The sequence below is a fragment of the Pseudomonas sp. PB101 genome (genome assembly GCF_009764265.1).
Lineage (GTDB): Bacteria > Pseudomonadota > Gammaproteobacteria > Pseudomonadales > Pseudomonadaceae > Aquipseudomonas.
On the sequence record NZ_RWIR01000007.1, the window covers coordinates 114,385 to 229,727 of the forward strand.

99 protein-coding genes and 4 pseudogenes (1 of these 103 running past the window's edge) are annotated in these 115,343 nt (G+C 57.8%); 56 read left to right on the forward strand and 47 right to left on the reverse strand.

Going from position 1 to position 115,343, the window contains the following annotated elements:
- The first annotated feature begins 313 nt into the window (after positions 1 to 313).
- A complete protein-coding gene (locus EI969_RS01960) occupies positions 314 to 1,564 on the forward strand; it encodes an MFS transporter (protein WP_033063569.1) in 1,251 nt (416 codons plus the stop codon).
- Positions 1,565 to 1,570: 6 nt separating this feature from the next.
- Here the strand turns inward: EI969_RS01960 and EI969_RS01965 are convergent, their stop codons facing one another.
- Positions 1,571 to 2,122 carry a DJ-1 family glyoxalase III gene (locus tag EI969_RS01965; RefSeq protein WP_160385685.1) on the reverse strand — a complete coding sequence of 184 codons (552 nt, stop codon included), beginning with the start codon at positions 2,120 to 2,122 and terminating at the stop codon, positions 1,571 to 1,573.
- Positions 2,123 to 2,190: 68 nt separating this feature from the next.
- Positions 2,191 to 2,637 (reverse strand): DUF4879 domain-containing protein, encoded by a 447-nt coding sequence (locus tag EI969_RS01970; RefSeq protein WP_160385686.1) that lies wholly within the window; start codon positions 2,635 to 2,637, stop codon positions 2,191 to 2,193.
- Between the two features lie 223 nt (positions 2,638 to 2,860).
- Here EI969_RS01970 and EI969_RS01975 point away from each other — a divergent pair, with 223 nt between their 5' ends.
- Entirely contained in the window at positions 2,861 to 4,156 is a 1,296-nt protein-coding gene (locus tag EI969_RS01975; RefSeq protein WP_110657148.1) for an NCS2 family permease, read from the forward strand.
- Complete coding sequence (gene trmA / locus EI969_RS01980) at positions 4,153 to 5,232, forward strand: tRNA (uridine(54)-C5)-methyltransferase TrmA (protein WP_160385687.1); 1,080 nt, start codon at positions 4,153 to 4,155, stop codon at positions 5,230 to 5,232. Before EI969_RS01975 ends, trmA begins: the two co-directional genes overlap by 4 nt.
- A gap of 30 nt (positions 5,233 to 5,262) precedes the next feature.
- Here trmA and EI969_RS01985 read toward each other — a convergent pair whose 3' ends face one another.
- Positions 5,263 to 5,733 (reverse strand): DUF2442 domain-containing protein, encoded by a 471-nt coding sequence (locus EI969_RS01985; protein WP_160385688.1) that lies wholly within the window; start codon positions 5,731 to 5,733, stop codon positions 5,263 to 5,265.
- Complete coding sequence (locus tag EI969_RS01990; RefSeq protein ID WP_160385689.1) at positions 5,730 to 6,158, reverse strand: DUF4160 domain-containing protein; 429 nt, start codon at positions 6,156 to 6,158, stop codon at positions 5,730 to 5,732. The genes EI969_RS01985 and EI969_RS01990 overlap by 4 nt, the downstream gene beginning before the upstream one ends.
- 222 nt (positions 6,159 to 6,380) lie before the next feature.
- On the opposite strand from EI969_RS01990, the gene EI969_RS01995 reads away from it, so the two are divergent.
- The 3 genes from EI969_RS01995 (at position 6,381) to EI969_RS02005 (ending at position 8,733) form a co-directional block, all read left to right on the forward strand.
- Positions 6,381 to 7,292: a LysR family transcriptional regulator gene (locus EI969_RS01995; RefSeq protein WP_160385690.1), complete on the forward strand. Its 912-nt coding sequence runs from the start codon at positions 6,381 to 6,383 to the stop codon at positions 7,290 to 7,292.
- 140 nt (positions 7,293 to 7,432) lie between these two features.
- Positions 7,433 to 7,873, forward strand: a complete 441-nt coding sequence (gene aroQ, locus EI969_RS02000; protein WP_160385691.1) for a type II 3-dehydroquinate dehydratase — start codon at positions 7,433 to 7,435, stop codon at positions 7,871 to 7,873.
- 5 nt (positions 7,874 to 7,878) lie between these two features.
- Positions 7,879 to 8,733: a shikimate dehydrogenase gene (locus tag EI969_RS02005; RefSeq protein ID WP_160385692.1), complete on the forward strand. Its 855-nt coding sequence runs from the start codon at positions 7,879 to 7,881 to the stop codon at positions 8,731 to 8,733.
- Positions 8,734 to 8,839: 106 nt separating this feature from the next.
- Here the strand turns inward: EI969_RS02005 and EI969_RS02010 are convergent, their stop codons facing one another.
- Positions 8,840 to 9,517 carry a TetR family transcriptional regulator gene (locus EI969_RS02010; RefSeq protein WP_160385693.1) on the reverse strand — a complete coding sequence of 226 codons (678 nt, stop codon included), beginning with the start codon at positions 9,515 to 9,517 and terminating at the stop codon, positions 8,840 to 8,842.
- 102 nt (positions 9,518 to 9,619) lie between these two features.
- Positions 9,620 to 11,521, reverse strand: coding sequence for a 3-dehydroshikimate dehydratase QuiC (gene quiC / locus EI969_RS02015; RefSeq protein WP_160385694.1), 1,902 nt, complete (start codon positions 11,519 to 11,521; stop codon positions 9,620 to 9,622).
- Between the two features lie 268 nt (positions 11,522 to 11,789).
- Here quiC and EI969_RS02020 point away from each other — a divergent pair, with 268 nt between their 5' ends.
- Positions 11,790 to 13,127: an MFS transporter gene (locus EI969_RS02020; protein ID WP_160385695.1), complete on the forward strand. Its 1,338-nt coding sequence runs from the start codon at positions 11,790 to 11,792 to the stop codon at positions 13,125 to 13,127.
- Between the two features lie 118 nt (positions 13,128 to 13,245).
- On the opposite strand, the gene EI969_RS02025 is transcribed toward EI969_RS02020, so the two are convergent.
- The 4 genes from EI969_RS02025 to EI969_RS02040 all read right to left on the reverse strand — a co-directional run bounded on the left by EI969_RS02025 (position 13,246) and on the right by EI969_RS02040 (position 17,045).
- Positions 13,246 to 14,124, reverse strand: a complete 879-nt coding sequence (locus EI969_RS02025) for a DMT family transporter (protein WP_095965683.1) — start codon at positions 14,122 to 14,124, stop codon at positions 13,246 to 13,248.
- 144 nt (positions 14,125 to 14,268) lie between these two features.
- On the reverse strand, positions 14,269 to 15,084 hold the full coding sequence (locus EI969_RS02030; protein WP_160385696.1) for a sugar phosphate isomerase/epimerase: 816 nt from the start codon (positions 15,082 to 15,084) through the stop codon (positions 14,269 to 14,271).
- Positions 15,085 to 15,086: 2 nt separating this feature from the next.
- On the reverse strand, positions 15,087 to 16,142 hold the full coding sequence (locus EI969_RS02035) for a Gfo/Idh/MocA family protein (RefSeq protein WP_160385697.1): 1,056 nt from the start codon (positions 16,140 to 16,142) through the stop codon (positions 15,087 to 15,089).
- Between the two features lie 126 nt (positions 16,143 to 16,268).
- A complete protein-coding gene (locus EI969_RS02040) occupies positions 16,269 to 17,045 on the reverse strand; it encodes an IclR family transcriptional regulator (RefSeq protein ID WP_150716759.1) in 777 nt (258 codons plus the stop codon).
- Positions 17,046 to 17,220: 175 nt separating this feature from the next.
- Here EI969_RS02040 and EI969_RS02045 point away from each other — a divergent pair, with 175 nt between their 5' ends.
- From EI969_RS02045 to EI969_RS02065, 5 genes are all read left to right on the forward strand, one after another.
- Complete coding sequence (locus tag EI969_RS02045) at positions 17,221 to 18,969, forward strand: FAD-dependent oxidoreductase (protein WP_160385698.1); 1,749 nt, start codon at positions 17,221 to 17,223, stop codon at positions 18,967 to 18,969.
- On the forward strand, positions 18,953 to 19,786 hold the full coding sequence (locus tag EI969_RS02050; RefSeq protein ID WP_160385699.1) for an aldo/keto reductase: 834 nt from the start codon (positions 18,953 to 18,955) through the stop codon (positions 19,784 to 19,786). Before EI969_RS02045 ends, EI969_RS02050 begins: the two co-directional genes overlap by 17 nt.
- A gap of 149 nt (positions 19,787 to 19,935) precedes the next feature.
- Positions 19,936 to 20,790 carry a neutral zinc metallopeptidase gene (locus tag EI969_RS02055; protein WP_160385700.1) on the forward strand — a complete coding sequence of 285 codons (855 nt, stop codon included), beginning with the start codon at positions 19,936 to 19,938 and terminating at the stop codon, positions 20,788 to 20,790.
- Positions 20,791 to 20,925: 135 nt separating this feature from the next.
- Positions 20,926 to 21,822 (forward strand): neutral zinc metallopeptidase, encoded by an 897-nt coding sequence (locus EI969_RS02060; RefSeq protein ID WP_160385701.1) that lies wholly within the window; start codon positions 20,926 to 20,928, stop codon positions 21,820 to 21,822.
- Entirely contained in the window at positions 21,823 to 22,779 is a 957-nt protein-coding gene (locus EI969_RS02065; RefSeq protein WP_160385702.1) for an alpha/beta hydrolase, read from the forward strand.
- A gap of 26 nt (positions 22,780 to 22,805) precedes the next feature.
- Here the strand turns inward: EI969_RS02065 and EI969_RS02070 are convergent, their stop codons facing one another.
- From EI969_RS02070 to EI969_RS02080, 3 genes are all read right to left on the reverse strand, one after another.
- Positions 22,806 to 23,399: an HAD family hydrolase gene (locus EI969_RS02070; RefSeq protein WP_160385703.1), complete on the reverse strand. Its 594-nt coding sequence runs from the start codon at positions 23,397 to 23,399 to the stop codon at positions 22,806 to 22,808.
- Complete coding sequence (gene tesB, locus EI969_RS02075; protein WP_160385704.1) at positions 23,396 to 24,265, reverse strand: acyl-CoA thioesterase II; 870 nt, start codon at positions 24,263 to 24,265, stop codon at positions 23,396 to 23,398. The genes EI969_RS02070 and tesB overlap by 4 nt, the downstream gene beginning before the upstream one ends.
- 106 nt (positions 24,266 to 24,371) lie before the next feature.
- Positions 24,372 to 24,941 (reverse strand): GNAT family N-acetyltransferase, encoded by a 570-nt coding sequence (locus tag EI969_RS02080; protein ID WP_160385705.1) that lies wholly within the window; start codon positions 24,939 to 24,941, stop codon positions 24,372 to 24,374.
- A gap of 78 nt (positions 24,942 to 25,019) precedes the next feature.
- Between EI969_RS02080 and EI969_RS02085 the strand changes: the two genes are divergently transcribed.
- Complete coding sequence (locus EI969_RS02085) at positions 25,020 to 25,940, forward strand: histone deacetylase (protein ID WP_160385706.1); 921 nt, start codon at positions 25,020 to 25,022, stop codon at positions 25,938 to 25,940.
- A 243-nt stretch (positions 25,941 to 26,183) separates the two neighbouring features.
- Positions 26,184 to 27,425 (forward strand): TIGR03862 family flavoprotein, encoded by a 1,242-nt coding sequence (locus EI969_RS02090; protein ID WP_160385707.1) that lies wholly within the window; start codon positions 26,184 to 26,186, stop codon positions 27,423 to 27,425.
- 116 nt (positions 27,426 to 27,541) lie between these two features.
- Here EI969_RS02090 and EI969_RS02095 read toward each other — a convergent pair whose 3' ends face one another.
- Entirely contained in the window at positions 27,542 to 28,882 is a 1,341-nt protein-coding gene (locus EI969_RS02095; RefSeq protein WP_150716769.1) for a DEAD/DEAH box helicase, read from the reverse strand.
- A gap of 52 nt (positions 28,883 to 28,934) precedes the next feature.
- On the reverse strand, positions 28,935 to 29,864 hold the full coding sequence (gene yedA, locus EI969_RS02100; RefSeq protein WP_160385708.1) for a drug/metabolite exporter YedA: 930 nt from the start codon (positions 29,862 to 29,864) through the stop codon (positions 28,935 to 28,937).
- 165 nt (positions 29,865 to 30,029) lie between these two features.
- Between yedA and EI969_RS02105 the strand changes: the two genes are divergently transcribed.
- The gene (locus tag EI969_RS02105; RefSeq protein ID WP_057713188.1) at positions 30,030 to 30,485 is read left to right on the forward strand and encodes an Lrp/AsnC family transcriptional regulator; all 456 of its coding nucleotides are present in this window, start codon (positions 30,030 to 30,032) and stop codon (positions 30,483 to 30,485) included.
- 65 nt (positions 30,486 to 30,550) lie between these two features.
- Here EI969_RS02105 and EI969_RS02110 read toward each other — a convergent pair whose 3' ends face one another.
- The 3 genes from EI969_RS02110 to EI969_RS02120 all read right to left on the reverse strand — a co-directional run bounded on the left by EI969_RS02110 (position 30,551) and on the right by EI969_RS02120 (position 32,561).
- A complete protein-coding gene (locus tag EI969_RS02110; protein WP_160385709.1) occupies positions 30,551 to 31,156 on the reverse strand; it encodes a PolC-type DNA polymerase III in 606 nt (201 codons plus the stop codon).
- 22 nt (positions 31,157 to 31,178) lie between these two features.
- Positions 31,179 to 31,658 carry an NYN domain-containing protein gene (locus EI969_RS02115; protein WP_007990686.1) on the reverse strand — a complete coding sequence of 160 codons (480 nt, stop codon included), beginning with the start codon at positions 31,656 to 31,658 and terminating at the stop codon, positions 31,179 to 31,181.
- Between the two features lie 120 nt (positions 31,659 to 31,778).
- Complete coding sequence (locus EI969_RS02120) at positions 31,779 to 32,561, reverse strand: DUF2076 domain-containing protein (protein WP_160385710.1); 783 nt, start codon at positions 32,559 to 32,561, stop codon at positions 31,779 to 31,781.
- A gap of 179 nt (positions 32,562 to 32,740) precedes the next feature.
- Between EI969_RS02120 and EI969_RS02125 the strand changes: the two genes are divergently transcribed.
- Together EI969_RS02125 and EI969_RS02130 are read left to right on the forward strand one after the other, a co-directional pair.
- Complete coding sequence (locus tag EI969_RS02125) at positions 32,741 to 33,415, forward strand: YciC family protein (RefSeq protein WP_160385711.1); 675 nt, start codon at positions 32,741 to 32,743, stop codon at positions 33,413 to 33,415.
- A gap of 66 nt (positions 33,416 to 33,481) precedes the next feature.
- Positions 33,482 to 34,561, forward strand: a complete 1,080-nt coding sequence (locus EI969_RS02130; protein WP_160385712.1) for an endonuclease/exonuclease/phosphatase family protein — start codon at positions 33,482 to 33,484, stop codon at positions 34,559 to 34,561.
- Between the two features lie 144 nt (positions 34,562 to 34,705).
- Here EI969_RS02130 and EI969_RS02135 read toward each other — a convergent pair whose 3' ends face one another.
- The 5 genes from EI969_RS02135 to EI969_RS02155 all read right to left on the reverse strand — a co-directional run bounded on the left by EI969_RS02135 (position 34,706) and on the right by EI969_RS02155 (position 40,600).
- A complete protein-coding gene (locus EI969_RS02135) occupies positions 34,706 to 35,539 on the reverse strand; it encodes an ABC transporter ATP-binding protein (RefSeq protein ID WP_160385713.1) in 834 nt (277 codons plus the stop codon).
- A complete protein-coding gene (locus tag EI969_RS02140) occupies positions 35,527 to 36,330 on the reverse strand; it encodes an ABC transporter permease (RefSeq protein WP_007990681.1) in 804 nt (267 codons plus the stop codon). Before EI969_RS02140 ends, EI969_RS02135 begins: the two co-directional genes overlap by 13 nt.
- A gap of 8 nt (positions 36,331 to 36,338) precedes the next feature.
- Positions 36,339 to 37,325, reverse strand: a complete 987-nt coding sequence (locus EI969_RS02145) for an ABC transporter substrate-binding protein (protein ID WP_160385714.1) — start codon at positions 37,323 to 37,325, stop codon at positions 36,339 to 36,341.
- A 392-nt stretch (positions 37,326 to 37,717) separates the two neighbouring features.
- Positions 37,718 to 39,088: an aspartate aminotransferase family protein gene (locus EI969_RS02150; protein ID WP_160385715.1), complete on the reverse strand. Its 1,371-nt coding sequence runs from the start codon at positions 39,086 to 39,088 to the stop codon at positions 37,718 to 37,720.
- A 21-nt stretch (positions 39,089 to 39,109) separates the two neighbouring features.
- Complete coding sequence (locus EI969_RS02155; RefSeq protein WP_160385716.1) at positions 39,110 to 40,600, reverse strand: aldehyde dehydrogenase; 1,491 nt, start codon at positions 40,598 to 40,600, stop codon at positions 39,110 to 39,112.
- 226 nt (positions 40,601 to 40,826) lie between these two features.
- On the opposite strand from EI969_RS02155, the gene EI969_RS02160 reads away from it, so the two are divergent.
- Positions 40,827 to 41,744, forward strand: a complete 918-nt coding sequence (locus tag EI969_RS02160; protein ID WP_160385717.1) for a LysR family transcriptional regulator — start codon at positions 40,827 to 40,829, stop codon at positions 41,742 to 41,744.
- Positions 41,745 to 41,850: 106 nt separating this feature from the next.
- Here EI969_RS02160 and hrpB (EI969_RS02165) read toward each other — a convergent pair.
- Positions 41,851 to 43,986 (reverse strand): annotated as a pseudogene (hrpB, locus tag EI969_RS02165) (ATP-dependent helicase HrpB); the annotation flags it as partial.
- A gap of 41 nt (positions 43,987 to 44,027) precedes the next feature.
- Here hrpB (EI969_RS02165) and EI969_RS02170 point away from each other — a divergent pair.
- Genes EI969_RS02170 through EI969_RS02185 form a run of 4 tightly spaced genes read left to right on the forward strand, consistent with a single transcriptional unit; the run spans position 44,028 to position 50,548 of the window.
- Positions 44,028 to 46,385, forward strand: a complete 2,358-nt coding sequence (locus EI969_RS02170) for a hypothetical protein (RefSeq protein WP_160385718.1) — start codon at positions 44,028 to 44,030, stop codon at positions 46,383 to 46,385.
- Positions 46,369 to 48,465 (forward strand): integrase, encoded by a 2,097-nt coding sequence (locus EI969_RS02175; protein ID WP_160385719.1) that lies wholly within the window; start codon positions 46,369 to 46,371, stop codon positions 48,463 to 48,465. The genes EI969_RS02170 and EI969_RS02175 overlap by 17 nt, the downstream gene beginning before the upstream one ends.
- Positions 48,466 to 48,485: 20 nt before the next feature.
- Positions 48,486 to 49,097 (forward strand): hypothetical protein, encoded by a 612-nt coding sequence (locus EI969_RS02180; RefSeq protein ID WP_371925830.1) that lies wholly within the window; start codon positions 48,486 to 48,488, stop codon positions 49,095 to 49,097.
- Between the two features lie 11 nt (positions 49,098 to 49,108).
- Positions 49,109 to 50,548 (forward strand): tyrosine-type recombinase/integrase, encoded by a 1,440-nt coding sequence (locus EI969_RS02185; protein WP_160385721.1) that lies wholly within the window; start codon positions 49,109 to 49,111, stop codon positions 50,546 to 50,548.
- A 291-nt stretch (positions 50,549 to 50,839) separates the two neighbouring features.
- Here the strand turns inward: EI969_RS02185 and EI969_RS02190 are convergent, their stop codons facing one another.
- Positions 50,840 to 51,163 carry a helix-turn-helix transcriptional regulator gene (locus EI969_RS02190; protein WP_160385722.1) on the reverse strand — a complete coding sequence of 108 codons (324 nt, stop codon included), beginning with the start codon at positions 51,161 to 51,163 and terminating at the stop codon, positions 50,840 to 50,842.
- An 85-nt stretch (positions 51,164 to 51,248) separates the two neighbouring features.
- On the opposite strand from EI969_RS02190, the gene EI969_RS02195 reads away from it, so the two are divergent.
- On the forward strand, positions 51,249 to 51,689 hold the full coding sequence (locus tag EI969_RS02195) for a hypothetical protein (RefSeq protein WP_160385723.1): 441 nt from the start codon (positions 51,249 to 51,251) through the stop codon (positions 51,687 to 51,689).
- 340 nt (positions 51,690 to 52,029) lie between these two features.
- Here EI969_RS02195 and hrpB (EI969_RS02200) read toward each other — a convergent pair whose 3' ends face one another.
- Together hrpB (EI969_RS02200) and EI969_RS02205 are read right to left on the reverse strand one after the other, a co-directional pair.
- Positions 52,030 to 54,549: an ATP-dependent helicase HrpB gene (gene hrpB / locus EI969_RS02200; protein ID WP_160385724.1), complete on the reverse strand. Its 2,520-nt coding sequence runs from the start codon at positions 54,547 to 54,549 to the stop codon at positions 52,030 to 52,032.
- A gap of 381 nt (positions 54,550 to 54,930) precedes the next feature.
- On the reverse strand, positions 54,931 to 55,395 hold the full coding sequence (locus tag EI969_RS02205; RefSeq protein ID WP_160385725.1) for a MarR family winged helix-turn-helix transcriptional regulator: 465 nt from the start codon (positions 55,393 to 55,395) through the stop codon (positions 54,931 to 54,933).
- 369 nt (positions 55,396 to 55,764) lie between these two features.
- Here EI969_RS02205 and EI969_RS02210 point away from each other — a divergent pair, with 369 nt between their 5' ends.
- The gene (locus tag EI969_RS02210; RefSeq protein ID WP_160385726.1) at positions 55,765 to 56,841 is read left to right on the forward strand and encodes an aromatic ring-hydroxylating dioxygenase subunit alpha; all 1,077 of its coding nucleotides are present in this window, start codon (positions 55,765 to 55,767) and stop codon (positions 56,839 to 56,841) included.
- A gap of 179 nt (positions 56,842 to 57,020) precedes the next feature.
- Here the strand turns inward: EI969_RS02210 and EI969_RS30860 are convergent, their stop codons facing one another.
- The 3 genes and pseudogenes from EI969_RS30860 to EI969_RS02220 form a co-directional block, all read right to left on the reverse strand.
- Entirely contained in the window at positions 57,021 to 57,884 is an 864-nt protein-coding gene (locus EI969_RS30860; RefSeq protein ID WP_371925835.1) for a methyl-accepting chemotaxis protein, read from the reverse strand.
- Positions 57,879 to 58,646, reverse strand: a pseudogene (locus EI969_RS30865) (HAMP domain-containing protein); the annotation flags it as partial. The pseudogene EI969_RS30865 and the gene EI969_RS30860, both read right to left, overlap by 6 nt.
- A 537-nt stretch (positions 58,647 to 59,183) precedes the next feature.
- Positions 59,184 to 60,125, reverse strand: a complete 942-nt coding sequence (locus EI969_RS02220) for a LysR family transcriptional regulator (RefSeq protein WP_160385727.1) — start codon at positions 60,123 to 60,125, stop codon at positions 59,184 to 59,186.
- Between the two features lie 562 nt (positions 60,126 to 60,687).
- Between EI969_RS02220 and EI969_RS02225 the strand changes: the two genes are divergently transcribed.
- The 9 genes from EI969_RS02225 to EI969_RS02265 are packed head-to-tail and all read left to right on the forward strand — an operon-like array spanning position 60,688 to position 71,362.
- A complete protein-coding gene (locus EI969_RS02225) occupies positions 60,688 to 62,376 on the forward strand; it encodes a DUF1302 domain-containing protein (RefSeq protein ID WP_160385728.1) in 1,689 nt (562 codons plus the stop codon).
- Between the two features lie 14 nt (positions 62,377 to 62,390).
- On the forward strand, positions 62,391 to 63,737 hold the full coding sequence (locus tag EI969_RS02230) for a DUF1329 domain-containing protein (protein ID WP_160385729.1): 1,347 nt from the start codon (positions 62,391 to 62,393) through the stop codon (positions 63,735 to 63,737).
- Between the two features lies 1 nt (position 63,738).
- On the forward strand, positions 63,739 to 64,788 hold the full coding sequence (locus EI969_RS02235; RefSeq protein WP_256678211.1) for a YCF48-related protein: 1,050 nt from the start codon (positions 63,739 to 63,741) through the stop codon (positions 64,786 to 64,788).
- 4 nt (positions 64,789 to 64,792) lie between these two features.
- On the forward strand, positions 64,793 to 67,273 hold the full coding sequence (locus EI969_RS02240) for an RND family transporter (RefSeq protein ID WP_160385731.1): 2,481 nt from the start codon (positions 64,793 to 64,795) through the stop codon (positions 67,271 to 67,273).
- A complete protein-coding gene (locus EI969_RS02245; RefSeq protein ID WP_160385732.1) occupies positions 67,273 to 68,046 on the forward strand; it encodes an SDR family NAD(P)-dependent oxidoreductase in 774 nt (257 codons plus the stop codon). The genes EI969_RS02240 and EI969_RS02245 overlap by 1 nt, the downstream gene beginning before the upstream one ends.
- Before the next feature lie 13 nt (positions 68,047 to 68,059).
- Positions 68,060 to 68,635: a cupin domain-containing protein gene (locus EI969_RS02250; RefSeq protein ID WP_160385733.1), complete on the forward strand. Its 576-nt coding sequence runs from the start codon at positions 68,060 to 68,062 to the stop codon at positions 68,633 to 68,635.
- Positions 68,632 to 69,624 (forward strand): fumarylacetoacetate hydrolase family protein, encoded by a 993-nt coding sequence (locus tag EI969_RS02255; RefSeq protein WP_160385734.1) that lies wholly within the window; start codon positions 68,632 to 68,634, stop codon positions 69,622 to 69,624. The genes EI969_RS02250 and EI969_RS02255 overlap by 4 nt, the downstream gene beginning before the upstream one ends.
- Positions 69,624 to 70,643: an NAD-dependent epimerase/dehydratase family protein gene (locus EI969_RS02260; RefSeq protein WP_160385735.1), complete on the forward strand. Its 1,020-nt coding sequence runs from the start codon at positions 69,624 to 69,626 to the stop codon at positions 70,641 to 70,643. Before EI969_RS02255 ends, EI969_RS02260 begins: the two co-directional genes overlap by 1 nt.
- The gene (locus EI969_RS02265; protein WP_160385736.1) at positions 70,640 to 71,362 is read left to right on the forward strand and encodes a glutathione S-transferase family protein; all 723 of its coding nucleotides are present in this window, start codon (positions 70,640 to 70,642) and stop codon (positions 71,360 to 71,362) included. Before EI969_RS02260 ends, EI969_RS02265 begins: the two co-directional genes overlap by 4 nt.
- Positions 71,363 to 71,422: 60 nt before the next feature.
- Here EI969_RS02265 and EI969_RS02270 read toward each other — a convergent pair whose 3' ends face one another.
- From EI969_RS02270 to EI969_RS02280, 3 genes are read right to left on the reverse strand one after another with little or no spacing between them, the layout of a single operon-like run.
- On the reverse strand, positions 71,423 to 72,022 hold the full coding sequence (locus EI969_RS02270; RefSeq protein WP_160385737.1) for a glutathione S-transferase family protein: 600 nt from the start codon (positions 72,020 to 72,022) through the stop codon (positions 71,423 to 71,425).
- A 59-nt stretch (positions 72,023 to 72,081) separates the two neighbouring features.
- On the reverse strand, positions 72,082 to 73,215 hold the full coding sequence (locus EI969_RS02275; protein ID WP_160385738.1) for an FAD-dependent monooxygenase: 1,134 nt from the start codon (positions 73,213 to 73,215) through the stop codon (positions 72,082 to 72,084).
- Positions 73,216 to 74,298, reverse strand: coding sequence for an aromatic ring-hydroxylating dioxygenase subunit alpha (locus EI969_RS02280; protein ID WP_160385739.1), 1,083 nt, complete (start codon positions 74,296 to 74,298; stop codon positions 73,216 to 73,218).
- 247 nt (positions 74,299 to 74,545) lie between these two features.
- Between EI969_RS02280 and EI969_RS02285 the strand changes: the two genes are divergently transcribed.
- From EI969_RS02285 to EI969_RS02315, 7 genes are all read left to right on the forward strand, one after another.
- Positions 74,546 to 75,499, forward strand: coding sequence for a PDR/VanB family oxidoreductase (locus tag EI969_RS02285; RefSeq protein WP_160385740.1), 954 nt, complete (start codon positions 74,546 to 74,548; stop codon positions 75,497 to 75,499).
- Positions 75,500 to 75,538: 39 nt separating this feature from the next.
- Entirely contained in the window at positions 75,539 to 76,063 is a 525-nt protein-coding gene (locus tag EI969_RS02290) for a cupin domain-containing protein (RefSeq protein ID WP_160385741.1), read from the forward strand.
- Positions 76,064 to 76,248: 185 nt separating this feature from the next.
- Positions 76,249 to 77,310: a fumarylacetoacetate hydrolase family protein gene (locus EI969_RS02295; RefSeq protein ID WP_160385742.1), complete on the forward strand. Its 1,062-nt coding sequence runs from the start codon at positions 76,249 to 76,251 to the stop codon at positions 77,308 to 77,310.
- Positions 77,307 to 78,359 carry a VOC family protein gene (locus EI969_RS02300; RefSeq protein ID WP_160385743.1) on the forward strand — a complete coding sequence of 351 codons (1,053 nt, stop codon included), beginning with the start codon at positions 77,307 to 77,309 and terminating at the stop codon, positions 78,357 to 78,359. The genes EI969_RS02295 and EI969_RS02300 overlap by 4 nt, the downstream gene beginning before the upstream one ends.
- Positions 78,360 to 78,415: 56 nt before the next feature.
- Positions 78,416 to 78,850 (forward strand): nuclear transport factor 2 family protein, encoded by a 435-nt coding sequence (locus EI969_RS02305; protein ID WP_160385744.1) that lies wholly within the window; start codon positions 78,416 to 78,418, stop codon positions 78,848 to 78,850.
- Between the two features lie 117 nt (positions 78,851 to 78,967).
- Positions 78,968 to 81,670 (forward strand): alpha-ketoglutarate dehydrogenase, encoded by a 2,703-nt coding sequence (gene mdeB / locus EI969_RS02310; protein ID WP_160385745.1) that lies wholly within the window; start codon positions 78,968 to 78,970, stop codon positions 81,668 to 81,670.
- Between the two features lie 40 nt (positions 81,671 to 81,710).
- Entirely contained in the window at positions 81,711 to 83,012 is a 1,302-nt protein-coding gene (locus EI969_RS02315; protein WP_160385746.1) for a dihydrolipoyllysine-residue acetyltransferase, read from the forward strand.
- Positions 83,013 to 83,573: 561 nt separating this feature from the next.
- Here the strand turns inward: EI969_RS02315 and EI969_RS02320 are convergent.
- From EI969_RS02320 to EI969_RS02345, 6 genes and pseudogenes are all read right to left on the reverse strand, one after another.
- Positions 83,574 to 83,831: pseudogene (locus EI969_RS02320) on the reverse strand (ATP-binding protein); the annotation flags it as partial.
- Between the two features lie 457 nt (positions 83,832 to 84,288).
- On the reverse strand, positions 84,289 to 84,771 hold the full coding sequence (locus EI969_RS02325; RefSeq protein ID WP_160385747.1) for a Mov34/MPN/PAD-1 family protein: 483 nt from the start codon (positions 84,769 to 84,771) through the stop codon (positions 84,289 to 84,291).
- Entirely contained in the window at positions 84,756 to 86,423 is a 1,668-nt protein-coding gene (locus tag EI969_RS02330) for a ThiF family adenylyltransferase (protein WP_160385748.1), read from the reverse strand. Before EI969_RS02330 ends, EI969_RS02325 begins: the two co-directional genes overlap by 16 nt.
- A gap of 7 nt (positions 86,424 to 86,430) precedes the next feature.
- A complete protein-coding gene (locus tag EI969_RS02335) occupies positions 86,431 to 87,600 on the reverse strand; it encodes a cyclic GMP-AMP synthase DncV-like nucleotidyltransferase (protein WP_160385749.1) in 1,170 nt (389 codons plus the stop codon).
- On the reverse strand, positions 87,584 to 88,615 hold the full coding sequence (locus tag EI969_RS02340; protein WP_371925833.1) for a CBASS cGAMP-activated phospholipase: 1,032 nt from the start codon (positions 88,613 to 88,615) through the stop codon (positions 87,584 to 87,586). The genes EI969_RS02335 and EI969_RS02340 overlap by 17 nt, the downstream gene beginning before the upstream one ends.
- Before the next feature lie 673 nt (positions 88,616 to 89,288).
- Positions 89,289 to 89,669: pseudogene (locus tag EI969_RS02345) on the reverse strand (DEAD/DEAH box helicase); the annotation flags it as partial.
- 100 nt (positions 89,670 to 89,769) lie between these two features.
- On the opposite strand from EI969_RS02345, the gene EI969_RS02350 reads away from it, so the two are divergent.
- Positions 89,770 to 90,189: a polyribonucleotide nucleotidyltransferase gene (locus EI969_RS02350; RefSeq protein WP_160385752.1), complete on the forward strand. Its 420-nt coding sequence runs from the start codon at positions 89,770 to 89,772 to the stop codon at positions 90,187 to 90,189.
- A gap of 40 nt (positions 90,190 to 90,229) precedes the next feature.
- Positions 90,230 to 91,126: a cation diffusion facilitator family transporter gene (locus EI969_RS02355; RefSeq protein ID WP_160385753.1), complete on the forward strand. Its 897-nt coding sequence runs from the start codon at positions 90,230 to 90,232 to the stop codon at positions 91,124 to 91,126.
- Here the strand turns inward: EI969_RS02355 and EI969_RS02360 are convergent.
- The gene (locus EI969_RS02360) at positions 91,120 to 92,181 is read right to left on the reverse strand and encodes a DUF6515 family protein (protein ID WP_160385754.1); all 1,062 of its coding nucleotides are present in this window, start codon (positions 92,179 to 92,181) and stop codon (positions 91,120 to 91,122) included. The genes EI969_RS02355 and EI969_RS02360 overlap by 7 nt on opposite strands.
- Before the next feature lie 437 nt (positions 92,182 to 92,618).
- Between EI969_RS02360 and EI969_RS02365 the strand changes: the two genes are divergently transcribed.
- Together EI969_RS02365 and EI969_RS02370 are read left to right on the forward strand one after the other, a co-directional pair.
- Positions 92,619 to 93,098: an Lrp/AsnC family transcriptional regulator gene (locus EI969_RS02365; protein ID WP_056855781.1), complete on the forward strand. Its 480-nt coding sequence runs from the start codon at positions 92,619 to 92,621 to the stop codon at positions 93,096 to 93,098.
- Between the two features lie 213 nt (positions 93,099 to 93,311).
- Positions 93,312 to 93,521, forward strand: a complete 210-nt coding sequence (locus tag EI969_RS02370; RefSeq protein WP_007975837.1) for a DUF2788 domain-containing protein — start codon at positions 93,312 to 93,314, stop codon at positions 93,519 to 93,521.
- On the opposite strand, the gene EI969_RS02375 is transcribed toward EI969_RS02370, so the two are convergent.
- The 4 genes from EI969_RS02375 to EI969_RS02390 all read right to left on the reverse strand — a co-directional run bounded on the left by EI969_RS02375 (position 93,516) and on the right by EI969_RS02390 (position 100,016).
- Positions 93,516 to 94,151: a pseudouridine synthase gene (locus EI969_RS02375; protein WP_160385755.1), complete on the reverse strand. Its 636-nt coding sequence runs from the start codon at positions 94,149 to 94,151 to the stop codon at positions 93,516 to 93,518. The genes EI969_RS02370 and EI969_RS02375 overlap by 6 nt on opposite strands.
- 71 nt (positions 94,152 to 94,222) lie before the next feature.
- Positions 94,223 to 95,722, reverse strand: a complete 1,500-nt coding sequence (gene amn, locus EI969_RS02380; protein ID WP_178120512.1) for an AMP nucleosidase — start codon at positions 95,720 to 95,722, stop codon at positions 94,223 to 94,225.
- Between the two features lie 185 nt (positions 95,723 to 95,907).
- Positions 95,908 to 97,557 (reverse strand): acyl-CoA dehydrogenase family protein, encoded by a 1,650-nt coding sequence (locus EI969_RS02385; protein WP_160385757.1) that lies wholly within the window; start codon positions 97,555 to 97,557, stop codon positions 95,908 to 95,910.
- Between the two features lie 74 nt (positions 97,558 to 97,631).
- Positions 97,632 to 100,016 (reverse strand): hybrid sensor histidine kinase/response regulator, encoded by a 2,385-nt coding sequence (locus EI969_RS02390; protein WP_160385758.1) that lies wholly within the window; start codon positions 100,014 to 100,016, stop codon positions 97,632 to 97,634.
- Between the two features lie 396 nt (positions 100,017 to 100,412).
- On the opposite strand from EI969_RS02390, the gene EI969_RS02395 reads away from it, so the two are divergent.
- From EI969_RS02395 to EI969_RS02410, 4 genes are all read left to right on the forward strand, one after another.
- Positions 100,413 to 101,210: a hydroxymethylpyrimidine/phosphomethylpyrimidine kinase gene (locus EI969_RS02395; protein WP_057713171.1), complete on the forward strand. Its 798-nt coding sequence runs from the start codon at positions 100,413 to 100,415 to the stop codon at positions 101,208 to 101,210.
- Between the two features lie 31 nt (positions 101,211 to 101,241).
- On the forward strand, positions 101,242 to 101,865 hold the full coding sequence (thiE, locus tag EI969_RS02400) for a thiamine phosphate synthase (RefSeq protein ID WP_160385759.1): 624 nt from the start codon (positions 101,242 to 101,244) through the stop codon (positions 101,863 to 101,865).
- Between the two features lie 28 nt (positions 101,866 to 101,893).
- Positions 101,894 to 103,177 carry a glutamate-1-semialdehyde 2,1-aminomutase gene (gene hemL / locus EI969_RS02405; protein WP_056728829.1) on the forward strand — a complete coding sequence of 428 codons (1,284 nt, stop codon included), beginning with the start codon at positions 101,894 to 101,896 and terminating at the stop codon, positions 103,175 to 103,177.
- 224 nt (positions 103,178 to 103,401) lie between these two features.
- Complete coding sequence (locus EI969_RS02410; RefSeq protein ID WP_160385760.1) at positions 103,402 to 103,956, forward strand: tetratricopeptide repeat protein; 555 nt, start codon at positions 103,402 to 103,404, stop codon at positions 103,954 to 103,956.
- Between the two features lie 9 nt (positions 103,957 to 103,965).
- On the opposite strand, the gene EI969_RS02415 is transcribed toward EI969_RS02410, so the two are convergent.
- Positions 103,966 to 104,295, reverse strand: coding sequence for a DUF1820 family protein (locus EI969_RS02415; RefSeq protein ID WP_003185742.1), 330 nt, complete (start codon positions 104,293 to 104,295; stop codon positions 103,966 to 103,968).
- 135 nt (positions 104,296 to 104,430) lie between these two features.
- On the opposite strand from EI969_RS02415, the gene miaB reads away from it, so the two are divergent.
- The 5 genes from miaB to lnt all read left to right on the forward strand — a co-directional run bounded on the left by miaB (position 104,431) and on the right by lnt (position 109,843).
- Positions 104,431 to 105,759 (forward strand): tRNA (N6-isopentenyl adenosine(37)-C2)-methylthiotransferase MiaB, encoded by a 1,329-nt coding sequence (gene miaB, locus EI969_RS02420; protein ID WP_160385761.1) that lies wholly within the window; start codon positions 104,431 to 104,433, stop codon positions 105,757 to 105,759.
- Between the two features lie 212 nt (positions 105,760 to 105,971).
- Positions 105,972 to 106,979: a PhoH family protein gene (locus tag EI969_RS02425; RefSeq protein WP_008022966.1), complete on the forward strand. Its 1,008-nt coding sequence runs from the start codon at positions 105,972 to 105,974 to the stop codon at positions 106,977 to 106,979.
- The gene (gene ybeY / locus EI969_RS02430) at positions 106,972 to 107,466 is read left to right on the forward strand and encodes an rRNA maturation RNase YbeY (RefSeq protein WP_160385762.1); all 495 of its coding nucleotides are present in this window, start codon (positions 106,972 to 106,974) and stop codon (positions 107,464 to 107,466) included. Before EI969_RS02425 ends, ybeY begins: the two co-directional genes overlap by 8 nt.
- A gap of 5 nt (positions 107,467 to 107,471) precedes the next feature.
- Positions 107,472 to 108,311 carry an HlyC/CorC family transporter gene (locus EI969_RS02435; protein ID WP_027924283.1) on the forward strand — a complete coding sequence of 280 codons (840 nt, stop codon included), beginning with the start codon at positions 107,472 to 107,474 and terminating at the stop codon, positions 108,309 to 108,311.
- A gap of 8 nt (positions 108,312 to 108,319) precedes the next feature.
- Entirely contained in the window at positions 108,320 to 109,843 is a 1,524-nt protein-coding gene (gene lnt / locus EI969_RS02440) for an apolipoprotein N-acyltransferase (RefSeq protein WP_160385763.1), read from the forward strand.
- Between the two features lie 244 nt (positions 109,844 to 110,087).
- Here lnt and EI969_RS02445 read toward each other — a convergent pair whose 3' ends face one another.
- Both EI969_RS02445 and EI969_RS02450 read right to left on the reverse strand, forming a co-directional pair.
- The gene (locus EI969_RS02445) at positions 110,088 to 110,849 is read right to left on the reverse strand and encodes a YdcF family protein (protein ID WP_160385764.1); all 762 of its coding nucleotides are present in this window, start codon (positions 110,847 to 110,849) and stop codon (positions 110,088 to 110,090) included.
- A 104-nt stretch (positions 110,850 to 110,953) separates the two neighbouring features.
- Complete coding sequence (locus EI969_RS02450) at positions 110,954 to 111,274, reverse strand: hypothetical protein (RefSeq protein WP_160385765.1); 321 nt, start codon at positions 111,272 to 111,274, stop codon at positions 110,954 to 110,956.
- A gap of 280 nt (positions 111,275 to 111,554) precedes the next feature.
- Between EI969_RS02450 and leuS the strand changes: the two genes are divergently transcribed.
- The 3 genes from leuS to holA all read left to right on the forward strand — a co-directional run.
- Positions 111,555 to 114,161 (forward strand): leucine--tRNA ligase, encoded by a 2,607-nt coding sequence (leuS, locus tag EI969_RS02455; protein WP_160385766.1) that lies wholly within the window; start codon positions 111,555 to 111,557, stop codon positions 114,159 to 114,161.
- Positions 114,162 to 114,248: 87 nt separating this feature from the next.
- Positions 114,249 to 114,854 (forward strand): LPS assembly lipoprotein LptE, encoded by a 606-nt coding sequence (lptE, locus tag EI969_RS02460; RefSeq protein ID WP_160385767.1) that lies wholly within the window; start codon positions 114,249 to 114,251, stop codon positions 114,852 to 114,854.
- A 39-nt stretch (positions 114,855 to 114,893) separates the two neighbouring features.
- Positions 114,894 to 115,343: the beginning of a DNA polymerase III subunit delta gene (gene holA / locus EI969_RS02465; RefSeq protein ID WP_160385768.1), read on the forward strand. It continues 588 nt past the right edge of the window; only the first 450 of its 1,038 coding nucleotides appear in the window; the start codon lies at positions 114,894 to 114,896; its stop codon lies beyond the right edge, outside the window.

The window sequence follows — 115,343 nt, forward strand, 5'->3', positions numbered from 1 at the left end:
GCTCTGTTTGTTCTTTTTTTTGCACGCATCACAACGCAGGGAGTCTGGCCTTGCGGCCGCCGGATCAATTCCTTTTGTGGGTTTTGATCTGGATCAATCAACGATGAAAGAGTAGTCCCAATTTCGGGGATGAACCGCGTGGTCTTTTGCCGCGTGACAAGTTGCCTCACGACCTTTGTCATAGGCAGCAACACATTCCCGGTGGGAGCGCCAAGTAAATCGATGTCTGGCTAACTAAATTTTTTGTCATGGCAACTTCCTGTTACAGGTTGGTGATAATCTCGACGCTCCCCTTTCCCCAGATTCCCCGCAGATGCCCAGCCAAGAGCCCTTGCTGTTACGTCACCACCGCCCTTTTCTCGCGTTCTGGCTGGCCCGGGTCTTTACCGCCAGCGGCTTCCAGATGCTCACCGTGGCCATCGGCTGGAACCTGTATCAGTTGACCGGCAACGTGCTCGACCTGGGTCTGGTCGGCCTGGTCGAGTTCGCTCCGCGCGTGCTGTTCATGCTGCACACCGGGCACGTCGCCGACCGCTATGACCGGCGCAAGGTGGCGGCGATCTGCCAGTCCCTGCAGGCATTGATCGCCCTGTCGCTGGCCATCGGCAGCGCGACCGACCATGTCACCCGGGAAATGATTTTCATCCTGGCCTTCCTGCTCGGTGCCGCCCGTTCCTTTGAAATGCCGACCACCCAGGCCCTGCTGCCAAGCATCGTGCCCAGCGCGCTGTTTCCCCGTGCGGTGGCTGCCGCGCAATCGGCCCAGCAATCGGCAACCATCGTCGCCCCGGCCCTCGGCGGTTTGCTCTATGCCTTCGGCAGCGTCTGGGTGTATGGCCCGACGGTGCTGCTGTATGTCATCGCCTGTTCGCTGATGCTGAACCTGCCCGCCCGGCAAACCCCGCTGAACAAGGGCAAGGCCACATTGGATTCACTGCTGGCGGGCATTCGCTTCATCCGCAGTCGTCCGGACATTCTCGGGGCGATCTCCCTCGATCTGTTCGCGGTGCTGTTAGGCGGGGCGACGGCGTTGCTGCCGGTGTTCGCCAAGGACATTCTGCTGACCGGCCCGTGGGGACTGGGCCTGTTGCGCTCGGCACCGGCGGTGGGTGCGCTATTGATGTCGCTGTTCCTGGCGCGGTTTGCCGTGGAGCGCAATGTCGGGCGGGTGATGTTTACCGCCGTGGGCATCTTCGGCGTGGCGACCATTGCCTTCGGCCTGTCGACCTCGTTCTGGTTTTCCCTGGCGGTGTTGGTGGTGTTGGGCGCGGCAGACATGATCAGCATGGTGATCCGTGCCTCGTTCGTTCAACTGGAAACCCCGGACGAAATGCGCGGCCGGGTCAGCGCCGTGAATGGCCTGTTCATCGGAGCCTCGAACCAGTTGGGCGAGTTCGAATCGGGCCTGACCGCCCACTGGTTCGGCACCGTGCCAGCCGTGGTCATGGGCGGGATCGGCACGCTGGTGGTGACCGGGGTGTGGGTCAAACTGTTCCCGACACTGGCCAGCCGCGATCGCATGCACGTGGCTAAGGATGAAGAGAAGGAAGAAGCGAAAGCCTGACGTTATCTAGACCAGCAACTCCCCCGCCACCGCCGTTCGTGCGGCCTTGCCGCAGAGTTGCTCCACCAGCGCCAGGGCAAACGCCAATGCGCCAGCCGAGCCCTGGGCGGTGATGCAATTACCGTCGACCACCACCGGTTGATCGACAAAGGTGCAGCCCGACAGTTGATGGCTGGCAGACGGCAGGCAGGTCATGCGCCGCTGACGCAAAACGCCAAAGGCCTGCAGCGCCACCGCGGGTGCTTCGGCGATGCCGGCGAACAGACGACCGGCGGCTGCCTGATCCTTGATCAACTGCTGCAGGGGCTGGTGTGCCGCCAGGTGCTGCGAACCCACCGCACCACCCGGCAAGGCGATCAGGTCGAAGGGCTGCGCCAGCAAGTCCACCAGCATGGCATCGGACGTCAGCCGAGTGCCGCGGGCGCAGGTGAGCATGCGCCGCCCTTCGATGCTGGCCACCACCACTTCCACTTTGGCGCGTCGCAGTACGTCGATCAGGGTCACGGTTTGCAGGTCGTCGGTGCCCTCGGCGAGGGCAATCAAGGCTCTAAAAGTCATCAGGCACTGTCCACGGAATGATCTTTTAAGCGTAGTCAGCTTTCCTGCCCCTTGTTCAGGACCTGTGGCTACTTGATATAAAGCTGCGTCGAGAGGGAGTTGCCGGGTGCGTTGATCGAGGTATTGCTGAAGGTCAACGTGCCTTGCTGCTTGCCCGCCAGGTCAAGGGCATACAAATAGCCGACGGTTTTCTCCCCCGGGGTGCAACTGGTCAGGTTGCCGTTCTTGAACGCGCAGACCGGTGTGCGGGTGCCATTCACTTCGACACCGTCGAGGACGACATGGGCCTCACGCCCGTAACCCACTTCCAGCACGTACACCGTGATGTTCGGGCCGTTGTGATCGCAGCGTGTCTGGGTTTGCCCTTCTTCGATGTTCTCGACACCACAGGACGGCGACGCGACTTTCAGCACCTTCAATTGCGTCAGTGGCGGCGCCGAGGCCGCCACGGCCGTGTGAGCCCCGAGAAACAACGCCATCGATACTCCGAAGGCGGCAACCAGACGCTTTATCATGCAGGACCCATCCACCCAGAAAAACCAGCGCGCAGTATGGCGCACTTGGCTTTGTCGCAAAACATCGACGACGATCACCGCCATAAGCCCCCATATTCCCAAGCTACTGGTATGATGCGCGGCTTTTTCCGGCCCACAGTAATTTCCAGGCGTGTTCTGCGGTCTGTGCTTTGCTGTTGAGGTCGATACATTCACGGCGCCCGGCGCGCCACGGGGAGCAGACATGCTGGAAAGGCTGTTTCAACTCAAGGCACATAACACCAACGTGCGGACCGAGATTCTGGCGGGCGTCACGACCTTTTTGGCCATGGCCTACATTCTGTTCGTCAACCCGAGCATCCTCGGCGAGACCGGCATGGACAAGGGCGCAGTGTTTGTCGCCACCTGCCTGGCCGCCGCCATCGGCTCGACAGTCATGGGCCTGATCGCCAACTACCCGATCGCCCTCGCACCGGGCATGGGTCTGAACGCCTTCTTTACCTATACCGTCGTCCTGCACATGGGCCATACCTGGCAAGTGGCGCTGGGGGCGGTGTTCATCTCGGCCGTTTGCTTCTTCCTGCTGTCGATCTTCCGCATCCGTGAATGGATCATCAACAGCATCCCGCTGCCGCTGCGATCGGCGATTGCCGCCGGTATCGGCCTGTTCCTGGCGCTGATCGCCCTGCACAACGCCGGTATCGTGGTCAGCAACCCGGCGACCATGGTCGGCCTCGGTGACCTGAAACAACCGGCCCCAATCCTCGCCACACTCGGTTTTGCCCTGATCGTCGCCCTCGAAGCCCTTGCCGTGCGCGGCGCGGTGCTGATCGGCATCCTGGTGGTGACCATCATTTCCATCGTGATGGGCTTCACCCCGTTCGGCGGCGTGATGTCGATGCCGCCATCGCTGGCCCCGACTTTCCTGCAACTGGACATCAAGGGCGCGCTGGACATCGGTCTGGTCAGCGTGATCTTTGCCTTCCTGTTCGTCGATCTGTTCGACAACTCCGGCACTCTGATCGGCGTCGCCAAGCGCGCCGGCCTGATGGGCAAGGACGGCCATATGCCGAAAATGGGCCGCGCGCTGATCGCCGACAGCACCGCGGCCATGGCCGGTTCCCTGCTGGGCACCTCGACCACCACCAGCTACATCGAATCCGCAGCCGGCGTGAGTGCCGGCGGCCGCACCGGCCTGACCGCCGTCGTGGTGGCGATCCTGTTCCTGCTGGCGCTGTTCTTCTCGCCACTGGCCGCCAGCGTTCCGGCCTTCGCCACCGCGCCGGCCCTGCTGTTCGTCGCCGTGCTGATGACATCCGGCCTGGCCGAAATAGACTGGGACGACATCACCGTTGCCGCGCCGGTGGTCATCACCGCGCTGGCAATGCCGTTCACTTATTCCATCGCCAATGGCATCGCCTTCGGTTTCATTTCCTGGACCGCCATCAAGCTGATGTCCGGTCGTGGCCGTGAGCTGAACCCGGCGCTGGTGATCCTGTCGATTCTGTTCGTGATCAAGCTGGGTTGGTTCAACGCATGACTTTTGATTCCCAGGCCTACGCCGTTCAGCTCGAAGAAAAGGTCACGCGCTTGCGTGACCTGCTGGCCCCGTTCGATGCACCCGAGCCAGCCGTTTTCGATTCGCCGCTGAAAAACTTCCGCCTGCGCGCCGAGTTCCGCCTGTGGCGCGAGGCCGGCGAGCGTCATTACGCGATGTTTTCCCAGGAAGACAAGCGCACGCCGATCCTGATCGAAGAGTTCCCGATCGCCAGCCTGCGCATCAACCAGTTGATGCCGCAGCTCAAGGCCGCGTGGCAAGCCAGCGCCCCCCTGAGCCACAAGCTGTTCCAGGTGGAGTTCCTGACCACCCTGGCCGGCGACGCGATGATCACCCTGTGCTATCACCGCCCGCTGGACGAACACTGGCATGCGGCGGCGTCGAAACTGGCGGCCGACCTGAACGTCAGCATCATCGGCCGTTCCAAGGGCAAGCGCGAAGTCATCGGTCACGATTACGTGGTCGAGAAGCTGGAAGTCGGCGGTCGCACCTTCAGCTATCGCCAGCCCGAAGGCGCGTTCACCCAGCCCAACGGCACGGTGAACCAGAAGATGCTCAACTGGGCGTACGATGCGCTCGGCGATCGCTCTGACGATCTGCTGGAGCTGTATTGCGGCAACGGCAACTTCACCCTGCCGCTCGCCACCCGCGTGCGCAAAGTGCTGGCCACCGAAATCAGCAAGACCTCGGTGAACGCTGCCCTGAGCAATCTCAGCGAAAACGCTGTGGATAACGTCACCCTGGTGCGTTTGTCCGCCGAAGAGCTGACCGAAGCCCTGAACGAGGTGCGTCCGTTCCGCCGCCTGCACGGCATCGACCTCAAGAGCTACGAGTTCGGCAGCGTGTTCGTCGACCCGCCTCGTGCCGGCATGGACCCGGACACCTGCGAGCTGACCCGGCGCTTCGACAACATCCTGTACATCTCCTGCAACCCGGAGACCCTGGCGGCCAACATCGCCCAACTGCACGACACCCACCGCATCACCCGGTGCGCGATGTTCGACCAGTTCCCGTGGACCCATCACATGGAATCCGGGGTGATGCTGACCCGGCGTTGACAGCTCCTGCCAGGCACAAAAAAGCCGTCTTCACGACGGCTTTTTTGTGGGTACCTGCAAGTCGACATCGACCTTGCGCGGACGCCCGCCTTTCCTGCCGTTGGCCCGCGCGGCTTCAGACTTTGCGGCGCTGCTCTGGCGACCATTGCGCGAAGCGGCGACCGAGGCCGCCATGGCCATCAGCGGCTTGCTCGCAGAAATCATCCCGGCGATAGAGACATGCAGGTCCTTGCCTTCATGGCACAGGGCAGTACCCGCATAGCCGACAGTCAGACTGGCGTAGTCCTCGACCTCAAAATCATCGAACTCCGCATAGTTGGCGATGGGCAACAATATGCCGCTGCCGTCCTCGAAGCCGACGACCAGACAAGGGGCCATGTAGGTCACAGCGGTCGCTTGCAGGCTGTTTTTTCTACGTGATTCGCCACGTTCGATGGCTTTGTCCAGGCTGCTTTCCGTTACGGGATTATCGGCCCGGACCTTGGCTTTTATGGTTTTCATAACTCGATCTCCACACCTTCCTGTGTGCCTATCAGCGACAGCAGCGTCCTGTTCGTTTCAGGCTCATAACACGCCGACCCAATCATGTTGGTGGTACTGACAACCCTTTTCACCACAACGACTTCGTTGCTTTGCCAGTCCCACAACTGATTATCGAGACAAGCCGTTTGCAGTTTTCGCCACCAGATGCCCCGGGCACGCCGCAAATGAGCAGGTTGCAGGAGCGATTGGCGCAATCCCTCGAGCACCGCCAGCGGTGGCCGACGTGAAAGCGGAACAACATCCCAGAGCTCGACACCGTTGTGCCAGAAGCTGAACCTGAATCTCGCACTCCACGTGCCCGCCTCCACATGTGCATGAGGCGGACAATGCTCGTCTCGCAACATGATCACTACCGACAGTCCTTTATAATTGCATACCTTCATGCTAACCCATCCGTTAGGTTAATGAATCAGGGGATTCGAAATCCCCTGGAGAATCCGACCGCTGGTGACAACCGAGTCATTTCGTCCCCCTCAGGCTAGTGGCCTGACGCTTCCCGGGTCTGGCAAACACCCCGCGAAATGGTAAGAAGTCCTTTCATTGCGGCGCTGGCACCTGATAAATACTGATCCAGCCCCTTCATCTGATCCCCGGTGTAATCAATCATGCAACGACAATTCGACGATCTTCAGTTAGGCAGCATCGAACTGTTTTGCCTGGCCGCCGAGGCTGGCAGCTTCACCGCCGCAGCGCTGGTGGCGGGTGTCACCCCCGCTGCCGTGAGCCGTTCGGTGTCGCGCATGGAGGAACGCCTTGGTGTACGTCTGTTCGCGCGCACCACCCGCAGTGTGAAAATGACCGACAGTGGTCGCCGTTATTACGAAGAATGTCGCCAGGCGCTGGCGCAACTGGTCGAGGCCCAGCGCGAGGTCATGGGCCAACAGCAAGTGCCGTCCGGCACATTGCGCATCAGCATTCCGACCACCTACGCGCATCATCGAATCCTGCCGCTGCTACCGGAGTTTCGGGCGCGTTACCCGGCAGTGAAGGTCGAGTCGCACATCAGCAATCGCAACATCGATTTCGTCGGCGAAGGCTACGACATGGCGATTCGGGTGCGAGCCATCCCGGATTCCGGCCTGATCGCCCGCCAGCTGGAAGATGCCGCCCTGGTGATGATCGCCAGCCCTGACTACCTGAAACGGGCCGGCACCCCACAAACCCTCGACGACCTCGAACACCACGAGTGCATTCAGTACGAATTGCCCAGCAGCGGCCGGCGCATTGCCTGGCTGTTCAACGATGAAGGCCTGCCCCGGGAGATTCTGGCCGAGGGCAGCCTCAGTTGTTCCGATGACGTACTGGGCGGCGTGACCCTGGCCAAACACGGAGCCGGGTTGTTTCAGACCTATCGTTTTATTGTTGAAAATGAATTGGCCGACGGCTCGCTGGTGGAAGTGCTCAAGCCCTATGGCGGACGCTCGCGGCCATTCACGCTGCTGTACCCGCAAAGTCGCCACGTGCCGTTGCGCCTGAGGGCGTTCATCGATTTTCTGGTGGAACATTTACCGCGCTAAACACAGAAAGTGTCCGATCACCGCCCACAATGCGCCAGTGTGCCGTCTCTCCAATTGACCGAATTAACTAGTTAGTACAATTTATCTCTACAGGCCGTGAACCTCGGCCGATTCCAAAAATAATAAGTGGAGAGATTCCGATGTCCCCTATCGTTCTGGTGCTCAACGGCCCGAATCTGAACCTGCTCGGCACCCGTGAACCGGCGACCTACGGCCACGAAACCCTGGCAGACATTTCGTCCCTGTGCGCACGCGCCGCCGAAGAGTTCGGCCTGGCGGTGGAGTTTCGCCAGACCAACCATGAAGGCGAATTGCTCGACTGGATTCACGCCGCCCGTGGTCGCTGCGCCGGGATCGTGATCAACCCGGCTGCCTGGACCCACACCTCGGTCGCCATCCGCGACGCCCTGGTCGCCAGCGAGCTGCCGGTCATCGAAGTCCACCTGTCCAACGTGCATGCCCGCGAAGCCTTTCGCCACCACTCGTTCGTATCCGCCATTGCCACCGCGGTGATGGCCGGTTTTGGCAGTCACGGCTACCGCCTGGCGCTGGAACACTTCAGCCATCGTTTGAAGGGGTGATCGCCGTGACTCAGAACAACGTGGTACTGGCCGGGCTGATCGGCGCCGGCATCCAGGCTTCCCGCACACCGGCCTTGCACGAGCACGAAGGCGATGCCCAGGGGGTGCGCTACCTGTATCGCCTGATTGATCTTGATCAGCTGAAACTCGACAGCAACGCCCTGCCCGACCTGTTGATGGCTGCCGAGCGCATGAACTTCACCGGGCTGAACATCACCTTTCCCTGCAAGCAGGCGATCATCCCGTTGCTCGACGAACTCTCGCCAGAGGCACGCGGTATCGGTGCGGTCAACACGGTGGTGCTCAAGGATGGCAGACGCATCGGCCACAACACCGATTGCCTGGGCTTTGCCGAGGGTTTTCGCCGGGGCTTGAAAGGCGTTGCCGTTGAGCGTGTCGTACAGATGGGCGCTGGCGGCGCAGGTGCGGCGGTAGCCCACGCGTTGTTGAGCGAAGGCGTACAACAGCTGAGCATTTTCGATGTGGACATCCGCCGCGCCCAGGATCTGGCCGACAACCTCAATCAGCATTTCGGCGTCGGCCGGGCGGTGGCCGGCTATGACCTGCCGAGCGCCATGACCCAAGCTGACGGCCTGGTGAACACCACACCGATGGGCATGAAAAAACTGCCGGGCATGCCGGTGCCGGTGGAGTTGCTGCGGGCCGAATTGTGGGTGGCGGAGATCGTTTACTTCCCGCTGGAAACCGAACTGCTGCGCAACGCCCGCGCCCTCGGTTGCCGAACACTGGACGGCGGCAACATGGCGGTGTTCCAAGCGGTGAAGGCGTTCGAACTGTTCAGCGGCGTGGTCCCGGATGCCCAGCGAATGCTTGAGCATTTCCAGAGCATGGATGACTGAAGCGGCACATTTGCCGATTCGTAGGAGCCGGCTTGTTGGCGATGGCGATCATGCAGACGCGATCGCCAGCAAGCCGGCTCCTACAAAGGCGATTCACACAGCTGTATCAGGCTTGCAGGTAACGCAACACCGACTCGCAAATCATCTCCCGATGACGCTGCTTGATGCGTTCGTCCGGCAGGTCTATCTGAAAAATCTCACCAAAGGTGTGGCGGTTCGAGACGCGATAGAAGCAGAACGAACTGATCAACAGGTGCACATCCAGCGGATCGAGCCCGGCACGGAACAGCCCTTGCTCGGCGCCGCGACGCAGAATCTCGCCCAGTGAATCGAGGATGGTGTTGTTCATCGCCTTGATCGCATCGGAGCGCTTCACATACTCGGCGTTGTGAATGTTCTCGATGCTGACGATGCGCACGAAATCGACGTTGCGATCATGGTGATCGAAGGTGAACTCCACCAGCCGCCGAATCGCCTCGACCGGCGCCAGCTCCGCCAGGTGCAGGCGATTTTCGGTGTTGCGGATATCGCCGTAGAGTTTCTCCAGTACCTCGACGTAGAGCTGTTCCTTACTGCCGAAGTAGTAATAGATCATGCGCTTGGAGGTGTGGATGCGCTCGGCGATGGCATCGACGCGCGCCCCGGAAAGCCCCTGCTGGACGAATTCGACGATCGCCTCCTGCAGGATGTTTTCGCGGGTCTTTTCCGGGTTGTTCTTACGACTCTTGCGCGGCTCGACGCTGGGTTCTACGGAGGCTGCGGGGAGTTCTGAGGTCATTGTCATTGCGGGCTCACGGCCATCACTGCACAGGCTGGCGATTATGGGCCGCGCGGCACGGTGAGGGAACCCGCGCGGCCCACGTTTAATCCCGCGTTTACGAATTTCCTACAACTTCGCCTGACGCAACGCGCCGCTGCGGGATTTGGCCATGGCCGCCAATCGCACTGCGACGTTGGCCGCGCCGTAGCCGGCATAACCGTTTTTACGCTGGATGATCTCGAAGAAGAATCGCCCCTCGAACGGCTCGGTGTACACATGGAACAGTTCACCGCCCTGGGCGTCGCGGTCGTACAACACATTGTAGTAGGCCAGTTCGCTAAGGAACTCGTCGTCGAAGTCGAACCGCGCCGCCAGGTCATCGTAATAGTTGAGCGGGATATCCAGCAGCGGCACCCCCGCCTCTTTGGCACGGCTGACCTGGGCAAAGATGTCATCACAGTCAAACGCGATGTGATGCACACCGGAGCCGCGATAACTCGACAGCGCGTGAGAGATCGCGGTGTTGCGGTTTTCGGAAATGTTCAGCGGCAGGCGGATCGAACTGTCCCGGCTACGCAAGGCACGGCTCTTCACCAGACCATACGGATCGGGCAACACCACTTCGTCGTCGGCCTCGAAGTCCAGCAGGCTCTTGTAGAACAGCACCCAACTGTCGAGGCTGTCGGCCGGCAGTGCCATGGCCATGTGGTCGATGCGCTTGAGACCACCGCCGACCGGCGCATCCGCCAGCAGATTGAAGTCGGTACCGTAGACATCGGCATCCTGGTCCACCAGATAGATCAGGCTGCCATCCGGCGCACGCACTGCCGCCAGCTCCAATTCATTGGGCCCGACCAGCCCGCGATAGGGCTGGCCCTTGTAGGCCACGGCACGGGCCAATGCGCTCGCGCTGTCCTTGACGCGCACAGCGGTAGCACACAGCGACGGGCCGTGGGCTTCGAAAAAGCTGTGGCCGAAGGAGTAAGGCTCTGAGTTGAGGATCAGGTTGATATCGCCCTGGCGCAGCAGGCTCACGCTCTTGGAACGATGCTGCCCGGCCTTGACGAAGCCCAGTCGCTCCAGCCAGTGGGAGAGCTTGGCGCCGAGGCTTTCGTCCACGGCGAACTCAAGAAACTCGATGCCGTTGTATTCACTGGCCTTGGGCGTTTCGAACAGAATCTCGGGGTTGGCCGCAGGCTTGGCTTCGCGCGCCAGACGCTCGCGGGTCTTCTCTTCCAGATACAGCAGCGAACGCAATCCGTCGGCGGCGTTGGCTCGCGGCGGCGCGGCGCGGAAACCGTCGTTGAAAATCTCCAGCGACAAGGGCCCGGTGTAGCCGCTCTTGATGATCGGCGCGAGGAACCCCGGCAAATCGAATTCACCCTGGCCCGGGAAGCAGCGGAAATGCCGGCTCCACTCCAGCACGTCCATGGCCAGGATCGGCGCGTCGGCCATTTGCACGAAGAAGATCTTGTCGCCGGGAATCTCGGCGATGGCACTGGGATCACCCTTGAGCGACAGGGTGTGAAAGCTGTCCAGCAACACGCCAAGGCTTGGGTGATCGGCCTGGCGCACGATGTTCCACACCTGTTGATACGTGTTCACATGCCGGCCCCAGGCCAGCGCCTCGTAACCGATGCGCAGACCACGGGCCCCGGCGTGCTCAGCCAGCAGGCGCAAATCGTCGACTAAAATCTGTTCATCACCGATGGAGTCGGCCGAGGCGTTGCTGCACACCAGCACAAGGTCGGTGCCCAGTTCCTGCATCAGGTCGAATTTGCGCTCAGCGCGTTCCAGGTTGCGCGACAACCGGTCACGCCGACAGCCTTCAAAATCACGGAAGGGTTGAAACAGGGTGATGGCGATCCCGAGATCGGCGCACATCTGTTTAATTTCCCGCGGGCTGCCGTCGTAGTAGAGAAGGTCGTTTTCGAAAATCTCCACACCGTCGAACCCGGCGGCGGCAATGGCTTCGAGTTTTTCCGGCAGGGTACCGCTCAAGGATACGGTGGCAATGGAACGCTGCATGTTTCGACTCCCGGTGGAGGCTTCGGCTGCAGGGAATTTGCGCCGATTTTAAAAGAGTGAGCGGATTATTGAGCTGACGAAGGTATTGGGCAATTCAAAGTGTACTACCCAGTTAGTTTTGTGTTCGATTATCGAACAAAATGGTCGTTGGCGAATTGACGATTTTTTGTCCACTGCCCAACATCGACCCCACATTGAGTCCGAACTCGCAGCACCGGCCGCGATGTCCAAAACACCAAATAACAAATTCAAAAAACGGGTGGTACATATGCTTCCTTCCCAAAGCTCACGCATGGCTCCGGCCATGAGCGTCACTGCCGGTGGTATCGGCGACAAAATCCGCGGCGCCATGGCAGTCGGCAAAACCCGTTGGGGCATGCTGGCGCTGGTGTTTTTCGCCACCACCCTGAACTACATCGACCGCGCCGCCCTGGGCGTGATGCAACCCATCCTGGCCAAGGAAATGAGCTGGACGGCGATGGATTACGCCAACATCAACTTCTGGTTCCAGGTGGGTTACGCCATCGGTTTCGTGCTGCAAGGCCGGTTGATCGACCGGGTCGGCGTGAAACGGGTGTTCTTCTGCGCCGTGCTGCTCTGGAGCCTGGCGACCGGCGCCCATGGCCTGGCCACTTCGGCGGTCGGCTTCATGGTCTGCCGCTTCATCCTCGGCCTGACCGAAGCCGCCAACTACCCGGCCTGCGTGAAAACCACGCGCCTGTGGTTCCCGGCCGGTGAACGCGCAGTAGCCACCGGCATTTTCAACGCCGGTACCAACGTCGGTGCGATGTTCACCCCGATGCTGCTGCCGCTGATCCTGCACGTCTGGGGCTGGCAGGCCGCGTTCCTGTGCATGTCGGCACTGGGCGGGATCTGGCTGCTGTTCTGGGGCCTGAAGTACTTCAACCCGGAAGATCACCCGAGCGTCAAACAGTCGGAACTGGACTACATCCAGAACGAAGTCGAACCGGAACAGACCCGCGTACCCTTCTCGAAGATCCTGCGCATGCGTGGCACCTGGGCTTTCGCCCTCGCCTACTCGATCACCGCGCCGGTGTTCTGGTTCTACCTGTACTGGCTGCCGCCGTTCCTCAACCAGCAATACAACCTGGGCATCAACGTGACCCAGATGGGCATTCCGCTGATCATCATCTACCTCACTGCCGACTTCGGCAGCGTTGGCGGCGGCATCCTCTCCTCGTTCCTGATCGGTCGCGGCGTCAACCCGATCAAGGCGCGACTGATGTCCATGTTCCTGTTCGCCTGCTGCATCATCGGCGTGATCATGGCGGCCGGCTCCAGCAACCTGTGGGTCGCGGTGGCCGCCATCTCCCTGGCCATCGGCGCGCACCAGGCCTGGACCGCGAACATCTGGAGCCTGGTGATGGACTACACGCCCAAGCACATGATGAGTACGGTGTTCGGCTTCGGCGGCATGTGTGCGGCGATTGGCGGGATGTTCATGACCCAGTTGGTCGGCCACATCCTGACCATCACCAACAACAACTACACCGTGCTGTTCACCATGATTCCGGCGATGTACTTCATCGCGCTGACCTGGATGTACTTCATGGCACCGCGCAAGATTCCGACCGTCACCGACTGAAGTTCGGTGCACTGTAGGAGCGAGCATGCTCGCGAAAATCCTGAGAGCGACGCGGGCATCCAGACAACCCGCGTCATCGTTAACGGACATCGCGAGCAGGCTCGCTCCTACAGGTCTTTTACCGGCGGCTTTGCTGCCAGGCCGCCGCCAACCCGCTGCAGCAGATCACGGCAATGCCGAGCACGGTGGTCAGTGTCGGCGTGTGGGAAAACAGCAGCCAGCCGAGCAGGCCGGCGAAGATGATCTGGCAATAGCTGAACGGCGCCAGCAGTGCCGGTGCCGCGAGGCGGAAAGCCTGGGTCAGGAACAGGTGTGCCGTCATCCCGCAGGCCCCCAGCGCCAGCATCATCGCGCCGTGTACCAGGTTCGGCGTCTGCCAGAAGAACGGCACCAGCGCACTCATCACCAGCGTGTTGCACAAGCCCGCAAAAAAGTTGCTGGTGGTCGGGCTGTCGATCTCGCTGAGCTTGCGCGTCAGCAGTTGATAGAAGCAGAAAAACAGTGCCGAGCAGAACGGCAGCAACACCGCCGGGGTAAACAGATCTCCGCCCGGGTGAACAATGATCAGCACCCCGCTGAAACCGAAAATCACCGCCAGCCATTGCCCCCGCGTCACGCGTTCGCCAAGCAACGGCACCGACAACGCGGTGACCAATACCGGTGCGAGGAAGTTGACCGACGTGGCTTCGGCCAACGGGATGTACATCAGCCCCGTGGTAAAAAACAGACTGGTGCCCAGCAGGCACAGCGCCCGGATCAGTTGCAGCAACGGCCGTTTGGTACGCAGCACACGCAGCCCGGATTGCGGCAGGAAAATCCCGGCCATCAGCAGGGTGTGAACCACGTAACGCGCCCAGACCACCATGACGATGGGATAGAAACCGGAAAGGTATTTGGAAAAGGCGTCGTGGCTGGAAAACAGGAAGGTTGCGACAACGATCAGCAGGATCCCTTTGAAGGGCTGATTGACGCCGGAAAGCGGAGTGCTGACGGTCATTGGGTTTCCTTACTTGAAATCATGTAGGAGCGAGCTTGCTCGCGATGATCGTCAACGATGATGATGGCCGCCTGGACAAACACGGCGCCCTCACGTCCATCGCGAGCAAGCTCGCTCCTACAAGCGATAGGTGCGCAGCACCGATTACAGACGCGCCAACAACGCTATGGTTTTATCCAAAGCCATTCGCGCCCGATCCAATCCACTCACACCCTGCTCCAGCAACTGCACGGTGGGAATCTCCAGGCTCAACGGTATGTCAGCCGGCAAACCGCGCAACAACCCCTGCAAATCACAATCGCCATCACCGGGAAAGCGCCGTTCGTTACGCGCCTGACGCAAGATCTCCGCCATATCGGACGGTCGTGGTCCTGCGACGTCACACAACTGTGCATACCGTAACCGTGAGGGGGCAACCTTGGCCAGTTCTTCCAACCGCGATCCAGAGCGGTCGAAGTGGAAGGCGTCGACCAGTACACCACCGTTTTCACGCCCGGCGTTTTCCACGATACGCGCCGCCTGTTGCAGATTGCGCGCATCGGTCCAGGGCATGAACTCCAGATGCGGGTGCAAGCCATAGCGTGCAGCCAGATCACAGAGCTCGGCAAAATGCTCGGTCAGTCGTTGTTCGTCAGGATCGTTGCCGGCCACCAGCAACTCACTGGCGCCGAACTCGGCACCCACTGCGAGGATTTTCTCGAAGTCGGCGACGACGGTCTGTGGCTTGAGACGCAGGATTTCGACGTCCAGCACCCTGATACCGGTATCGCGCAGACGCGCCAGGGTCTGGCGGCGCAATTCGCTGTCGCCCACCAGGGCAAAATGGTGTTCCTCAGGGGTCGCTGGCACCAGGCGCAAGCCGACATGGCTGTAGCCGGCCCGCGCGGCGACCTCGACCATCTCGGGCGGCGACAACTCCAGCACGGTCAGGCTGGCGAGGGAGAAAATGCGTTCGCTCATGTTCACTCCTCGATCAGGGATGGCGTGCAGGCACGACCGGTTTCGGCAGCTTCGCGGATGGCTTCGATCAGCGCCAACGTACGCGCGGCATCGGCGGCACTCACCAGCGGCTCGACCTCTCGACGGGCAACGCGCACGAAGTGCTGTAACTGCAGGCGCAGGGCTTCATCGGCACTGAAGCTTTCCTGGGTCGTCAGCAACGGTTGATGCCAGCCGCCATCGACTTCGTTGTAGTGCCAGCGTTTAAGCTGCGGAATGCTCAGCGCCCCAGCCGTTCCGGCCAGCAGGTAGCACGGTTGATCAGGATGACGTGGATACACCGGGTTCTCCCCGGAATCCAGCTCCCAACTCCAGGGCGCAGCCACCGCATCCGAGCCGGTCAGGCTGCCCAGTGCACCGTTATCGAATTGCAGCAGCACGGCTGCGCAATCTTCGTTGGCAAAGCCGCGTATGGCGTTGCTGGTGATGGCCTGAACCTGACGCACCTCGCCGCACAAGTGCCGCAGCAGATCGAGGTCGTGGATCAGGTTGGTCAGCAGCATCCCCGCACCGGCCTCGCGCCGCCAGGGTGTTTCGAAATAGCTGTCGGGCTTGCGCAACTGCCAGAGCGCCGTGACCGTGGTCAACCGCCCCAGTGCGCCGCTGTGGACAAGTTCGTGGGCGCGGACGATCAGTGGATTGTGCCGGCGGTGATGTCCGACCAATACCGGAACGCCACTGGCCTTCGAGGCAGCCACCAGTTCCCTGGCTTCAGCCAGGTGCACGCCCACCGGTTTTTCCAGCAACACCGGCACGCCGGTCGCCAGGCAATCGAGGGCCGTGCCGACGTGCTGCGTGTTCGGGTTGGCGACGATGACAGCGTCTGGCTTTGCCTGCTCCAGCATCTGACGATGATCGGCGAAACAGGCTACGCCCCATTGTGCCGCAAGACTGGCCGCCTGCGGTCCGGGATCGGCCACGGCGCACAGCGTCGCTTCAGTCAGGGATTGCAGGTGCTGGTAGTGCTGCTGGCCCATGTTGCCAGCACCGATCAGGGCGATGCGAAGTGGCGAATTCAAGATGCGGTCCTCTTGTGAGTGTTATTGGAGCGATGAATTCCAATAATCTAGAACCGAGTTCCAGATTCTTACACAGACCAATCCTGAAAGTGTTCGAACAGCGCACAGCTTTAAAACTGCCCAGACTCAGACAAACAACTCCGACGCCAAACTCGCCGCCGACAACTCCTCGGTAAATGCCAACAACAATGGCGCCAGCTCATGCAGCCGCGCCCCCGGCATCCGTGCGCTCGGGCCGGCAATGCTGAGCACGCCGATCACCCGTCCATCCGCGGGATGACGCACCACCGCCGCAATGGCTGAGGTCCCCACTGCCGAGCTTTCCTCGACCCAGGCGTAGCCCTGCTCCCGCGCCAGACGCAGGCGTTCGAGCAATTCGATGTTGGAGCGTGGCGCGTTCGGCCCTACGTGTTCCGGCACCTGTGCACCCTGGCGCTCCACCAGAGACAAGGCTTCGGCATCGCTCATGCACGCCAGCCACGCATGTCCGGAGGCTGTGTAGAACAACGGCGCATCTCGTCCCATGTCCGGGTCGTAACGCAGACCGGAGCGCGCACCCTGGGACTTGGCGATCCAGGTCTGGCGTTCGCCATCGATCACTCCGAGACGCACCAGTTCGCCGGTTTCCTGCGCCAGGCGATCAAGCACCGGCTGCACAATGTCGGCACCGCTGCTCGACAAATAACGAAAACCCATCGCCACCAGCTTGGTCGAGAGGTGATAACGCAGATTATCCGGATTCTGCCGCACATAACCGAGGCGGATCAGTTCGGCCAACAGGCGATGGGTGGCGCTCTTGGGGATGTCCAGTTGCTCCGCCAGGGTCTGCATGGGCAGGCCACGAGGGTCGCTGGTGAGGCTTTCGAGCACACTGAAAACACGTTCGATCTGACTGCCGGCCATGGTCGCTTCCACACAAAATTTGTTCGATTCTAGAAGACATCCAGTCGAATGCGAAATCTGGAACTGACCGTTCGATAACCGCCCGCTTTACGCCACCCAGACTTGTCCGACTTCACCGGACTCCTATATTTTTTGGAACCAGATTCCAAAATAATAAAACGCCGGAGTTCAACCAATGCCTGCCCAAGCGCACTTTCTTCCCGACGTCGACTGCGATGTGCTGATCGTTGGCTCCGGTGCGGCGGGACTGTCAGCAGCCGTGACCGCCGCGTGGCACGGGCTGAAAGTCATAGTGGTGGAAAAGGACCCTGTGTTCGGCGGTGCCACGGCCTGGTCCGGTGGCTGGGCCTGGGTGCCGTGCAACCCGTTGGCCCGGCGTGCCGGCATCGTCGAAGACGTTGAACTGCCGCGCACTTACCTCAAACACGAACTGGGCGAGCGCTTTGATCCGGCGATGATCGACGCTTTCCTGGAGGCCGGCCCGCGAATGGTCTCGTTCTTCGAACAGCACACCACGCTGCAATTCGCCGACGGCAACGCCATTGCCGACATTCACGGTGACACACCCGGGGCAGGCACCGGTGGACGTTCGGTGATCGCAGCCCCCTACGACGCAAGAAAAGTCGGCACACTGCTCAGGCGTCTGCGCAAAACCATGCGGGAAACCTCGTTCATGGGCATGCCGATCATGGCGGGGGCGGACCTCACGGCCTTCCTCAACCTGACCCGCTCCCTGTCGGCGGCCTGGCACGTTACGCGGCGTTTCAGTCGTCACCTGATCGACCTCGCCACGCATGGCCGGGCGATGCAACTGGTCAACGGCGTTGCCCTGGTGGCGCGCCTGGCAAAATCCGCCGACGACCTCGGCGTGTTGCTCTGGGAGTCGGCGCCCGTGACCGGCTTGCTGCGCGAGAACGATCAGGTGCGAGGTGCCGTGGTCAGCACCGCCAAAGGTTCGGTGCGCATCCATGCACGCAAGGCCGTGGTGCTCGCCGCCGGTGGTTTCGCCAATGACATCGAACGGCGCAAGGCCCTGTTCCCCCGCACGCCAACCGGGCATGAGCACCTGGCCTTGCCGCCCCTCGGCGTTTGCGGCGATGGCCTGCGCCTGGGCGAAAGCGCCGGCGCCCGGGTGAACAGCGACATGGCGTCAGCCGTCGCCTGGGCGCCGGTCTCACAAGTGCCGCACAGCGACGGCAGCACGGGACACTTCCCGCACATCATCGAGCGGGGCAAACCGGGCATCATCGGTGTGCTGAGCAACGGCCGGCGCTTCGTCAATGAAGCCAACGGCTACTACGACTACGTCACGGCCATGGTCGCCGCCGCCCCGCCGGGTGAAGAGGTGGCGTCGTGGCTGATCTGCACCCATGGCTTTCAGCGTCGATATGGCCTGGGCATCTCCCGGCCATTTCCGGTGCCGCTGTCATCCTTCATCCGCAGCGGCTATCTGAAAACCGGCAATACGCTTGAGGAATTGGCGGCCGCCTGTGGCATAGACCCGATTGGCTTGCGTAGCACGGTGTCGGACTACAACCGCCACGCCCGCAACGGCGAAGACCCGCAGTTCGGTCGTGGTTCCACGCCTTACAACCGCAAGCAGGGTGACGCGTTACAGCAACCCAACCCCTGCGTCGCGCCGATCAAACAAGGCCCGTTCTATGCCGTGAAGGTCCAGCCCGGCTGTTTCGGCACCTTCGCCGGACTCAAGGTCAACCAACACGCCCAGGTCCTGGACGACTGCGCGCAGCCCATCGCCGGGCTGTATGCGGCGGGCGGCGACATGGCCAGCATCATGGGCGGTCACTACCCCGCCGGCGGCATCAATCTCGGCCCGGCGCTGACCTTTGGCTACATAGCCGCGCGCCATATCGCAGGCGTCACGGCTTATGAAAAGGAGATCGACCATGCAGCACATCGTTAACGCACAGGGTTTGAACATGCCGAAACTCGGCCTCGGCACCTGGCCGATGCTCGGCGAGGAATGCACCCGTGCCGTGGAGCAGGCCCTGGCCCTGGGTTACCGGCACATCGACACGGCAGCGGCCTACAACAACGAAGACGCTGTCGGTCAGGCGCTGGCGAACAGTCCGATACCCCGCGGGCAGATCCACGTCACGAGCAAAGTCTGGTGGGACCAACTGCAACCCGACGCCATGCGTCATTCCATGGACCGCAGCCTCAAGGCCCTGCGCAGCGAATACGTCGACCTGTTCATGCTCCATTGGCCGACCACCGATTGGGATTTACCGCTCACAATCGAGACCCTGGTGTCGTTCAAGGAACAAGGCCTGGCGCGCAACATTGGCGTGGCGAACTTTCCACTGCCCTTGCTACGCAAAGTCGTCGAAGAACTCGGCGCGCCGCTGTCGGCGATCCAGGTCGAGTACCACGTGCTGCTCGGACAAAACGCCCTGCTCGACTACGCCCGTCAACACGATATGGCGCTGACGGCCTACACGCCGCTGGCCCGCAACAAGGTATCCGACATCCCGGCCATCCAGCAGATCGCCGCGAAACACAGCGTGCTGCCGACCCAGGTCGCGCTCAAATGGCTGCTCGATCAGCCCAACGTGGCCGCGATCCCCAAGGCCAGCAGCGAGGCCAATCAACTGGCCAATCTCGCGGCGCTGCAAGTGCAACTGGATGACCAGGACCGTTCCTTGATCGCCAGCCTGTCCAAACGCGAGCGTCAGGTCAGTCCTGACTTTGCGCCGGTGTGGGATGCGTTCGACCAGTAACCGCGAAATGGTCACCGGCGATCCGCGACATCCGTCAGAACGCAGGTGGCCTTACCAGTCCTTACACATTTCTCCTGCGCACCATTCCCGGTGAGGTTATTCATGGACCCGGCGATAAACGCCCCATCAATCCATGAGAGGCCGCAACCATGTTATGGAACAAAGCAAGACGCAGCGACAACGTAAACGACACGCGCGAGGGCAAGGATGCCCGCACCACTACAGGGAAAACACTAGGCGTCGGACTGGCTGTCATTGCACTGGCAGGCGCAGGAGCTTATTTGACCCTGGATACGGCACCGGACGCTCCCGCGAACACCCCGCCTCCACCCCCCAGCGCGCTATCGATTGAACCCTCAGAAGATCAGCAACTGAAGTTTGTCCAGGCCGTGCTCGGTGATACCGAAGACACCTGGAAACAACTTTTTGCCGAAACGGGACGGCGTTATCCGCCACCCGTACTGACGCTGTTCAACGATGGCGTGGCCTCGGGATGTGGTTACGCCGGCTCCAGCATTGGTCCGTTCTATTGCCCGAGCAATCGTCAGGTCTACCTCGATCCGGAGTTCTTCGAAAAGATCGAACGGCAGTCAGTGATCGGTGATTTCGCGCGGGCCTACATCATCGCTCACGAGGTCGGCCATCACGTACAGCTTGAACTGGGATTGTCCGCCCCCTTCGAGAAAGCCTTGCTCGATCAACAACCGGTCAGTGGTGATGGCGGCCTGGAAGTGCGCGCGGAACTGCAGGCCGACTGCCTGGCCGGTGTTTGGGCACACCATGCGCAAAAACGTCTGGATTGGCTGGAGCCCGGTGATATAGAAGCTGCCCTGAATGCCGCTACGGTGTTCGGTGACGACTACATGCAACGCTCGCGAAATGTCCCGGTTCGGCCCGAAACATTCAGCCACGGCACCTCAAGGCAGCGCGTGGACTGGTTCAAGACTGGATTCGATACAGGTCTGACGAAAGCATGCGATACCTTCGCCGCCGAAAATCTGTGACTTCATCCGTCAATGCGGTTGCTAATGTGACAGCACGGATAGAACCGGCGCCGTTAAAGGCTGTCTGACGACCGGGCTGGCGCCGTTCCCACTTGGCAGCAACACTCATCGCACGGACAACCAGAGGATTCCCACATGCTATGGAAAAAAGGCCGACGCAGCGACAACGTAGTCGACGCCCGTGGCGATGATGTTGGCGGCGGCGGCGGCGGCGGCATGCGGTTCGGCGGTGGCAAGGGCCTGAGCCTGACGGCGATCCTGTTGATCGTCGGCATCGGCTGGATCACCGGCCAGGACCCGCTGCAAATCCTCGGACAACTGACCGAGCAAATGGGCCAGCAAACGGCGCCCGCTACCAACCAGAGTCGCCAGGCACCGCCGGCCAATGATGAAAGCGCGGAGTTCGTGCGTTCGATCCTCGGCGACACCGAGGACACCTGGGGTGCGATTTTCCAGCAGGCCGGTCGCCAATACAAAGAACCGACCCTGGTGCTGTTCAGCAACCGCGTGAATTCGGCCTGCGGCCTGGCCACCTCGGCAACCGGCCCGTTCTATTGCCCGGCGGATCAGAAGGTCTACCTGGACATGGCGTTTTTCCAGGAAATGTCCCAACGTTTTTCCGCCGCGGGCGACTTCGCCCAGGCCTACGTGATCGCTCACGAAGTCGGACACCATGTGCAAACCCTGCTGGGGGTGTCCGCAAAAATTCAGGCCGCGCGCCAACAAGGCCGGCAGATGGAAGGCGACGGCGGTTTGCTGGTTCGCCAGGAACTGCAAGCCGATTGCCTGGCCGGCGTCTGGGCCAACAATGCGCAGAAGCGCCTGAACTGGCTGGAACCAGGCGACATCGAAGAAGCACTGAACGCGGCAAACGCCATCGGCGACGATCGTTTGCAGCAACAGGGTCAGGGCCGCGTGGTCCCGGACTCGTTCACCCACGGTACGTCAGCGCAACGGGTGCGCTGGTTCAAAACCGGTTTCGCCCAAGGCCAGGTTGGCCAGTGCGATACCTTTGCGACGAAAAATCTGTAAATGAAGAAGTGGTTGTTAGTTGTTCTGTTTACTTGCGCAACGTCCCAGGCCGCCGAGCAAGGGGTCAAGGAACTCAGTCCCGGGCGCTTGCTGTTGAAATCAGGTGAAATCGCGGTGGGCATAAGCCCCGCCCCGGCAAATATCGAGCGGGTGCTGATCATCATCCACGGGCGTTTGCGCAACGCGCAAACCTATCTGCAAAGCGGCGAACACGCTGCCGAACTGGCCGGGCAGAGCGCTACGACCCTGGTGATCGCCCCGCAGTTTCTCAATGAAACCGACGTCGCGGCCCATCCGGTGGCCGACACGGTCTTGCGCTGGCAAGGCGATGAATGGATGGCCGGCGGCGAATCCACGGCACCGTTTCGGCTGAGTTCCTACGCGGCGCTCGACGAAATCGTCGCCCGCCTGGGTGACCGCCAGCAGTTTCCGGATGTGAAGCAAATCGTCATCGCCGGGCACTCCGGCGGCGCGCAGGTGGTTCAGCGCTATGCATTGCTCGGCCACGCGCAGTCCGGCCTCGATGCGGCTGGCGTGCAGGTGCGCTACGTGATCGCCAACCCGTCCTCCTACGCCTATTTCGATGAGCGCCGGCCCGTGGCGTTCAGCCACGCGGGTTGTCCGCAATTCAATCGCTGGAAGTATGGGCTGTCGGATTTACCGGCCTACGCCGAAGGACAAACCGCGGCGCAACTGCAGGAAAGCTACCTCAAGCGTGAAGTCGTTTACCTGCTGGGGCAGCAGGACATCGACCCGAACCATCCGGCGCTGGACAAGAGCTGCGAAGCCCGGGCACAGGGACCCTATCGATTGGCGCGTGGGCGTTTTTACTTTGATTACCTGAAGCGCCTGCAACCGCAAGGGCTGAATCAGCAACTGGTTGAAGTGCCCGGAGTCGGGCATAACGGTGACGGGATGTTTACCTCGCCGGAGGGGCAAAAGGCTTTGTTCCCGTAGGAGCTGGCTTGCCAGCGATGAGGCCATCAAGCCAACAGCATCCGCCGCAACTCAACACAATCGGCCGCATGCCAATCGGTCAATTCCGGCCACGGGTTATCCGGCAGATTCACCAACACAGTCCGCGCCCCCGCCGCGCGCCCGCAATCGAGATCGAAGCGGTAATCACCGACCATCACCATCTCGCTCGCCGGCACATTCCACGCTTCGGCCAGTTTCAGCAGCCCGCCCGGATGCGGCTTGGGCGGGGCATCATCGCGGCCCAACACATCCTCCAGCGCAAAGCAGTCGGCCAGGCCGATGGCCTGCAGCGTGACATGCGCCAGCTCCCGGGCGTTGCGCGTCAGGATGCCCAGGCGATAACCGCGCCCGGCCAGCTCGCGCACCAGCTCCACCGCACCCGGTGCCGGTTGCGAACCGAGCGCCAGGTCGCGCTCATGCTCCAGCAGCCACGCATGCTTGGCCGCGGCTTCATCGGCCGGCAGCGCGGCGAGGTGGGTCAGGATGTCGTCTTCGGCAGGAATCGCCAACGCCACGCGAATCGCCGCGAAGTCGTGCACGGCCACCGTCAGGGTGCCGTCCATGTCGAACACCCAGTGACGCACGTCGGCCAGGCTCATGCCCAATCCTTGCGGTGGCGGATCAAGCCTTCCTGGGTGACCGAGGCCACCAGTTGACCGGCGCGGTTGAACACGCTGCCACGGGAGAATCCACGGGAGTTGCCGGCCCACGGACTGTCCATCGCGTAGAGCAGCCAATCATCGGCGCGCAGATTCTGATGGAACCAGAGCGCGTGATCGAGGCTGGCGACTTGCATGTCCTTGTGCCAGACCGACTTGCCGTGGGGCTGCATCGAGGTGACCAACAGGCCGAAGTCCGATGCGTAGGCCAGCAGGTACTTGTGCAACGCCGGCGAATCGGCCAAGGCCCCGTCGGCGCGGAACCAGACGTACTTGATCGGGTCGGACGGCAGCGGGTTGTAGGGATCTTTTTCGGTCACCGGGCGGAATTCGATCGGCTTGGGGCACAGGAGCTTTTCGCGCATTTTCTCCGGGATCAAGTGCGCGCGCTGCTGGGTGATCTCCAGCTCCGATGGCAGGTTTTCCGGACCGACCACTTGCGGCATTTCGGTCTGGTGCTGGAAGCCTTCTTCGTCGTACTGGAACGAGGCGCTGCACGTGAAAATCGGATGGCCTTTCTGGATGGCCGTCACCCGACGCGTGCTGAAACTGCCCCCGTCACGCACCCGGTCAACCTGATACACCACCGGCAACCCGGCATCGCCCGGCCGCAGGAAATAGCCGTGCATCGAATGCACATGACGTGCCTCTTCAACGGTCTGACTGGCCGCCGACAGCGACTGGCCGAGCACCTGACCGCCGAACAGCTGACGAAAGCCCAGGTCCTGGCTACGGCCACGGAACAGGTTTTCCTCGATCGGTTCCAGGGTCAGCAGCTCGACCAGATCTTCCAACACTTGGCTCATTCAGACTCTCCTCACGCAAAACATTGCCGCACAGTCTTGGCTGCAACGGTCGATTCAGTTTCCGGCCCGGGCCATCATGAGGGCCATTGTAAACGTCCGCGCCAGCTTATCCATGCAAGGTTTGCAGCCATTGTTCGCGACTGATGCGATACAGCACATGCCGACGCAACGGGTGATCGGCCTCGAGCCGCGGGTGATCGAAGTCATCCGCCGGATCATGGTGCATGCCGATGGCCTGCATGACTTTTTCTGAAGGCAGATTGGTTTGCGTCGTGAAGGCCACCACTTCTTTCAGCGGCAAGCGGTCAAAGCCGCAGCGCAGAGCGGTCCACGCCGCTTCACTGGCGTAACCGAGGCCCCAGTGCTCGCGGGCCAGGCGCCAGCCGATTTCCGTGGCGGGGGTGAAAGGCGCGTCGAACCCGACCATGAGTAGCCCGGTAAAGCCGATGAACTGGCCGGAGTCCTTGCGCTGCAAAGCCCAGAGGCCATAACCATGTTCGGCGAAATGCCCACGGATTCGCCCGATCAATGATGCACTTTCCAGCCGGCTCAAGGTGGCTGGGAAATAGCGCATCACCTGCGGATCGGCACACATCGCCGCAAAGTCCGGCAAGTCTTCATCGCGCCACTGGCGCAACAGCAGCCGCGCACTTTCCAGCTCCAGTATTGGCTCCATCGTGCCCGCCCCTCCATTTCAATGTCGCAAGTCTACAACGCTGGTAGGATCCTTCTCTCATTCCTACATGAAATGACCATGCCACTGCCGCTGATTTATCACGAAGACTACAGTCCCGAGTTTCCGGCGGATCACCGCTTCCCCATGGACAAGTTTCGCCTGCTGCGCGATCACCTCGTGGACAGCGGCCTGACCCGCGACGCCGACCTGCTGCGCCCGCAATTGTGTCCCGCAGACATTCTCGCCCTCGCCCATGACCCTTCGTATATCGCGCGCTACATGAGTGGCGAGTTGTCCCGCGAAGACCAGCGCCGCCTCGGCCTGCCCTGGAGCGAAGCCCTGGCCCGGCGTACGGTGCGGGCGGTCGGTGGCTCGTTGCTCGCCGCCGAGCAGGCGCTGGAGCATGGCCTGGCCTGTCACCTGGCGGGCGGCACCCACCATGCGCACTACGACTACCCGGCCGGGTTCTGCATCTTCAATGACCTGGCGGTGATCAGCCATTACCTGCTGGAAAGCGGTCGGGTCAATCGGGTACTGATCTTCGATTGCGACGTGCATCAGGGCGACGGGACTGCACGAATACTGCACAACACTCCAGAAGCGGTGACCGTTTCCCTGCACTGCGAGAAGAACTTTCCTGCACGCAAGGCCGAAAGCGACTGGGACATACCATTGCCCAACGGCATGGGCGATGCCGACTACCTGAAAGTGGTGGACGATGCGCTCAACTACCTGCTGCCGCTCTATCAACCGGATCTGGTCCTGTATGACGCCGGGGTCGATGTGCACAAGGACGATGCCCTGGGTTATCTGCAGCTGACAGACGAAGGCGTCGCCGCCCGCGATGAAAGCGTGATGCGCCATTGCCTGGGTCGCGACATCCCCGTGGTCGGCGTGATCGGCGGCGGCTACAGCAAGGACCGTCAGGCCCTCGCCCGCCGTCACGGCATCCTCCATCACAGCGCGCAGCGCGTCTGGCAGTCATCAGGCTGTCACTGAGCTGTGGATGCTTTACCCACAATGCCTGTGGAGCTGCCTGTGGATAACCTGAGTGAAAGGGACTACAGGCCACGCGGTGTATAGGCTACAGAGCACTGCCTATTTTTTAACCACTTTCAAAATCACCGCTGTTCCTGTGGGAGATTCTATGGCTGACAGTCCGCTATCGCGGGCAAGCCCGCTCCCACAGTTATCGTGTACTGCTAGAATGCGCGGCTACTCCGCCACACCGCAGCTTTTACCATGACTCAGCCCAGCACTTCTCTCCCCCCTCACGTCGCCATCATCGGCGGCGGCCCTGCCGGCCTGATGGCGGCCGAAGTGTTGAGCCGGGCCGGGATCAAGGTCGACCTGTACGACGGCATGCCTTCGGTCGGACGCAAATTCCTCCTGGCCGGTGTTGGCGGCATGAACATCACGCACTCCGAAGCCTACCCGGCGTTTCTCTCGCGCTACGCCGAACGCGCCCCGCAGATCGCCCCGCTGCTGCGCGGTTTTGGTGCCGAAGCGCTGTGCCAGTGGATTCATGACCTGGGCATCGAAACCTTCGTCGGCAGTTCCGGCCGGGTATTCCCCACCGACATGAAAGCCGCGCCATTGCTGCGCGCCTGGCTCAAGCGCCTGCGCGACAGCGGCGTAGTTATCCACACCCGCCACCGCTGGCTCGGCTGGGACGAGCGCGGCGCTTTGCGCATCGACAGCCCGGAAGGCGAAAAGACCGTTCAGGCCGACGCCACCCTGCTCGCCCTCGGCGGCGGCAGTTGGTCGCGCCTGGGTTCGGACGGTGCCTGGATGCTGCCACTTGAGCAGCACGGCGTAGGACTGGCGCCGCTGCAACCCAGCAATTGCGGCTTCGAGGTGCAGGCCTGGAGCGAATTGATGGTCAGCAAATTCGCCGGCGCACCGCTGAAAAACATCGCCATTGGCCTCAACGACGACGTGCCACGGCTCGGCGAATGTGTGATCACGGCCACCGGAATCGAAGGCAGTTTGATCTATGCCCTGTCCGCGCCTGTGCGCGAAGCGATCAACCGACACGGATCGGCAACGATTCATCTGGACCTGCTGCCTGGCCGGCCTGTGGATAAAATTCAGGCGGCGCTGAGCAAACCCCGGGGATCACGTTCCATGGCCAAGCACCTGCACAGCCAGTTGGGCATCGATGGTGTGAAAGCAGCGTTATTGCGTGAACTGACCGGCGCCGACTGCTTTGCCGACATGGCCTTGCTGGCCAAGGCGATCAAGGCATTGCCACTGACGCTGGTGAAAACCCGTCCACTGGACGAGGCCATCAGCAGTGCTGGCGGTGTGTTGTTCGAGGCGATGGATGAGCGCTTGATGCTCAAGCAGATGCCTGGCGTGTTCTGCGCCGGGGAAATGCTCGATTGGGAAGCGCCGACGGGCGGCTATCTGCTGACTGCGTGTTTCGCCAGCGGCCGGACGGCGGGGTTGGGGATGGTGGAGTGGTTGCGGCGCAAGGGTTGAAGACCGAGGCGCCCCCATCGCGAGCAAGCTCGCTCCCACAGAGGATGTGTGAACAATGCAGATCCAGTGTGGGAGCGAGCTTGCTCGCGAAGGCGGACTAACTAACGCAGCACCTATTAAGGCTTGCGCTTGCGCGGCCCGGTATTGAACACCGGCACCTTGCGCACGGGCTTGATCGAAGGCTCTGCCGGCGCAACTTCTCCGCTGTCCACCCACTTACCCAGATTGCGTTTACCACCGCCACCACCGGAAGCCTTGGGCTTCTTCGGTTTCTTCGGCTTCTTGACGACCTGGCCACTGGCATCGGTGTCCGGTACGCGGTGCTCGGGTTCGAAGTCCGGCTCGTTCTGCCGCTTCAGGGTCTGGCGGGTCAGCGTCTCGATGGCCGACAGCAGATTCACTTCATCGGCACACACCAGGGAAATTGCCTCGCCGGTCGAGCCCGCGCGGCCGGTACGACCGATGCGGTGGATGTAGTCCTCGGCAACGATCGGCAAGTCGAAGTTGACCACCAACGGCAGGTCTTCGATGTCCAGGCCACGGGCCGCGACGTCGGTGGCGACCAGGATCTGCACTTCACTCGCCTTGAAGCGGTCGAGCGCACGCTGGCGGGTCGCCTGGGGCTTGTCGCCGTGGATGCCGTCGGCATTGATGCCCAGGCCCTGGAGCTTTTCCACCAGCGCGTCCACGCCGTTGCGGGTCTTGGCGAACACCAGCACCTGCTTCCACTTGCCCTTGCGCATCAGGTGCACGAACAGTTCCGGCTTGCGCTTCTTGTCCACCGTCACGATCCATTGCTTGACCGTGTTGGCCGCGACGTTGCGCGGGCTCACTTCAACCGTCAGCGGGTCGTTGAGCATCTGCCCGGCCAGCAGGCGGATGTCGTCGGAGAAGGTCGCGGAGAACAGCAGCGTCTGACGTTTCTTCGGCAGCGCGCGGTAAATGTTCGCCAGCTCCTCGGAAAAGCCCAGGTCGAGCATGCGGTCGGCTTCGTCCAGCACCAGGGTCTGCAGCTGGTTGAACTTCAGCGCGTTCTGGCGGAACAGGTCGAGCAAGCGGCCCGGAGTCGCCACCAGCAGATCGACGCCACTGCGCAGCTTCATCATTTGCGGGTTGATGCTGACGCCGCCGTACACCGCGTAAGTGCGCAACGGCAGGTTTTCGGCGTACTGGCGCACGGCTTCGTGAACTTGCTCGGCCAGTTCGCGGGTCGGCACCAGGATCAGTGCGCGAACCGAGTTGGCGGTGACTTTCGGCCCTTCCATGGCCAGCAGTTGCAACAGCGGCAGGGCGAAACCGGCGGTCTTGCCAGTGCCGGTCTGGGCGGCGGCCATCAGGTCGCGCCCGGCCAGCACCGCCGGAATGGCTTGCGCCTGAACCGGCGTCGGAGTCTGGTAGCCGAGCGTCTCGAGGGAGCGCAGCAAGGGTTCGATCAGGCCAAGGGTGGCGAAAGTCATGGGAGTACCGTAGGAAAATTCAGCGCGGGTGTGCAATGCCGCGCAGTTTACCCTAATTCACACGGGATTCTGTCGGCACCACCTTCACCGCAGGTAGCTCCGGTTTACGACGCCATTGCGGCAGGCCAATCAACACAACGGCACTGATGATCACAGCCATCGCCAACGCTTCCTCGATACCGATGGTTTCGCCGACAAACACGATCCCCAGCAACACCGCCACCGCCGGGTTGACGTAGGCATAGCTGGTGGCCGCGGCCGGACGCACGTGCTTCAACAGGTACATGTAGGCGTTGAAGGCGATGATCGACCCGAACACGGTCAGGTACGCCAGCGCGGCCCAGCCTTCGATCGGCGGCACCTTTTCCAGGTGTTCACCGCTGACCGCACTGGCGATCAGCAGCACCACACCACCCACCAGCATTTCCACGGCGCTGGCCATCGCGCCTTGGGGCAGCGGCAAATGTTTGCTCCAAACAGAACCAAACGCCCAGGTCGCCGCAGCAAAAATCAATAACGCCGCACCCAATGGACTCGATTGCAGGTTGGAACCCAGGTTGAGCATGGCAATGCCGATCAGCCCGAGGACAATCCCGGCCCATTCGAGACGGGTATTACGCGCGCCCCAGAAATATCCACAGAGCAAGGTAAACAGCGGCACCGTCGCCACTGCCAGTGCTGCCACGCCCGACGCGACGCCCGTGTGTTCGGCCACACTCACCGCGCCATTGCCGCACGCCAGCAACAAGATCCCGATGATGCCAGCAGCTTTCCATTGCGCCCAGGTCGGCGCAGGCGCCCCGCGCCAGCGCAGGAAGGCGTACATCAAGGTCCCGGCAATGACAAAGCGGATCCCCGCGAGCAACAGCGGCGGCCAATATTCCACACCGATGCGGATCACCAGGTAAGTCGAGCCCCAAATCACGTACAAGGCGAAGAAGGCAGCGATCAGGGGTAAGGGAAAGCGACGAAGACCGGACATGGGGGCAGCTCACAGGCAAAGACAAGTGAACGGCTATTCTAGAAAGGCTAGTGTCGGAAAATAAGTTACAAAACCTGTTTAAAGCGCCAGTACACTTTTCAAAACACGGAGTTCAGCGCTATAAACCGTGTTTTCGAAAGTCGGCTATTTTCAGGAGTCACCCCGATGGATAAGTACGACCGCATGCTGCTCAGCGCCCTGCTGGAAAACGGTCGCGCGTCCTACGCCGACCTGGCGCGCAAGGTCAACCTGTCCGCCCCGGCGGTGGCCGAGCGCGTGGCCAAGCTCGAAGCCAGCGGGGTGATCACCGGCTATCAGGCGAAAGTCGACATGGCCAAGCTCGGCCTGCCGATCCAGTGCGTGATCGAACTGCGCCTGAACCAGCACGGCAACCAGAAAGCCTACGACGACCTGATCAAAATCCCGCAGTTGACCGAATGCCATCGGGTGACCGGCGACCCGTGCGTGATCATGCAAGCGGCGGTGGGCTCGATGCCGGAGCTGGAAGAACTGATCAACCGGATTGCTACGTTCGGGTTCAGCAAGACGTCGATCGTGTTGTCGAGTGCGATAGAGAAGCGGGTGCCGTTGGGGCATATCGAAGGGAATGGCAAATCCTGAGGCAATGATGTCCCTGTGGGAGCGAGCTTGCTCGCTCCCACAGGGGATTTATGGTGACTTCGGGATCAGCGATAGCGCTTGAGGTGCTCGCCCACTCTCGCCGCCGGCACTTTCTGCAACTTGCACAGCAAGTCATGGGACAGTTCGCGCAAGCCATGCTTCTGCCGCAGTTCTTCGGCCAGGTGCGCCGTCAGGTTGGCCGCCATCTCGGCATCGGCCATGGCCCGGTGGGCCTTGCCGGTGTTGGGCAGGTTGGCGAAGGTGGTCAGGGTGCCGAGCTTGTGGTTCGGCGCGGCGGGCATCAGGCGGCGGGCCAACAGCAGCGAGCAGGCAAAGTTCTGCAAGCGGGTGCGTTTGATTCGCCCGAGCTCGAAGTCCCAGAACTTCTGGTCGAACGCGGCATTGTGCGCGAGCAACGGCGTGCAGCCGACGAACTCATTGACCTCGTTCATCACCTGCTCGGCAGGCGGCGCGGTGCGCAGCATGGCGTTGCTGATGCCGGTGAGTTGCTCGATGAAGCCCGGGACCCGCACACCGGCGTTCATCAGGCTCTGGTAACGCTCGACGATGCGCCCCTGTTCAAGGATCACCACGGCAATTTCCGTGGCCCGGCAGCTGCTGCTCGGGGAGATCCCGGTGGTTTCAAAGTCGATGACTGCTATGCGTTCCAAACCTGGTTGAACTCCGTAAAAATCAATTCTTGAGCAGCAACGCGCCTTCGATCGGCACGTAGCGGCTGGCGGCGCGGATCAGCGAGTTGGCCGTCAGCCCCGGCACGCCGTAGGCCACCGCCTGTACCCCGTGTTTGCTGATGATGCGCTCGAGCAACATGTCGAAATCACCATCACCGGAGGCCAGGACGATTTCATCGACATGGTCGGCGGCGTCCATGATGTCGAGGGTGATGCCCACGTCCCAGTCACCCTTGGCCGAGCCGTCGCTGCGCTGGATGTAGGGCTTGAGCTTCACGGTGAAACCGAGGTTGCGCAGGATTTGCTGGAACTGCTGCTGTTTACTGTCGCCGCGGTCGATGGCGTAGGCGTAGGCCTCGACGATCTCGCCCTGTTTGCTGATGTCAGCCCACAGCGCGGCGTAGTTGAAGTGGCAACCATAAGCCTGACGCACGGTGTAGTAGAGGTTCTGGACATCGGCGAACACTGCGATTTTTTTCACCGGTATTCCTCAAGGCGGAATCAGGCCCCGGGCCCGAAAAGTCGCCCAGTATGCCAGCCCAAAGGATTGTTCCGCGAATAATCGGCCCGGAGCGCGGTTGCGCTCCGGACGAATGGCGTGTCAGACGAAGGAATCGTCGTCGCCACCGAAGAACGATGAGTTGTCATCGCTGTAATCAGCGTCGCTGAACCCGCCCTGATCGTTGCTCCAGGAATCGTTACCGGCCATGCGCTGGTCATCACCCCAGCCATTGTTGCCCTGGTCGTTGACCTGGGCCGGCTCTTCCTTGATGACTTCGACGACTTCCGGTTGCTGATTGTGATGGAACAGGCTGCTGATGCCTTGGGCCAGCATCACGCCACCCGCCACGCCGGCAGCGGTTTTCAGCGCACCGCCGAGGAAACTGCTTCCGGCCGCTGCCGGAGCCTGCTGCTGCGGTGCATAGCCCTGCTGTGGAAGGTTTTGCTGTGGTGCGCCGAAGTTCTGCTGTGGCGGTTGCGCACCGAACGACGAGCGCCCCGGTTCACGCCAGCCGCCGCTGGACGGCGGTGCGTTCTGGGGGGGTGCCGGTTGTGGATCACGGGAAGCGCCGCCAAAGATGCTCGACAAAAAGCCACCACTGCTGGGTGCCGGAGCCGGGGTCGCCTGCGCCCTGGCCTGCTGCAGCTCGGCCTGCATCTGCTGGACTTGCCCGTTCAGTTGCTTGTTCTGCTCATCGAGGCTCTTGATTGCCGCCTCTTGCACCAGAATCGCCTGGGTCATGAAATAACCTGCCGCTGGCTGGTGCGTCAGGTGTTCCTTGATCCGCGCCTCGGCCTGGGCGTCGCGCGGGGCTGAGTCCGTTTCGGCCTGCTGCAGCCGGGAAAACAGTCCATCGATCAGGGTTTGTTCTTCGCTGTTCATGGCGACCTCGTAGATTGCCGGGGGAAATCAATGCGCTTTTCCAGTGAGGATAAGGCGCCCGACCTTAATGGAGGCTGAAACAAGTTGTTTCAATGACCTTTACCGATCGTTTACGTTTGCGTCCCCGAGCACTTGATCGGTTAAAGTGGACCACTGCTTCCAACCTGCGATACCGACTGATGAATCCGTTAGATGTGCTGCGTGACTCCCTGTATTTCTTCAAGCGCAATCTGGGCCAGATCGTGCAGCTGTGCCTGCCGCTGGTGATTTTCGAGGCGCTGCTGCAACAAGTGGTCGACCACTCCACGGAGCCGGACAGTTTCCCCGGCATCAGCGTGATCGTCGGCTTGCTGGTGTACCCGCTGTACACCGCCGCGCTGATCCTGTTTCTCGACGCCCGCAGCCGGGGCGAATCGCCGAGCAACCGCGAGCTGCTGTCCAGGTCCGCCTACCTGTGGCCGCGCTTCGCCCTGCTGACGGCGCTCAATACGGTGCTGATTCTGCTGGGCCTGTCGCTGTACTTCCTGCCAGGCATCTACCTGATGGTGACCCTGGCGTTTGGCGAATACCTGCTGGTGTTGCGCGGCCTGGCGCCGCTGGCGGCCATGAAGGAAAGCCTGCGCGTGACCAAAGGTCACTTCCTGCGCATCCTGCTGTGCATTCTGTGTGTGATGGGGCCGTTGTGGGTGCTCAAGGGCATGACGCTGGCGGCGTACCCGGAACCTCAGAACCCGGTGGTTTCAGTGCTGATCGACAGCGCCCACAGCTTCCTGCAGTTGTTTACCAGCGTGGTGCTGTTCCGCCTGTTCATGCTGATCAACCCGCTGCCCGAGAGCAATGACAACCCGCTCTGACCTTGGGCGCGACCCTCGCTCTCGGGTATGCTCGAGAGCAATTTTGTAACGCTATTAAGCCGAGCCATGACCCGTCTACTGCGCTACACCCTGCTGGGCCTGCTGATTGCGATCGGCCTGGCCGTCGTGATGATCTACAGCCTGACCTGGCGCCCCGACGCCAAAGAAGTGTTACCCGTCAGTTGCAGTGACCAGGCACCCACCCTGGTCCCGGGGCAGGCGTTGAAGGTGATGACCTGGAACGTCCAGTACCTGGCCGGCAAGCGTTACGTGTTCTGGAATGACCTGGCCGCCGGTACCGACGAACGCCCCACACCGGAAGACATGGCCTTCAGCCTCGACGAAGTGGCGCGGGTGATTCGCGACGAGCAACCGGACATCGTGTTGCTGCAGGAACTGGACGACGGCGCCAAGGCCAGCGATTACCAGCACCAGTTCAAGCTGCTGCAGGAACGGCTCGCCGACTTGTATCCGTGTAGCGCCAGCGCCTTCGACTGGAAGGCCGACTTCGTACCGAACCCGCACATCTTCGGCAGCGTTGGCCGGCAACTGGCGACCCTGAGCCGTTACCAGATCGAACATGCCGAACGCCTGCAACTGCCCGTCGCCTCGGGCAATCCTCTCAGCCGCCAGTTCCAGCCGAGGAACGCCTTGCTGGTGAGCTACCTGCCCTTGAGTGACGGTGGGCAGATTGCCGTGCTCAATACCCATCTGGAGCGTGCGACCCGGGCCGGCAATATCCTGCAAAAACAGGTGGACGCCGTGGCCAGGACGCTCGACAGATTCGAAAGCCGTGGCACGCCGTGGCTGATCGGTGGGGATTTCAACCTGTTGCCGCTTGGCCAGTATCGACGCCTGCCCGAGGCGCAACGCACGCCCTTCTCCGCCGACAGCCCGCTGCACTTGCTGTGGGACAAGTACCCGATGATCCCGACCAACAACGAGGCCAGTGGCATAGATCGCGAGCGCTGGCTGACGCATTACCCGAACGACACCGGGCTGAACGGCCCGGACCGGACCGTCGACTACCTGTTCTACAGTCCGAGGATCAAACGGGTGGAGGCCATGGTGCGGCAGGACGATACGTTGCGTATCTCCGATCACCTGCCGGTGATTGCGCGGTTTCTGTTGCCGGCTGCGCCCTGACACCTAACTCCAGCCAGACACAAAACCTGTGGCAGCGAGCTTGCTCGCGATGGCGTCGTGTCAGTCGACATCAATGCTGAATGACAAATTGCAATCGCGAGCAAGCTCGCTCCCACAGGGATGGTGCACGGGCTGGAATCGGCTTTAATGCACCTCTTCCAGATCATCATGCAGCAGCCCGAAGATCTCGCGTTTCATCTCGATGAACGAGCGCTCCATGACCATGTCCAGGTTGCGCGGACGTTCGATCGGCACATCGAGAATCTGCTTGATCCGCCCGGGCCTGGCGCCCATTACATACACGCGGTCACCGAGCAGAATCGCTTCGTCGATGTCGTGGGTCACGAACAACACGGTCTTCTTGCTGTTGCCCCACACCCGCAGCAACAACTGCTGCATTTGCAGGCGCGTCTGGCTGTCGAGGGCGCCGAAGGGTTCGTCCATCAGCAGGATCTGCGGATCATTGGCCAGCGCACGGGCAATGGCGACGCGTTGCATCATGCCGCCGGACAACTGCTTGGCGTAGTTGTCGGCAAAGCCGCTCAAGCCCACTTCGTTGACGTAGTAGTCGACGATGTCTTTGCGTTGCGCCGCCGGCATGCCGCGCCGCTTGAGGCCGAACTCGACGTTCTGGCGCACCGTCAGCCACGGGAACAGCGTGTAGCTCTGGAACACCATGCCGCGATCCGCACCCGGCCCTTCCACCTGTTGGCCGCCGACGTAAATCTCGCCCGAGGTCGGTTCGGCCAGGCCGGCGGTGAGGTACAGCAGGCTCGACTTGCCGCAGCCCGAAGGTCCGACCAGTACCGCGAATTGCTGGTCCGGCACTTCGAATGACACTTCCTCCAATGCGGTAAAGGTTCCGCCATCGGGTTTCTTGTAACGCAGGCTGACCTTGTCCACCTTCAGCCGAGGGGCGTTCACCGGGACAACCTGGGGGGCGACAAAACGATGAGTGGCGGCGGTTACTGAGCCCATGCGGTGATCCTCAAGCGAAGGAAACGGAACAGTTGATCGGTGACCAGGCCCAGCAGGCCGATGATCGCGATGGCGAGGAAAATCACATCCACCTGGAAGCCACGCATGGCCTTGAGGCTCAGGTAACCCAGGCCACTGGAAGCGGCGACCAGTTCAGCCACCACCAGGTAAGTCCAGGCCCAGCCCATGGTCACGCGCAGGGTGTCGAGCACACCTGGCAAGGAAGCCGGAGCGATCACGTGCAGCACCGCATCACGACGGTTGGAACCCAGGGTGTAGGAGGCGTTGATCAGGTCCTTGGAGATGCCTTTTGACACGTCCGCGATCATCACCAGTTGCTGGAAGAATACGCCGAAGATGATCACCGACACCCGCTGCTCCAGACCGATACCGATCCACAGGATGAACAACGGTACGAACGAGGTCACCGGCAAATAGCGGATGAAGTTGACCAACGGTTCCAGGAACGCCTGGACGATGCGGAAGCTGCCCATCAGCAGTCCCAGCGGCACCGCCACCAGGGACGACACGATGAAGCCGACCATCACCACCTCAACGCTGGCCCACACATGCTGGCCGAGGGTGCCGTCGCGACCCAGGCGCACGGCGGCCTCGACCACCGCGCCCGGCGTCGGCAGGAACATGCCCGGCACCACGCCACCGTAGGACAAGCCGGCCCACAGGCCGACCAACAGCACCCAGGCCAAACCGCTCGCGCTCCAGATCACCGAGACCGGCAAACCGGTCTTGGGCGTGATGCAACGGCTCAGCCACGAATTGCGCTTGAACATGCAGCCTCCTAGAGCGGGGTGACGAAGCGGTTGTCGATCAGGTCGTCATTGCTGACGTTGTAGGGTTTGCCTTGCAGCTCGCTGGCGGTCTCGTTGGCCAGTTTGATCAGCGGCGCGCTGTCACCCGGCTTGCCCGGCGAACCCAGCAGTTTTTCGCTCATGGCCTGATCGTAGAAACGCACGCCTTGCGCTGCAGCTTCCAGCTCCTTCGGATCGGCCAGGTAACCGCCAACCCCCTTGGCCATGATTTTGTAGGCTTCCTGCGGATGATCCTTGGTGTACTGCACGGCTTTGTACAAACCGGCCACCAGGGCCTTGACGTCTTCCGGCTGTTTTTCGATGACGCTGCAGTTGAGTGCAACCACGTCGACGATCACCCCCGGTGTGCTGCTGCTGTCGATCAGCACCTTGCCCTGCTGCTTGTCGCGAACCATCGACAGGTGCGGCTCCCAGGTCACGGCGGCGGGAACGCGACCGGCGATGAAGGCAGTGGCGGCATCGTCGGCCGTCATGTTCTGCACGGTGATGTCGCTCATGCTCATGCCGTGTTTCTTCAGCAGATAGGACAGCCAGAACTGCGAGGTCGAACCTTCGTTCACCGCCACTGCCTTGCCCTTGAGTTCTTGCAGGCTCTTGACGTCCTTGCCCACCAGCACGCCGTCGCCACCATGGCTGTCGTCCAGTGCGGCCACGGCCTTGAAGCAGAATTGCGGACGGTACTTGAGCACCTCGTCGATGGTCGACGCCGAGCCGGACAACTCGCCGGACGCTTGTGCGGCCATGTACATCGCCGCTTCTTCGACCACCGGCAACTCGACGGTCAAACCGTTTTCCTTGAAGTAGCCAAGGTCCTGGGCCAGGTACAGGGTGCCGTAGCCGACCCAGGTGGTATGACCGATGGACAGGGTGCCGGCCTGGGCGCTGGTGGCGACCGTCGCGGCGATGGCGGTGACCGCCAGTGGATGGGCAACGCGGGTAAGCAAGGACTTGATCATGGAGCACTCCCAAAGCTGTTGATTTAGTTTTGTCATGGGCAGTACGGCGAGCCCTGAATCGGCTGCGGCCTGTGGTCTCTCGGGGACCCTTCGGCGGGCAGCATTCGGCGGGCTGGCGAGATCGATGGTGGCCCAAGGGCGGGATCAGGAAAACGAGGAAATATGTCGATGCGAACGATGAAAAAACTCGTTAGCGCGCACCGGGAAAGGGCGCTGTGGGCGGGGATGCCCGAGGTGGGTGCAACGCGTTAAAAATGTATTGAATGGGCGATAGCAATCGCGGGCAAGCCCGCTCCCACAGGTCAGGTGTCGTGCCCGATTTCTGCGGCCGACATGAATCCTGTGGGAGCGGGCTTGCCCGCGATCAAGGTCCGCAGGACCTTCCGGCAATATCAGAGCCGGCCGTATTCCTGCGCCGTACGATCCATCGCTGTCAGGGTCTTGCTGATCAACTCGTCAACCTCTTCACGACTGGCAATCAACGCCGGCGCCATGATGATCCGCCCCAAAGTCGAGCGCACGATCACGCCCTCCTCGAAACCAATCGTACGGCAGCGCCACGCAATGTCGTTCTCGTTGGCGAAACGCTTGCGAGTGGATTTGTCTTCGGCCAGTTGCAGCGCCGCGACCATGCCGGTGCCCTGGATGTCGCCCACCAGCGGGTGCTTGCCGAACACTTCGCGCAGGCACTGTTGCAGGTACGGGCCGATGTCGTCCTTGACCCGCGTCACCACGCCTTCATCACGCAGCGCCTTGAGGTTGGCAATCGCCACCGCCGCCGCCACCGGGTGCCCGGAATAGGTCAGGCCGTGGGCAAACACGCCGCCCTGCTCCACCAGCACCGAGGCCATTTTCTTCGACAGGATCAAGCCACCCATCGGGATGTAGCCCGAGGTCAGGCCCTTGGCGATGGACAGGGTGTCCGGCTCGAAACCGAAGTACTCGTGGGCGAACCATTCGCCGGTGCGACCGAAGCCGCCGATCACTTCGTCGGCGCACAGCAGCACATCGTATTTGCGGCAAATGCGCTGGATTTCCGGCCAGTAGCTTTCGGGCGGGAAGATCATGCCGCCGGCGCCCTGGAACGGTTCGGCGATGAAGCCTGCGACCTTGTCCGCCCCCAGTTCGAGAATCTTCGCTTCCAGTTGCTGTGCCGCGCGCAGACCGAATTCGGCTGGCGTCAGGTTGCCTTCGTGGGCGAAGAAGTACGGCTCGTCGATGTGCTCGATGTCCGGAATCATGCCGCCCATTTCGTGCATGAATTTCATGCCGCCCAGCGCCGTCGCGGCCAGGGTCGAACCGTGATAACCGTTCCAGCGGCCGATCATGATTTTCTTCTCGGGCTTGCCGAGCACCTGCCAGTAACGACGCACCGTGCGGATCAACACCTCGTTGGCTTCAGAGCCGGAGTTGGTGTAGATCGCGTGGCTGTAGTGAGCCGGCAGCAGGCTGAACAGCAGCTCGGACAGCTCGATCACCTGCGGGTGGGTGGTGTGGAAAAACATGTTGTAGTACGGCAGCTGCTCCAGCTGTTGCGACGCCGCAGCGGCCAGGTCCTTGCGCCCGTAACCGAGGTTGGTGCACCACAACCCGGACATGCCGTCGAGGTAACGCCGGCCATCGTTGTCCCACAGATGCAGGCGCTCGCCACGGACCATCACCCGTGGCCCCTCGTCGTTGAGGGCTTTCTGATCGACGAACGCATGGATGTGGTGCGCAGCGTCGGCGGCCTGGTAGTCGCGGGTTTCACGTGGTGTGGTCATCGCCAGTTCTCCGTTTTGTTATCAGCGCAATTGAAACCAGGTGGTCTTCAACTGGGTGTATTTATCGAATGAATGCAGGGACAGGTCGCGGCCGAAACCGGACTGCTTGCCACCGCCAAAAGGTACGGTCACGTCCAGCGCATCGACGCTGTTGACCGACACCGTACCGGCTCGCAATTGTCGCGCCACACGGTGGGCGCGGTTGAGGTCGTCGGTCCACAGCGAAGCGGCCAGACCGTAGACGCTGTCGTTGGCCAATTGCAAGGCGTGAGCCTCATCGTCGAACGCCGTGACGGCCAGCACCGGGCCGAACACTTCGTCGCGAAACAGCGGCATATCCGGGGTCACACCGGTGAAAATCGTTGGCTGGATGAAGTTGTCCGAGCCGTTGAAGATCGACTGCCGACCGCCACAAATCCGGGTCGCGCCTTGCTGCTCGGCCTGCTGGATGAACGTCATGATGCGCGCGGTCTGACGGCTGTCGACGATGGCCCCGGCGGCGCTCGACGGGTCCAGCGGATCGCCCGGCAACCAGCGTTCGGCCTGGGCCTTGAGGCGCTCGACGAACTCGTCATGGATCGAGCGTTGTACCAGCAACCGCGAGTTGGCCGAGCAGACTTCACCCTGGTTGAAGAAGATGCCGAACGCGGCTTTCTGCGCGGCCAGGTCCAGATCCTGACAATCGGCGAACACCAGGTTGGCGCTCTTGCCGCCGCACTCCAGCCACACCTGCTTTAGGTTCGATTGCGCCGAGTACTGCATGAAATATTTGCCGACTTCGGTGGAGCCGGTGAACACCAGGCAATCGACGTCCGGGTGCAGGCCGAGGGCCTTGCCGGTTTGCTCGCCGAGGCCGGGCAACACGTTCAACACACCTGCCGGCACGCCGGCTTCAAGCGCCAGCTCAGCCAGACGCAAAGCGGAAAACGGCGACTGCTCGGCCGGCTTGAGAATTACCGAGTTGCCCGACGCCAGGGCCGGAGCGAGTTTCCACGCGGCCATGTCCAGCGGGAAATTCCACGGCACCACGGCCGCCACCACGCCGAGGGCTTCGCGGGTGATGGTCGCGAGCACGTTCTGCGCACTCGGGGCGACCTGATCATAGAGTTTGTCGAGGCTCTCGGCGTACCAGCGGAACACGCCCGCGGCGCCCGGCACATCGATGTTGTAGGCATCCGCGACGGGCTTGCCCATGTTCAGCGAGTCGAGCAGCGCCAGTTCTTCGCGGTTGTCGAGAATCAAGTCGGCCAGGCGCAACAGTACTTGCTTGCGTTCGCTCGGTGAGCGCGCAGCCCAGGTACCCGCCTCGAAGACCTGCCGCGCATTGCGCACCGCCACGTTCACGTCTTCTTCGCCGCAGGCGGCAACGTTGGCCAGGCATTGGCCGGTGGCGGGGTTGATCGCGGCGAAAGTCTGCCCCGACTGCGCCGCATGGCGCTTGCCGTCGATCACGGCCTGGTCGGGAAACCGCAGGGAAGCGGCCTTGCGTTGCCAATACTCAAGCTCGAACACGTTCAGATGCTCCGTTGGACATTCTTGTGTATTGGATAGTCGCTCAGGCCCGAGCGGTGGAAAACCAGTAAAAATGTGTTCGCAGGCCAAGAAAAAACTACGTAGCCAATCTCCCTTCCGGCGCAGCATGTGGTTATTGTTCAACCACGACAAATCGCTACCCGAGCGGATAGGGGTGGCGCGCAAATTGCCTGGATGCCTGATCCGTTCTCCCCCGAGGTTTGCTGTGGCTGCCTACAATCTGCGTCAACTGAAATACTTCATCACCACCGTCGAGTGCGGCAGCGTCGCCGAGGCCTCGCGCAAGCTCTACATCGCCCAGCCTTCGATCTCCACGGCCATCAAAGGTCTGGAAGACAGTTTCGGCGTGCAACTGCTGATCCGCCATCACGCCCAGGGCGTGTCATTGACCCCCAGCGGTGCCCGCTTTTACCGCAAGGCCCAGGAACTGCTGCGCATGGCCAAGGAGTTCGAACAGAACGCCCTGGCCGACAACGACGTGGTATCCGGGCAGATCGATATCGGCTGTTTCGAAACCGTCGCGCCGCTATACCTGCCGCAATTGATCGCCGGGTTTTCCGCGTTGTACCCGGGGGTGGAAATCCGCATCCGCGACGGCGAGCAACAAGAGCTGGTGCAGGGCCTGACCTCTGGCGCCTTCGATCTGGCGATCCTCTACGAGCACGATCTGGACGGCACCATCCAGACCGAACCACTGATGCCGGCGCAGCGACCGTACGCGCTGCTACCGGCGGATCACCGCTTCGCACAGCAAGCGCAAGTGTCGCTGCGGGACCTGTACCTGGAGCCGATGATTCTTTTGGACGTGCAGCCGAGCCGGACCTATTTCGTCAGCCTGTTCGATGAGCTGGGCCTGACCCCGCGCATCGCCTTCAGCTCGCCATCGATCGAGATGGTGCGCGGCATGGTCGGCCAAGGCTTCGGATTCTCGATCCTGGTGACCAAGCCGCACTCGGAGTGCACCTACGACGGGCAGAAAGTGGTGTGCGTGGACATCGCCGAAGAGGTCACCGGTTCCGGATTGGTGGCGGCATGGCTCAAGCGTGGGCAACTGACCAAACCGGCGCAGTTGTTCGCTGACTATTGCCGCGAACAACTGACCGCCAAATCCGAAAGCTCGTAGGAGCTGGCTTGCCAGCGATGGCGGCATCAAGGACGGTACATGTCTCAAGGGCCTCATCGCCGGCAAGCCGGCTCCTACAAGGTATGCGTGCAGGTCGACGTTTGATTTACTTACGCGGTTTGATCCGCGCCGTCGCCTCCGCCACCAAAGGATCATCCGGCCAGTAATGCTTCGGGTACCGCCCCTTCAAATCCTTCTTCACTTCGGCGTAGGTGCTGCGCCAGAAGTTCGCCAGATCCTGAGTCACTTGCACTGGCCGCCGTGCTGGCGACAGCAGATGAAGTTTCACGACTTGTCGCCCGCCAGCGATGCGCGGGGTCTCGGCCAGGCCGAACAACTCCTGCAAACGCACCGCCAGAATCGGCGGCTGTTCACTGTAGTCCAGACGAATCGACGAGCCCGACGGCACGCTCAAATGATGCGGCGCCAGTTCGTCCAGCCGCTGTGGCAACGGCCACGGCAGCAGGTTGTGGACGATGCTCGACAGGTCCAGATTGGCAAAGTGGCTGAGCCGGGAAACCTTGCCCAGATACGGCATCAGCCAGTGCTCCAGACTCTTGAGCAACGCCGCGTCGCTGACATCCGGCCACTCGCTCTCGCCCTTGCCGGCCAGGTCCAATTGACGCAACAAGGCAACCCGCGCCTGCCACTGACGCAGCTCCGGGGTCCACGGCAACAGCTCCAGGCCTTTGCGACGCACCAGATTCACCAGCGCCTGGCTGCGTGCGTTTTCGTCGAGTCCGGTGAGCGGTTCACGACTGAGGATCAATTCGCCGACCTTGCGCTGACGCTCGGCCCGCAGCACGCCTTCACGCTCATCCCAATCCAGTTGATCGACGCAACGCACCTGCTCGGCCAGTACTGAATCGAAGAGCGCCGGGTCGAAGTCCGTCGCCAGATAAATCCGTTCCTCACGCTGCCCCTGACGACTGCCCAGATCGGCAATCACCAGCCACGGTTGCTTCATCAGGCTGTCGGCTTCGGCGAACAGTGCCGCACGACCGTTGGCCAAACGGTATTCCGCGCCACCGGCACGCCGCTGCTGGGCGACCCGGTCGGGATAGGCCAGCGCCAGCAAGGCGCCGAGCCAGCGTGGATGGTCGGGATCGCTGACCGGCGCCGAGGCTTTGCCGCGCAGGTAACCACGATATTGCCGCGCCAGTTGCCGTGCGCGCTGCACCCCGCCCTGTGCGCCACGTGCAGCACGCTCTTCGCCGGACAGCAGCACCAGTCGGCTGTGCAGGTCCGCCCCGGCACCGCGCAAGATATCGCGCTCGCCGAGCAGCGCCGCGACGTCGCAAGCCATGTCCGCCAGCCCCAGCGCCTGACCGCGCAACAGCAAATGCGCGATGCGCGGATGCGCAGGCAGTTCAGCCATGGCCTGGCCGTGGCGGGTCAGCGCTTCGCCCTCCAGTGCGCCCAGGCGTTCGAGCAGGTCCTGGGCCTGTGCATAAGCGGCGGCCGGTGGCACGTCGAGCCACACCAGTTGCCCGGGTGTCACACCCCAGCGTCCCAGTTGCAAAGCCAGCCCGGCGAGGTCCGCGGAAAGAATTTCCGCACTGCCGTAGGCCGCCAGTTGCTCGTGCTGATCCTGGGACCACAGGCGATAACACACGCCCGGTTCCAGCCGCCCTGCCCGGCCCGCTCGTTGTGTGGCGCTGGCCTTGGAGATGCGCTGGGTGTCGAGACGAGTCATGCCGCTGCCGGGGTCGAAACGCGGCACCCGCGCCAGCCCGGCATCGATCACCACGCGCACACCGTTGATGGTCAAGCTGGTCTCGGCGATGTTGGTGGCCAACACCACTTTGCGCTTGCCCGCCGGTGCCGGATCGATCGCGGCCCGTTGCGCGGCCAGGTCCAGTTCGCCGTGCAACGGGCAGAGTAGAACCTGAGTGTTTTCGCCCAAGGCATCCGCCAACTGCTGATGCACGCGGCGGATTTCTGCCTGCCCCGGCAGGAACACCAGCACGCTGCCGGTCTCGTCGTTCAAGGCTTCAAGGACGGTCTGCACCAGCCGCGGCTCGATGAATTCACCGGCCTGGAACGGCCGGCCCCAACGCATCGCCACCGGGTACATGCGCCCTTCGCTGCGCAGGATCGGCGCGTCGTCGAGCAATCCGGCCAAGCGTTCGCCTTCGAGCGTGGCGGACATCAAGAGGATTTTCAGCGGCTGATCGTCACGGAACAGTTCCCTGCCATTGAGGCTCAGGGCCAAGGCCAGATCCGCGTCGAGACTGCGTTCGGCAACTTTACCACTTGCAACATGTTATCAAACGACCAAGGATGCAGACCCAGCTTGACGTATTGCAAGCAATCCAGGAGGAAACCGCTTTGACAATTATCAAAACTTCCGCCTATCTCGCGAATTACCCATTTACAGCGATCACTGCTGATGTTGCAGCACTCATGCAGCGGTGTCTTGATCGCACCAGCAGATACAAAGCCAACGGCCCTCTGCTGAAGATATTTGAGGCCTATTGTGATGTAACCCAAGTCACGATCACGTACCTGAGCCTTTCAACACCGGCGTTTGACAAGATCGTTAGAGGGTTTCTAGGTTCACTGGACGGAAACTCCCTCATTACTGGCAAACGGAGCGCCCGAGTAAGGCACGCTACTAATTTTGTCTGCATGCTCAATGAAATGCGATCTGAAGTCCCTCTCGTACCGAAGTTCGAATCGCAAGCCAAAAACCCTCGATTACATGTTGATGCTTGGGAGGAGGCGCGACAGAATTTGGATCTGAAAGCGGTGCACTATTGGAATGGCTGGGAGGTTGTCTCGACAAAGGGAGTCAGCAGTTACCTCCCAATCGCTTTTTTATGGCGTTCACACGGACAAGAATTTGCAGAGGAAGTATTCCAAAATATGCGTCGCTATTTGGAAAAAACCGCGCGCCTTAATATCGCTGAATTCAACGCTTTTGTTAAATTTCTTGGGCAAAACCCCGACCAATGGCCTCCTAGTGCGTTCCACCACCCAATAAAAATAAAAAATTGTTTTGTACAATTTATGCTTGTTTATTTCAATAACTCAGCGGCTAACGGGTTGGATATTCCTTCTCGAACAAGATCCTATTCCAAATTTATTTTTTCAATCGAGGAAGCATTCCTTCAAGGTGGAGTCTGGGCGAAGCCGTTTGGTGGGTCTTTGCCAAAGCCATATACAACTGATACTCCCGGCGCCGAAACCAATATAACAAACATGAATGACGGGGAAACAATAAAGGAAAAACTCATCACGCAAATTCCACTACAAATCACCGACCGATCTGCTATCGAACTTTTATTTAGAACAATTAATGAAGATATAAACCTGATTTTGGCCTGGGCAAAAAGCCGAGTTCGCGATCTACGAAAAAGACAAATTACAAGAAACAGATTAGCATCTACTGGCACCCCGATAATCGCTTCTTGGCCTAAGTCGATTCGAGTTGCCGCGATGGGAGAGGCTAATTTTTGCGCCACCTTCAATATGTACGGCCTAAAATATATACGGGACAATTTTGCTACCCTTTTTGGAGAAAAAGCCGAAAAATCAAAAATTGCACCTTTCTTTGTTCTCCCGGGAAGGGACGACTTTTATTTTTTTCAGTTCTTACTAGTCCACGGCCATCCATGCATCACCGAGTCTTTTTTCTTAAATTTTGAGCTATACAACAAAAGCGGACAACTATCCGGCATACTTAAAACGGATACCGGACACCAACTTGTCGGATATAAAGATAGAAGAAAGGGGGATCTTAGCGAACAAAAAATCGACTTAACGCCTAGGGAAGCAGTTCTCATTCGACAAATTATTACTCTGACAGCGCCATTAAGATCCGAACTAAAAAGTGCGGGAGACGACAACTGGCGCTATCTGTTTCTGCAATGTTCTCACGAACTAAACTACCCAAATATAAACAAACCAAGAAAGCTAACAAAAAACCAAACCGTAGAGACCATGGAGGAAATAATTTCCCAATTATCAGTTCACACCAAACGAAGTAGAAGCGAGCTAAAGAATTTTATACACAGAGTTTCCTTGACCACACTTCGAGCCTCTTGTGGTGTTGCCATTTATCTGAAAACTAAGAGTGTTGAGGAAATGGCAAAAGCTTTAGGTCACTCGGAATATAACTCAAGTTTATTGAGTCGGTACTTACCGGAGCCGATTCTCGCATTTTTTCAGACAAGATGGATAAGAGCTTTTCAGAGAGGCATCATTTGTGAAGCCATGAAAGACAGCCCCTACCTTCTCCAAGTTGCAAGCTTCCAATCGATGGACGAGCTTCACGAATTCCTGGAAAATCATGCCATCAAAGAAATTCCACCTCATCTACTGTATCCCGAAAAAAACCGTACAAATCGGGTGCCGGCACACTCAGAACCTATCACTGCTCCATATATCGAGAGAGTTTTGATCTCAATCGACGTAGGGATTCTAACTGCCTTGTTGTCAGTTCAGGCCGCGGTTAGTGCATCTCCTCGTCGCTCCGAAATCAGCGCCTTGGCTCTTTACTGGTCAGAGTTTGCCGATCTTGTTGCAAAAGAAATCGATAGGGGCTGGGACAACGAACTTCAGCTTTACCTCGCGACTGCTCGTCAACACGCCAGCGCTGATCGAATGAGGACTCTAATTTATGCACCTACCGCCTGAAATTTCTTTCCTCAAGCCGTTTCTCATCGAAGCGAAAGATACTTATAGGACTGCCGTCTGGCTAAAGAGCGACTTCGATGCGCCAATATGGGCTTATAACTTTGACTCTAAAGAGTCTTCCACGCTCGATTGGAATATTATATTAGACGATGGCAGCCTACTGACATCGAAAGAAAATAGTGATCTGCTAAATAGTTTCAAGTTCTTTCTAACCGCTTCCACCAGAAGCGTTGCAGGCTACATGAGTGAAACTAACGATTTGGGCGGTCAACAGCGAACTCGATTTCGCCAAGCCCTTCTCATCATAGACTGTTTTCTGCAAAACGCCGATCGATATGGGTTGACTACCTATGGCTTAGGAGGACTTACAGCAGGTAACCTTAGGGAGATACTGGAACAAATTGCATCTAATTCCCTGACCTCGGAATCCATCTATAACTGGACAAAGGAACTACAAATTTACTGCTTAAAATCTTATGAATGCGCTGACAAAGCCGCTATTCAAATGGCTTTGCAAATGCTGCCACAACTATCAATAATCACACCGGAGCAAGAAGAAAATGATGAGCTAGGTATCCCTCACCAAATGATCCCTTCAGTTCGTGCCGCACTTCACCTTAAAAACCTTTACATCAATCACAAAAGCCATGGAAAGGTTCCGAACTCGATAGCTATTTCCCAAGACATTTACCGTCGGTGCCTATGGGGAAAAAACAATGCAAAACCAGTTCACGAAATCCTTTGCATCCAAAACAACATCAGTCAATTCACCCGAGAATATCAGGGCATTAAAGTTACAACCGGCACGCCCCAAAAAATTCAATACCAAGAATATTGCGGCTATCGCACTGTGCTCTACAACATAGGGGCTCTCCACGAAGTTGGTTTACCGGCTCCGCCAATTGATGCCCTGATGGAAATAGAGCGGCTTGAATTAGATTTATCGACAACTGGCCGACATCGGACCTTACCATCGACCCTTGTTTTCAAATGCCTCAGGCAGGCAATTGAATTTCATTTGGAGCATGGAGAGAAATTGCGCAAGGGTTTATGTCGACTAGCACTTTACTGCAAAATCAATAAAACCAGACCAACCAAACTTACCAATGAAAAAGCCATCGAAGTTTTAGGCTCAGAGCTAGTAAAAATAGGAGTTCGACAATTAGGGCTCTCATGTAGAAATTTAGACAGCGGAAAAAGCAACAGATCCATTAAAGGCGAGAAGACTGAATACTTTAATAAGCTTCGTTCAAACTCCGGATTTCTAGATCTGATTGGGGTCTATATTGGTTCTGTGCAGCTAGTCGTAGGAGTGCTAATGGCAAGAAGGGTAACTGAAATGTGTGGATTGCAATCTAATAGTTGCTTTGACGATTCTGAGCAATGGTTACTATTCTACAATGGCAAAAGCACACGCAGCCTTTTCGGCCTAAGGAGAAGGGTTGCCCGCCCAATCGAGCCAATCGCCGTAGAGATGATAAAAAATCTTATCCATATGCAAAAGGTTCTAGTACGAATCGGCTACATCGACAACATGATGACACTTTTTGCCACTCCGAGCTTTAAGGGAATTAATAGTCTGACCAACGCAAGCTTAACTTCATACAATCGAAATCTAGACTTGCTTTGCGACTACTTTGAAACACCGTTGAATCATCTCAATCAACGCTACTATATTCGTCAACATCAGCTTCGCCGTTTTTTTGCAATGCTATTTTTCTACTGCGGTAGCTTTGCAAAGCTGGATACCCTTCAGTGGATGCTAGGGCACGGTGACATTAAACATGTCTGGCACTACATTACCGAAACGACGGACGGGGCTGTGCTCGAAAGCGCAAAAGCCCACTACGTAGCTGAATCCATGCAAGGCGAAAATATACAATATTTTACTGATCTGGCGAATCTAATAAAGAAGCGCTATGGCACTGAGGACTTTAGCTTGCTCGACACTAACGACCTTGAGGACCATATCCTAGACTTAATACAACAGGGTCTGGTAGACATACAACCAGAGTTCTTCACTGATGAAACAGGCGAGCAATTTAAGATTGTAGCAAAAGTTAGCCGGGGAACTTTATGACAACGAGAGCCTCAAGAAACGTGAAAACCACCTCGGCCGTCAAGATACTTCAAGACCTGCTGATCCTAGTGGCAAAGCGCCCCCAACATTTCTCAAGTGATACAAATCTTCGGTTGGCACTCAAAAGCCAAGGAGGCTTGGCTTCTATAAACATAGTGTATGTCAGTGAGACGGGTGTGGACATTCAAACTACACCAATGAGTCTAAACACACTTAAAACTTACTCTAATGATGTGCTCAACAATGGTTTCAAGGGGCTCAATTCACTGCGAATAAAGGCGTTGGAAGCTCTCGAAATTGCGGAAAAGCGAAATACGCAGATAAACAAAAGAACAAAATCCGGACTAACGCGAAAGGTGGAACAACTGGAATTTGAACTAGAAATGCATCGCCGAACTAACTATATCCTCCTACAGGCTTTATCCACTGCAATTATCCAACTCTCCAGCGTAGAAGATGCGCCGAACGAACTAGTCAGGACCAAGCGAATACGAGATACCCAGGGCCTCCTGAGGGCAATTGTCGGAATGAACAATCCTCCCTTCAACGAGATTCCAATCGTGCGGACAAACTCTGACAACACTCTAAAACCCTCTCACATCGTCACTGATATCAACAGCTTTAGAAAATAGCGAGCATTGCTATGACGGATATTGCATCTCGGCAACTTTACAGCACTCTCGGTGAATTCTCAATTTTCGACTATTTTTCGGTTGATCGGCTTGGCACTCGAGACGCGAGCAACATGCCATTCATGATCTGGCCAAACGGTTCACCATGTCTGATAGGAAATTTGTATATGCTCTCCCTCCGCGATCGTAGCGGCCGCGGCGGACGGCAAGGACTCTCACGCAGGGGGAGAAAAGGGGGAACGATGGGAGACTACGCTACAAAAATAAGCCAACTTTTACGACTTTGCTACAAAAATAAAATAGATTTAATCGAATTAAGCGATCAGAACTTTAGCGCTTTCATTGAAGAACTTAGAAAAGAGAAGTCCCCCCGCAATGCTGCACAACCCAAGAAAACAGAAACGTCAATATTGAACGTTGGAAGAGTTTGGTTAGATTTTCTTGGTTTTGTTGGTAGATTTCATGGTGACAAAAATTTTGTCTCAGCAGAAGGCACAATAAGAGCAAAAGAGCAAACTTACACTTTCGTTACCCAAACTGGTAAAAAAATCAAACGCTCTTTCCTTCATCACCATTCATTCGGCCAAAAAACCAGGACACATCGACGAAATCCTATTTCGGCAGAGAACATCAAGAAATTAAAAAAAGCTGTCAACGCGATAGATAGCTCAACTTTTGTCAAACAACGAAGACACTGTCTACTTGACCTTCTTCAGAATACTGGGGCGCGCAGAACAGAAGTTGGAAATATCACTACCAACGATATACTCGACGCCTTTCGCATGGAACAACCCTTACTTCGACTGGAAACTTTGAAACGCGGCGACAGAAATGAACGCTATATTCCCGTCACAAAAATGTTGCTCCACGATATAAAAAACCACATCATAAACCTACGACAAAAGGTTATAAAAAACAGATACAAATCTGGACCTGATCACAACTTTCTTTTCATCTCAGAGACTACAGGCAAAAAAATAAGCAGCGACACAATCACTAATGAAATATCGATACTTCGAAAAGCAGCCGACATCAGCGAGCAAGCCTGCGCTCACATGTTTCGCCACGCTTTCATTACCAATCTTTTTATCTTGCTCATTCAGCGCCACCAAATGTCGACGAAGGATGACTTTCAGCGAGCGCTGCTTGATAGCCACACATTTATGGTAGAAGTGACGCAATGGACTGGTCATATAGAGCCTAGCTCGATTGAGGGGTACATCAATTTAGCCTTTCAATCTCTCGCCAGTTACTCCACTACCATCACATCCGTCCACTTAGTCAGAGCAATGCAAATATTTGATGCTAAGCAAGCAGAACTTATTATAAGTCTCGAGCAAGGAATGCCAATTAAACAGTATAAGCTTGAGATCCAGACATTGATCCAGTTAAGAGATGAGGATTTCGATATCGCACGAAAGGTAGAACCGTTAGCAAAACACACCTACTAGCAATTGGTTCCCCAACCTCAGAATTGAAGTTCCCTCCCTTAGCTGAAGGAACCAGATGCCGACAATACTCAAAAAATTGGAAATTCGCTCCGTGTAAACCGCTTAAACTCCTTGTTAACCACGGTGGTTAACAGCGCAAAAATCAGGGTTACAACATTTGGACTGCCCCGCCTTCCTGGATATCCTGTGTCGATCGGCACTTGGCAACCTATCCTGCCTCAACCCCATGTGAAGGCATGAGGACGAGATCTGCTTTGAGGCCAGCATTCGAACGGTTCCAAGCCCCCTTGCCTATTCAGTTTGGACGTAACGCTTCCGTAGCTTCGAAACGCCCTCGGCAACCTCAAGGCGCTCTATCTCCCCCATGACGTCTTCGAGGACTTTCGCAACAGAACGATTGTCCTTTAATGCATAGCTACCGACCATCAACGTTATGGGGTGCGTACCGAGCACAGTAGCGATGTCGTCGAGCTTATCGATGGTCGGAGCGTAGATACCTCGCTCCAATGTACTGATGTAAGTCCGGCTGCTGAGAGTGGAAAAATCCTCCTGCGTTTGACCTTGTTTCAAACGAAGCCACCGAAGAACCGTCCCGAAAGCAATTTTCAATTCCACTTTGCATGTCCTGCAAAAGGAACGATAAGGCGCTTTCTGAACAGTATATGACTACAATGTATACTGTTCATACTGAGGATTCGCCGTGTTCATCACCAATAGACAGGCAGAAGTGAAAGGCGCTGAGGTATTGCTAGAGCCTGGCCACCAAGGCTGGCATCTTGTTCAGCAACACCTGATGTCACCTTGGTTTCATACCACCATAGCCAGATGCGAGGACAGCTTAGAGATCCATGACGTGGTGTTCGTGGATAGCATGCAAGCACTAACGGCCCTTCTGGAGCTAACGGAAGTAGGGGTCCAAGTGAAATCGGTACAGTTGGTGTCGCCAGGGTGGCTTAACGGCTCCGGTGACTGGCGCATGGAAAGACTACTGGAAGTAGCTCGAAGTCAGGACGGGGCATCGTTGCGATATACCCTTATTGATGGCCGGTATTATTACTTCCCGGAGGCGCAGCCAAGCTCTTCAGTCACATTTAGCGAGCTGGTGTTTCGTTGTCAGCAGTACGAAGGGGCGAAGCCTTAGTTTTCTGAGAGGTTGGATAAGACGTGTTTAGAATTTGACAATGCCCGCCCGACTCAAGCCGGTAAACCAAGGCCCTTTATCTAGTAGGGTAACCGCAACACAGTTTCCCCGCCGCACGAACCATTCCGGCAGGAAACGAAGATCCCGCTTCCCTCCTTGCCAATGAAAAACACCGATCTGAAACGATCACAGGGAGCAGAACAAACAGTTTTGGTTTGTTGGTGGGCCTTCAAAAATAAATGCGACCCCAAGTCCCTACGCCCCCCCAAACTAGATATGGAAGAAAGGCTACACCGCAGCCCTCGCAGAAGCTGGCCAAGTCATTGGCATGACACAGTCGCTATACCTTTCGCGGTTTAACACGCGCTGTTGCCTCAGCCACCAGCGGGTCGTCTGGCCAGTAGTGTTTGGGGTAGCGCCCCTTCAGGTCCTTTTTCACCTCTGCGTAGGTACTGCGCCAGAAGTTCGCCAGATCCTGGGTCACCTGCACCGGCCGCCGCGCCGGGGACAGCAGGTGCAGCTTGACCACTTGCCGGCCACCGGCAATGCGCGGGGTCTCGGCCAGGCCGAACAGCTCTTGCAAACGCACCGCCAGAATCGGTGGCTGCTCGCTGTAGTCCAGACGGATCGACGACCCCGATGGCACGCTCAAGTGATGCGGCGCCAGTTCATCCAGACGTTGCGGCAGCGGCCAGGGCAACAGGTTGCGAACGATGCTCGACAGGTCGAGATTGGCGAAATGACTCAGCCGCGAAACCTTGCCCAGATACGGCATCAACCAGTGTTCGAGACTCTTCAGTAACGCGGCGTCGCTGACATCCGGCCACTCGCTCTCCCCCTTTGCGGCCAGGTCCAACTGACGCAACAACGCCACCCGCGCCTGCCACTGACGCAGCTCCGGGGTCCACGGCAACAGCTCCAGGCCCTTGCGTCGCACCAGATTGACCAGCGCCTGGCTGCGGGCGGTTTCATCGAGCCCGGTCAAGGGTTCGCGGCTGAGGATCAGCTCACCGACCTTGCGCTGGCGTTCGGCGCGCAGCACGCCTTCGCGCTCGTCCCAATCCAGTTGATCGACCACCCGCACCTGTTCGGCCAATACCGAGTCGAACAGCGCCGGGTCGAAATCCGCCGCCAGGTAAATCCGTTCCTCGCGCTGGCCCTGACGGCTGCCAAGATCGGCAATCACCAGCCAGGCTTGTTTCATCAAACTATCGGCCTCGGCGAACAGCGCAGCGCGACCGTTGGCCAGGCGATATTCCGCACCACCGGCGCGCCGCTGCTGAGCAACGCGATCGGGATAGGCCAGCGCCAGCAGCGCGCCGAGCCAGCGTGGATGATCCGGATCGCTGACCGGCTCCGACGCCTTGCCGCGCAGATAACCGCGATACTGCCGCGCCAGTTGCCGGGCCCGTTGCACGCCGCCCTGGGCACCGCGAGCGGCGCGTTCTGTGCCGGACAACAACACCAGTCGACTGTGCAGGTCGGCACCGGCACCGCGCAGGATATCGCGCTCGCCGAGCAGCGCCGCGACATCGCAGGCCATGTCCGCCAACCCCAGCGCCTGCCCGCGCAACAGCAAATGGGCGATGCGCGGATGCGCCGGCAGTTCGGCCATGGCCTGACCGTGACGGGTCAACGCCTCGCCCTCCAGTGCGCCGAGTCGCTCAAGCAAATCCTGGGCCTGGGCATACGCAGCGGCCGGGGGCACATCGAGCCAGACCAATTGCCCGGGCGTCACGCCCCAGCGGCCCAGTTGCAAGGCCAGCCCGGCGAGGTCCGCCGAAAGAATTTCAGCGCTGCCGTAGGCCGCCAGTTGCTCGTGCTGATCCTGTGACCACAGGCGATAACACACGCCGGGCTCCAGACGCCCGGCCCGGCCCGCACGCTGGGTGGCGCTGGCCTTGGAAATGCGCTGGGTATCAAGACGAGTCATTCCACTTCGCGGATCGAAACGGGGTACGCGCTCAAGACCCGCGTCAATTACTACTCGTACGCCTTCAATAGTGAGGCTTGTTTCGGCGATGTTGGTGGCCAGCACCAACTTTCGTTTACCTTCAGGCGCGGGATCGATCGCAGCACGCTGTGCACAGAGGTCGAGTTCGCCATGCAATGGACAGAGGAGTATGTCGTTCCGCTCACCGAGAATATTTGCCAGTTCTTGATTGACCCTTCGAATTTCGGCTTGTCCTGGCAGAAAAACGAGAACGCTACCACTCTGCTCTTCGAGTGCATCCAAGCATGCTTGGATCACTCTCGACTCGATGTGCTCACCAGGCTGAAACGGGCGCCCCCAGAGAGTAGACACCGGGTACATCCTGCCTTCGCTAGTGATAACTGGTGCACCTTCTAACAACTGCGAAAGCCGCTCACCTTCCAGCGTTGCTGACATCACGAGAATCTTCAGGGGCTGCTCATCACGCAGTAACTCACGGCCGTTGAGAGTGAGTGCCAAAGCAAGATCCGCATCAAGATTTCGCGAGTGGAACTCATCAAAAATAACCAGCCCAACGCCTTCAAGAGCCGGGTCATCTTGAAGACGGCGCGCCAAAATTCCTTCAGTGACAACTTCAATTCGAGTTTTCGGACCGATGCAGCTTTCGAGGCGAATACGATACCCAACGGTCTCACCAACCTTCTCCCCTAGCTCACTGGCCAGTCTTTCTGCAGCGGCACGGGCAGCCAATCGGCGAGGCTCAAGCATGAGGATGGACTGCTCACCAAGCCACTCTTCACGGAGGATTGCCAATGGAACGCGAGTGGTCTTACCGGCGCCTGGGGGGGCTTGTAGTACAACCTCGTTGCACGCATTCAACACGTGTAGAAGTGCCGGCATAGCGGCGTCGATTGGCAAAGAACTCATGGCGACTCCCAGGCAGATGAGCAGTATAACGGGTTAAGGAGTTCGACCGTTTGGAGAGTGAGAACCGCCAAACAAACGCGTGTTCACAAGTCAGTACTCAGAATTTGACCATTATCGAAAAACACCACGCGCTCTGCTGCCAGAGCCGCGAAGCGTTCACCATAGTCCACGTCGACCATCGTCATACCGTCGATGGAGAATGAATTCAGACTTACAGCACTTCCCCGACCAGCTCAGCATCATGATCAGAAGTAGTCTCGTCGATCAGCAGAGTACGGGGCTCCATGACAATTGCACGAAAAATGGCAACGCGCCGTTGCTACCCCTAGGGAAGTTGCGCCGCGAAAGCCTCGATTTCCCATGGACCCGAAGGATAGATGCTCACTCTGGTTCGTACCCGTTAACATACTCGATCCGCCTGTGCATACGCCCGAGCAGGTCTGTCAGAGTACTCACTTCCTCTGGGGAAAGGTCTGCCAGCAAGCGTCGCTCACGCTCCATTGCAGCCAAAAAAATCTGGTCATGTAACGCTTTGCCTTCGCTGGTGAGGCTGACGGTATAGCGACGTGCGTCACGGGCATCCACCGCAGTCGTGACGTAATTAGCTTCCTCCAACTGTTGCAGCGATCGGCTCACAGCACTCTTATCGAGCCCGATAACCTGACATATCCGGTTTGCAGTGATGCCGTTCTCCACAGCCAACATGGACAACATTCGCCACTCCACAACACCTACCCCGAAATGCTTTCGATAGCATTTGGAAGCCCCCGCCGAAAGCTTGTTCGACAAGAAATTGAGCAGACCTGGCACATAGCGGCCAAGGTCCAGATGCAAATCTTCTGGCATAAAAATCCGTGCTGGTGCGTCAATGATCGAGAATATTGGTTGACATATCAACCAATATTCTTAGGATTGATTCCGACCCATCGAGCAACCTCTCAAAACTCTTCGCGGTCATCACAACAATAACAGGAGGATCGACATGTCCCCACACCAGCACGCGATTGCAGCACTAATTTGCTCAGTTCAGCCTCGCACGCACATCGTGTAGGAATCGACTGAGCAATGACGCTCATTGCCGCCTGTTGCGAATAGACCGCTTGGGCACGCGATCAACCTGCATTATCGACAAATACCATCGATCACCGGCTCTTAGTAAAAAATTACCAGTGCTGGAACTCATACCACTCATAAATCTTAAAAGTGGAGATTGTCATGACTGTTTCACTTGCAACGCCTTTCGGTAGTACCGCTGCACCGCAAGACTCATCACCGTTCCTGCTCGATCAATGGTACGTAGGTGCCTGGTCTTGGGAGCTCAAGGAGAAACCGGTCGGCCGTACCTTGTTGAATCAGCCTATTGTGTTGTTTCGCACGGGTGATGGCCAAGTAGCTGCGCTCGAGAACCGTTGCTGCCATCGAGCACTGCCGCTTTCTGACGGAACACTGGAAGCCGAAGGTTTGCGCTGTGGCTATCACGGCCTACTCTTCGATGCGACAGGCAAATGTATTGAGGTTCCAGGCCAGTCAAAAGTCCCAGGTAAGGCTATCGTTCCGGCTTACCATATTCGCGAACAGGACAGCATCATCTGGGTTTGGTTTGGTAGCGCGGCACATTCAGAGCCTACATCTGAGCCGCCCACCTATCCTATTCATAGCTCAGGCAAATATCTGTTCGAAGGTGATGTGTATCACTACAACGCCCCCTATCAACTCATACACGATAACTTGTTGGATCTCAGTCATCTTGGTTATGTCCACCTTCGTACTATCGGAGGGAATGCCAAAATCCACATGACGGCAGACATGACTGTGGAAAGTGACGAGCGAAGCGTCAAAGTCACGCGTTACATGCGTAACTCCGTGCCACCACCCACCTACACCGCCGCCTATCCGTTCAAGGGCAACATTGATCGCTGGCAAGAAATAGAGTTTCACATCTCTCATCTGCTGATCTGGACCGGCGCCGTCGATGTCGGAAGCGAATCAATTGAAAACCCCGAACGCGGTGGCTTTCATATGCGGGGCTTTCATGGCGTGACACCGGAGACAGAGACAACCAGCCACTATTTCTGGTCGATGGCCACCAATCCCGTCAGCGATCCCGAAGTGACCAAAAAGAAAGTCATCGAACAAACAATCCTGACGTTCGATGAAGACAAGGTAGTCATCGAGTCTCAATACGCCAACATGTGCCAATTCAGCGGCCGTCCTATGGTCGACATCCATGTTGATGTCGGAGCCAATCGCGCCAGACGAATCATTCAACACCTTCGCAGCTCAGTCGGCTGACCCTGATCCGAAATGAATGCCTCGCATAAAGAGGGCGGCTAAGCCTCACGCCATTGAAAAAACGTGAGGTTCAGAGCCCGCCCGCTTGTCAATGTGGTGAAGGCCTAATGAGCTAGATGTTTACACGCGACAATCAGCATTCACGATCGATTCACCTGCATAACTACGGTTATCTCCGATTAGAGTCGAAAAATTCCCACAGCCTTATTCAGTTCCTCTCCCACTTGCCGCAGTTCGACAGTTGAATCGCTCAACTGAAGACTTTCCCGAGCACTGCCCTCGGCCACCTCTCGCACACGCAACATACTTTGGCTCACCTTGTCGGCCACGGCGCTCTGCTGTTGGGCTGCGGCAGCGATATGCTGATTCATCTGTTCGATACTCAACACCGCCTGTGTAATTTTTGTCAGAGCCTGGGAAGCTTGCCCCGCCAAAATCACTGTTTCGCTGGTCAAGACATGACTACCATGCAAACGCTCGGCAGCTTCCTGTACCACCAAGCGCAACCGCATGATTAAACTTTCGATTTCCAGCGTAGATGATTGAGTACGTTTAGCTAGCCCCCGTACCGCGTCGGCAACTACTGCAAAACCGCGACCATGCTTACCAGCCCGAGCAGCTTCAATTGCCGCATTCAGTGCTAACAAGTTCGTTTGCTCGGCTACAGCCTTTATCACATCTAATACACTGCCAATAGATGCGCTTTCTCTCAACAGTGACTCCATAACTCCTGCGCAGCCGGTCATTTCCAAAGCGAGGCAATCGATTTTCCCACCCGCCATACGAACCAGTTCATCGCCTTCACGGGCGTGACTGTGGGCTTGTGCAACTGCAGCACTGGCCTCATCAGCATTGCGTGCAACCTCTTTCGCAGTGAATGTCATTTGGTCCATGGCCGTGGCGGCAAGCTCGGTTTCCAGTCGCTGCTGCTCGACGCCGCGACCGCTGCGCTCGATCACATTGACGAGGCTGCCAACGGTGCCACCCATTAGGTTAACGCCCTGATGTATACGCCCGACTAGAACACGCAGACTACCCAACATATTGCGTGCAGTTTCGAGCAACTGACCCAACTCATCGCGTCGCTCCAGACTAAGCAGTGCAGCACTCAAGTCTCCTGCCGCTACGCGCTGCGTCAGTTGTACGGCTTGGCGCAAGGGTTGGAGGATGAGGTGGCGAATCAGAAGACTCGCACCGACTCCCAATCCGAGTGCCAAAAGGCTGATGAGTGCTAGTCGACGATAAGCATTTTGACTATCTGCGGCTAAAGCGGATTCTTGCCGTTGATTATTTTGATCCAGCAATGCTGCGATGCGCTGTGCTTGAGTGGTCATTGCCTCGTCACCACTTCTAGCCTGTGCACGATCAGCAACGAATTGTTCAAAGGCCTCACGATAATCCTTGAACGCGGCACGAGCGATCTGAAGCGACTCCTGCTGCGGGCCTCCAAGGTTCAGCGCCAGATTATCCATGGAGGCAAGAATATCGCTCATGTTGGTCTCCCAATCATTGCGGTAACGCTCTTCGCCGTCCAGAGAGTAATAAAGCTCGCTGTCACGTAGCTTCGACAGTTTGTTGAACAAGTCACCTGTCTGTTCCAGACGGGCCATTTGTTCGACGTTCGCGACACCACCCCGTTCAAGTTGGGTATTGAGTACATCCATTTGATCGAGGAAAACACCAGTAAAACTGTCCCCCACAGTTTTCGCTCGATCTTGCATATGCAAGCGTGCGGAACGAGCTTGGCGAAGCGAATCTGAATAACGAAGAAATTGCTCCAGATAAGCCGCACTTGCTTTACGCATCTCGGTTCGTTCACCAGGATCCACGTTGGCCCCACCAAGTAGTCGGCTTAAGACGTCGATACTTGCTCGAACCTGCTCAAGGTTTTGCTGGGTGAGACTCAGAGCGAAATCTTTTTCAGATATCCGCGCCTGTAAAATCAACGCACGAATCGCTGATTCGCTCTGCAGTTGCTCGCTGCGCGCTTGTAGAATGGCGAGGGAGTTGAACGCTGTAACCGCTACTGAAACGGTAAATATCAACACTAACCCGAAACCCAGCGATAGCTTGGCACCCACAGACAGATCGCCGAGTTTTCGGCTCAGCACAGACGAATAGTTGCTCACGAGGTAGTAACCTTCTTTTTATTTTACCATCCGCTCCCTTAGGCAGTCGCGGCCTAGTGAGCGAGGGTATTAGAAAGATCCCCCTAGTAATAATCGAGATTTCTACTCACAGGTATTTCGATAAATCATACCTCGACACAATAAATATTATAATCACAACTGAAATTTCTCAAAATTCGAAAATCAACACTAACCAATGAGACTCAGTCAAGTCTATGCAGTCGCTCCGTCAGCCTCATGCCTTTGGTCATTAAGATTACTTGCCATTTTGGATATCAGCGCTCTCAGCCAACCGTGAGCTGTATCTCCCTCCATACTCTTATGCCAAATCATACATTCACGAGTTGCCGGAATTTTTACTGGCGTCGAGAGAACTTTCAGCGGCAAGTGCTGCGCGTACAATTCGGCTAACATTCGATGAGTCGTTGCGACCCTGTTAGTACCAATAACAACTTGCGCTAACGTATTAAAATCATTGCAAATAACCTCAATCCTGCGACTGACTCCATACTGATTCATAAACCACTCTTCGATGCTTAACTTCCGACTTCTTCCAAAACCAGCAGACACATGCCCCATAGTTATATACTGCTCGAGCGTAATCTGCTCCCCCACATCAGGATTTTCATCCCACAGAACGCAAACATGATCTTCTTCAAAAAGAAGCACATAGGGATGATCGGCAGTGATGTAAAAATCCGGCATAATGATAAAATCAACTTCACCACGAGTCAGCATCTCGTTGCTATGATCGCTTACACCGATAATTTCAAATGTGATGTTAGGCGCATTACGGTTTGCCCACACCATTACTTTTGAAAGTAGAACGCTAACCAAATAATCCGACGTGATAATTTTAAAATGCCGATTGCTCGTCATTGGATCAAAGTCCGGCTTGGCAGTGATCGATGACTTAATCAAAAGGAGTACTTCTCTTATTGGACCCGCCAACTCCAAGGCATAGGGAGTCGGCTGCATTTTTCGATTAACGTAGATTAATAGATCGTCTCCAAAGTACTCACGCAATCTACTAAGAATGCCACTGATCGCCGACTGCGTCATATGTAGGCGTTCCGCAGCACGGGTGATATTGCATTCCTCAAGCATCACGTCCAGAGCGACCAAAAGATTTAGGTCAAGATGATTAAATCGCATGGATAACCTCATATCTATTATTTTTTGCAATACCTTCCCCCGAAATGCTGACCTCGTCAAGCGCCGGAATTTCAGCTCACTCCCTGGAATTCCGGCGCAGGCCCACCCCTGACGACGTATTTGAGATTTCGATCATGAGTATCCTGACTCTTGATTGTTCAAATCATAAAAAACCCCTGTACCGTTCGTTCCACAAGAAAAATCCACCATAAGAGCGCCCTTCCAGGCTCTTGCCGGGTGCAGAGAGGGAACACCAGATGATTCAGCTTAATCTTGCTGCCATTACATCATCAGACTGCCAAGTCATAGCGAATGACCTTCCCCTCGCTCGATCATCGCTGCACCCTCGATACCGAGCCTTGCGCTCGGCAGCAGCCAATCCAATTCGTTTGACCACCGAAATACCTACACCCTTGCCTGCCAATAAACACTAACCAATCGGCAGATAACTCGAGGCACGTGTAACTTCGTTCGTCCCATTACACCTCCTCACCCGACGAAAGAATCTGAATAATAAGTTCCGTGAATACACCCAAAACACAAAAATAATAAAGGCCGTTTCATGATAAATAATCGTTCTCTTTTTGGGGCGCGGCGCGGGTACTCCGCGGCAGCACCTTTCGCACTTACAATTATAGCTTCGTGCCTTGCGCTCTCTACCAGTGCTCAAGCATTCGAGTTCCAATTAGACAATCCCGACTTTAAGGCTCGTTGGGACAATACTCTTAAGTACAGCTCAGCCTGGCGCACCAAAAGTCAGTCCTCGAAACTTGTCAATGGCAGCACTGCACTAAACTTCGATGACGGTGATCGTAACTTTGACAAGGGTCTGATCTCTAGTCGCCTAGACCTTCTTTCCGAATTCGACTTTACGTACAAGAATGTCGGTGCACGCCTGAGCGGTGCAGCTTGGTATGACGATGTCTACAACAAAAGTAACGACAACTCTTCGCCTGACACAGTAAATAGCTACTCAGTGGACTACGACCACTTCACCGAAGACACACGCAAATTGCATGGGCGCCAAGGCGAGTTGCTCGACGCTTTTTTGTTTGCCAAAGGTGAATTGGGCGAAATGCCAGCGTCAGGTCGCATTGGTCAATACGCAATGCAGTGGGGCGAGAGCCTGTTCTATGGAATGAACGGCATCGCTGGAGGTATGGCACCAATCGACGTAGTGAAAGCCTTGTCGGTGCCCAATACTCAATTTAAAGAATTGGTGCGCCCTGTACAGCAGGTCTCCGGGCAATTACAACTCTCGCCCGATGTATCGATTGGTGCTTATTATCAGTTCGAATGGGAAGCTAACCGCCTTCCGGGATCGGGTAGTTATTTTTCGACTTCAGATAACTTCGGTGAAGGTAATGAACGCCTGTTCATCGGCGCACCATTGTTTCCAGGTGCTCAACCATTGGCCTTCTATCATGGCCAGGACAAGGATGCTAAAGACTCGGGTCAGGGTGGTATGCAATTGCGCTGGCGTACCGAAACCGTCGACTGGGGTTTTTATGCCATTCGATTTCATGACAAAAGCCCGCAACTCAATGTTCGTCCAGATTTTGCAAACCTAAACCCCCTTAGCGGCAAAGCTGGCGAGTACTACTGGGTCTACCCCGAAGGAATTGAGTCGCTGGGTGCCAGTTTCTCAACGACGATAGACCAGTTCAACATCGCGGGCGAACTCTCGACTCGTTGGCACCAGCCCTTGGCTTCTACTAACCAACATGCGTTGGCCCCTGGAGAAGCAATCAGTAATGAGCCGGATGATGCGCTTTACGCCACTGGCCGGACATTGCATGCCAATCTTTCATGGCTCGCTACGTTTGGCCCATCTTTCATTGCCCAAGAAACCAACTTCATTGGCGAGATCGCTTGGAACCGTACGCTTAGCGTTACCCGCAATGCCGATGCCGTAGACCCGAATGCTGATCGAGATGCCTGGAGCTTTCGAACAGTCTATGAACCGATGTACCGCCAGCTATACCCCGGATTGGATCTCAGTGTGCCGATTGGCGCGAGCTACACCCACGGTGCTTCAGAGGCGCTGGGCACAGGATTCGGCACTGACCGTGGTGGCGATTTGAACATCGGTCTCAAGGGTAACTATCTCAACACTTGGAATCTTGGCCTGACCTACACCCACTATTACGGTCCTGCCAACACCTTCCTCGACGCCAACAACAACTACACCTTCGAGCAGGCTCTCAAAGATCGCGACTTTGTCGCTTTCAGCGTTAGTCGCAGCTTCTGAGAAAGGGGAACTTTATGAAACTTCGACTCTGTATCGCCGCTACCGTAAGTTTTCTTCTAGCCACCGACTCATTCGCCTCTGTGCCCGCTAGCGAAGCGGAGCACCTCAAATCCACCCTCACTCCATTGGGCGGTGAAAGAGCAGGAAATGCGAGTGGCAGCATCCCAGCGTGGACCGGAGGGATGAGCAAAACCGACACCCAAGTTAGTGGTAAGCGCTCTGATCCATTCGCCGCTGAGAAGCCACTGTTTGTTATTACCGCCAAGAACATGAGCCAGTACGCCGACAAGCTGACGCCCGGCATCCAGGAAATGCTGAAAAAGTATCCAGATAGCTATCGCTTGGATGTATATGCGTCTCACCGCACCGCCGCGGCCCCTCAATCGGTTTATGACGCGACCTATCAGAACGCGCTGGAAACCAAGCTAGTCGACAGTGCATCTGGTCCTATGCCTGAGAATGGCAAGGCAGGTATTCCGTTCCCAATTCCCCAGGCCGGTATCGAGGTCATGTGGAATCACCTGCTGCGCTGGCGCGGTGAATCATGGCGTGTGAGCAATACGCAATACTTGACCACCGCCGATGGCAAGCACGTGCTGGCCAGTGATTCCCATGCTGACTTGCAGATGCCTTGGTACTCAGCGGACGGGGTTAGAAAAGACGGGGTCTTCTGGACCATTCGTATGGTTAACGATGGCCCACCTTTACGTGCGGGCGAGGCAATCCTGGGACGTGAAAATCTCAATGCCGAAAATGTCGGCGCCTGGACCTATCTTCCTGGTCAGCGCCGCGTCCGCCGTCTCCCCAATGCCTGTTGCGATACACCGACTCCGGCTACGGCGGGCGTGATGAGCTTTGACGAAATGGGCGTTTTCAGCGGCAGGCTTGATCGCTTCGATTGGAAGCTGATCGGTAAAAAAGAGATGTACATTCCGTATAACGCCAACAAGGTCCTCACCGCTGCGGGGCCTACCGATATTTTAGATGATCACCATCTGAAATCAGATGTCGTTCGCTGGGAGTTGCATCGCGTTTGGGTTGTCGAGGCGACGTTAAAGTCGGGCAAACGTCACGTAATGTCGCGCAGCACTTATTACATCGATGAAGATACTTGGGCTGCGGTCCTGGCTGAACGCTACGACGCTCAAAACGCCCTTGTTCGAGTGTTGTGGACCACGCCTGTCGTGTTCCCGGACCTGCCTGGCGTGGTTTCTCTAACAACAGGTTTCTATGACTTGATTTCCGGGGCTTGGTTTGCTGCGGACATCTTTGCGGGAAAAAACGAACAGTACCAAATAGTCGCTCCTTTCAAGGATGTCGTGTTCACCCCGGATGCTCTCGCTGGCGAAGGTGTGCGCTGAAATGGGACGCTTCAGTTTCGCCGTTCTATGCGCAGCGTTAACCCTGCCAACGCTTTCGGCAGCAGCTCCCAAGGACGTGCTTCACATGCCGTCCTTGGTCTCGAACCAATCCATCCATGCAGTCTTGCTTGACGTAAAACGGGCCGGCAACCGGCTGGTTGCCGTGGGTGAACGTGGCATCGTGCTCTTGTCGGATGATGACGGTAAAAGTTGGCGCCAGGCCGCAGTTCCCGTGAGCGCGACCCTCACTGCAGTGACCTTCGCGAACCCGCGCCAGGGGTGGGCTGTGGGCCACGGTGCAGTAGTCCTCCACAGCGACGATGGCGGAGAGAACTGGCGCCTCCAACTCGACGGCAATCGGGCCGCCGCTCTGGAGTTAGCAGCCGCCGAGACCGAAAAAGATGACGCTCGAATAGCTACCGCAAAACGTCTGAAAACAGACGGCGCAGACAAGCCGCTACTGGCCGTCAACTTCACCGATGATCGCCATGGACTGGTAACAGGTGCTTATGGTCTGGCCATGTACACCGAGGATGGAGGAGCTACTTGGAGCTCCTGGATTGGCCGCCTGCCCAACCCTCGCGCGCTGCACATTTATACCGTGGCTCAAATGGGTACTCAGATATACCTGGCTGGAGAACAAGGCCTCTTCTTGCGCTCACTCGATGGCGGTAAGCATTTCGACGCATTGCATACGCCGTATGAAGGCAGTTACTTCAGCTTAACCGTTCTACCCGACGGCGTCGTCATGGTCGCAGGGCTGCGGGGTAAAGTCCTACGGTCGACCGACCGTGGTGAAAGCTTTCAAACAATCGAAAACCCACTGCCCATATCGATCAACGAAATACACCAGAACGGTACCAACCTGTTGCTGGTGAACCAGGCTGGCGGCTTGCTGCAAGTGACACACGATAGCCAGCAGCTGACACCTATCACCCTACCTCCCGGACCTCCCTTGAATGCCGTGACTCAGGCGGCGGACGGTACTTTCGTGGGTGTTGGTTTTGCGGGGCCGATGCGCCTGACCTCATCAATAAATGCTGCGGAGTAAGGCCATGCAAGCCCCACGCTCTTCTTGTGGCGCGCCGCTAAGCGGCCGTCTCGACGATTTTGATCAACGATCCGGCTCGCTGCTGGAACGCGCACTTTTCAACCATCGCCGAATCGTTTTGCTGTTGTGCCTGCTGACGACCATTCTACTAGGTTGGCAGGCCACCCGACTTCAGCTCAACGCCAGCTTTGAAAAGACGATTCCCACGGATCAGCCTTTTATCGCCAACTACCTGCAATATCGCCAGGAGCTTTCCGGCCTCGGCAACGCCGTACGCATCGCGGTGATAAACACCTCCGAAAGTATCTACGACAAGGACTACCTGAGCACACTTCAGAGGCTCAACGACGACATCTATCTGTTACCAGGTGTCGACCGCGCCTACATGAAATCTCTTTGGACGCCTGCCACACGCTGGGTGGGTGTAACAGAAGAAGGACTGGAGGGCGGCCCGGTAATTCCTGATGGATATGATGGCTCGACAGCCAGTCTCGACGCACTGCGGCGGAACGTAGAACGGTCTAACGAAATTGGCCAATTGGTCGCTTTCGACCAGAAATCGAGCATTATCTATGTGCCGCTGCTGACTGCCACCGCCGATGGCAAGCCGCTGGATTACGCAGTCTTATCCCATCAGTTGGAGGCATTGCGTAACCATTACCAGAACGGCTCAATCGAGATCCGTATCACCGGTTTCGCCAAAGTGGTGGGCGATCTGATTGATGGTCTTAAGCAAATTCTGCTGTTCTTCGCGGCTGCGATTGCCATCACCGCCGCCGTCCTTTTTTGGTACACCCGTTGCGTTCGCAGCACTGCGCTAGTCATGAGTTGCTCACTGATCGCGGTGGTTTGGCAACTGGGTCTGTTGCCCCTTCTAGGCTTCGAGCTGGACCCTTACTCAATATTGGTACCTTTCCTGGTGTTTGCCATTGGCATGAGCCATGGCGCGCAAAAGATGAACGGCATCATGCAGGACATTGGTCGCGGCATGCACCGGTTGGTAGCGGCACGCTTCACTTTTCGCCGGCTATTTCTCGCAGGGCTCACCGCGTTGCTGTGTGACGCAGTCGGTTTTGCGGTATTGATGATTATCAAAATCCAAGTGATCCAGGACCTGGCTGTCATCGCCAGTATCGGCGTGGCGGTTTTGATATTCACCAACTTGATCCTGCTTCCGGTTCTGCTTTCCTACATCGGGGTCAGCCCTCGGGCAGCGAAGCGGAGTCTGCGAAGCGAGGAGGCTGAGACAGCGGGTGCCGTCCGCCATCCCGCCTGGCGCTTTCTCGACCTGTTTACCCAGCGACGGTGGGCAACAGCCTGTGTTCTGGTATCAGCAGCAATTGCTTTGGGAGCTTACTGGGTAAGTCTTGAGCTGAAGGTAGGCGATCTTGATGCTGGCGCACCGGAGCTTCGCGCCGACTCACGATACAACCAGGACAACGCTTATCTGACGCGACACTATGGTGCCAGTAGCGATGTATTCGCCGTGATGGTCAAGACACTTCCGGGCGGATGCTCCAGCTATGACACTCTGCGACGCGTAGATGACCTTGATTGGCAGTTACGCAGTCTGCCTGGTGTAGATTCGACCAACTCGCTGGCCTTACTCAATCGACGAGTACTGGTGGGGCTGTCTGAGGGCAATCCCAAGTGGTACGAGCTAATCAATAACCAGTCGACCCTGAACATGGTCACCGCCGGGGCACCTCGAGGGCTCTATAACGAGGATTGCAGCCTGCTGACCGTGTCCGCGTTCCTTACCGACCATAAAGCCGACACGCTCAGCCGAGTTGTGGAAAGCGTTCGAGCCTTCGCGAAGGACAATGACAGCGATCAGGCGCAATTCCTGATGGCGGCAGGCAGTTCAGGCATCGAGGCCGCAACCAACATCGTTGTCAAACAAGCTAGCCACGAAATGCTCTGGTGGGTGTACGGCGCGGTATGCCTGCTCTGCCTGATCACCTTTCGCTCTTGGCGCGCCGTACTGTGTGCAGTGTTGCCTCTAATGCTGACGTCGATCCTTTGCGAAGCCTTGATGGTGTGGCTCGGCATTGGTGTAAAAGTGGCGATCCTGCCAGTGATCGCCTTGGGAGTCGGCATTGGGGTGGATTATGCGCTGTATGTAATGAGCATCGTGTTGGCGGAGATGCGTCGGGGTTCAAGTCTGTCTCAAGCTTACTACCAAGCCCTGCAATTCACCGGAAAAGTGGTAATGCTGACCGGCGTTACTCTTGCCATCGGCGTGGGTACATGGGTGATGTCACCCATCAAATTCCAGGCGGACATGGGGATTCTCCTGGCATTCATGTTTCTCTGGAACATGGTAGGCGCGTTGATTTTGTTACCTGCTCTCGCCTATTTCCTCCTTCCCAAGAGGCCTCAGGCAAAGCTTAACGAAATGGGCTGTCGGTCGAATGATCAGCCTTGTAAGCAGTCAGCAGGCGAACTCTCCCGCTTGCAGGCGACAACAGTCGAGGCGAACTGATGAGCATCTTGTTAAGCATGCAAGGTCAGGTCGCATTGGTTACCGGGGGCACTCGAGGCATCGGCCGGGCCATCGCGCAGACTTATGCCGAGGCCGGGGCGCGATTGATCATCAGCAGCGAGAACAACCAGGATTGTCAGCAAACGGTTCTTTGGCTCAACGCTCAAGGATTCGAAGCCGTCGGAATACAAGCAGATTTGTCTGACCGCTCCCAAGTCCTAGCCTTGGGTCAAACCGCGACGACTGTATTTGACCGAATTGATGTCTTGGTCTGCAACGCTGGCATAGCCCCACATTCAGGACCGCTAGCCGAGGCCAGCGATTCCCAGTGGCAAGCCACCTTCGAAGTCAATCTGCGCAGCGCGGTTCTGCTGACCAATGCCCTGATCCCGCACATAGCCAAGCAAGGTGGTGGCAGCGTGGTTCTGCTCTCGAGCATCGCTGGCATCCGCGGGAACAAAGCATTGGGTCTGTACGGCCTGAGCAAGGCCGCACTTTCCCAACTTGCTCGCAATCTGGCAGTGGAATGGGGTCCCAATAACGTCCGAGTCAACGCAATCAGTCCAGGCGTTATCCAGACCGACTTCGCACGACCACTGACAGACGACGCTTGTGTTCTGCAAAAACGATTGGCCCTGACCCCTCTCCGCCGAGTCGGCACCCCGGAGGAAGTCGCCGCGGTCGCGCTGTTGTTGGCGAGCCCTGGCGGCGCCTTCATTACCGGACAAAATCTGGTCGTCGACGGTGGCACGACCATCAGCGACGGCAATTAATAAGGAGTTATTCATGCAATCGCTTCCTGCGTTCAAACGCGTTATCACAGGCCATGACAATAAAGGCCAAGCCGTCGTAATTGAGGCCCGCCCTTCGCCTCATGTCATCCCTCTTAAGGCGGTCCCCGGGACCGTTTTTCACGAAATATGGAATACCGATAATGCACCAGCACTGTTGGATAACGGTGATGACCCTTGTGCAAAACCACTTCAACTGAGCCCTGGCGCTCTCGGCAGCGTAATTCGCGTCGTCGATATCCCACCGGATAGCCAACAGAATCAGATCAGTGAACAGGATGCTGCTGCCGCTTTCGCTGAGATAGGCCAGGCCCATGCTGGTACAGGCACTGCTGACTCCCGGCACAAACTCATGCATCGCACGGAAACCCTGGACTATGGCATCGTCACCGAGGGTGAGGTATGGCTCGTACTGGACGATGAAGAAGTCCATCTGACACGCGGCGACATCGTGGTGCAACGTGGTACCAATCATGCCTGGAGCAACCGCACGGAAGAAATGGCACGGATGGTATTCATCCTGCTTGACGGACAATTCGCTGCCGAACTGAGTGCTGGAGCCAGCAAATGAAGCTGGCCACTTTGAAAAACGGCCAGCGCGATGGCCGGTTAGTGGTGGTAAGCCGGGATCTCTCGCGCGCTACAGATGCTTGTGCAATTGCGCGGACACTGCAAGAAGCGATTGAGAACTGGGGACAAGTTGAAAGCCGGTTACAGCAACTCGCAGACGACCTTGAACACAACCGCGTTGCTCAATCCTTCGCATTTGACCCTCACCAGGCAATGGCCCCATTACCCCGAGCGTACCAATGGTGCGATGCTTCTGCCTTCCTCAATCACGGCAAGTTAATGCAACGGGCATTCAAGCTTGCTCCCATCGAAGGGGTGGAGACCATCCCCCTTATGTACCAGGGCGCCGGCGATGATTTTCTCGGCCCCTGTGAAGATATCGTCCTGCCTAGCGAAGCGCATGGAATTGATTTTGAGGGCGAGTTCGCTGTGCTCGTCGACGAGGTCCCATTGGGTTGCCCCACAGAACACGCGAGTCGACACATCCGATTAATACTTCAACTCAATGACATCAGCCTGCGCGCCTTAGGTCCCCGCGAGATGAAAACCGGGTTTGGTTTCCTTCAAGCCAAACCGTCATCGAGCTTCGCCCCGGTGGCTATTACCCCTGACGAATTAGGCAACGATTGGCGGAATGGGCGTGTACATCGTCCCCTACTAGTCAATTGGAATGATCAATGGTTCGGCCACCCCGATGGCGGCGATATGGACTTCAGTTTTGGCGAACTCATCGCACATGCCGCCGCCACTCGCCGCCTTGGCCCAGGCACCTTGATTGGTTCCGGCACAGTCTCGAACCACAACCCCGAAGCCGGATCAGCCTGTATTGCAGAGCGCAGGGCCATCGAAATGATTTCTCATGGAGAGCCTCGCACGGGGTTCATGCGCTTCGGTGACCGCATCAGGATGGAAGCACTCGACGCAGGCGGCCGACCGTTGTTCGGAGCAATCAACCAACGCGTGGTACAAGCCGGCCGGGAGAACAATTGATGCGTGTTTTGATCACTGGCGCCAACGGATTTATTGGACGTGCATTAACCACTCGCTTGCTTGAATTGGGCAATCTGCGAGGAAGAGATATTGCAACGCTCAGTGTTCTGGATACGGCTCTGCAGGGGCTACCTGAAGACAACCGACTTCAAAAGTACAGTGGTGATATTGCGGACCCCGCCTTGGTGCGTCGAGTCTTGGCTGATGGTGTCGATGTTGTCTTTCATCTGGTGAGCATCCCGGGAGGCACGGCAGAGCGTGACTATGACCTGGGATATCGAATCAACCTTCAGGCCACTCTCGAATTGCTCCACCAGTTGCGCAAACAAAAGCGCGCGCCTGTCTTGGTTTATGCCAGTAGTGTTGCGGTATATGGCGAAGACCTGCCGATCAAAATGAACGAGTCTGCAAACGCCGCACCGGCGCTGTCTTACGGTGCCCACAAGCGAATGATTGAAATAGCACTGCAAGACCTCTCCCGCCGAAAAGAGATCGACGGGCGCGCCGTCCGCCTGCCTGGGATCGTCGCCCGCCCAAGGCAGCCGAACGGGCTTCGCTCAGCTTTTATGAGTGATCTTCTGCACGCTGTGGCCGCCGGTGAGCCCTATGAATGCCCAGTGTCCCCGCAGGCTACTTCCTGGTGGATGTCGGCAGCTTGCTGCGTGAACAATTTGCTTCGTGCTGCGGAAATTGACCTTGCCAGCACCGAATCGAACCGCATATGGCAATTGCCGGTGTTGCGTCTGTCGATCGCGCAGGTGGTGCATGCCCTGGGCGAGCAATTTGGTGATCAATGCGAAACGCTTGTGACATACAACGTGGACGCTGATCTGGAAGCGTTATTCGGTCGACAACCCCCATTAAGAACACCGCACTCAAAATCGTTGGGGCTGAAACATGACGGATCACCATCAGCGCTGATCCGTAGCGCACTTGAGTTGAGAGTGAAACGCCCACCAGCTAAACGCGACACCACGGCGATGACACTCCATCGAGCACTAGGAGGACGGGTTATATGACACTGGAACTGTACAACGCGAGCATCTCCACCTGCAGCCAGAGAGTTCGTTTTGTTCTGGCTGAAAAAGGTCTGCCCTATACGGACCATCGATTGAGGCTGGAACAGGGTCAACACCTCACGCCAGCGTACATTGCACTCAACCCAAATGGACTGGTCCCTACGCTCGTTCATCAGGGCGACGCAATCATTGATTCAAGCGTGATCAATGAGTATCTCGAAGAGGTGTTCCCGGACATCCCGCTGCTGCCAACACACCCTTTGGAACGTGCTCGTGTGCGTGCCTGGGTACAATATTTGGACGAAGTGATGACGCCATCCATACGTTATCCCTCTTTCCAAAAACTCTTCGGAGGGGCGATAAAGTCGATGACAAGCGAAGAGCGCATGATTGCCGCCAGCCGATCCCCATTACGCAAACATTTCGTGTTGGAAATGGGTCCTCAAGGTTTTAGCCAAACCCGGCTGAATGACGCTATGGAACGCATTGAACAAGCTTTGACGAGAATGGAGGCATCACTTTCACGTTCCCTATGGATAGCCCATGACCAACTCACATTGGCCGACATAGCCATGATGCCAAGTATCGTGCGATTGGAGGACTTGGGGCTGGCAAGCCTTTGGGAGAACTTGCCAGGTATTGCCAGCTGGTATGAACGCTTACAGAGCCGACCCGCGTTTGCCAAAACCTATGAGGCAGTCGAAAGTCGCGCCCGGTAAAAATTCGATGCCGTCAAAAACGGCATCGACATGGCGGCAGTTATCTGCCGCCTCTGCCCGTCAGCTGATGCCCGGCATGCCTATGAAACGATCCAGCTTCTTAATGCGCTCAATCCATGAAACTAGGTGCGTGTAGCCTGAGATATCGATCCCCCCCTCCCAAGCAAGCGCGGAGTATGGAAAACAAGCGATATCGGCAATAGTGGGGCGTCCCAACTCCAGATACTCACGCGTTGCCAAGTGCGCATCCATAATTTTGAAAACCCGATGGGCCCCTAAGTGCAGTTTGTCCAGATCCAACGGGTAGTTCAAACTCTTAACCAGCCGAGCAGCACAAGCGTTCATCACTTCCCCGCCGCCAGTCGACAACCACTGCTGAATCAACCCTTGCTCGCAAGGATCATTTGAATACCACTGATGTTCGGCATCGTAGCGGGTGGCCAGGTAAACAAGTATCGCTTGAGAGTCTCTCAGCCTCAGCTCGCCATCCTCAAAACAGGGAAGCTCGCCAAAGGGATTTAGCGCTGAGAACGCATCCCGCTTATGTTCTTTAGCGACAAAATCAACAGGCACAAGCTCGGCTTGAAGTCCTAATAAATTCAACATCAGTCGAACCTTGTAACAGCTACCCGACAAAAAATAATCATGCAATCTGATCATATAAACCCCAGCCAATCTGTGCTGACTACTTAATCATTGGCGTCATTAATCGACGCCCCCTAGAACGGTTGTGACAGGATTTCCTGACTCTCATGCATGAGCTGCCCGACCTGCTGTGGCGTCGCTTCATGTCGAACTTCCCACTCACACAATTGCACTGAGTTGTTCACCACCATGCTGGCGCGACTCCAACGCCGCGCCATGAATGCTTCAAAGGCATCATTAACCGAACTTGTTTGGGCAAGCGACTCAGCGAGCACCACCGCATCTTCCACCCCCATCGCCGCACCTTGTGCCAAAACGGGGGGACCAGAATGTGCCGCGTCGCCGATGATAATCACCCGTCCCCGGTACCAACGATCCGGCACCAAAACCGTTTCCAACGGCCTTACCGTTATCACGCTGCAAGCGTCCAGGTGTGACAAAGCATCCTGCACAACGGAGCTCGTGTAAGACGCCAGCTTCTCTCTCATCAATCGTGGCAATTCACTTTCTGCCAAGCGAATGTCGTCGGTCTTCGCCTCGATCAAGTAAAGGTAGGATCGGTCCTCGGTGATCGGACAGATACCGACCACGCCAAACTCTCCGCCAAAATGCAACTCGGAGGTAAACGTACCCAGGCACCGAGGCACTTCAACTCGCCACGTAAGCTGACCGAGTCTTCGAGGCTTGATCTCAGGGAAAATCTTACCTCGCACTTGGGAGTAGATGCCGTCAGCCCCAACTACCAGATCGTAATCTTTCACTGCACCATTGCTTAAGGTCACGGTGATGCGATCCGCTTGGTCTGTGTAGTGATCGAGGGTTACACCCATGTACAAATGGGCACCCAGTTCAACGGCCCGCGAGATTAAAATCTGATGCAGTCCACTGCGAGAAATACCGGCGGTCGAAGGGTATCCCGCCCCGCCCATGGGTTTGATGGCGTGATGGGCCAACAACGTCCCATCGGGTTTACGCATGTTCAAATACCGCCCAGGTACCGCGACCCGGAGCATCGCTTGAGAAAGTCCGATTTTTCCAAATGCAGCCAACGCGTTGCCCTGCAGTGACAAACCGACGCCCAGCTGCTCAGACACATCGGCCTTAATTTCGGCGACATCTGCCGCGATACCTTGCAAGCGTAACGCAATGGCCAGGGTCAACCCCGAGATCCCGGCCCCAACAATGAGAACACCGCGAGAGATATCCACTTAAGCCTCCACGCTACGCGAAGGAATCAACGAGCGTTCCGCTGCCACGCTATCGGCAATAAATCTGCGTGAACGGATATTCGCCTCATCGGATTTCACGCTGACTTCAGGCGCGTTTTCAGCTCCCAGCGTATCGAACAGAATCTGAATTTCCTCAATAACTACGACGTCTTCCATCAGCAGCCGTCGCAAGTCATCGAAACGACCCGGATGTTTATTTTCAAAGGAAGTAGCGAACAACGCGTATTGAACCGTCCGTTTGGGCCCCGCGGGTGTGAGGGCTACGACCAGTTCAAGACGACCAGGGGCGGCTTCCGGATCATCCACATCAATGAATTCTTGAGAAATCTGCGCGAGGTGATTTGCGTAGGCTGTCAAGGTCAGTTTGCGGTCAACACGTTCACCTTTTATGCCCATCGACGCCTTCAGCATGGGAGGCAGTGGCTCATTGGTAAACTCCCGAACCGTAGCGATTCGGCCGCCTGCCACTTCTAGACGGTACGGGTGAGTCGCCACGTTACCGGTATCAATTAGCCCATGATGCAAAAATGTGATGTGTGTGGCATCCACCAGGTTTTCTAGCGGCATAAGGTAGTTAGCTTTTACTTCTAGGGTGATGCCGGGCTCGGAAAACAAGGAGGGGTCAGTCAGCCCCAACTCAAAGTGATCGGGAATCAGACTGGTATCTGCGGACTGGGGATCTCCAGGCCAAATCCAGATCCAATGGGAGAGCTCGACGACCGGGTAACTCTTGACGCATAACTTGTTCGGGATAACCCCGCCGGAAGGAATTTCAACGCAACGGCCATCGGCGCCAAAACGAATGCCGTGGTAACCACACATCAAAGTATCATTGACAATCCGTCCCGTATCACTGTGTAACGGCATGCCCCGATGTGGGCAGCGATTAAAAAGTGCCTTCACCTCGCCTGCTTCCGTTCGATACAGCACCACGGGTTCATCGCACACTTCGCGGGCGATAGTTTTCTCACTGTTGACCTCATGAGACCACGCAATTACATACCATTGATTCTTAGGGTACTCTGCCTGACCTGGTAACATATTCACGCCGTTGACGATCATAACGCCTCCCACTTTATTGACGATTTGTTGTTTTAAGGGCCGTACGGTCGACGTATTATGCATGACAGAAAACTTGCATTTCGGTGTGTCATTACCGTATTTCAAAATACCTGCTATCAAAAACTACAATCATGATGTGCTTGCAGCCACAGCCCGGAATGTAGAACTATATTCACAGGCTGTCTTTAACGTGCTGATGCCCGCCCCAAGACAAAAATAATACTAAGCAGCCGTATGAGGTTTGCCGATGCTCGACGTAATCATCCACGAAAAAACTGACGAAGCCGAAGGCATCGTCAGCTTGGTATTCCAGGCCCAGAATGGAACACAACTACCGGCGTATAGTGCTGGATCCCATCTAGATGTGCATTTGCCCAACGGCACTGTCCGGCAGTATTCTTTGTTCAAGCCACTCTCAAAAGAAACTGCAAACACCTATCAAATAGGTGTACTACTCAGCCCGACCTCCCGCGGGGGATCACGTTGTATCCACGAGCAACTTCAAGTGGGTGATTCGTTGCGCATAAGTGAACCACGCAACCTGTTCCCTCTTACTCACGAAGCACAGCACTCTGTTTTTTTTGCCGGCGGAATTGGTATTACGCCGATCATGTGCATGGCCGAAAGACTTGCAGAAATGGGCTCAACGCTCGAGCTTCATTATTGCAGCAGATCGTTTAACAGTGCCGCGTTTATTCCTCGATTGACAAAAACGCTTCCGAAGGGAAGTTTGAATGTCTACTTTGACGACAAACCTGCCAATCCATTTAAAGTACGTGAAATCCTGCAGTCACTTCCACCTCAAACTCATCTCTATGTATGCGGTCCCAGTGGGTTTATGGAGCATGTCCTGAGCAACGCCAAAGCCTTGAGCTGGCCAGACAACCTGCTGCATCGTGAATACTTCAACGGCACTCAGGACACCCAAAAGGACGGTGCCTTCGAGCTGAAAATCGCTAGTACAGGCCAGCTAATTTCAGTTCCAGCTGGAAAAACGGCGGCACAAAGTCTTATCGAGGCCGGAGTGAATGTCCCCCTATCATGCGAGCAAGGTGTCTGCGGCACATGCCTGGTGCGGGTGCTGGAAGGCGAGCCGGATCATCAGGATATGTTTTTAAGTGAAGCTGAACGTGCGCGTAACGACCAATTCACGCCTTGCTGCTCGCGTGCCAAGACATCAACGCTCGTACTGGATCTCTAGATAACAAGTGGTGGTCAATTTTCAAAAAGGGCCGACATTATGCAACCGCTTCCTGACTTCAAACGCATTGTTACGGGACACGACATCAACGGAAATTCAATCGTTACCCATTACGGTGTCACGCCCAATATCTTCAAATCAAATAACCTGCCAAACATGATAACTCATGACGTTTGGCGAACCCAGTCACCACCTGCAAGACTACAAGCAGACGATAATCACTACTACAAGTCGATCATGACGCGCCCCGAGCCTGGAGGTAGCCTGATGAGGATAGTTGATATTCCACCGGACGAATCACTCCCCCCTATATCGCCCAAAGAGCTCAGTATTGAAATCCCTAATTTAATTGGTCCCCTCAATAATTTCACCCAAACGCCAATACCACACTCTGACAGCCTCGATTATTGCATTGTGATCATTGGCGAGCTATGGCTTATTCTGGACAATGATCAAGTGATGCTCTCGGCTGGGGATACAATCATTCAAAGAAACACGAAACACTCCTGGAGCAACCGCACCAACAAGATGGCCAGGCTAGCAATTATTGCACTAGACAAATAATACACACCCAAAACCATCATCAAACCTATGCAATCACCACTGTGCGAGCAGGTATTTCAGCACCTGATAGTCACTATTTATAAACTTCGTTATACATCGCTATTCGCATTGACTTATCTTTCCCCCATAAGACTGTGCGCCACACCGAAAACTCCAATAATAATTAATAACGAGAGGGCTGGCACATGCCATCCGTCATACCAACTCCGCGCTTTACTTTAGGCAGTTTTTCAGTTGCCGGCTCCCCTGTTTTTTCTGGAGTGGTGCTAGAGGAAAACGTAATAGCTGTTGAAGGGCTTAGACCCGTATGCCAAAGCTTGGGGCTCTCCACGCCTGCCTCCAACACTCTTTTTGGTCTTCTGCAGGAGTGGCCCAACAGTTTCCACACTCTCGATACGGTAGTGGCAGAGCTTCGCAATAATCCTCAGCAATACCACGAAGTACGGAAACTGTTAACCCCTATCAAGCAACTTAAAGTACACGCGCCGCTGGATCGACCGCGTCAGGTTTTATGTTGTGGTGCGAACTACTTTCGCCATGTCGTCGACTTGATCGTAGCAGCGGGGCCTGGTGGAACTCCCGAGACGCAAGGCATGACGCCACAAGCACTGCGCAGCTATGCCGAAAATCTGATGCGCGAACGCTCCGCCAACGGTGAACCTTATATGTTCTGCAAGCCAGCGGCGACCATCAGTGGTCCATACGACCCTATAACCCTCCCGATTGGCGTGACACAACCTGATTGGGAGCTTGAGTTGGCCGTGGTAATCGGTCGGCCTGCGCGACACGTAAGTCGCCACAAAGCGCTCGACTATGTCGCTGGGTACACCATCGCGAACGATATCACCAATCGAGACAAGGTCTGGCGACGCGATGATATGAAAGCCATGGGCACCGACTGGATTGCCTCCAAAGGCAGCGCCACTTATTTGCCGCTCGGGCCCTATTTGATACCTGCCCCATTTGTAGACAGTCCGCAAGATCTGCGCCTGGAGCTCAAGCTCAACGGTGAGATCAAACAGGCCGAAACCACCGCAGACATGATTTTCGATGTCGCCCGACAAATCGAATACCTCTCCTCTCAGCTGCAGCTTTATCCCGGCGACATTATTTGCACGGGCTCGCCCGCCGGCAACGGCGCGCACTATCAACGATACCTAAAACATGGGGATGTTCTGGAGTCGTCCATTTCCGGCTTCGGATATCAACGTAACGAGTGCTTTGAAGAACAGAGGACCAAGTCATGATCAACGGAATCGAATCGCTAATTTATGCAGTCAACGACCTCAAACTCTGTACTCGCTACTTTGTGGATTTCGGTCTGCCGCTCTTGGAGGAAAGCGATCAACACGCACATTTTCGACTGGACGAAGGATCGAACGTCATCCTTCGCCAATTGGGCGACGCAAATCTGCCAACAAGCAGCATCGTGGGTACGGGAGTCCATGAAGTTATCTGGGGTGTCGATACAGAAAGCAACTTACAGCGCTTAATTCAAGAACTCGAAGTCGATCGCCCGATCAGGCGCGACGCTGATGGTACCGTGCACCTGCATACCGACGATGGTGCTGCAATCGGCCTAAAAGTCTTCCAAAAACAACCGGTAGTCTCGGCCCCCAGTCCGTTGAACTCACCGGGAAACATCAACCGTATAAACCAACATCGCAAATGGATTTCAAGAGCACGCCCCAAGACCATTCAGCATGTGGTTTTTCAGACACCCGATGTCGACAAATCGTGGGCTTTCTACCGTGACCGGCTGCACTTTCGAGTATCCGACATCCAGAAAGGCTTCGGAATCTTTGGCCGAGCTCCTGCTGCCCACGACCACCACAACATCTACTTCCTCAATGCGCGACTCCCTTTCAAAGGACCCGATGTTTGGGGCATGGACGGTGAATACCGTTTTGACCATGCGAATTTTGGCGTCGACGACCTCGATGAGGTCATGGTCGGCACCAACCATATGCAGCGTCAAGGTTGGCCCGAATCGCATTGGGGCTTGGGTCGCCATCGCATAGCTTCTTCGCTGTTCGTTTACCTGCCATGCCCCACCGGGGGTCAAGCTGAATACGGAGCGGACTCTGATCACCTGGACGATCAGTGGATACCTCGCGTGTGGAACCCGATGTTTGCGTTCTTCAGTTTCATAACGCACATGGCGCCTTTCATGATCGAGGAAGCTCCATGGGAATACAGCTACGTGCAGGGTGATCAGGCCGACCGCCTGAGCTTTACCGGCCAACCCCTGGCCTTGGACGGAACAGTAAACCAGCGACCGCCCCTGAAGATCTGAACGTCAAAGGAGCTTCATGCGCCCCTTGCACTACCTAAACTAGACGGCAGCCCGTGATGACATCAGAGACCTCCAATATGACATCTGCACTAATGACGCTGCGCGACCACTTGATCGGTCTGGAACGTGAACGATGTGAGGCAATAGCCACAAAAAACCATACCCGACTCGTTGAATTGCTGTCGCCTGATCTGCAGCACACTCATACCCGTGGCAACACTGATACACGCGATTCGTACATGACTTATGTGCAAGAGGTTCTGGACATTCAAAAGGTCGAGAGGCCAGCGCTTGAACTGCACGTCCATGGCGGCACAGCGGTAATGGTAGGCACTCAAATCAATACTGCGAGACTTCGACAAGGTGATCCGCGTACAGCTCGGGTGGAGTCCAAAATCATCCAGGTCTGGGTTCGCGAACGAGACGGGGAATGGCGAATGCGCTACTTCCAGGCGACGGCTCTCGGTGGGCCTGTTTTCCTCGAAGAATAATCACTCATCAAGCATGCCCGTTTGCTTTTCGGTATGCACTGACGCCACTGACATAAGCCGGCTTCTGTACAGAAAAATCTGTCGAAGACTCCTTCATTCTCTCAGTAGGAGAATAAAATGACTCACCTTCCGCCCTCGTCGCGTTTTTCAATACATGCTCAACAGCCAGACGTCGATACCGACCCGCTGGAAACCACCGAGTGGCTCGAAGCACTCGATTCCGTAGCCCGCGAAGCAGGTGCGGATCGCGCTCAGTATCTGTTCGATCGCCTATCCGAATTCGCAGTTTCCCGAGGTGTAAAAACCAGTCGCAGTCGTATTACCCCTTACGAAAACACCATCAAGGTTGAACAACAAACCGCTTACCCGGGCAATCTCGAGCTGGAAGAAAAACTAAGCGCTGCGATCCGTTGGAATGCGCTGGCCATGGTAGTACGCGCTAATCGCGCCTACGGTGAGCTGGGCGGTCATATCGCGAGTTACGCCTCCGCGGCCGATCTGTTCGAAGTTGGCTTCAACCATTTTTTTCAAGCGTACGGTGACGAGGCGCAAGGCGATCTGGTGTTCTTCCAACCCCACTCGGCACCGGGGGTTTATGCCCGTGCCTATTTGGAAGGATTTCTGGAAGACAAACACCTAGAGCACTACCGCCAAGAGATCGAAGGTCCAGGGCTGTGCTCCTATCCGCATCCCTGGCTGATGCCTAACTTCTGGCAGTTTCCCACCGGTTCGATGGGCATCGGTCCGATCAACTCAATCTTCCAGGCCCGCTTCATGCGTTACCTGGAAAACCGTCGACTGCTGGAAACTCATGAGCGGCATGTATGGGGATTCTTCGGCGATGGAGAGATGGATGAACCTGAATCGATCGGAGCGCTTTCTCTTGCCGCCCGGGAAAACCTCGACAATCTGACATTCGTGATCAATTGCAACCTCCAGCGTCTTGATGGGCCTGTGCGCGGTAATGGTCGAGTCATCGATGAGCTTGAAGCATTGTTTGGTGGTGCAGGCTGGAACGTGATTAAGGTTGTCTGGGGCTCGGATTGGGATCCGTTGTTCGCACGCGACAAGAGCAATGCCTTGCTCCGGGCATTTGCCAATACTGTCGACGGGCAATTCCAGACCTTCTCGGCTAACAACGGCGCCTACAACCGCGAACGTTTCTTCAGTCAATCACCCGAGCTTGCAGCGTTGGCCACGCACCTGAGTGACGATGACATCGATGTACTTCGCCGTGGTGGGCACGACGTCCGTAAACTGCATGCTGCCTACGCTCAAGCTAAAGCACACAAAGGCCAACCGACCGTTATCCTGGCTAAAACCATGAAAGGTTTCGGGATGGGCAGCAGTGGCCAGGGAAGAATGACGACCCATCAACAGAAAAAACTCGAGACGGATGACCTCAAGGAGTTCCGGGATCGTTTCCGCCTGCCACTGACAGATGACGATGTCGATCAACTGAAGTTCTATCGTCCCTCAGAAAACAGCCCCGAAATGCAATATCTGCGGGCACGCCGCGCTGCATTGGGCGGCTACCTGCCTCGCCGCAGACAAGCCTCGACGACTTCGTTAGTAATTCCTGAGTTGAGTCAATGGGCTGAGTTTGCACTGCACGCGGATGGCAAGGAAATGTCGACCACCATGGCCCTCGTACGCATGTTCGGAAGCTTGCTCAAAGACAAGCAATTAGGCCCTCGAATCGTCCCCATTGTGGCGGATGAGGCGCGTACTTTCGGGATGGCCAACATGTTCCGTCAAATCGGTATCTATTCTCCGGCCGGACAACTCTACGAGCCCGAAGACATGGGTTCGATCCTTTATTATCGAGAAGAGGTCGATGGACAAATTCTCGAAGAGGGCATCTCGGAGGCTAGCGCGTTGTCTTCGTGGATCGCCGCTGCTACGTCCTATAGCGTCCATGACTTGCCGATGCTGCCCTTTTACATCTACTACTCGATGTTCGGCTTCCAGCGCGTGGGCGATATTATCTGGGCCGCCGCGGATCAGCGTGCACGTGGCTTCCTGATTGGGGCTACTTCCGGCAAGACCACCCTGGGTGGAGAAGGCTTGCAGCATCAGGACGGCACCAGTCATCTAGCGGCGTCGACGATTCCCAATTGCCGCGCCTATGACCCAGGCTTCGCCTACGAAGTGGCTGTGCTGCTCGACGAGGGGATGCGCGAGATGGGTGAGCGTCAGCAAGACGTCTTCTATTACATGACTGTCATGAATGAAAACAGCGCTCAACCATCCATGCCAACGCTACCGGCGGATACGCTCCGCGAAGGCATCATCAAGGGTATTTATCGCTTTTCCGGTCAACCATCGACACAAGTTCAACTCCTGGGTAGTGGTGCAATCCTCGGAGAAACGATACGGGCGCAACAACTTCTGCGTGACGATTGGAACATTGACGCCGCTGTCTGGAGCGTTACCAGCTACACCGAGCTACAACGTGAGGCCATAGCTTTGGAGCGTAGTGAGCGTCTCGGTGATCTAGCAATGCCTTGCTTCGTTACCCGTGCTCTTCAAGAGGCCCAAGGCCCAGTTATCGCCGCCAGCGATTATGTCCGTGCCCTTCCGGAACTGATCCGCGCCTTCGTCCCGAACCGATACGTCACTCTGGGTACCGACGGCTTTGGCAGGAGCGATACCCGCCAAGCACTTCGCAAATTTTTCGAAGTAGACGGGGAAGCGATTGTCATCGCAGCACTTAAGGCCTTGGTTGACGATGGGCAACTGCAAACTGAGATATGGCAAAAAGCAGTAAAACAGTATCGACCGGACGCTTCAAACCAATCAGCACCATGGCTGCTTTGACGTTTCCCCTTTTACAGACACGCTTTGGCAGGAATTGAACATGTCGGTAATAGAAGTAAAAGTCCCCGATATTGGGGACTTCCACGATGTACCCGTGGTCGAAATTCAAGTACGCGTTGGCGACCGTATCGAAAAGGATCAGCCCGTCCTTTCGCTCGAATCTGACAAAGCGCTTATTGATGTTCCCGCACCTGCGTCAGGTATCGTCAGTCAACTGAATGTTGCGGTAGGAGACAAAGTATCCCAGGGAACGCTGTTGCTTCACCTTGAACTGGTCGAGGCAGGCGCTGAAGGCGCCCCACCAGTTTTGCCAGTGCAGCAGGCAGAAATGGCGACGAATTCCAACGCAGACATTTCACATCTGACTCCACCCATCGCGCCTCCCATTGCTTTGCCAGCAGTGGCATCGGAATCCTTCCGCCACAGTTCCGGCTATGCAGGTCCGGCGATGCGTAAGTTCGCACGCGAGTTGGGAGTAGACGTCGCGGTTTTAAGCGGGTCTGGTCAACGGGGTCGAGTCACGAGGCTCGATATTCTGAACCATGTGAAAACAGGGCTAACAAGCGAGAATGTTAGTCGACCGGCAGCCAACAGTGAGTTCAATCTGATCGCCTGGCCAAAGATCGATTTTTCCAGATTTGGCCAGGTTCGGGCTCAACCGCTTTCGCGCATTAAAAAAATATCTGGCGCTAACCTGCACCGCAACTGGGTGCGTATCCCTCACGTCACAAACCACGACGAAGTCGACGTAACTGAGCTGGAGAAACTGCGCCTGCAACTCAATTCAGAATATTCAAAGGCAGGAATCAAAATCACGTTTCTAGCATTTCTGATTAAAGCCTGCGCTGCAGCACTCAAACGTTTCCCTATATTCAACACTTCACTGGAAGGGGAGGATTTAATCTATAAGGAGTACGTCCATATCGGCTTTGCCGCTGATACACCGAATGGTCTGGTAGTGCCGGTAATACGAGATGTCGATCAAAAAGGCGTACTACAGATCTGTCAAGAAATGGGCAACCTGTCGGCACTGGCAAGAGAAGGCAAACTGAAGCCAGAGCAAATGCAGGGAGGGTGTTTCTCCATCTCCTCTCTAGGAGGAATTGGAGGAACTTATTTCACCCCTATCATCAACGCTCCGGAAGTCGCCATCCTTGGTGTAGGCAAGGCTGTAATCAAACCCACTTGGATGGGAAGCATAGAACAAGGCGAAGTGCATCCTCGATTGATGATGCCTTTATCATTATCGTGGGACCACCGAGTGGTAGATGGAGCTGAGGCAGGGCGTTTCTTGGCGTTCATAAACCAAGTTTCAGTTGACTTTCGAAGAATTCTTCTTTGACTGCCTAATACTATAGCTGAATTCATATCGCCGTCGGATGCAAAAACCAAAAAATTGCTCTGTCTCGGCGATATATTGCTATTGATTAACCCGAGCAATGAAAGAAACAGCCTAATCGACCGAACCCGAGCAAATAAGCCACTCACAGCATCTGCTAGAAAGTAGGCTTATTTCGGATTCGGGTTCCTGCGACCAGGTACGACAGCATTCATCCTCGAAAACTAGTGAGTGCTGCCTATCCTGCGTCTAATATCTTTTTTCAACGCAAAAATAGCTCCCATCAGCCTGGCCGCCCCCATAGTAAATATGGCGCATATCATCATCACTTCAACGCCTGCTATTACATTCTTTACACGAGTTCTTTTTGTTGGCGCTGATTGAAAAGTGACCCACCCTGCCGATTGAAAAATGACCCAGGACGGATTGCTGATTTTTGTCCCAGCAATTGTGGATGCTTAGGACGCATCTGGCCCGACCGCATGCAGGCATGCGGCAGGGTGTTTATGGTGCAGATCAAAACGGTTCATCGCCCTTGATACCATTTTCGTCCTTGCGCTTTCGTTAACGCGATTTGATCTTTGTCTGGGCGGCCAAAGTGCTGTGTTGCAAGCGGTAGGACTCGTTGCCCGTTTCGACGATGTGGCGGTGGTGTGTCAGCCGATCTAGTAAAGCAGTGGTCATCTTGGCGTCGCCAAACACATTCGACCATTCCGAGAAGCTGAGGTTGGTGGTGATGACCACGCTGGTGTGTTCGTACAGTTTTGACATCAAGTGAAATAACAGCGTGCCACCACTCTGACTGAAGGGGCAAATACCCAAGGGACGGTGTGTCTGCCGGACGCTTATGCAGATTTCACACAGCGAAGTGTTGGAAGTAAATATCAAAAACCGGAAGGGGTTACACGGTTTTGGACATTTACATGCCAGAAAATTTCGATATTTACCTCCGGGTAGTTGAACGGCCAGAAATGACGAATCCCGCTCTAGGCGGGATTCTCAGCCGTCGACTGCATGCGTTCGACGGGGCAGGACGCTGTTACCTGGCACTGGGCCATCTGACTTTCATCAGAAGTGGGGTGCGATCCGAAGATCCCTGTAACCACCCTGTGGTTCACGCCTAGGCGCAGATGAACCATAGTCAATCCATAATCGCTATGTCAATCCTGCTGTCACCTCCTGGATCACCTAGATTCACCCCGAACATCCCTCAGCCCCCGGTTCAGCCCACCGAATGGGCCGCTTCTGCCAGCGTAAGTGCCGATGTGAAAAGGTCATTCTAGATCCCCTCGCTGGCCATAGTGGTGCATTCGATCAGCTCATGGTTAACCGAGAGTCCCAGCCATATAGTTCCTGTCAGGCCTAGTATCATGAACACCATAGGCTTAGTTTGTCGTTTTGTTATCTTGGTCCACTCGTTGATATCCATGCCTGATGGGGATGGATTGATTTCTGGATGAGTGTGCCATTCGCCAAGATAGTCCATGGTCATCTCACTAACACGCCATTGCTCCAAGGCAATTTGCTGATGATGATGAGCGGCCCTGTCAAACCGGTAGCGCCGTCTCTGATCGGTTAGCTGCGGAACTGTGACCTGGACGACGTGCAGGTATGGACCTTTCCGGTATCCCAGTAAAATCCCCCCTGCTTCGGGCTTGTCGATTCGATTTTGTCGGTACCGATCCATGGTCTGGAGAGGTATGCCTTCTACGAGAATTTTTTGATGATATAGCGCGGCTTCCCACACTATTGCGGTTCGCATGCAGGACAGCCCTTTATCTTCGAGAGATTCTTATTTTTCAAGCTGAAGACGTCAGCGTTTGCCGTGGCTCGCGTTCTGAAGCGTGGAGCAGGTGATCCCTGTAACCAGTCGCACACCATCTCTGTGGCTAGCGCTGCAGCATGTAAAGGTGCGGAGACGGCATAAGGTGTGTAAGCGCGACAGCCGTCCGTTCTGCGAACAGACGGATTTTTAAGTACCCGATACCGTTCTTGCCGATGAGTATTTGCATGGGGAACAAGAAGGCAGCGATAGCACCCACCGCCTTTGTCGTCAGTCCACAGCGCTTGCACTGCCTCCCCATTACCACGGATCCAAGTATGTAAAACAGGAACGTGGCTTTTTCGCTGTAATCGCAGACCGTTAAGGAGTTCGCTGACTGTTTCCTCACCGGTGGCGTCGATTATCAATTCCGACCCCCACAGCCCCCGATGAGCAAAGACGCTGCCTGTCACCGCTTCAATCTTGCTGAAGGGAAACTGACGATTCAGATCTGCTGCAAGTGCAGTGGCCTTGAACTCAAAAAGTGATGGGTAGCCGAGAATGTGGCGGCCTAAATTCTCTGGCCCAATCCTCTCTGGATCAATCAGCTTTAGGCCGCCGAGCTTCCCCGTGCCAGCGCCTAGGCGCAGCATTGCATGGGCGACAAACGAGCCAATGGCTCCGCATCCCACCACGGTTACCCTTTTGTTATACAGGTCTGGGAATTGAAGGTTTCTGCTGTGAACAAAATGACTGCTCACTTGCTCGATCGATAGCCGGATGAGAGGCGTTTCTCCTCCCTTATTGTGAAGCCATTGCCTGTAGCGATTGGGGCTTCGGCTGTACCCTTTTCTTTTTAAATGGTCAAGATTGAACCCAAAACCGATCCGACCTACGGGGGTATCGATGGCAAACGAAACATACTTGAATTTCAGGTAATCAGGCTCAGACAGGATGTTCTGAACACTGGCTGAAAGCGTCTTATCCCAAGTGCGTAACCAGGAAAACAATTCCTTGACAGTGCCTGGCACTGCCTTTGGTACTGCCGGGGAGGTTTGGGTTTTCAACAGCCAGCAACGAAAACTTGAAGGCTTTAGAGTCCCACCTAACGATGCAGCAAATGTTTCTGCTTCTTCACGGTCGCTTGAAATGAGCACTCGCTTCTTGCCGGATTTTTCGATGATGAAATAGTGCGCGTATAGATCTTTTTCGTTCGTGTGTCCCAGAAGCACATCCCACGGGGGGGTCGTCTGGCCGTACTCCCAATGAGCGCGAAATTCATCTCGTATATCAATGTCTCGGTAGTGGGGTTCCGTAGCGATTCGATCGAGTATCGCAGTCGCTTGGTTGAGGCACTGCAACACAGCGGTTGCGGGATCGTATCGATCAAGCGTTACGGAGCCGGGTGCGAAGTAGCAGAGATTACCCAGCACATCGATGTGCGGCATCAGTTCAGGGAGAAAGCCAGGGCGATCCAGTAAGCAGATCACCGGATAGCTCAGAAAATCCCAATCTGTGATCGTGAATTTGACTGCCACGTCGCCTTTTTTACAGGCCAGCACCCCTTTAAAAGCTCGCGCCGGTAGCTTAGCAGCTACCGGTACAAAGCCACGCGCGCTCAGTGCTCGTAAGGTTTCACCTAAAGCGCTCATAGGATCCTCAGCCTGCACTGCTGGACAGAACGACGGGGGGGGCTACTTTTTCTGGAGCGGTGTTGCGGATCGCATCCGCTTCACCGCCCACCTCAATCAGCGTGGTATCCCACGGCATTCGGCTGCCAAATTGGCCTCTCATTTGAGCCACCGCTTGGCCTTTTTGATGTTCTCGCATCATGCGACTTTCGTAGATTGCGGTTCCCAGTTCGGCAAAACGACGCGCAGCAATTGCACGGTCTGGACCCTCTAGGCGGTTGAAATCCTCATTCTTGTCATCTATCCCGGCTTCCCGTATTTCGCCGTGGAAGACAACACCCAATTGTTTGGCTGCAGTTTCAGTTGCCAAGTCATCGCGTCCCGGTTGGGCAACAAAACTTTGGGCAACTGCAATCATGATCGAGACGGAAGTTGGACCGCCGCTATCCCAATGCACATCCCGCCATGCTTTTAGGTAGCGGCATACTCGCCGCAGTTGTTCGCCATGCTCTTCAATGCGATCTCGAAACCAGTTAGCTACTGCTTCTGGATCAGACTCACGCCATTCACCACTACGAGTGGCCATTGCAATATGGTCCAGATCCTTCCAATGCTGCGGTTCAAAACTTTCATCCATGGCGCGGGCCGTTGTGAAGTTCTCAACGCCATCCAGCATCGCTTTCTCAAGCGAGACCCGCTCGGTAATGGTCTCGAACTCGTCTTCAGGCGCGGCGTACAGGGGAAGATCGATATGGGCCCAGTCGGCAATTTGAATACGTATGCAGGTTTTTTTGCCAGTGATCAGGCCCCATTTCTCCTCCTTGCACAGGTCTTTCAGCAGCTCTTCGACCAGAGTGAAGTAGGCTTTGGCCATCTGGTGGGGTGGGCCATTTTCCTCCCATACAGTGACAGGGAGGTAGACGCCATAATCCCAGTCCATTTCTTGAACCGGAGGCTTGGCAGGCACGACACACGTGTTGTATGACCAAGATCCTTGAGTCCTGAATCGCGGCTCCACCACATGCTCCATGCCTAAAACAGCTTTTGTGGCTGCACGGATGCGCGGCTTCAAATGCTCACGAATCTTATTTTTGCACTCCATTAGAAACTTGCGCTGCTCACGCGTAGGTGCGATTCGATCCTCGAACACGTTGGCATCCGCGCCACCCTTATGGAAGAGCTTATTCAGTTTCAACATTTTCACTACTCCCTTCGGTAGCGTTAAGGCCATAGAAGAATCGCGGCGGTGAGGCCAGATGGCCAAGGTAAGGTTGAAGCTCGTCCTTGCCGAGCCAGAATTTGGATTGTTCAGAGGCTGCGCCCAGCAGGACCTCTTTTGCGGGGCCGTCTGCTTTATCAAGCGCAACGGCGCTAGCGCGCTCGTCAGTCAATGTTTCGTCGATATGGATGTAGCGGCCTGGGAGACGGTGACGAAGCATAAAATCGCTTAACGATTCAAGAACAGATATGGACAAGCCAAACAGGCGCTTGGGCGTATTTGCAGGGTTGATCCCTCCCCAGTCATAGGTTCCCCCGTCACGATTGCGCCCGGGGTTGGCGGTGAATTTCGAGGACATGGTGCCGATGGATAGGAGGTGCACGGCCTCGGAAGGCTGTTGGAAAAAAATCTGCGCTTCATGGGCCGCCAACAAGCCAGGGGCGTTGGCATACAACCCCCCATCGACGTACTGGTTGTTATTGAAAGTGTGTCGAGGGAAATAAGCAGGAGCAGCGCTCGTCGCTAAGGCGATGTCCACAAGCCGAAATTGATGGTCGCGTTTAAAGGAAAGATGATGCGGGGTCTTGAAGACTTGTGGCTGTCCGCTCGAGTAGTTGATCGCCGGAATGAGCACTGGATGTTTGCAGTTGCCCAGTGTGCGCTGACCGAAGAGCGACGGGTCACTGAGTAGGTTCTGTAGAGGTTCCGCAGAGTACGGCGCTCTCAGCATTCCCTTCAGAGAGAATCGTCGTTTGAAGATTTCTTCCCCGTGTTCAACAAACAGATTGACCATAGTTTTCGCAGGAATACCGGCAGCGATTGCCAGCGCAAGAATTCCTCCGATTGAGGTACCTGCAATCAGGTCAAATCGGGTAGCAATGGGCGCACCAATTTCTTCCTCTAAATCCGCGAGAATCTTCGCTGTATACAGCCCTCTAAAACCACCACCTGACAGCGCTAATATTTGAAAACGCTTTTGCCTTGGTTCAACCACAGTAGTCCTCCTTGCGCAGTGGATAAGTGGGCAAGAAGCACTGTTTCTGACCTGCCATATCCAATTCTCCGAAAAACCCAAAATATGGGCTTTATGAATCATCTGAACACAACATAGTGTGGTCACTTGACGATTGCAAGGTGTCAGCCTGTGGATAACTTGTTGGTATGTATATAGATACAGTCCGCAAGCCGCAGACCATATAGGCTGGAGCGCTCAAGAAAAAAAAACTTGGATCCTAAGTTTTTTGAGAACGACGCTGTGGATTATTTTTGGCGCCTGAAAGTCGACAGGGATAGCTGTGGATAACTAATGGATTGCCGACCCACACATCCCCACCACGTTGAGCAAAATCATCATCGCCTAAGCTGCAGTGGAGCATGTATTCCAGTACAGCTAACGCTGGATATCTTTGCGGTGGTGATGCTGGGGCAGGTTTTGGCCGATTGCTGCAAACCTAGAGGGAACGCATCCGATTTACGCAGAAGCTGCAGAAGTGGAACGGTTAACTAGGTGCCATTTTGCAATTTCGCAAAACCCTCAGACTTGCTAAAGGCTCGCCACCCACTCGCAGAGGAGCAGTATCAGAACGCCCCTATCGAGATAAGGACGAGGTCAATATGAGGGCGCTTTTTGACAATAAATCGTGAAATTTTGATGCAAATGGCAAAACGTGGAACTCGTCGAAGATCAGCAGGCCCACGCCTTCCAGCGCCGGGTCATCCTGCAGGCGCCGGGTGAGGATGCCTTCGGTGACCACTTCGATGCGGGTATTGGGGCCGACCTTGCTGTCGAGCCGAATGCGATAGCCCACGGTTTCGCCGACCTTCTCCCCCAACTCGCTGGCCAGGCGCTCCGCTGCTGCGCGTGCGGCCAACCGGCGGGGTTCGAGCATCAGGATGGTCTGCCCGGCCAGCCACGCCTCGTTGAGCAAGGCCAAAGGCACGCGGGTGGTTTTACCGGCGCCTGGCGGCGCTTCGAGCACGGCTTCGTGGCGTGTAGCGAGGGCTTCACGCAGGGCGGGTAAAACTTCATCGATCGGCAAAGAAATCATGCTGGCTCCAATACAGAGCGGCGAGTATAACGGCGAACTGTTTGGCGTAGTCTGGGCTCTAACCAGTAACGTTATTGGCGTTCTACTCAGGAGATTTCAAATGCGTGCTCCCTTTCGCCTGATTGGCGGTGTTCTGGTCGCAACCTTGCTGACTCAAGTGACCGCCTGCGGTTCGATCTTCTACCCCGATCGCCGTGGCCAGATCGAAGGCAAGATCGACCCGGCCATTGCCGTGCTCGACGCCGTCGGCCTGCTGTTCTACATCATCCCCGGCCTGATCGCGTTTGCCGTGGACTTCGCCACCGGCGCGATCTACTTCGAGCCAGGCAAGACCGCGCAGGTCGATCCGCAAACACTCAAGAACGCCATCGGCCCCGACGGCAAGGTCGATAACCGCAAGTTGCAGACTATTCTGGAAAGCGAGCTGGGCCGCAGCTTCCCGCTGGACGATCCACGCCTGATCCAGAGCAAGGGCAGCGCCCAGCAACTGGCGATGTTCGGCCTGCAACCGGCCGCGTAATCCCTGCGCGCCAACGGACTCTTCAAGGAACGATTGACCTATGACCTCCAGCTCCGAACACGCCCGCCTGCTGCGGCTGGCGACCCGTGCCTCGGTGGCGGTGGCGTGCACGTTGATCGTCGCCAAGGCCATCGCCTGGTGGCTGAGCGGTTCGGTGAGCATGCTCGCCGGGCTCACCGACTCGGCACTCGACGGCGTCACGTCGTTGCTCAACCTGTTGGCGGTGCATTACGCCCTGCGCCCCGCCGACGATGATCATCGCTACGGGCACGGCAAGGCCGAGTCTCTGGCGGGCATGGCCCAGGCGCTGTTCATCGGCGGCAGTGCGGTGCTGATTGCGTTGCAGGCCTACGATCGGCTGAAACATCCCGAACCGGTCGGCGCGCCGTGGATCAGCATCGGTGTGATTGTGTTCTCGCTCGCCCTGACCCTGGCGTTGTTGATGTTTCAACATCGGGTGGTCAAGGCCACCGGCTCCAACGCGGTGCGCGCCGACTCTCTGCACTACCGCTCGGACATGCTGCTCAACGGCAGCATTCTGGTCGCGCTGGTGTTGGCCGGGTTTGGACTGCATCAGGTCGACCCTTGGTTCGGTCTGGGGATCGCTGCCTACATTCTCTGGAGCGCGGTGCAGATCGCCCGGGAGAGTTTTGCAGTATTGATGGATGAGGAACTGCCACCGGATGTCAGCCAGCACATGCTGGAACTGGCGTGCGGCGTACCCGGCGTGTTGGGTGCGCATGACCTGCGCACGCGGATATCCGGCAACCAGTGGTTTGTGCAGTTGCACCTGGAGTTGCCGGGGGAACTGACGTTGTCAGTCGCCCACGGCATCAGCGATCAGGCGGCCGCAGCCATTCACAACACCTACCCGCGAGCCGAAGTGCTGGTGCACGCCGACCCGCAGGAAGTGGTGAAAGCCGCCCGGGCTCAGTAGTTCACCTGATAACCGCGACTGCTCAGGCAGTTGCCCTGGGCCTGTCGATAGGCTTGCACCACCGACGGGTCTGGCTGGTAGGTGGCGGTGCGTGGATCGAAACCACTCTGCTGCACCGCGTATTGATAACACTCGTAGCCATCCCGGCTGACCTGCTCCTGCGACTGCCCGTTGGCCGGATACGCTTCCACGTCATAGCCATTGCTGGCGGCCGGTGGTTGCGATTGCGGTTGGCCAACCGGCGGCTCGACCACGATGTAATCCCGAGTGTTCTCCTGGTAGGCGTAATACGAACCGGCCGCGAGGAACAGCAGCGCCCCGCCGATCCACACCTGTTCGGCGTAGTCAGGCAGGTAGCTGACGCGAATTCCGCGCGGTGGCGCTACCACCTCATAACGCGGGCCCAGCGGGCGATACCAGTAGCCCCCGGAATAGTAGTAATCCATGCCACGGTAAGGCACGCGGTAGTTACGCTCGGGGAAGCGGTCGATCACCTGGCCGGGGCGATACCTGGGGCCCGGCCCCCAGCCGTTACCGCGTCCGCTCGGGCGTCCGTCCCAGTGATTGTCATTGTTCGGCGCACCGACATAGCCGTTCCAGCGCTGGTTGTTATCGTTGCGATGCGGCTGATCCTGGTAGTAACCGCGCTGCGGTTGCTGGGTCTGGCGCACGGTGTCGGGGCGGGGCTGGATCGGCATGTCAGTGGCCGGCGCCTGCGGCGGTGGCGGTGGTGAGCGAACCCGGCTGTTGAAATCCGGTGCTGGACTCTCCTGCCCCTGGCCCTTGTTCTGACGTTGGTTCTGACCGTTGTGCTCGTACTGGCGGTTGTCGTTGTTCTGCGCGCGCGGCTGATTCTGTGGCGGGTTGTTTTGCGGACGTGGCTGGTTGTTGCCACCATGGCCCTGATCACCACCCTGGTTACCACCCTGACGCCCATCCTGGCCGTGCTGTCCGCCATCATGGCCTCGGTTCTGCGGCTCATCGGCCAGCGTTTGCGCGGTGACACTGACACACAGCAAACCAACACCGGCCAAACGCCAGATGCGCGATTTCATGCTTTTCCTCATTGCGGGATAGGGCCTGTACATAAGACTGGGAAAGCCGTGGCCGGTTCTGCAACAGGTTATCAGTCACGCAACTTATTTATTGAGGACGGGGAGGAAAATTCCACGCAAGAAAAAGGGGAGACCCGTCGGCCTCCCCTTGGAAAACTTCGTCCTGGCTCGACGCTTATGACGTCGGCTCACCTCACGCCGTCTTCTGGACAGTGTGTAGCTCGGGGGCCGGCACATCCCCGGTGGGGGTGGCGGCCGCGGCTGGCCTGATTGGGCGAGTCGCAGTGGACTGTTTGTCCGAGCAGTGATTCTGGTGATAAGAATAGGCTCGGAGCGCCGGCAGAGGATTGCGAAGATTGCTCAATTAAACATCACTTGCGCAATTTTTAACCCCGGATACATAATCCGCCGCAATAGTTACGACAAAGGACTGATTGATGAGCAAGCTCGACCGTTATGACCTGAGTATTTTGGCGGAATTGCAGCGCGACGCGCGCATCTCCAACCAGGAGCTGGCCGAGCGCATCGGCCTGTCGCCTTCGCCGTGCTCGCGGCGGGTCAAGCAACTGGAAGACGACGGCTACATTTCCCGTCAGGTCGCCCTGCTCGACCGCAAGATGCTCGGCCTGAGCCTGACGGCATACGTGCTGATCGGCATGGACCGACATACCCCGGAGCGTTTCGAGAATTTCGAACAGGCCATCCGCACTTTGCCGCAGGTACTGGAATGCAGCCTGGTGACCGGCATGGACGCCGACTATCAGCTCAAGGTCGTGGTGCCGGACATGGATCACTACCAGAAACTGCTGCTCGGGCATCTGACGCGGATTGAGGGTGTGACCAGCGTGCGGTCGAGTTTTGTGTTGAATCAGGTGTTGAATAGCACCGAACTGCCTTTGACTCATCTGCGCAGCTAAGTACGCCATCGCTGGCAAGCCAGCTCCCACAGTGTCAGTGTCGTATACAAATTCCGTGAACACTGCTGAACCTGTGGGAGCTGGCTTGCCAGCGATGGGGCCGGCACAGGCGACGAATGACTGCGACACACCGACGCAGGTCAATACTGCACGCAGCCTGCCGGGCGTATACTCCCCGCGCCCTTTTAGCCTCGCCCGCGCTGGAGATGTTCGATGGATCCTGCAGTTTTTGAAGAATGGATGATGACCGGCCTGGTCACGATCCTGATCATTTTCATGGGTTTCATCGTCTGGGATCTGGCGAAGAAGTCCAAGGCCGGGCGCTTTGGCTCGTTCATTCTGTTCTTCGTGCTGGGCCTGGGCGTGGCCGCGTTCATCATCAAGAGCGTGGTGATCGGCCTGATCGAATCCGGCGCCCTATAAGCGCGCCGGTACTTCTTTCCACTGGCCCTGGTCGAGCCCTTCGATCGTCCAGTCGCCGATCTTCACCCGCACCAGACGCAAGGTCGGCAAGCCGACCGCAGCGGTCATGCGCCGCACCTGGCGGTTGCGCCCTTCACGAATCACCAACTCCAGCCAACGGGTCGGCACGCTTTTACGGAAGCGCACCGGCGGATTGCGTGGCCACAGCTCGGGCTCGTCCAGTTGCCGCGCCTCGGCGGGCAAGGTCATGCCGTCATTCAATTCAACGCCGTCACGCAAACGCTGCAATTGTTCGGCACTCGGCTCGCCCTCGACCTGCACCCAATAGGTCTTGGCCAATTTGTGTTTCGGGTCGGCGATGCGCGCCTGCAACTGACCGTCGTTGGTCAGCAGCAGCAAGCCTTCGCTGTCGCGGTCCAGCCGTCCGGCCGGATAGATTCCCGGTACATCGATGTAATCCTTGAGCGTCGCGCGCCCTTCGCCGTCGCTGAATTGCGTCAGCACATCGAAAGGTTTGTTGAACAGGATCAGCTTCGGCTCGGCCGGTGGTGCCTTGGCGACACGACGCGGGGCTGAAGGTGAAGGTTTCGCGCCAGGGCGACGGGAAACGGGGCGTTGAGGACGGGACATGGCGAAGAGAACATCTAACGGTCAGGGCTGCTAATGCTAGTGCCCTGACCGCCAAATGACCATGATAACCGTTAGCGGAACGGCGGCTCGTCGAAGCTGCGCAGTTTGCGCGAGTGCAGCGAGTTGAGTTCGGTGCGCAACAGATCCACCGCCTCGATACCGATCTTCAAGTGCTGGCTGACCGCGCGTTCATAGAAGGCGTTGGCCGAGCCCGGCAACTTGATTTCGCTGTGCAGCGGTTTGTCCGAGACGCACAGCAACGTGCCGTACGGCACCCGCAAGCGATAACCCTGGGCTGCGATGGTGCCGCTTTCCATGTCCACCGCCACGGCGCGGGACAGGTTGATCAGCGGCCGCTCCTGGGCCCAGCGCAGTTCCCAGTTACGGTCGTCGTAGGTCAGCACGGTACCGGTACGCAGGCGTTTCTTCAGTTCGTCACCCTTCTCGCCGGTGACGTTGGCCGCCGCTTGCTGAAGCGCCATCTGCACTTCGGCCAGGGCCGGAATCGGAATGTTCGGCGGCACCACCCGGTCGAGAATGCCGTCGCGACGCATGTAGGCGTGGGCCAGCACGTAATCGCCGATGGTCTGCGACTGACGCAGGCCGCCGCAGTGACCGATCATCAGCCAGCAATGCGGGCGCAGCACGGCCAGATGGTCGGTGATGTTCTTGGCGTTGGACGGGCCGACACCGATGTTGACCAGGGTCACGCCGTGGCCGTCAGTGGCGATCAGGTGATAGGCCGGCATCTGGTAGCGGTGCCAGACCACGCCGGCGGCAATCGCCGAGGCTTCGCCGTGATCCATGCTCTTTTCGATGATCACGTTGCCCGGCAGGACCATGCGCACAAAACGCGGGTCGCTGCGCAATTGCTCCAGGCCGTGGACGATGAACTGGTCGACATAGCGGTGATAGTTGGTCAGCAGGATCCACGGCTGCACATGCCGCCAGTCGCTGCCGGTGTAATGCACCAGCCGGCGCAGGGAGAAATCCACCCGGGCGGCATCGAACAGGGCCAGCGGCAGCGGATCGGTGTTTTCCCAGTCGTACAAACCGTCGGCAATGCCGTCGGTCGCGGCCGACAGGTCGGTACTCGGGAACACCCGTGCCAGCACGGCAGCGGTGACGCCGGAGCCGGCCAGTTCATCGCCCTGCTCGACCACATACGGATACGGGATGTTCTGCTGGCTGACACCGACTTCCACGGTCACGGTGAAGTCGTGCATCAGCGGAACCAGTTGTTCCAGCAAGTATTTACGGAAAGCCGATGGGTGGGTGACGGTGACGCTGTAAGTGCCCGGCAACTGGACCTTGGCGTAAGCGCGAGTGGTCTGCGGGACTTCGCCTTGACAGTGATAGGTCAGGCGCAATTCGGGATAGCGGAACATCGAGCGCTGTTCGGCATCGGGCTCGACGCGGTCCTTGAGGTAGCGCTTGAGCGCCTGACTCAACGCGGTGGTTGCACGATGGTGCAAGTGTGCAAGCCGATCCACGGCTTGCTCGGCGGTTTGAACGATAATAAAAGCTTCGGTCACGATCAGCATCCTGTGTTCTGACTTGCAGACCTTCATCTTGCCTGCATCGTCGCTTCACGGGAACAGTGGCGTTTGGGCAATACATTGAATTGCAGAAAGACCCTGTGGGAGCGGGCTTGCCCGCGATAGCGGTGTGTCAGACACCATAGATGTCGACTGTAAGTCCGTCATCGCGGGCAAGCCCGCTCCCACAGTAGTTTGCAGTGTTTGATCAACCGTGATCAGAAACCCTGTGGCGTCGAGCGGGCGACAATCGCTTCCACATCCAGCCCGCGTGGCAATGCGCCGTAGACCCGGCCGCCACCGCCCAGACGACTGGCAATAAACGCATCACTGACCACCGAATTCCCCGCTTCCAGCAACAACTTCGCCTGCAACCCCAGAGCAATATCTTCAGTCAATTGCCGGGCACGGTACTGAATGTCGCTGGTGTCCTTGAAGGCCACCTGCAATTGATGGATATGCGCAGCCAGGCGCTTGTCGCCATGGCCATCGCCCAACTCGCTGAACAGTGCGTCAAGCACACCCGGCTCTTTCGACAGGGCTCGCAGCACATCCAGGCACTGCACGTTACCGGAACCTTCCCACGTCGAATTCACCGGTGCCTCGCGGTAAAGCCGCGGCAGGATGCTGTCTTCGACATAACCCGCGCCGCCCATGCATTCAGCCGCTTCGTTGATCATCGCCGGGGCTCGTTTGCAGATCCAGTACTTGCCCACTGCCGTCACCAGCCGGGCGAACCTGGCTTCCTGCGAGTCATCCAGATGATCCAGCGCCTTGCCCATGCGCAGGCTCAATGCCAGGGCGGCTTCGCTTTCCAGCGCCAGATCCGCCAGCACGTTCTGCATCAACGGCAGCTCGCTGAGCCACTTGCCGCCGACCGAACGGTGCGCGCAATGATGGCTGGCCTGGGTCAGCGCCTGGCGCATCAGCGAGCTGGACCCGACCATGCAATCGAAGCGGGTCATGGCGACCATCTCGATGATCGTCGGGACGCCTCGGCCCTCTTCACCGACCATCCACGCCAGCGCGCCACGGAACTCCACTTCGCTGGAAGCGTTGGAACAGTTGCCGAGCTTGTTCTTCAAACGCTGGATGTAGAACTGATTGCGCGTGTCGTCCGGACGATGGCGCGGCAGCAGGAAACAGGTCAGGCCCTTGTCGGTCTGCGCCAGTGTCAGGAAGGCGTCGCACATCGGCGCCGAGCAAAACCACTTGTGCCCCACCAGCTCATAAGCCTGGCCCGGACCGCTGGCACCGACCGGATAAGCCTTGGTGGTATTGGCCCGCACATCGGTGCCGCCCTGTTTCTCGGTCATGGCCATGCCGATGGTGACTCCGGCCTTGTGGGCCATGCCGACGTTGCGCGGGTCGTATTCGGTGGCGAGGATTTTCGGCAGCCACTTTTCCGCCAGGTCCGGTTGCAGGCGCATGGCCGGCACACTGGCGAAGGTCATGGTCAATGGACAACCACTGCCGGCTTCGGCCTGGCTGTGCAGATACGACATCGAAGCGCGGGCGACATGGGCGCCGTCCTGCGGGTGTGCCCAAGGCAGCGAGGTCAGGCCGTGCTCCACCGCAGTGCGCATCAATTGGTGATAAGCCGGATGAAATTCCACCAGATCGATACGATGACCGAAGCGGTCATGGCTGTTGAACACCGGCTTGTTCTGATTGGCGAGGAACCCGGCCTCCATCAACGGGCCACCGGCCAGTGCGCCATAGGCGTCGATCCGCGATTCGGCCCAGCCGGCCCCGAAGCGTCGCGACCATTCCTGCAACGGCAAGTCGATGCGGTACAGGTTGGCGCCATCCAGTGATGGTGGCTGGTTGGTGACTTCGTGGGTTTCGGCGAACTGATGCAGGTTCATGACAGGGCTCCTTTGGTCGGCCAAGGGAATTCAGTTAAGCACCGCCCCTCGGCCGATCAAAGTGTCATATCCGCCTAACTGTCGGCGCTTTCGCCCTGCTGCGGGCAGAGCACGCGACGGTAGAGCGCGGCCTGCAAGTCTTCGAATTTCACCGGTTTGCTCAAGTAATCGATCAGCGCGCCGGTCGGGCAGCGTTCTCGGTCACCGCTCAGGGCGATCATGAACAACGGCAGTTCGGCACAGCCCGGCAACTCGCGGATGCGGCAGCACAGCGACTCACCGTCCTGAAGCGGCAACTGACAATCGACCAGCACCGCGTCAAACACTTCGCGCTGCAAGAGATCGAGCGCGACATCGGTGCTGTCAGCCGTGCGTATGCGAAAACCCAGTTTGAGCAACATGCCGCGCATCACCAACTGGCTGACGCCGTTGTCATCCACCAACAGCACGGCACAATCCCCAGGCAAGCGCAGGCGCGGAAAGTCCCGGGACATCAACGGCGTCACCGGACGTTGGGCCACCGGCAGCCCGACCTCCACATCCAGTTGAAACCGACTGCCACGGCCTGGTTCGGAGCGATGTGTCAGGCGCCCACCGAGCAATTCGACCAACTGTCGGCAAATCGCCAGGCCAACACCCAGGCCACCGTATTCACGGGTCATCGAACCGTCGAGCTGGAAGAACCGCTGATACATCGTGGCCTCCCCCAGATCGGTGAAGCCGATGCCGGTGTCGATCACCGCAAAGGTCAACGCCAGCCGGTCGGGCTCAATGGCCTTGCCGGTCACCCGCAGGGCCAGGCCACCGACCTTGGTGAACTTGATGGCGTTATCCAGCAAACATTCCAGGCATTGCGCAATCTTGAGGTTGTCGCCGTGCAAGCGATCCGGCACCCCGGTTGCCACGTCGATCTTGAAGTCCAGCGACTTGCCCGATGCGTTGCCCTCGAACTGCGTGCGCAGTGCCTCGACCATGCCGCGCAAGCTGAAGGTGTCGGCCGAGGCCTTGAGTTTGCCGGCCTGCAATTCGGTGAGGGTGAGGATGCCGTTGACCATGCGCATCATGTCCCGCGCCGAGCCCGAAGCCGTCTGCTGATACTGCTCGAGTTCCGGCTCCATTTCGACCGTCTGCATCAGCTCCAGCGAACCGATCACACCGTTCATGGGGGTCCGCAGTTCATGGGTCAGGGTGGCGAGGAATTCGTCCTTGAGCTTGTTACTGCGAGCCAGTTGCTGGTTGAGCACTTCAAGCTTCTGGCTGGCGTCGAACAGCGTTTGCGCCTGCTGCTCGCGCATGGCGTTGATGCGGTCGGCCAGCGCCAGGGACAGCAACGCCACTTCGATGGCCGAGCCGATCTGGCTGGAATACATGGTCAGGAATACGTTCGGCAGGTAGCCCAGTACCATCAGCGTATTGACGATGCCGCCGAGCAAAAACGCCGACCAGGCAATGATGAAATATCGCGCAACGCGCAGGCCCCGCAGCCAGGCAAAGATCCCGGCGGCAAAAATCACCACGGTGAACGTCAGTGCCAGCGCCGTGGCCAGGCGCAGGGCCAGGGCATAACTGGTCATCAATGACAGGCCGATCACCAGCGCACCGAAGGCAACCAGCGCCAACAACAAGCGGTCGAGCCAGCGACTGTGGGTAGCCATTTGCAGGAAGCTGCGGGCGAACTGACTGCCGAACAGCCCCGCACAGCCGATGAAAAACGGCGTCGCGGCGTTGGCCCACCATGGATTGTCCGGCCAGAAATACTGCACGGCCGCCCCGTTTACCGACAGCTGATACAGGCCGAACGAGGCGATATAGAAGATGTAGTAGAGGTAACTGGTGTCGCGCACGCTGAGGTAGATGAACAGGTTGTAGACCAGCATCCCCAGCAGCACGCCGTAGATCAGCCCCAGTACATAGAGGCGCACGGGCTGCTCTTCGAGGTAGGCGGTGCTTGACCACAAAGTGACCGGAGCCTGGATCGAGCCTTCGCTTTGCAAGCGCAGGAACAGGGTTTGCGCCTGGTCAGGCTTGAACGTCAGGTCGAACAGATAGTTGTTCTGGCGAATTTCGCGGCTGGCGAACGGCAAGGCATCGCCGGTCCGCCTGACCAACTGATAGTTGCCGGCCGCATCGGGCAAATAGAGATCGAGATGATCGAGGGGCGGATAGGCCAGTTCCAGCAACCAGGTCCGTTGCGCCGCCGGATTGGCCGGACGGTAATGCAGGTCGATTTTCAGCCAGAACACCGAACGCGAGTACCCGGCGTTGAGCGTGTCTTTGTTGTGCGCCTTGAAGTTGCCGGCCGCCGCTTGCGCACGGATATCCGCGATGGTTGCCTGACCACCTGCGTCCTCGTAGACCTGCAGGGTTCGGCCCAAGGGGAGGCTTTGAGTGAACTCATCGAACTCGACGGCGTTTGCCAGGAGGGGCAAACACAATAGCAACATCAGCAAATAGCGCATTGAAGCCCCAGCGTGGCCTGTCCGGTTCTGTCAGGAAGCCCCCCATTCCTTTTGAGCAGACGTAAAACCGGTATCACCTGTTATTGGTTTGGATCCACTCTAGCATAGCCGTTGATGGCCATTAAACACCATTGAAATTTTTCCTACAGAGGCTCTAGAACGGGCGTCTCAGAGCAGCTCCGGGAAGGCATTTTGTGGTTGGCAAGTCACTGTGGCGAGGGGGCTTGCCCCCGTTCGGCTGCGCAGCAGTCGTGAAACCCGCCAACGCGTTGAACCAGGCAGGTTATGGGGGGCCGCTTCGCGACCCAACGGGGGCAAGCCCCCTCGCCACAATGTATCGATTAACCGCACCGCCACAACACCCGAAAAACAGGTTTGGTGGTAAGCTCGCGCACCATGAATATCTACAGCTCACGCCCCGTTGTCCTCTGTCTCTCCGGCCACGACCCAAGTGGTGGCGCCGGCTTGCAGGCAGATATCGAAGCCCTGCTCGCTCAGGGTTGCCATGCGGCTCCGGCCGTCACCGCGCTGACCGTGCAAGACACCGTCAATGTCACTGACTTCCGTGTCCTCGACCGTGAGTGGGTACTGGCCCAGGCCAATGCCGTACTCAACGATTCCGAAGTCGCGGCGGTCAAACTGGGCATGCTCGGTTCGCTGGAAATGGTCGACACCGTTGTCGAACTGCTTTCGGCGCACCCGCACCTGCCGGTGGTCTGCGACCCGGTGCTGCGCGCCGGCGGCGGCGGACGCCTGGGCAAGGACGAAGTCGGCTATGCCATGCGCGAACGCCTGCTGCCCTTGTCGATCATTGCGACCCCCAACCTTCCCGAAGCCCGAATCCTCGCCGAACTGCCCGAAGGCACCGCGGACGAGTGCGCTGAAAAACTCCTGCCGTTCGTCAAACACCTGCTGATCACCGGCGGCCATGGCGACGAAACCGAAATCCACAACCGCCTGTACAGCCGCGATGGCCTGCGCGAAACCTTTACCTGCCAGCGCTTGCCAGGCAGCTATCACGGTTCCGGTTGCACCCTGGCCAGCGCGCTGGCCGGTCGTCTGGCCCAGGGCGAAAACCTCGCCAGTGCCGTGCAGACCGCGCTTAACTACACGTGGCGCACCCTGCGTGACGCCGAGCAACTGGGCAAAGGCCAGTTCGTGCCGCGCCGCTTGCCACTGGATTTCTGTTCGTAACTTCTATTTGCATTGCGGTGAGGCTTGTCCGATGAAACTACGTGGCCTGTACGCCATTACCGACAGTCATTTGCTGGACGGCAAGTTGCTCAAGTACGTGGAGGCGGCGCTGGAAGGCGGCGTCACCTTGCTGCAATACCGCGACAAGAGCAGTGACGAGGCCCGCCGCCTGCGCGAAGCCGAAGCCTTGCGCGGGCTGTGCGAACGCTACAAGACGCAGTTGATCATCAACGACGACGCCGAGTTGGCTGCACGCCTGAACGTGGGCGTGCACCTGGGCCAGACTGATGGCCCGCTGACTCCTGCCCGTGCACTGCTCGGGCGCCAGGCGATCATCGGTTCGACCTGCCACGCGCAGCTCGAACTGGCCGAACAGGCTGCAAAGGAAGGTGCCAGCTACGTCGCCTTCGGCCGCTTCTTCAATTCAAACACCAAACCCGGCGCACCGACTTGCAGCCTCGACCTGCTCGACCAGGCCCGCAAGCAGCTGCACCTGCCAATCTGCGCGATCGGCGGCATCACCCTGGATAACGCCGCCCCACTGGTGGCCCATGGCGTCGATCTGCTGGCGGTGGTGCATGGCCTGTTCGGTGCCGAGAACACGGCTGAGGTGACCCGCCGCGCCCGCGCCTTCAACGAACTGTTTTCCATTTAAGCTTTAAATCTGATTTGAGAGCCCGATCATGTCTCGTTCCGAAACGCTGTTTGCCAATGCCCAGAAACACATTCCCGGTGGCGTGAACTCGCCGGTTCGCGCGTTCAAGAGCGTCGGCGGCACGCCGTTGTTCTTCAAGCACGCCGAAGGCGCCTACGTCACCGACGAAGACGACAAGCGCTATGTGGATTACGTTGGTTCCTGGGGCCCGATGATTCTCGGCCACAGCCACCCGGACGTACTGGACGCCGTGCGCAAACAGCTTGAGCACGGCCTGTCCTACGGCGCCCCGACCGAGATGGAAACGCAGATGGCCGATCTGGTCTGCTCGCTCGTGCCGTCGATGGAAATGGTGCGCATGGTCAGCTCCGGCACCGAGGCGACCATGAGCGCCATTCGCCTGGCCCGTGGTTTCACCGGCCGCGACAGCATCATCAAGTTCGAAGGCTGCTACCACGGTCACTCCGACAGCCTGCTGGTCAAGGCCGGCTCCGGCGCACTGACCCAAGGCGTACCGAGCTCGGCCGGTGTACCGGCAGCGTTCGCCAAACACACCCTGACCCTGCCCTTCAACGACATCGATGCCGTTGAAACCATGCTCGCCGAAGTCGGCCAGGACGTCGCCTGCATCATCGTCGAGCCAGTGGCCGGCAACATGAACTGCGTGCCGCCGGCACCGGGCTTCCTCGAAGGCCTGCGGACCCTGTGCGACAAGCACGGCGTGGTGCTGATTTTCGACGAAGTGATGACCGGTTTCCGCGTCGCCCTCGGCGGTGCCCAGGCGTACTACGGCGTGACGCCGGACCTGACCACCTTCGGCAAGATCATCGGTGGCGGCATGCCGGTCGGCTGCTTCGGCGGCAAGCGGGAAATCATGCAGCGCATCGCTCCGCTGGGCCCGGTCTACCAGGCCGGCACGCTGTCCGGCAACCCGCTGGCGATGGCCGCCGGCCTGACCACCCTGCGCCTTATCAGCCGCCCGGGCTTCCACGCCGAGCTGACCGACTACACCACTCGCCTGCTCGACGGCCTGCAACAGCGCGCCGATGCGGCCGGCATTCCGTTCGTGACCACTCAGGCCGGCGGCATGTTCGGCTTGTACTTCAGCGGCGCCGACGACATTGTCACTTTCGATGACGTGATGGCCAGCGACGCAGCCCTGTTCGGCCGTTTCTTCCACCTGATGCTGGAAGGTGGCGTGTACCTGGCACCGAGTGCCTTCGAAGCCGGTTTCACTTCGATCGCCCACGGCGAAGCCGAACTGAAGCTGACCCTGGACGCCGCCGAGCGTGCCTTCGCTGCCTTGAAGTAACGCTGTAGCGCTGACGTTGGCCACGGCCAGCGTCAGCTTTCACCTACATGCCCGCCTGCATTCCTACAGTTTCAGCAAAAATCCCCCGCAAAACGGGAGATATATTTCCCGCGCAGCAGAAAAACGAGTAAAGACTTTGTAAGGTTGGCCCTGCTTATTTCATAATGCGCGCTTATTGGATCCCTCGATGGGTCCGCGCGCCCTTCAGAGGTAAGTCGATTCCCATGAACCGCACCGGCCGCACCCTTGCACTGGGCTGCCTGTTGCTTCTTCAGCCCCTGCTCGCGCAAGCACAAGCAGGCGGCAACTCGTTGTTAATCCCAGCGATGGGTCGCTGCACCCTCAATACCCAGCCGCAAGACCTGGAACAGGCGCTCGCCGCCTGCCAGAAAGCGTCGGATGAAGGGGATGCGCAAGCGCAATACGAGTTGGGTGAGTTCTACTACGAAGGCAAAAACGCACCGCGCGACCTCAATCAAGCCCTGAGCTTTTTCGAAAAAGCTTCACTGCAAGGCCACGCCCAGGCGCAATTCAAGCTCGGTACCATGTTCTTCCACGGCGAAGGCGTGCCGGCCAACAATGTTCAGGCATACATCCTGCTGAAGATGGCCGCGGTCAACGGTGCTGAAGATGCACTGGACACTGCCGACGAAGTCACCGAAAAGATGCCCCGCGAAGAACTCGAAGTCGCCACCCAGGTGCTCGGGCAAATATTCCGTAAATATTTGATGGAATTGCAGAGCGCTGACGGGCGTACGCCTTTCGCACCTCTTCCCTGACAGCGCTGCTTACTTCTCAGGCATCGGCATCGGAAACGGCATGACATTGCCGACCGCGCCACGGGCTTCGCTGATTTTCGGCGTCCCCAGACGCTCGACTTCGTCGATGCGCACGATCGAATGCATCGGCACAAAACTGCGCACCACGCCTTCGAACTGAGCCTTGAGCTTTTCCTCGCTCGGATCGACGACCACTTGCGTGCGCTCGCCAAAGACGAACTCTTCCACTTCCAGAAAGCCCCACAGATCACTTTGATAGATCTGCTTGGCGTACATTTCGAACACCTGGCCCTGGTTGAGGAAAATCACCTTGTAGATTGGAGCTTCACGTTTGGTCATGGCAGGCGAGCAACACATCGGGGGATAAAAATGAGGGCGCGAACTATAGCATAGCCATCGGACGCGCAGCGGTAGGAACCTGGGTACATGTTCCCTATAATGCGCGGTTCTTTGAATCACGTGATGACTCTTTCCATGGCCAAGAAGCTTTACATCGAAACCCACGGTTGCCAGATGAACGAGTACGACAGCTCGCGCATGGTCGATCTGCTGGGCGAACATCAGGCCCTGGAAGTCACCGCCCGCGCCGAAGACGCCGACGTCATCCTGCTCAACACCTGCTCGATCCGCGAACGGGCACAGGACCGGGTCTATTCCCAGCTCGGTCGCTGGCGTGAACTGAAGCTGGCCAACCCGGACATGGTGATCGCCGTCGGCGGTTGCGTGGCCAGCCAGGAAGGCGCCGCCATCCGCGATCGCGCGCCGTACGTCGACGTGGTCTTCGGCCCGCAGACCCTGCACCGCCTGCCGGAAATGATCGACGCCGCGCGCACCAGCAAACTGCCGCAAGTCGACGTCTCGTTCCCGGAAATCGAAAAATTCGACCATTTGCCCGAGCCGCGCATCGATGGCCCGAGCGCCTATGTGTCGGTGATGGAAGGTTGCAGCAAGTACTGCACCTTCTGCGTTGTGCCCTACACCCGAGGCGAAGAAGTCAGCCGGCCGTTCGACGACGTGCTTGCCGAGATCATTCACCTGGCCGAAAACGGCGTGCGCGAAGTGACGCTGCTGGGGCAGAACGTCAACGGCTATCGCGGCCTTACCCATGACGGGCGCCTGGCGGATCTGGCCGAGCTGATCCGCGTAGTCGCCGCAGTCGATGGCATCGACCGCATCCGTTACACCACCTCGCATCCGCTGGAATTCTCCGACAGCCTGATCCAGGCCCACGCCGACGTGCCGGAACTGGTCAAGCACCTGCACTTGCCGGTGCAGTCGGGTTCGGACCGCATCCTCGCCGCGATGAAGCGCAACCACACCGCGCTGGAATACAAATCCAAACTGCGCAAGCTGCGCGCCGCGGTGCCAGGGATCTGCATCAGTTCGGACTTCATCGTCGGCTTCCCGGGCGAGACCGAGAAAGACTTCGAGCAAACCATGAAGCTGATTGCCGATGTCGGCTTCGACTTTTCCTACTCGTTCGTCTACAGCCAGCGCCCGGGCACTCCGGCCGCCGACCTCGCCGACGACACCCCGGAAGCGCTGAAAAAAGAACGCCTGAATGCCCTGCAGCATCGCCTGAACCAGCAAGGCTTCGAGATCAGCCGACAAATGGTCGGTTCGATCCAGCGCATTCTGGTAACCGATTACTCGAAAAAAGACCCGGGCGAGCTGCAAGGCCGGACCGAGAATAACCGTATCGTCAACTTCCGCTGCGACAATCCGACCCTGATCGGCCAGTTCGCGGATGTGCACATCGATGCCGCGCAACCGCACTCGCTGCGCGGCTCGCTAATTCAGTAACACCGATCCCTGTGGGAGCTGGCTTGCCAGCGATAGGGCCAGCAAGCCCGACAATGGTGTCGCCAGTTACATCGACATCGCTGGCAAGCCAGCTCCCACAGTGAACTGCATTGTTCTTGAGAATGGGCTGATCCATTTAAGAGCTTTCGCACCCGCGCCACTGGCGCTATCCTTGATTCATCACTATTGCCCCAGGGCGGCTAAATACGACCTTGAACGCACCCATAGAACCACATCGTTTCATCCTCGAGCCTTTTGAAGCTCGTCGCTTCGCCAATCTGTGCGGACAATTCGACGAGCACCTGCGCTTGATCGAACAGCGCCTGACCATCGAGATCCGCAATCGCGGAAACCAGTTCGAGCTGATCGGCGAACCCAAACACACCACCTCCGCGGAAAACCTTCTGCGCCGCCTGTACCGGGAAACCAAGGGTACCGAGCTGTCGCCGGACATGGTGCACCTGTTCCTGCAGGAATCGGCCGTCGAACAGCTGGACAACCACTCCCCCGCCGAGCCGTCCGTTGCCCTGCGCACCAAGAAAGGCATGATTCGCCCCCGCGGCTTGAATCAGCTGCGCTACGTGAAGGAAATTCTCGGCAACGACATCAACTTCGGCATCGGTCCGGCCGGTACCGGCAAGACCTATCTGGCCGTTGCCTGCGCGGTGGACGCACTGGAGCGCGAGCAGATCCGTCGCATCCTGCTGGTGCGCCCGGCGGTCGAAGCGGGTGAAAAACTCGGTTTCCTGCCCGGCGACCTGTCGCAAAAAATCGACCCGTACCTGCGCCCGCTCTACGACGCGCTCTACGAAATGCTCGGCTTCGAATACGTCGCCAAGCTGATCGAGCGCCAGGTGATCGAAGTTGCGCCGCTGGCCTACATGCGCGGCCGTACGCTGAACAACAGCTTCATCATTCTCGACGAAAGCCAGAACACCACGGTCGAGCAAATGAAGATGTTCCTGACCCGGATCGGCTTCGGTTCCACGGCCGTCATCACCGGGGACATCACCCAGGTCGACCTGCCGCGCGGCACCAAGTCCGGCCTGCACCATGTGATCGAAGTGCTCAAGGACGTGCCGGGGATCAGCTTCACGCACTTCCAGCCCAAGGACGTCGTGCGCCATCCGCTGGTACAGCGCATTGTCGAAGCCTATGAGCGCTTCGAAACCAAAGCGGCCGACGATGCAGCCGCCAAGGATAGCCGCCGCGATGCTTGAGCTTGACCTGCAAATCGCCACTCAAGCCCCCGCCCCCAGCGAAGCCGAGTTCCGCCAGTGGTGCGAACTGGCTTTGCGCCAGCGCAGCGCCGACTCGGAGATGACCATTCGCCTGGTCGACGAAGCCGAAGGTCGCGAGCTGAACCACACATGGCGGCAAAAGGATTACGCAACCAACGTCTTGTCATTCCCGGCCGATGTGCCGGATGAATTCCTCGACATCCCGCTGCTGGGCGATCTGGTGATCTGCGTGGCCGTGGTCGAGCGTGAAGCTGCCGAGCAAGGCAAGGCGCTGGATGCCCATTGGGCACATTTGGTGATCCACGGCTGCTTGCATCTGCTCGGTTATGACCATATTGATGACGACGAAGCCGAAGAGATGGAAGCACTGGAACGAACGTTGCTTGCAGAACTGGGCTTTCCCGATCCGTACGCGGACGACGAAACCGACGCATTCCCTACCGAAACAACAAAGGATTCAGAGTAATCGCTATGAGCGAAGATCGATCGAGCAACGGGCAGAAGTCATGGCTGGGTAAGCTCACCCAGGCTTTTGCCCACGAGCCGAAAAACCGCCAGGAGCTGCTGGAGCTGCTGCGCGATGCACACCAGAACAAACTGCTGGACAGCGAAGCGCTGGCCATCGTCGAAGGCGCCATCCAGGTGGCTGACCTGCAGGTGCGGGACATCATGGTCCCGCGCTCGCAAATGGTCAGCATCAAGGCGACCCAGACACCCCGCGAGTTCCTGCCTGCCGTGGTCGACTCGGCCCACTCCCGCTACCCGGTCATCGGCGAAAGCCACGATGACGTGATGGGCGTGTTGCTGGCCAAGGACCTGCTGCCGTTGATCCTCAAGGAGAACGGCGACAGCTTCAACATCAAGGACCTGCTGCGTCCGGCCACCTTCGTGCCGGAATCCAAGCGCCTTAACGTGCTGCTGCGCGAGTTTCGCGCCAACCACAACCACATGGCCATCGTCATCGACGAGTACGGCGGCGTGGCAGGCCTGGTCACCATCGAAGACGTGCTGGAACAAATCGTCGGCGACATCGAAGACGAACACGACGTCGAAGAAGACAGCTACATCAAGCCGCTGCCCAGCGGTGATTTCCTGATCAAGGCCCTGACGCCGATCGAGAACTTCAACGAGTTTTTCGACAGCGAGTTCTCCGACGATGAGTTCGACACCGTTGGCGGCCTGGTGATGAGCGCGTTCGGGCATCTGCCAAAACGTAACGAAATCACTGAAATCGGCCCCTACCGTTTCCGCATCCTGAACGCCGACAGCCGTCGGATTCACTTGCTTCGCCTGACGCCCATTGCTCGCTAAGGATTGAAATGCGCTGGACAACCCGCCCCGGCTGGCCCGGTAACCTGCTGGCCGTGGCGGCCGGTGCAATCACCACACTGGCCCTGGCGCCGTTCGATATCTGGCCACTGGCACTGCTCGCCGTCGGCCTGTTCTATGCCGGTCTGCGCGAGCTGAGCCCACGCCAGGCCCTGGGTCGCGGCTGGTGTTTCGGTTTCGGCCTGTTCGGTGCCGGCACCAGCTGGATCTACTACAGCATTCACCACTTCGGCGGCGCATCAGTGCTGCTGGCCGGTTTCCTGATGCTGCTCTTCACGGCGGCGATTGCCTGGTTCTTTGCCCTGCCCGCCTGGATCTGGGCGCGCTGGCTGCGCCGCAATGAGGCGCCGCTGGCCGACGCCCTGGCCTTCGCGGCGCTGTGGGTCGGTCAGGAAGCCTTCCGTGGCTGGTTCCTGACGGGCTTCCCGTGGCTGTATTCCGGCTACAGCCAGCTCGACGGCCCGCTGACCGGGCTCGCCCCCGTCGGCGGGATGTGGCTGATTTCCTTTACTCTGGCCCTGACAGCGGCATTGATCTACAACGGCTTGCGCCTGGTTCGCACGGGGCGCAAAGGCTTCATTGCTGCCGGTGTATTGTTGCTGGTCGGTCCATGGCTGGCCGGCATGGCACTCAAGCACCATGCCTGGACCAGCCCGTCGGGCCCGACATTGAGCGTTGCCGCCATCCAGGGCAACGTCGAACAAAGCATGAAATGGGACCCGGCGCAGCTCAACGCGCAACTGGCGCTGTACCGCGACATGAGCTTCAGCTCAAAGCGCGCCGACCTGCTGATCTGGCCGGAAACGGCGATTCCAGTGCTGAAGGAATCTGCCGAGGGCTACCTGAGCATGATGGGTAACTTCGCGGCCGAGCGTAAATCGGCCTTCATAACCGGCGTCCCGGTGCGCATGGAGGTACGCCATGAGAAGCGCTTCTTCAACGGCATCACCGTTGCCGGTGAAGGCGACGGCACTTACCTGAAGCAAAAACTGGTGCCGTTTGGTGAATATGTGCCCTTGCAGGACGTGCTGCGCGGGCTGATCGCCTTCTTCGACCTGCCGATGTCGGACTTCGCTCGTGGCCCGGCCGATCAACCGCTGCTACAGGCCAAGGGTTATCAGATCGCTCCGTACATTTGTTATGAAGTGGTTTACCCGGAGTTCGCCGCCAGCCTTGCCGCCCGTAGCGACCTGCTGCTGACCATCAGCAACGACACCTGGTTCGGCACCTCCATCGGTCCGCTGCAACACCTGCAAATGGCACAGATGCGCGCACTGGAAGCCGGCCGCTGGATGATCCGCGCCACCAACAATGGCGTGTCCGGCCTGATCAACCCGTTCGGCCAGATCACCGATCAGATCCCGCAGTTCGAACGCGGCATCCTGTATGGCGAAGTGGTGCCGATGCACAACCTGACGCCGTACCTGCAATGGCGTTCGTGGCCGCTGATCATTGTCTGCGTGCTGTTGTTTGGCTGGGCGCTGATTGCCAGCCGGATGGCCAAGACCGTCTGAACTGACACCACATCAAACCTGTAGGAGCCGGCTTGCCGGCGAAAGCCATGGTCGCCATGACATCGCATTCGCTGGCAAGCCAGCACCTACAGGGTCAGTGGGTGTACGCAGTATTCGTGAGCTACCGAAATTATTGTGGGAGCTGGCTTGCCTGCGATGAGGCCCTCACATTCAACATCAATGTTGCCTGACACAACGCTTTCGCTGGCAAGCCAACTCCTACAGGGCGCGGGCAACCATTGGGTTATCGGTAAAACAACGAATAACCGACCTGCCCCACCGCCTCGTTCATCAATTGCCCGTTCTGCCAGATCGCCTTGAACTCCGGCATCCAGCCACCCAGTGGCCGCGCGTGGTCGCCGCCCAGAAAGCCTACCGGCGCCGGCACCACTTCAAACCCGGCCTTGCGAAAGCTCCAGACCGCTCGTGGCATATGCCAGGCCTGAGTCACCAGCACCACGCGCTTGACGCCCTGAGGCAGCAACACCTCGGCGCTGAACTGCGCATTTTCCCAGGTGGTGCGGCTGCGCCCTTCCTGCCAGCGCACGGTCACGCCAAAATCGTCACGCAAAGAGTCAGCCATCATCTGCGCCTCGCTGGGCGGCGCGCCGTAATGCAGGCCGCCGCTGGTCAGTAGCGGCAGGCCGGAAGCCTTGGCCAGCCGCGCGGCAAAGCGCTGGCGCTCCAGACCGACGCCTGTGGGCTGGTCTGCACCCCAGGCCACATCACCGCGCTCGCGGCCCGAGCCGAGGACCACGATGGCGTCCGCACGCTGTCCCAGCACTGTCCACTCTTCGCGGGCAAGTGCCGGCTCACGCTCGAGCAGCCTCGCGCTCCACTGCACCACCACCGGCAGGCTCATCAGCCAGAAACCGCCTAACCCCAGCGCAAAACACGCACCGGCAAGCCTCGGCCTCGATCGACGCAACCACCAGGCAAGCAAAAGCAGCAGCAAGAGAATGCCGGGTGGCAAAAGAAGTTGTTTTACGAAATAACGAAAAGGCATCGAGCATCTCCCGGAGATGCCCGAAGCCTAAGTGGGTTGGCGCGATGCGACAATCGATACGGAAGGACTATTCTTCAAAAATGCGTGGAGCATGACTCTGTGCCCTATTTGAACTGCAAAGACCGGACCTTTACCGCGTCTCTGCCCTGAACTTTGTCCTTGAGCCAGATGATTTTGGCTGAACGTGGTGCGTCTAGTTGCTTTACCGCCTCTGACAAGCATCCATGCGTCTCACGCTCACTGCGATCCAGATACGCCTTGACCAGTGCAAACTCTGCGGGGCTCAGGCCACGCAGTTCCAGTTCCAGAGGGCGCACGTCGCGCAACCGGCTAGCGGTTTTTGCCGCTTCCAGGGCCAGGGCCAAACGATCGATCAGCCTTTCGTACAGCTCCGGTTTTGTAGCTTTTTGCTGTGACTCAACCATCCCTCACCTCATTGGAAGATAAGACCTACTCCCCAGTTAGAGCTTAGCTTCCATGAACAAACCGGCTGAACGCCGCGACCAACGGCCCTCGCAGCGGTTTTAGCATGACGCGCGGCACTAATCAGGGTTTCCCTCGATAGAGTGCGGTCATGTATGCTACGGCGCTTCCTGTAACTCCACTTCCAGCTCGTCTGGACACCGAAACGCCGAATTGGCGCGTTCACCGTCCAGCGTCGCATTGAAGAGGATTAGGCCACCCCTATTCAGTTCAAAAGTAGCCATGCACGAACAATATCAGCCCCGTGAAATCGAAGCCGCCGCCCAGTCGTTCTGGGACGAGCAAAAGTCCTTTGAAGTCAGTGAACAGCCAGGCAAGGAGACTTACTACTGCCTGTCGATGTTCCCTTACCCCAGCGGCAAGCTACACATGGGGCACGTGCGCAACTACACCATCGGCGACGTGATCTCCCGCTACCAGCGCATGCAAGGCAAGAATGTTCTGCAACCGATGGGTTGGGACGCCTTCGGCATGCCGGCGGAAAACGCCGCGATGAAGAACAACGTGGCGCCCGCCAAGTGGACCTACGAAAACATCGCCTACATGAAGACCCAGCTGCGCAGCCTGGGCCTGGCGGTGGACTGGTCGCGCGAAGTGACCACCTGCAAGCCTGATTACTACCGCTGGGAACAATGGCTGTTCACTCGCCTGTTCGAAAAAGGTGTGATCTACAAAAAAAGCGGCACCGTGAACTGGGACCCGGTCGACCAGACCGTCCTGGCCAACGAACAGGTGATCGACGGTCGCGGCTGGCGTTCCGGCGCGCTGATCGAAAAGCGCGAAATCCCGATGTACTACTTCAAGATCACCGCCTACGCGGATGAGCTGCTGGAGAGCCTCGACGACCTGCCGGGCTGGCCTGAACAGGTCAAGACCATGCAGCGCAACTGGATCGGCAAGTCCCGCGGCATGGAAGTGCAGTTCCCTTACAACGTCGACTCCATCGGCGAAACCGGTGCACTGAAAGTCTTCACCACCCGTCCTGACACGCTCATGGGCGCGACCTACGTCGCCGTGGCTGCCGAGCATCACCTGGCTACCCTGGCCGCACAGAACAATCCTGAGCTGCAAGCGTTCATCGCTGAATGCAAGGGCGGCAGCGTGGCCGAAGCCGACGTCGCCACCCAGGAGAAGAAAGGCCTGCCGACCGGCCTGTTCGTCGAGCACCCGTTGACTGGCGAAAAACTGCCGGTCTGGGTCGCCAACTATGTGCTGATGCACTACGGCGACGGTGCCGTGATGGCGGTTCCGGCCCACGACGAGCGTGATTTCGAATTCGCCCACAAGTACAACCTGCCGGTGAAATCGGTGGTGCGCACCAGTTCCGGCGACACCAACCCGACGCCATGGCAAGACGCCTACGGCGAGCACGGCACGCTGATCAATTCCGGCGAGTTCGATGGCCTCGACTTCGCGGGCGCCTTCGACGCCATTGAAGTCGCGCTGATCAAGAAACAACTGGGCGCCTCGCGTACCCAGTTCCGCCTGCGCGACTGGGGCATCAGCCGTCAGCGCTACTGGGGCTGCCCGATCCCGATCATCCACTGCACCACCTGCGGTGACGTGCCGGTACCGGAAGATCAACTGCCGGTCGTACTGCCGGAAGACGTGGTGCCCGACGGCGCCGGTTCGCCACTGGCACGCATGCCCGAGTTCTACGAGTGCAGCTGCCCTAAATGCGGCCAGCCTGCCAAGCGTGAAACCGACACCATGGACACCTTCGTCGAGTCCTCGTGGTACTACGCCCGCTACGCCTCGCCACATTATGAAGGCGGCCTGGTGGAAAAATCCGCGGCCGACCACTGGCTGCCGGTGGATCAGTACATCGGCGGTATCGAACACGCGATTCTTCACCTGCTGTACGCGCGCTTCTTCCACAAGCTGATGCGCGACGAAGGCCTGGTGAGCTCCAACGAGCCGTTCAAGAACCTGCTGACCCAGGGCATGGTGATCGCCGAGACTTACTATCGTCGCGAAGCCAATGGTGCCTACACCTGGTTCAACCCGGCGGACGTCGAGCTTGAGCGTGACAGCAAGGCCAAGGTCATCAGCGCCAAACTGAAATCCGACGGCCTGCCGGTGGAAATCGGCGGCACCGAGAAGATGGCCAAGTCGAAAAACAACGGCGTCGACCCACAGTCGATGATCGATCAGTTCGGCGCAGACACCTGCCGCCTGTTCATGATGTTCGCCTCGCCGCCTGACATGAGCGCGGAATGGTCCGACTCGGGCGTAGAAGGCTCGCACCGTTTCCTCAAGCGCGTCTGGCGCCTGGCGCAAGCGCACGTCACTCAGGGCCTGCCGGGCAAGCTGGACATCGCCAGCCTGAACGACGAGCAGAAAGCCGTTCGCCGTTCGATCCACCTGGCCATCAAGCAGGCCAGCCAGGACGTCGGCCAGCACCACAAATTCAACACCGCCATCGCCCAGGTGATGACGCTGATGAACGTGCTGGAAAAAGCCGCACAAGGCACCGAACAGGATCGCGCGCTGGTTCAGGAAGGCCTGGAAGCCGTGACCCTGTTGCTGGCTCCGATCACCCCGCACATCAGCCATGAGTTGTGGAACAAGCTGGGTCACGCCGATCCTGTGATCGATGCCGGCTGGCCAGTGGTGGATGACAGCGCTTTGGTGCAGGACAGCCTGACGCTGGTCATCCAGGTCAACGGCAAGCTGCGTGGCCAGATCGAAATGCCGGCCGGCGCGACGCGTGAAGAAGTCGAAGCCGCTGCCCGCGCCAATGAAAACGTGCTGCGTTTCGTCGACGGCCTGACTATTCGTAAAGTGATCGTAGTGCCCGGGAAACTGGTCAACATCGTCGCCAGCTAATTGGATCAGGCGCCAGGTGAGCCTGGCGCCGAATAAAACCTTTCGGGCCGCATGACCGGCCCACATGGTTTCAAGGGGAGCAACACAATGATCAAACGCAACTTGCTGGTGATGGGCCTCGCGGTTCTGTTGAGCGCCTGCGGTTTCCAGCTGCGCGGCACCGGCACCAACGAACTGGCGATCAAGGAACTCGACCTGAGCGCCCGTAACGCCTACGGTCCGACCGTGACCCAACTGCGCCAGGTCCTGGAAGGCAGCGGCGTCAAGGTCTATACCGGCGCGCCTTACAAGCTGATCCTGACCAATGAACAGGAAAACCAGCGCATCATCAGCTACGCAGGTGCCGGTCGTGCTGGCGAGTACCAGATCACCACCGTGCTGAGCTACGACATCCGTGGCCGTGGCGATCTGCCACTGCTGAGCGACAAGCTTGAAGTGCAGAAAATCTATATGCACGACGGCAACAACCTGGTGGGCTCCGATCAGGAAGCCGCAACAGCCAGGGAAGAAGGCCGCCGGGAGATGGTTCAACGCATGATGCTGCGCCTGGAGCAACTGACCCCGGCCCAACTGGATCAGTTGCAGCAGACCGCCGAAGCCAAGGCCAAGGCTGACGCCGCGGCGCTGGAAGCGGCACAAAAGGCTGAAGCGGAAACCCCGCGCCAGTCGCCTGTCGAACTGCCGCAGCAGTAAGACTTACGGGGCGCCCAGGCGCCCCGTTCGCCCTTTCTTATGAAGCTCGCCCCCGCCCAACTCGCCAAACACCTGCAAGGTGCCCTCGCGCCGGTCTACATCATCAGCGGCGATGACCCGCTGCTGTGCCAGGAAGCGGCCGACGCTGTTCGTGCCGCCGCCCGCCAGCAGGGATTCGATGAACGCCAGGTCTTTGCCGCTGACGCCAATTTCGACTGGGGGACCTTGCTGCAAGCCGGTGCCAGCATGTCGCTGTTCGCCGAAAAGCGCCTGCTGGAACTGCGTCTGCCTTCCGGCAAACCCGGCGACAAGGGTGCCGCCGCGCTGATCGAGTACTGCTCGCGTCCAGCCGACGACACCGTGCTGCTGATCAGTTTGCCGAAGCTCGATGGCAGCGCGCAGAAAACCAAATGGGGCAAAGCGCTGGTCGAAGGGCAGCAGACCCAGTTCGTGCAGATCTGGCCGGTCGATGTCAGCCAGTTGCCGAGC

What these genes read in the sequence shown, in the direction of transcription:
- EI969_RS02225 (WP_160385728.1), top strand. Translation starts at nt 60,688, where the DNA reads ATGATAAATAATCGTTCTCTTTTTGGGGCGCGGCGCGGGTACTCCGCG.
- EI969_RS02315 (WP_160385746.1), top strand. Translation starts at nt 81,711, where the DNA reads ATGTCGGTAATAGAAGTAAAAGTCCCCGATATTGGGGACTTCCACGAT.
- EI969_RS02335 (WP_160385749.1), bottom strand. Translation starts at nt 87,600, where the DNA reads ATGTTGAAACTGAATAAGCTCTTCCATAAGGGTGGCGCGGATGCCAAC.
- EI969_RS01965 (WP_160385685.1), bottom strand. Translation starts at nt 2,122, where the DNA reads ATGACTTTTAGAGCCTTGATTGCCCTCGCCGAGGGCACCGACGACCTG.
- EI969_RS02125 (WP_160385711.1), top strand. Translation starts at nt 32,741, where the DNA reads ATGAATCCGTTAGATGTGCTGCGTGACTCCCTGTATTTCTTCAAGCGC.
- EI969_RS02295 (WP_160385742.1), top strand. Translation starts at nt 76,249, where the DNA reads ATGCCATCCGTCATACCAACTCCGCGCTTTACTTTAGGCAGTTTTTCA.
- EI969_RS02025 (WP_095965683.1), bottom strand. Translation starts at nt 14,124, where the DNA reads ATGACCGTCAGCACTCCGCTTTCCGGCGTCAATCAGCCCTTCAAAGGG.
- EI969_RS30860 (WP_371925835.1), bottom strand. Translation starts at nt 57,884, where the DNA reads ATGTTGGGTAGTCTGCGTGTTCTAGTCGGGCGTATACATCAGGGCGTT.
- amn (WP_178120512.1), bottom strand. Translation starts at nt 95,722, where the DNA reads ATGAAGGTCTGCAAGTCAGAACACAGGATGCTGATCGTGACCGAAGCT.
- EI969_RS02365 (WP_056855781.1), top strand. Translation starts at nt 92,619, where the DNA reads ATGAGCAAGCTCGACCGTTATGACCTGAGTATTTTGGCGGAATTGCAG.
- leuS (WP_160385766.1), top strand. Translation starts at nt 111,555, where the DNA reads ATGCACGAACAATATCAGCCCCGTGAAATCGAAGCCGCCGCCCAGTCG.
- EI969_RS02120 (WP_160385710.1), bottom strand. Translation starts at nt 32,561, where the DNA reads ATGAACAGCGAAGAACAAACCCTGATCGATGGACTGTTTTCCCGGCTG.
- EI969_RS02395 (WP_057713171.1), top strand. Translation starts at nt 100,413, where the DNA reads ATGAATATCTACAGCTCACGCCCCGTTGTCCTCTGTCTCTCCGGCCAC.
- EI969_RS02045 (WP_160385698.1), top strand. Translation starts at nt 17,221, where the DNA reads ATGCCTGCCCAAGCGCACTTTCTTCCCGACGTCGACTGCGATGTGCTG.
- tesB (WP_160385704.1), bottom strand. Translation starts at nt 24,265, where the DNA reads ATGAGCCAAGTGTTGGAAGATCTGGTCGAGCTGCTGACCCTGGAACCG.
- EI969_RS02095 (WP_150716769.1), bottom strand. Translation starts at nt 28,882, where the DNA reads ATGACTTTCGCCACCCTTGGCCTGATCGAACCCTTGCTGCGCTCCCTC.
- EI969_RS02435 (WP_027924283.1), top strand. Translation starts at nt 107,472, where the DNA reads ATGAGCGAAGATCGATCGAGCAACGGGCAGAAGTCATGGCTGGGTAAG.
- EI969_RS02260 (WP_160385735.1), top strand. Translation starts at nt 69,624, where the DNA reads ATGCGTGTTTTGATCACTGGCGCCAACGGATTTATTGGACGTGCATTA.
- EI969_RS02065 (WP_160385702.1), top strand. Translation starts at nt 21,823, where the DNA reads ATGAAGAAGTGGTTGTTAGTTGTTCTGTTTACTTGCGCAACGTCCCAG.
- EI969_RS02185 (WP_160385721.1), top strand. Translation starts at nt 49,109, where the DNA reads ATGACGGATATTGCATCTCGGCAACTTTACAGCACTCTCGGTGAATTC.
- EI969_RS02270 (WP_160385737.1), bottom strand. Translation starts at nt 72,022, where the DNA reads ATGATCAGATTGCATGATTATTTTTTGTCGGGTAGCTGTTACAAGGTT.
- yedA (WP_160385708.1), bottom strand. Translation starts at nt 29,864, where the DNA reads ATGTCCGGTCTTCGTCGCTTTCCCTTACCCCTGATCGCTGCCTTCTTC.
- EI969_RS02080 (WP_160385705.1), bottom strand. Translation starts at nt 24,941, where the DNA reads ATGGAGCCAATACTGGAGCTGGAAAGTGCGCGGCTGCTGTTGCGCCAG.
- EI969_RS01995 (WP_160385690.1), top strand. Translation starts at nt 6,381, where the DNA reads ATGCAACGACAATTCGACGATCTTCAGTTAGGCAGCATCGAACTGTTT.
- EI969_RS02135 (WP_160385713.1), bottom strand. Translation starts at nt 35,539, where the DNA reads ATGGGCTCAGTAACCGCCGCCACTCATCGTTTTGTCGCCCCCCAGGTT.
- EI969_RS02105 (WP_057713188.1), top strand. Translation starts at nt 30,030, where the DNA reads ATGGATAAGTACGACCGCATGCTGCTCAGCGCCCTGCTGGAAAACGGT.
- EI969_RS02210 (WP_160385726.1), top strand. Translation starts at nt 55,765, where the DNA reads ATGACTGTTTCACTTGCAACGCCTTTCGGTAGTACCGCTGCACCGCAA.
- thiE (WP_160385759.1), top strand. Translation starts at nt 101,242, where the DNA reads ATGAAACTACGTGGCCTGTACGCCATTACCGACAGTCATTTGCTGGAC.
- EI969_RS02050 (WP_160385699.1), top strand. Translation starts at nt 18,953, where the DNA reads ATGCAGCACATCGTTAACGCACAGGGTTTGAACATGCCGAAACTCGGC.
- EI969_RS02055 (WP_160385700.1), top strand. Translation starts at nt 19,936, where the DNA reads ATGTTATGGAACAAAGCAAGACGCAGCGACAACGTAAACGACACGCGC.
- lnt (WP_160385763.1), top strand. Translation starts at nt 108,320, where the DNA reads ATGCGCTGGACAACCCGCCCCGGCTGGCCCGGTAACCTGCTGGCCGTG.
- EI969_RS01960 (WP_033063569.1), top strand. Translation starts at nt 314, where the DNA reads ATGCCCAGCCAAGAGCCCTTGCTGTTACGTCACCACCGCCCTTTTCTC.
- EI969_RS02145 (WP_160385714.1), bottom strand. Translation starts at nt 37,325, where the DNA reads ATGATCAAGTCCTTGCTTACCCGCGTTGCCCATCCACTGGCGGTCACC.
- EI969_RS02175 (WP_160385719.1), top strand. Translation starts at nt 46,369, where the DNA reads ATGCACCTACCGCCTGAAATTTCTTTCCTCAAGCCGTTTCTCATCGAA.
- mdeB (WP_160385745.1), top strand. Translation starts at nt 78,968, where the DNA reads ATGACTCACCTTCCGCCCTCGTCGCGTTTTTCAATACATGCTCAACAG.
- EI969_RS02325 (WP_160385747.1), bottom strand. Translation starts at nt 84,771, where the DNA reads ATGCGAACCGCAATAGTGTGGGAAGCCGCGCTATATCATCAAAAAATT.
- hrpB (WP_160385724.1), bottom strand. Translation starts at nt 54,549, where the DNA reads ATGAGTTCTTTGCCAATCGACGCCGCTATGCCGGCACTTCTACACGTG.
- EI969_RS02150 (WP_160385715.1), bottom strand. Translation starts at nt 39,088, where the DNA reads ATGACCACACCACGTGAAACCCGCGACTACCAGGCCGCCGACGCTGCG.
- EI969_RS01975 (WP_110657148.1), top strand. Translation starts at nt 2,861, where the DNA reads ATGCTGGAAAGGCTGTTTCAACTCAAGGCACATAACACCAACGTGCGG.
- EI969_RS02300 (WP_160385743.1), top strand. Translation starts at nt 77,307, where the DNA reads ATGATCAACGGAATCGAATCGCTAATTTATGCAGTCAACGACCTCAAA.
- EI969_RS02290 (WP_160385741.1), top strand. Translation starts at nt 75,539, where the DNA reads ATGCAACCGCTTCCTGACTTCAAACGCATTGTTACGGGACACGACATC.
- EI969_RS02085 (WP_160385706.1), top strand. Translation starts at nt 25,020, where the DNA reads ATGCCACTGCCGCTGATTTATCACGAAGACTACAGTCCCGAGTTTCCG.
- quiC (WP_160385694.1), bottom strand. Translation starts at nt 11,521, where the DNA reads ATGCAGCGTTCCATTGCCACCGTATCCTTGAGCGGTACCCTGCCGGAA.
- EI969_RS02235 (WP_256678211.1), top strand. Translation starts at nt 63,739, where the DNA reads ATGGGACGCTTCAGTTTCGCCGTTCTATGCGCAGCGTTAACCCTGCCA.
- EI969_RS02090 (WP_160385707.1), top strand. Translation starts at nt 26,184, where the DNA reads ATGACTCAGCCCAGCACTTCTCTCCCCCCTCACGTCGCCATCATCGGC.
- EI969_RS02130 (WP_160385712.1), top strand. Translation starts at nt 33,482, where the DNA reads ATGACCCGTCTACTGCGCTACACCCTGCTGGGCCTGCTGATTGCGATC.
- EI969_RS02205 (WP_160385725.1), bottom strand. Translation starts at nt 55,395, where the DNA reads ATGCCAGAAGATTTGCATCTGGACCTTGGCCGCTATGTGCCAGGTCTG.
- miaB (WP_160385761.1), top strand. Translation starts at nt 104,431, where the DNA reads ATGGCCAAGAAGCTTTACATCGAAACCCACGGTTGCCAGATGAACGAG.
- ybeY (WP_160385762.1), top strand. Translation starts at nt 106,972, where the DNA reads ATGCTTGAGCTTGACCTGCAAATCGCCACTCAAGCCCCCGCCCCCAGC.
- EI969_RS02010 (WP_160385693.1), bottom strand. Translation starts at nt 9,517, where the DNA reads ATGACAATGACCTCAGAACTCCCCGCAGCCTCCGTAGAACCCAGCGTC.
- EI969_RS02265 (WP_160385736.1), top strand. Translation starts at nt 70,640, where the DNA reads ATGACACTGGAACTGTACAACGCGAGCATCTCCACCTGCAGCCAGAGA.
- EI969_RS01990 (WP_160385689.1), bottom strand. Translation starts at nt 6,158, where the DNA reads ATGAAGGTATGCAATTATAAAGGACTGTCGGTAGTGATCATGTTGCGA.
- hemL (WP_056728829.1), top strand. Translation starts at nt 101,894, where the DNA reads ATGTCTCGTTCCGAAACGCTGTTTGCCAATGCCCAGAAACACATTCCC.
- EI969_RS02415 (WP_003185742.1), bottom strand. Translation starts at nt 104,295, where the DNA reads ATGACCAAACGTGAAGCTCCAATCTACAAGGTGATTTTCCTCAACCAG.
- EI969_RS02245 (WP_160385732.1), top strand. Translation starts at nt 67,273, where the DNA reads ATGAGCATCTTGTTAAGCATGCAAGGTCAGGTCGCATTGGTTACCGGG.
- EI969_RS02450 (WP_160385765.1), bottom strand. Translation starts at nt 111,274, where the DNA reads ATGGTTGAGTCACAGCAAAAAGCTACAAAACCGGAGCTGTACGAAAGG.
- EI969_RS02070 (WP_160385703.1), bottom strand. Translation starts at nt 23,399, where the DNA reads ATGAGCCTGGCCGACGTGCGTCACTGGGTGTTCGACATGGACGGCACC.
- trmA (WP_160385687.1), top strand. Translation starts at nt 4,153, where the DNA reads ATGACTTTTGATTCCCAGGCCTACGCCGTTCAGCTCGAAGAAAAGGTC.
- EI969_RS02240 (WP_160385731.1), top strand. Translation starts at nt 64,793, where the DNA reads ATGCAAGCCCCACGCTCTTCTTGTGGCGCGCCGCTAAGCGGCCGTCTC.
- EI969_RS02370 (WP_007975837.1), top strand. Translation starts at nt 93,312, where the DNA reads ATGGATCCTGCAGTTTTTGAAGAATGGATGATGACCGGCCTGGTCACG.
- EI969_RS02060 (WP_160385701.1), top strand. Translation starts at nt 20,926, where the DNA reads ATGCTATGGAAAAAAGGCCGACGCAGCGACAACGTAGTCGACGCCCGT.
- EI969_RS02170 (WP_160385718.1), top strand. Translation starts at nt 44,028, where the DNA reads ATGCAGACCCAGCTTGACGTATTGCAAGCAATCCAGGAGGAAACCGCT.
- EI969_RS02280 (WP_160385739.1), bottom strand. Translation starts at nt 74,298, where the DNA reads ATGATCGTCAACGGCGTGAATATGTTACCAGGTCAGGCAGAGTACCCT.
- EI969_RS02360 (WP_160385754.1), bottom strand. Translation starts at nt 92,181, where the DNA reads ATGAAATCGCGCATCTGGCGTTTGGCCGGTGTTGGTTTGCTGTGTGTC.
- EI969_RS01970 (WP_160385686.1), bottom strand. Translation starts at nt 2,637, where the DNA reads ATGATAAAGCGTCTGGTTGCCGCCTTCGGAGTATCGATGGCGTTGTTT.
- EI969_RS02040 (WP_150716759.1), bottom strand. Translation starts at nt 17,045, where the DNA reads ATGGCCGGCAGTCAGATCGAACGTGTTTTCAGTGTGCTCGAAAGCCTC.
- EI969_RS02220 (WP_160385727.1), bottom strand. Translation starts at nt 60,125, where the DNA reads ATGCGATTTAATCATCTTGACCTAAATCTTTTGGTCGCTCTGGACGTG.
- EI969_RS02375 (WP_160385755.1), bottom strand. Translation starts at nt 94,151, where the DNA reads ATGTCCCGTCCTCAACGCCCCGTTTCCCGTCGCCCTGGCGCGAAACCT.
- EI969_RS02305 (WP_160385744.1), top strand. Translation starts at nt 78,416, where the DNA reads ATGACATCAGAGACCTCCAATATGACATCTGCACTAATGACGCTGCGC.
- EI969_RS02030 (WP_160385696.1), bottom strand. Translation starts at nt 15,084, where the DNA reads ATGAGCGAACGCATTTTCTCCCTCGCCAGCCTGACCGTGCTGGAGTTG.
- EI969_RS02410 (WP_160385760.1), top strand. Translation starts at nt 103,402, where the DNA reads ATGAACCGCACCGGCCGCACCCTTGCACTGGGCTGCCTGTTGCTTCTT.
- EI969_RS02020 (WP_160385695.1), top strand. Translation starts at nt 11,790, where the DNA reads ATGCTTCCTTCCCAAAGCTCACGCATGGCTCCGGCCATGAGCGTCACT.
- EI969_RS01985 (WP_160385688.1), bottom strand. Translation starts at nt 5,733, where the DNA reads ATGAAAACCATAAAAGCCAAGGTCCGGGCCGATAATCCCGTAACGGAA.
- EI969_RS02250 (WP_160385733.1), top strand. Translation starts at nt 68,060, where the DNA reads ATGCAATCGCTTCCTGCGTTCAAACGCGTTATCACAGGCCATGACAAT.
- lptE (WP_160385767.1), top strand. Translation starts at nt 114,249, where the DNA reads ATGATCAAACGCAACTTGCTGGTGATGGGCCTCGCGGTTCTGTTGAGC.
- EI969_RS02355 (WP_160385753.1), top strand. Translation starts at nt 90,230, where the DNA reads ATGACCTCCAGCTCCGAACACGCCCGCCTGCTGCGGCTGGCGACCCGT.
- EI969_RS02390 (WP_160385758.1), bottom strand. Translation starts at nt 100,016, where the DNA reads ATGCGCTATTTGCTGATGTTGCTATTGTGTTTGCCCCTCCTGGCAAAC.
- EI969_RS02255 (WP_160385734.1), top strand. Translation starts at nt 68,632, where the DNA reads ATGAAGCTGGCCACTTTGAAAAACGGCCAGCGCGATGGCCGGTTAGTG.
- EI969_RS02230 (WP_160385729.1), top strand. Translation starts at nt 62,391, where the DNA reads ATGAAACTTCGACTCTGTATCGCCGCTACCGTAAGTTTTCTTCTAGCC.
- EI969_RS02285 (WP_160385740.1), top strand. Translation starts at nt 74,546, where the DNA reads ATGCTCGACGTAATCATCCACGAAAAAACTGACGAAGCCGAAGGCATC.
- EI969_RS02330 (WP_160385748.1), bottom strand. Translation starts at nt 86,423, where the DNA reads ATGAGCGCTTTAGGTGAAACCTTACGAGCACTGAGCGCGCGTGGCTTT.
- EI969_RS02385 (WP_160385757.1), bottom strand. Translation starts at nt 97,557, where the DNA reads ATGAACCTGCATCAGTTCGCCGAAACCCACGAAGTCACCAACCAGCCA.
- EI969_RS02445 (WP_160385764.1), bottom strand. Translation starts at nt 110,849, where the DNA reads ATGCCTTTTCGTTATTTCGTAAAACAACTTCTTTTGCCACCCGGCATT.
- EI969_RS02140 (WP_007990681.1), bottom strand. Translation starts at nt 36,330, where the DNA reads ATGTTCAAGCGCAATTCGTGGCTGAGCCGTTGCATCACGCCCAAGACC.
- aroQ (WP_160385691.1), top strand. Translation starts at nt 7,433, where the DNA reads ATGTCCCCTATCGTTCTGGTGCTCAACGGCCCGAATCTGAACCTGCTC.
- EI969_RS02350 (WP_160385752.1), top strand. Translation starts at nt 89,770, where the DNA reads ATGCGTGCTCCCTTTCGCCTGATTGGCGGTGTTCTGGTCGCAACCTTG.